This window comes from Desulfosporosinus hippei DSM 8344, assembly GCF_900100785.1.
Classification (GTDB): domain Bacteria; phylum Bacillota; class Desulfitobacteriia; order Desulfitobacteriales; family Desulfitobacteriaceae; genus Desulfosporosinus; species Desulfosporosinus hippei.
In genome coordinates this window covers 1-115,343 of record NZ_FNCP01000011.1, presented here as the reverse complement: position 1 = coordinate 115,343, position 115,343 = coordinate 1, and the positions used below count along the sequence as shown (strand labels likewise).

Annotated in this window: 107 protein-coding genes and 3 riboswitches (1 of these 110 running past the window's edge); of the genes, 19 read left to right on the top strand and 88 right to left on the bottom strand. The window is 40.8% G+C overall.

Features of this window, described 5'->3' with window-relative positions; genetic code table 11:
* Window positions 1-1,253, top strand: the 3' portion of a protein-coding gene (locus BLS16_RS11320) for an ATP-binding protein (RefSeq protein ID WP_092333272.1). The gene continues 133 nt to the left of window position 1, outside the view; 1,253 of the gene's 1,386 nt are visible here — the last part of the coding sequence; its start codon lies off the left edge, out of view; it ends in the stop codon at window positions 1,251-1,253.
* A 185-nt stretch (window positions 1,254-1,438) separates the two neighbouring features.
* Here BLS16_RS11320 and BLS16_RS11315 read toward each other — a convergent pair whose 3' ends face one another.
* Window positions 1,439-1,678: a DUF2164 domain-containing protein gene (locus tag BLS16_RS11315; protein ID WP_092333270.1), complete on the bottom strand. Its 240-nt coding sequence runs from the start codon at window positions 1,676-1,678 to the stop codon at window positions 1,439-1,441.
* 198 nt (window positions 1,679-1,876) lie between these two features.
* Here BLS16_RS11315 and BLS16_RS11310 point away from each other — a divergent pair, with 198 nt between their 5' ends.
* The 3 genes from BLS16_RS11310 (at window position 1,877) to BLS16_RS11300 (ending at window position 4,582) form a co-directional block, all read left to right on the top strand.
* Complete coding sequence (locus BLS16_RS11310) at window positions 1,877-2,233, top strand: carboxymuconolactone decarboxylase family protein (protein ID WP_014903857.1); 357 nt, start codon at window positions 1,877-1,879, stop codon at window positions 2,231-2,233.
* Window positions 2,234-2,460: 227 nt separating this feature from the next.
* Window positions 2,461-4,074: an ABC-F family ATP-binding cassette domain-containing protein gene (locus tag BLS16_RS11305; protein WP_092333268.1), complete on the top strand. Its 1,614-nt coding sequence runs from the start codon at window positions 2,461-2,463 to the stop codon at window positions 4,072-4,074.
* 196 nt (window positions 4,075-4,270) lie between these two features.
* Window positions 4,271-4,582 carry a zinc-ribbon domain containing protein gene (locus BLS16_RS11300; RefSeq protein WP_081963007.1) on the top strand — a complete coding sequence of 104 codons (312 nt, stop codon included), beginning with the start codon at window positions 4,271-4,273 and terminating at the stop codon, window positions 4,580-4,582.
* A 309-nt stretch (window positions 4,583-4,891) separates the two neighbouring features.
* Here the strand turns inward: BLS16_RS11300 and BLS16_RS11295 are convergent, their stop codons facing one another.
* The 5 genes from BLS16_RS11295 to BLS16_RS23590 all read right to left on the bottom strand — a co-directional run bounded on the left by BLS16_RS11295 (window position 4,892) and on the right by BLS16_RS23590 (window position 10,382).
* Complete coding sequence (locus BLS16_RS11295; protein WP_092333266.1) at window positions 4,892-5,518, bottom strand: DUF2680 domain-containing protein; 627 nt, start codon at window positions 5,516-5,518, stop codon at window positions 4,892-4,894.
* A gap of 178 nt (window positions 5,519-5,696) precedes the next feature.
* Entirely contained in the window at window positions 5,697-7,775 is a 2,079-nt protein-coding gene (locus BLS16_RS11290; protein WP_092333264.1) for a sigma-54-dependent Fis family transcriptional regulator, read from the bottom strand.
* Window positions 7,776-8,165: 390 nt separating this feature from the next.
* Entirely contained in the window at window positions 8,166-8,933 is a 768-nt protein-coding gene (locus BLS16_RS11285) for a 3-hydroxyacyl-CoA dehydrogenase (protein ID WP_092333262.1), read from the bottom strand.
* A 35-nt stretch (window positions 8,934-8,968) separates the two neighbouring features.
* On the bottom strand, window positions 8,969-10,120 hold the full coding sequence (locus BLS16_RS11280; RefSeq protein WP_092333260.1) for a thiolase family protein: 1,152 nt from the start codon (window positions 10,118-10,120) through the stop codon (window positions 8,969-8,971).
* Window positions 10,121-10,217: 97 nt separating this feature from the next.
* Window positions 10,218-10,382 carry a hypothetical protein gene (locus tag BLS16_RS23590; RefSeq protein ID WP_176786133.1) on the bottom strand — a complete coding sequence of 55 codons (165 nt, stop codon included), beginning with the start codon at window positions 10,380-10,382 and terminating at the stop codon, window positions 10,218-10,220.
* A 79-nt stretch (window positions 10,383-10,461) separates the two neighbouring features.
* Here BLS16_RS23590 and BLS16_RS11275 point away from each other — a divergent pair, with 79 nt between their 5' ends.
* Window positions 10,462-11,601, top strand: a complete 1,140-nt coding sequence (locus BLS16_RS11275) for an acyl-CoA dehydrogenase family protein (protein ID WP_092333258.1) — start codon at window positions 10,462-10,464, stop codon at window positions 11,599-11,601.
* Between the two features lie 168 nt (window positions 11,602-11,769).
* Here the strand turns inward: BLS16_RS11275 and BLS16_RS11270 are convergent, their stop codons facing one another.
* The 28 genes from BLS16_RS11270 to BLS16_RS11135 form a co-directional block, all read right to left on the bottom strand.
* The gene (locus tag BLS16_RS11270) at window positions 11,770-12,858 is read right to left on the bottom strand and encodes an HD-GYP domain-containing protein (protein WP_092333256.1); all 1,089 of its coding nucleotides are present in this window, start codon (window positions 12,856-12,858) and stop codon (window positions 11,770-11,772) included.
* Window positions 12,859-12,912: 54 nt separating this feature from the next.
* Window positions 12,913-12,995: riboswitch (cyclic di-GMP riboswitch) on the bottom strand.
* A gap of 253 nt (window positions 12,996-13,248) precedes the next feature.
* Window positions 13,249-14,061, bottom strand: a complete 813-nt coding sequence (locus BLS16_RS11265; RefSeq protein WP_242876264.1) for an ABC transporter permease — start codon at window positions 14,059-14,061, stop codon at window positions 13,249-13,251.
* A gap of 16 nt (window positions 14,062-14,077) precedes the next feature.
* Window positions 14,078-15,097, bottom strand: a complete 1,020-nt coding sequence (locus tag BLS16_RS11260) for an ABC transporter permease (RefSeq protein WP_092333252.1) — start codon at window positions 15,095-15,097, stop codon at window positions 14,078-14,080.
* A gap of 82 nt (window positions 15,098-15,179) precedes the next feature.
* Window positions 15,180-16,787, bottom strand: coding sequence for an ABC transporter substrate-binding protein (locus tag BLS16_RS11255; protein ID WP_092333250.1), 1,608 nt, complete (start codon window positions 16,785-16,787; stop codon window positions 15,180-15,182).
* Between the two features lie 95 nt (window positions 16,788-16,882).
* On the bottom strand, window positions 16,883-17,851 hold the full coding sequence (locus tag BLS16_RS11250) for an ABC transporter ATP-binding protein (protein ID WP_092333248.1): 969 nt from the start codon (window positions 17,849-17,851) through the stop codon (window positions 16,883-16,885).
* Between the two features lie 11 nt (window positions 17,852-17,862).
* Window positions 17,863-18,861 (bottom strand): ABC transporter ATP-binding protein, encoded by a 999-nt coding sequence (locus BLS16_RS11245; RefSeq protein ID WP_092333246.1) that lies wholly within the window; start codon window positions 18,859-18,861, stop codon window positions 17,863-17,865.
* A 111-nt stretch (window positions 18,862-18,972) separates the two neighbouring features.
* Window positions 18,973-20,067 (bottom strand): M24 family metallopeptidase, encoded by a 1,095-nt coding sequence (locus BLS16_RS11240; protein ID WP_092333245.1) that lies wholly within the window; start codon window positions 20,065-20,067, stop codon window positions 18,973-18,975.
* Window positions 20,068-20,139: 72 nt separating this feature from the next.
* Window positions 20,140-20,472, bottom strand: a complete 333-nt coding sequence (locus tag BLS16_RS11235) for a cupin domain-containing protein (protein ID WP_092333243.1) — start codon at window positions 20,470-20,472, stop codon at window positions 20,140-20,142.
* 108 nt (window positions 20,473-20,580) lie between these two features.
* Complete coding sequence (locus BLS16_RS11230; protein WP_092333241.1) at window positions 20,581-21,129, bottom strand: helix-turn-helix domain-containing protein; 549 nt, start codon at window positions 21,127-21,129, stop codon at window positions 20,581-20,583.
* Between the two features lie 147 nt (window positions 21,130-21,276).
* Window positions 21,277-21,780 (bottom strand): GDYXXLXY domain-containing protein, encoded by a 504-nt coding sequence (locus BLS16_RS11225; RefSeq protein ID WP_092333239.1) that lies wholly within the window; start codon window positions 21,778-21,780, stop codon window positions 21,277-21,279.
* Window positions 21,777-22,841 (bottom strand): DUF2157 domain-containing protein, encoded by a 1,065-nt coding sequence (locus tag BLS16_RS11220; protein ID WP_092333237.1) that lies wholly within the window; start codon window positions 22,839-22,841, stop codon window positions 21,777-21,779. The genes BLS16_RS11225 and BLS16_RS11220 overlap by 4 nt, the downstream gene beginning before the upstream one ends.
* Window positions 22,842-23,098: 257 nt before the next feature.
* A complete protein-coding gene (locus BLS16_RS11215) occupies window positions 23,099-24,607 on the bottom strand; it encodes a hypothetical protein (protein ID WP_092333235.1) in 1,509 nt (502 codons plus the stop codon).
* The gene (locus tag BLS16_RS11210) at window positions 24,591-25,994 is read right to left on the bottom strand and encodes a sensor histidine kinase (RefSeq protein WP_092333233.1); all 1,404 of its coding nucleotides are present in this window, start codon (window positions 25,992-25,994) and stop codon (window positions 24,591-24,593) included. Before BLS16_RS11210 ends, BLS16_RS11215 begins: the two co-directional genes overlap by 17 nt.
* A 1-nt stretch (window position 25,995) precedes the next feature.
* The gene (locus BLS16_RS11205) at window positions 25,996-26,694 is read right to left on the bottom strand and encodes a response regulator transcription factor (RefSeq protein WP_092333231.1); all 699 of its coding nucleotides are present in this window, start codon (window positions 26,692-26,694) and stop codon (window positions 25,996-25,998) included.
* A gap of 99 nt (window positions 26,695-26,793) precedes the next feature.
* The gene (locus BLS16_RS11200) at window positions 26,794-28,035 is read right to left on the bottom strand and encodes a polysaccharide deacetylase family protein (protein WP_092333229.1); all 1,242 of its coding nucleotides are present in this window, start codon (window positions 28,033-28,035) and stop codon (window positions 26,794-26,796) included.
* 269 nt (window positions 28,036-28,304) lie between these two features.
* Window positions 28,305-30,662 (bottom strand): trans-4-hydroxy-L-proline dehydratase, encoded by a 2,358-nt coding sequence (gene hypD / locus BLS16_RS11195; protein ID WP_092333227.1) that lies wholly within the window; start codon window positions 30,660-30,662, stop codon window positions 28,305-28,307.
* A 205-nt stretch (window positions 30,663-30,867) separates the two neighbouring features.
* On the bottom strand, window positions 30,868-31,773 hold the full coding sequence (locus BLS16_RS11190; protein WP_092333225.1) for a glycyl-radical enzyme activating protein: 906 nt from the start codon (window positions 31,771-31,773) through the stop codon (window positions 30,868-30,870).
* A gap of 274 nt (window positions 31,774-32,047) precedes the next feature.
* Entirely contained in the window at window positions 32,048-33,679 is a 1,632-nt protein-coding gene (pruA, locus tag BLS16_RS11185) for an L-glutamate gamma-semialdehyde dehydrogenase (RefSeq protein WP_092333223.1), read from the bottom strand.
* 83 nt (window positions 33,680-33,762) lie between these two features.
* Window positions 33,763-34,911 (bottom strand): NAD(P)/FAD-dependent oxidoreductase, encoded by a 1,149-nt coding sequence (locus tag BLS16_RS11180; RefSeq protein WP_092333221.1) that lies wholly within the window; start codon window positions 34,909-34,911, stop codon window positions 33,763-33,765.
* Between the two features lies 1 nt (window position 34,912).
* The gene (locus BLS16_RS11175; RefSeq protein ID WP_092333219.1) at window positions 34,913-35,182 is read right to left on the bottom strand and encodes a (2Fe-2S)-binding protein; all 270 of its coding nucleotides are present in this window, start codon (window positions 35,180-35,182) and stop codon (window positions 34,913-34,915) included.
* Window positions 35,172-35,675, bottom strand: coding sequence for a 4Fe-4S binding protein (locus BLS16_RS11170; protein ID WP_092333217.1), 504 nt, complete (start codon window positions 35,673-35,675; stop codon window positions 35,172-35,174). Before BLS16_RS11170 ends, BLS16_RS11175 begins: the two co-directional genes overlap by 11 nt.
* Window positions 35,669-36,763, bottom strand: a complete 1,095-nt coding sequence (locus BLS16_RS11165) for an NAD(P)/FAD-dependent oxidoreductase (protein ID WP_092333215.1) — start codon at window positions 36,761-36,763, stop codon at window positions 35,669-35,671. Before BLS16_RS11165 ends, BLS16_RS11170 begins: the two co-directional genes overlap by 7 nt.
* Entirely contained in the window at window positions 36,760-37,065 is a 306-nt protein-coding gene (locus BLS16_RS11160; RefSeq protein WP_092333213.1) for a (2Fe-2S)-binding protein, read from the bottom strand. The genes BLS16_RS11165 and BLS16_RS11160 overlap by 4 nt, the downstream gene beginning before the upstream one ends.
* Window positions 37,066-37,309: 244 nt before the next feature.
* Window positions 37,310-38,017, bottom strand: a complete 708-nt coding sequence (locus BLS16_RS11155; protein WP_092333211.1) for an ABC transporter ATP-binding protein — start codon at window positions 38,015-38,017, stop codon at window positions 37,310-37,312.
* Window positions 38,018-38,031: 14 nt separating this feature from the next.
* Window positions 38,032-38,814: an ABC transporter ATP-binding protein gene (locus BLS16_RS11150; RefSeq protein ID WP_092333209.1), complete on the bottom strand. Its 783-nt coding sequence runs from the start codon at window positions 38,812-38,814 to the stop codon at window positions 38,032-38,034.
* Window positions 38,815-38,816: 2 nt separating this feature from the next.
* On the bottom strand, window positions 38,817-39,785 hold the full coding sequence (locus BLS16_RS11145) for a branched-chain amino acid ABC transporter permease (RefSeq protein WP_092333207.1): 969 nt from the start codon (window positions 39,783-39,785) through the stop codon (window positions 38,817-38,819).
* Window positions 39,786-39,797: 12 nt separating this feature from the next.
* The gene (locus tag BLS16_RS11140) at window positions 39,798-40,685 is read right to left on the bottom strand and encodes a branched-chain amino acid ABC transporter permease (protein WP_014903891.1); all 888 of its coding nucleotides are present in this window, start codon (window positions 40,683-40,685) and stop codon (window positions 39,798-39,800) included.
* A 137-nt stretch (window positions 40,686-40,822) separates the two neighbouring features.
* Window positions 40,823-42,013: an ABC transporter substrate-binding protein gene (locus BLS16_RS11135; RefSeq protein WP_092333205.1), complete on the bottom strand. Its 1,191-nt coding sequence runs from the start codon at window positions 42,011-42,013 to the stop codon at window positions 40,823-40,825.
* A 226-nt stretch (window positions 42,014-42,239) separates the two neighbouring features.
* Between BLS16_RS11135 and BLS16_RS11130 the strand changes: the two genes are divergently transcribed.
* Window positions 42,240-43,967 carry a sigma 54-interacting transcriptional regulator gene (locus tag BLS16_RS11130; protein ID WP_092333203.1) on the top strand — a complete coding sequence of 576 codons (1,728 nt, stop codon included), beginning with the start codon at window positions 42,240-42,242 and terminating at the stop codon, window positions 43,965-43,967.
* An 84-nt stretch (window positions 43,968-44,051) separates the two neighbouring features.
* Here BLS16_RS11130 and BLS16_RS11125 read toward each other — a convergent pair whose 3' ends face one another.
* From BLS16_RS11125 to BLS16_RS11100, 6 genes are all read right to left on the bottom strand, one after another.
* Window positions 44,052-46,232: a DNA topoisomerase III gene (locus BLS16_RS11125; RefSeq protein WP_092333201.1), complete on the bottom strand. Its 2,181-nt coding sequence runs from the start codon at window positions 46,230-46,232 to the stop codon at window positions 44,052-44,054.
* Between the two features lie 64 nt (window positions 46,233-46,296).
* Entirely contained in the window at window positions 46,297-47,265 is a 969-nt protein-coding gene (locus BLS16_RS11120; protein ID WP_092333327.1) for a DMT family transporter, read from the bottom strand.
* Between the two features lie 144 nt (window positions 47,266-47,409).
* Entirely contained in the window at window positions 47,410-48,786 is a 1,377-nt protein-coding gene (locus BLS16_RS11115; protein ID WP_092333199.1) for a methyl-accepting chemotaxis protein, read from the bottom strand.
* 464 nt (window positions 48,787-49,250) lie between these two features.
* On the bottom strand, window positions 49,251-49,709 hold the full coding sequence (locus BLS16_RS11110; RefSeq protein ID WP_092333197.1) for a YbaK/EbsC family protein: 459 nt from the start codon (window positions 49,707-49,709) through the stop codon (window positions 49,251-49,253).
* Between the two features lie 17 nt (window positions 49,710-49,726).
* A complete protein-coding gene (locus BLS16_RS11105) occupies window positions 49,727-51,118 on the bottom strand; it encodes an aspartate kinase (RefSeq protein WP_092333195.1) in 1,392 nt (463 codons plus the stop codon).
* Window positions 51,119-51,502: 384 nt separating this feature from the next.
* Complete coding sequence (locus BLS16_RS11100; RefSeq protein WP_092333193.1) at window positions 51,503-52,273, bottom strand: phosphatase; 771 nt, start codon at window positions 52,271-52,273, stop codon at window positions 51,503-51,505.
* 211 nt (window positions 52,274-52,484) lie between these two features.
* On the opposite strand from BLS16_RS11100, the gene BLS16_RS11095 reads away from it, so the two are divergent.
* Complete coding sequence (locus BLS16_RS11095) at window positions 52,485-53,642, top strand: amidohydrolase (protein WP_092333191.1); 1,158 nt, start codon at window positions 52,485-52,487, stop codon at window positions 53,640-53,642.
* A 165-nt stretch (window positions 53,643-53,807) separates the two neighbouring features.
* On the opposite strand, the gene BLS16_RS11090 is transcribed toward BLS16_RS11095, so the two are convergent.
* Complete coding sequence (locus tag BLS16_RS11090; protein ID WP_092333189.1) at window positions 53,808-54,413, bottom strand: hypothetical protein; 606 nt, start codon at window positions 54,411-54,413, stop codon at window positions 53,808-53,810.
* A gap of 362 nt (window positions 54,414-54,775) precedes the next feature.
* Between BLS16_RS11090 and BLS16_RS11085 the strand changes: the two genes are divergently transcribed.
* On the top strand, window positions 54,776-58,024 hold the full coding sequence (locus tag BLS16_RS11085; RefSeq protein ID WP_092333187.1) for a DEAD/DEAH box helicase: 3,249 nt from the start codon (window positions 54,776-54,778) through the stop codon (window positions 58,022-58,024).
* A 19-nt stretch (window positions 58,025-58,043) separates the two neighbouring features.
* Here the strand turns inward: BLS16_RS11085 and BLS16_RS11080 are convergent, their stop codons facing one another.
* The 7 genes from BLS16_RS11080 to BLS16_RS11050 form a co-directional block, all read right to left on the bottom strand.
* Complete coding sequence (locus BLS16_RS11080; protein ID WP_092333185.1) at window positions 58,044-59,864, bottom strand: two-component system sensor histidine kinase NtrB; 1,821 nt, start codon at window positions 59,862-59,864, stop codon at window positions 58,044-58,046.
* 101 nt (window positions 59,865-59,965) lie between these two features.
* On the bottom strand, window positions 59,966-60,088 hold the full coding sequence (locus BLS16_RS11075) for a cyclic lactone autoinducer peptide (protein WP_092333183.1): 123 nt from the start codon (window positions 60,086-60,088) through the stop codon (window positions 59,966-59,968).
* A 3-nt stretch (window positions 60,089-60,091) separates the two neighbouring features.
* Window positions 60,092-60,679 carry an accessory gene regulator ArgB-like protein gene (locus BLS16_RS11070; RefSeq protein ID WP_092333181.1) on the bottom strand — a complete coding sequence of 196 codons (588 nt, stop codon included), beginning with the start codon at window positions 60,677-60,679 and terminating at the stop codon, window positions 60,092-60,094.
* A complete protein-coding gene (locus BLS16_RS24240; RefSeq protein ID WP_242876263.1) occupies window positions 60,666-60,923 on the bottom strand; it encodes a hypothetical protein in 258 nt (85 codons plus the stop codon). The genes BLS16_RS11070 and BLS16_RS24240 overlap by 14 nt, the downstream gene beginning before the upstream one ends.
* A gap of 305 nt (window positions 60,924-61,228) precedes the next feature.
* Window positions 61,229-61,678, bottom strand: coding sequence for a hypothetical protein (locus tag BLS16_RS11060; protein ID WP_092333177.1), 450 nt, complete (start codon window positions 61,676-61,678; stop codon window positions 61,229-61,231).
* A gap of 616 nt (window positions 61,679-62,294) precedes the next feature.
* The gene (locus BLS16_RS11055) at window positions 62,295-64,034 is read right to left on the bottom strand and encodes a methyl-accepting chemotaxis protein (protein WP_092333175.1); all 1,740 of its coding nucleotides are present in this window, start codon (window positions 64,032-64,034) and stop codon (window positions 62,295-62,297) included.
* Between the two features lie 241 nt (window positions 64,035-64,275).
* A complete protein-coding gene (locus tag BLS16_RS11050) occupies window positions 64,276-65,634 on the bottom strand; it encodes a citrate/2-methylcitrate synthase (RefSeq protein WP_092333173.1) in 1,359 nt (452 codons plus the stop codon).
* 129 nt (window positions 65,635-65,763) lie between these two features.
* On the opposite strand from BLS16_RS11050, the gene BLS16_RS11045 reads away from it, so the two are divergent.
* Window positions 65,764-66,345 carry a hypothetical protein gene (locus BLS16_RS11045; RefSeq protein WP_092333171.1) on the top strand — a complete coding sequence of 194 codons (582 nt, stop codon included), beginning with the start codon at window positions 65,764-65,766 and terminating at the stop codon, window positions 66,343-66,345.
* Between the two features lie 119 nt (window positions 66,346-66,464).
* Window positions 66,465-66,612, bottom strand: a riboswitch (cyclic di-AMP (ydaO/yuaA leader).
* Between the two features lie 92 nt (window positions 66,613-66,704).
* On the opposite strand, the gene mch is transcribed toward BLS16_RS11045, so the two are convergent.
* Together mch and BLS16_RS11035 are read right to left on the bottom strand one after the other, a co-directional pair.
* Window positions 66,705-67,673 (bottom strand): methenyltetrahydromethanopterin cyclohydrolase, encoded by a 969-nt coding sequence (mch, locus tag BLS16_RS11040; RefSeq protein WP_092333169.1) that lies wholly within the window; start codon window positions 67,671-67,673, stop codon window positions 66,705-66,707.
* Window positions 67,674-67,871: 198 nt separating this feature from the next.
* The gene (locus tag BLS16_RS11035) at window positions 67,872-68,243 is read right to left on the bottom strand and encodes a response regulator (RefSeq protein WP_014903913.1); all 372 of its coding nucleotides are present in this window, start codon (window positions 68,241-68,243) and stop codon (window positions 67,872-67,874) included.
* Window positions 68,244-68,413: 170 nt separating this feature from the next.
* On the opposite strand from BLS16_RS11035, the gene BLS16_RS11030 reads away from it, so the two are divergent.
* Window positions 68,414-68,755: a helix-turn-helix domain-containing protein gene (locus tag BLS16_RS11030; RefSeq protein ID WP_242876262.1), complete on the top strand. Its 342-nt coding sequence runs from the start codon at window positions 68,414-68,416 to the stop codon at window positions 68,753-68,755.
* Window positions 68,756-68,849: 94 nt separating this feature from the next.
* On the opposite strand, the gene aguB is transcribed toward BLS16_RS11030, so the two are convergent.
* The 5 genes from aguB to BLS16_RS11010 all read right to left on the bottom strand — a co-directional run bounded on the left by aguB (window position 68,850) and on the right by BLS16_RS11010 (window position 71,828).
* On the bottom strand, window positions 68,850-69,728 hold the full coding sequence (aguB, locus tag BLS16_RS11025) for an N-carbamoylputrescine amidase (RefSeq protein WP_092333165.1): 879 nt from the start codon (window positions 69,726-69,728) through the stop codon (window positions 68,850-68,852).
* The gene (locus BLS16_RS11020; RefSeq protein WP_092333163.1) at window positions 69,725-70,768 is read right to left on the bottom strand and encodes an agmatine deiminase family protein; all 1,044 of its coding nucleotides are present in this window, start codon (window positions 70,766-70,768) and stop codon (window positions 69,725-69,727) included. The genes aguB and BLS16_RS11020 overlap by 4 nt, the downstream gene beginning before the upstream one ends.
* Before the next feature lie 10 nt (window positions 70,769-70,778).
* A complete protein-coding gene (locus BLS16_RS23585; protein ID WP_207649744.1) occupies window positions 70,779-70,937 on the bottom strand; it encodes a hypothetical protein in 159 nt (52 codons plus the stop codon).
* Window positions 70,938-71,054: 117 nt separating this feature from the next.
* Complete coding sequence (locus tag BLS16_RS24580; RefSeq protein ID WP_014903917.1) at window positions 71,055-71,189, bottom strand: hypothetical protein; 135 nt, start codon at window positions 71,187-71,189, stop codon at window positions 71,055-71,057.
* Between the two features lie 351 nt (window positions 71,190-71,540).
* Window positions 71,541-71,828 carry a hypothetical protein gene (locus BLS16_RS11010; protein ID WP_092333159.1) on the bottom strand — a complete coding sequence of 96 codons (288 nt, stop codon included), beginning with the start codon at window positions 71,826-71,828 and terminating at the stop codon, window positions 71,541-71,543.
* Between the two features lie 315 nt (window positions 71,829-72,143).
* Here BLS16_RS11010 and BLS16_RS11005 point away from each other — a divergent pair, with 315 nt between their 5' ends.
* The gene (locus BLS16_RS11005; RefSeq protein ID WP_092333157.1) at window positions 72,144-72,986 is read left to right on the top strand and encodes a site-2 protease family protein; all 843 of its coding nucleotides are present in this window, start codon (window positions 72,144-72,146) and stop codon (window positions 72,984-72,986) included.
* On the opposite strand, the gene BLS16_RS11000 is transcribed toward BLS16_RS11005, so the two are convergent.
* Genes BLS16_RS11000 through BLS16_RS10990 form a run of 3 tightly spaced genes read right to left on the bottom strand, consistent with a single transcriptional unit; the run spans window position 72,977 to window position 78,223 of the window.
* Complete coding sequence (locus BLS16_RS11000; RefSeq protein ID WP_092333155.1) at window positions 72,977-74,716, bottom strand: hydantoinase B/oxoprolinase family protein; 1,740 nt, start codon at window positions 74,714-74,716, stop codon at window positions 72,977-72,979. The two genes, BLS16_RS11005 and BLS16_RS11000, sit on opposite strands and share 10 nt — an antisense overlap.
* A 2-nt stretch (window positions 74,717-74,718) precedes the next feature.
* Window positions 74,719-76,824, bottom strand: coding sequence for a hydantoinase/oxoprolinase family protein (locus BLS16_RS10995; protein WP_092333153.1), 2,106 nt, complete (start codon window positions 76,822-76,824; stop codon window positions 74,719-74,721).
* A 25-nt stretch (window positions 76,825-76,849) separates the two neighbouring features.
* Window positions 76,850-78,223, bottom strand: coding sequence for a UbiD family decarboxylase (locus tag BLS16_RS10990; protein ID WP_092333151.1), 1,374 nt, complete (start codon window positions 78,221-78,223; stop codon window positions 76,850-76,852).
* A gap of 217 nt (window positions 78,224-78,440) precedes the next feature.
* Window positions 78,441-78,617: riboswitch (cobalamin riboswitch) on the bottom strand.
* A gap of 213 nt (window positions 78,618-78,830) precedes the next feature.
* Here BLS16_RS10990 and BLS16_RS10985 point away from each other — a divergent pair.
* Complete coding sequence (locus BLS16_RS10985; RefSeq protein ID WP_176786131.1) at window positions 78,831-81,050, top strand: N-acetylmuramoyl-L-alanine amidase; 2,220 nt, start codon at window positions 78,831-78,833, stop codon at window positions 81,048-81,050.
* A 99-nt stretch (window positions 81,051-81,149) separates the two neighbouring features.
* On the opposite strand, the gene ilvN is transcribed toward BLS16_RS10985, so the two are convergent.
* The 4 genes from ilvN to BLS16_RS10965 all read right to left on the bottom strand — a co-directional run bounded on the left by ilvN (window position 81,150) and on the right by BLS16_RS10965 (window position 85,387).
* A complete protein-coding gene (ilvN, locus tag BLS16_RS10980) occupies window positions 81,150-81,647 on the bottom strand; it encodes an acetolactate synthase small subunit (protein ID WP_092333149.1) in 498 nt (165 codons plus the stop codon).
* On the bottom strand, window positions 81,644-83,344 hold the full coding sequence (gene ilvB, locus BLS16_RS10975) for a biosynthetic-type acetolactate synthase large subunit (protein ID WP_092333147.1): 1,701 nt from the start codon (window positions 83,342-83,344) through the stop codon (window positions 81,644-81,646). Before ilvB ends, ilvN begins: the two co-directional genes overlap by 4 nt.
* Before the next feature lie 464 nt (window positions 83,345-83,808).
* Complete coding sequence (locus BLS16_RS10970) at window positions 83,809-84,978, bottom strand: benzoate/H(+) symporter BenE family transporter (protein WP_092333145.1); 1,170 nt, start codon at window positions 84,976-84,978, stop codon at window positions 83,809-83,811.
* Window positions 84,979-84,997: 19 nt separating this feature from the next.
* Complete coding sequence (locus tag BLS16_RS10965; protein WP_092333143.1) at window positions 84,998-85,387, bottom strand: (deoxy)nucleoside triphosphate pyrophosphohydrolase; 390 nt, start codon at window positions 85,385-85,387, stop codon at window positions 84,998-85,000.
* 284 nt (window positions 85,388-85,671) lie between these two features.
* Here BLS16_RS10965 and BLS16_RS10960 point away from each other — a divergent pair, with 284 nt between their 5' ends.
* Window positions 85,672-86,868, top strand: a complete 1,197-nt coding sequence (locus BLS16_RS10960; RefSeq protein ID WP_092333141.1) for an MFS transporter — start codon at window positions 85,672-85,674, stop codon at window positions 86,866-86,868.
* Window positions 86,869-86,956: 88 nt separating this feature from the next.
* On the opposite strand, the gene BLS16_RS10955 is transcribed toward BLS16_RS10960, so the two are convergent.
* The 9 genes from BLS16_RS10955 to BLS16_RS10920 all read right to left on the bottom strand — a co-directional run bounded on the left by BLS16_RS10955 (window position 86,957) and on the right by BLS16_RS10920 (window position 93,107).
* A complete protein-coding gene (locus tag BLS16_RS10955) occupies window positions 86,957-87,763 on the bottom strand; it encodes an ABC transporter permease subunit (protein ID WP_092333139.1) in 807 nt (268 codons plus the stop codon).
* Window positions 87,764-87,808: 45 nt separating this feature from the next.
* A complete protein-coding gene (locus BLS16_RS10950) occupies window positions 87,809-88,684 on the bottom strand; it encodes an ABC transporter ATP-binding protein (RefSeq protein WP_092333137.1) in 876 nt (291 codons plus the stop codon).
* A 62-nt stretch (window positions 88,685-88,746) separates the two neighbouring features.
* Window positions 88,747-89,757: a class I SAM-dependent methyltransferase gene (locus BLS16_RS10945; RefSeq protein WP_092333135.1), complete on the bottom strand. Its 1,011-nt coding sequence runs from the start codon at window positions 89,755-89,757 to the stop codon at window positions 88,747-88,749.
* A gap of 25 nt (window positions 89,758-89,782) precedes the next feature.
* The gene (locus BLS16_RS23580; protein WP_176786130.1) at window positions 89,783-89,962 is read right to left on the bottom strand and encodes a hypothetical protein; all 180 of its coding nucleotides are present in this window, start codon (window positions 89,960-89,962) and stop codon (window positions 89,783-89,785) included.
* Window positions 89,938-91,251: an ABC1 kinase family protein gene (locus BLS16_RS10940; RefSeq protein ID WP_092333133.1), complete on the bottom strand. Its 1,314-nt coding sequence runs from the start codon at window positions 91,249-91,251 to the stop codon at window positions 89,938-89,940. The genes BLS16_RS23580 and BLS16_RS10940 overlap by 25 nt, the downstream gene beginning before the upstream one ends.
* Before the next feature lie 289 nt (window positions 91,252-91,540).
* The gene (locus tag BLS16_RS10935; RefSeq protein ID WP_042334601.1) at window positions 91,541-91,879 is read right to left on the bottom strand and encodes a phage holin family protein; all 339 of its coding nucleotides are present in this window, start codon (window positions 91,877-91,879) and stop codon (window positions 91,541-91,543) included.
* A gap of 14 nt (window positions 91,880-91,893) precedes the next feature.
* Complete coding sequence (locus tag BLS16_RS24235) at window positions 91,894-92,085, bottom strand: hypothetical protein (protein ID WP_242876261.1); 192 nt, start codon at window positions 92,083-92,085, stop codon at window positions 91,894-91,896.
* A 123-nt stretch (window positions 92,086-92,208) separates the two neighbouring features.
* Window positions 92,209-92,646 carry an SHOCT-like domain-containing protein gene (locus BLS16_RS10925; protein ID WP_092333131.1) on the bottom strand — a complete coding sequence of 146 codons (438 nt, stop codon included), beginning with the start codon at window positions 92,644-92,646 and terminating at the stop codon, window positions 92,209-92,211.
* Between the two features lie 56 nt (window positions 92,647-92,702).
* Complete coding sequence (locus tag BLS16_RS10920; protein ID WP_092333129.1) at window positions 92,703-93,107, bottom strand: DUF2089 domain-containing protein; 405 nt, start codon at window positions 93,105-93,107, stop codon at window positions 92,703-92,705.
* Between the two features lie 236 nt (window positions 93,108-93,343).
* Between BLS16_RS10920 and BLS16_RS10915 the strand changes: the two genes are divergently transcribed.
* Window positions 93,344-93,670 carry a DUF1904 domain-containing protein gene (locus BLS16_RS10915; RefSeq protein WP_092333127.1) on the top strand — a complete coding sequence of 109 codons (327 nt, stop codon included), beginning with the start codon at window positions 93,344-93,346 and terminating at the stop codon, window positions 93,668-93,670.
* Window positions 93,671-93,801: 131 nt separating this feature from the next.
* On the opposite strand, the gene BLS16_RS10910 is transcribed toward BLS16_RS10915, so the two are convergent.
* The 5 genes from BLS16_RS10910 to BLS16_RS10895 all read right to left on the bottom strand — a co-directional run bounded on the left by BLS16_RS10910 (window position 93,802) and on the right by BLS16_RS10895 (window position 97,937).
* On the bottom strand, window positions 93,802-94,818 hold the full coding sequence (locus BLS16_RS10910) for an ion channel (protein ID WP_092333125.1): 1,017 nt from the start codon (window positions 94,816-94,818) through the stop codon (window positions 93,802-93,804).
* Window positions 94,819-95,112: 294 nt separating this feature from the next.
* Window positions 95,113-96,039 (bottom strand): arginine deiminase family protein, encoded by a 927-nt coding sequence (locus BLS16_RS10905; RefSeq protein ID WP_092333123.1) that lies wholly within the window; start codon window positions 96,037-96,039, stop codon window positions 95,113-95,115.
* Complete coding sequence (locus BLS16_RS24575; RefSeq protein ID WP_282433735.1) at window positions 96,036-96,167, bottom strand: hypothetical protein; 132 nt, start codon at window positions 96,165-96,167, stop codon at window positions 96,036-96,038. The genes BLS16_RS10905 and BLS16_RS24575 overlap by 4 nt, the downstream gene beginning before the upstream one ends.
* 439 nt (window positions 96,168-96,606) lie before the next feature.
* Window positions 96,607-97,554, bottom strand: a complete 948-nt coding sequence (locus BLS16_RS10900) for a ketopantoate reductase family protein (protein ID WP_092333121.1) — start codon at window positions 97,552-97,554, stop codon at window positions 96,607-96,609.
* A gap of 56 nt (window positions 97,555-97,610) precedes the next feature.
* Window positions 97,611-97,937, bottom strand: coding sequence for a YnfA family protein (locus BLS16_RS10895; protein WP_176786129.1), 327 nt, complete (start codon window positions 97,935-97,937; stop codon window positions 97,611-97,613).
* A 286-nt stretch (window positions 97,938-98,223) separates the two neighbouring features.
* On the opposite strand from BLS16_RS10895, the gene BLS16_RS10890 reads away from it, so the two are divergent.
* The 4 genes from BLS16_RS10890 (at window position 98,224) to BLS16_RS10875 (ending at window position 101,209) form a co-directional block, all read left to right on the top strand.
* Complete coding sequence (locus BLS16_RS10890) at window positions 98,224-99,144, top strand: ABC transporter ATP-binding protein (protein WP_092333118.1); 921 nt, start codon at window positions 98,224-98,226, stop codon at window positions 99,142-99,144.
* Entirely contained in the window at window positions 99,131-100,141 is a 1,011-nt protein-coding gene (locus tag BLS16_RS10885; protein WP_242876260.1) for an ABC transporter permease subunit, read from the top strand. The genes BLS16_RS10890 and BLS16_RS10885 overlap by 14 nt, the downstream gene beginning before the upstream one ends.
* A 10-nt stretch (window positions 100,142-100,151) precedes the next feature.
* On the top strand, window positions 100,152-100,961 hold the full coding sequence (locus BLS16_RS10880; protein ID WP_092333115.1) for a GDSL-type esterase/lipase family protein: 810 nt from the start codon (window positions 100,152-100,154) through the stop codon (window positions 100,959-100,961).
* Between the two features lie 62 nt (window positions 100,962-101,023).
* Window positions 101,024-101,209, top strand: a complete 186-nt coding sequence (locus tag BLS16_RS10875) for a ferredoxin (protein ID WP_014903945.1) — start codon at window positions 101,024-101,026, stop codon at window positions 101,207-101,209.
* 304 nt (window positions 101,210-101,513) lie between these two features.
* Here BLS16_RS10875 and BLS16_RS10870 read toward each other — a convergent pair whose 3' ends face one another.
* From BLS16_RS10870 to BLS16_RS10820, 11 genes are all read right to left on the bottom strand, one after another.
* Window positions 101,514-102,566, bottom strand: a complete 1,053-nt coding sequence (locus BLS16_RS10870) for an HD-GYP domain-containing protein (protein WP_092333114.1) — start codon at window positions 102,564-102,566, stop codon at window positions 101,514-101,516.
* A 325-nt stretch (window positions 102,567-102,891) separates the two neighbouring features.
* Window positions 102,892-103,530, bottom strand: a complete 639-nt coding sequence (locus BLS16_RS10865) for a fumarylacetoacetate hydrolase family protein (RefSeq protein ID WP_092333113.1) — start codon at window positions 103,528-103,530, stop codon at window positions 102,892-102,894.
* A 26-nt stretch (window positions 103,531-103,556) separates the two neighbouring features.
* Complete coding sequence (locus BLS16_RS10860) at window positions 103,557-104,222, bottom strand: hypothetical protein (protein ID WP_092333112.1); 666 nt, start codon at window positions 104,220-104,222, stop codon at window positions 103,557-103,559.
* A 222-nt stretch (window positions 104,223-104,444) separates the two neighbouring features.
* A complete protein-coding gene (gene acs, locus BLS16_RS10855; protein WP_092333111.1) occupies window positions 104,445-106,697 on the bottom strand; it encodes an acetate--CoA ligase in 2,253 nt (750 codons plus the stop codon).
* Window positions 106,698-106,765: 68 nt separating this feature from the next.
* Window positions 106,766-106,951 (bottom strand): hypothetical protein, encoded by a 186-nt coding sequence (locus BLS16_RS10850; RefSeq protein ID WP_092333110.1) that lies wholly within the window; start codon window positions 106,949-106,951, stop codon window positions 106,766-106,768.
* Window positions 106,952-107,286: 335 nt separating this feature from the next.
* Window positions 107,287-108,693 carry a HEAT repeat domain-containing protein gene (locus BLS16_RS10845; protein ID WP_092333109.1) on the bottom strand — a complete coding sequence of 469 codons (1,407 nt, stop codon included), beginning with the start codon at window positions 108,691-108,693 and terminating at the stop codon, window positions 107,287-107,289.
* The gene (locus tag BLS16_RS10840; protein ID WP_092333108.1) at window positions 108,690-109,274 is read right to left on the bottom strand and encodes a 2-oxoacid:acceptor oxidoreductase family protein; all 585 of its coding nucleotides are present in this window, start codon (window positions 109,272-109,274) and stop codon (window positions 108,690-108,692) included. Before BLS16_RS10840 ends, BLS16_RS10845 begins: the two co-directional genes overlap by 4 nt.
* Window positions 109,274-110,080, bottom strand: coding sequence for a 2-oxoacid:ferredoxin oxidoreductase subunit beta (locus BLS16_RS10835; RefSeq protein ID WP_092333107.1), 807 nt, complete (start codon window positions 110,078-110,080; stop codon window positions 109,274-109,276). The genes BLS16_RS10840 and BLS16_RS10835 overlap by 1 nt, the downstream gene beginning before the upstream one ends.
* Window positions 110,073-111,194, bottom strand: coding sequence for a 2-oxoacid:acceptor oxidoreductase subunit alpha (locus BLS16_RS10830; RefSeq protein ID WP_092333106.1), 1,122 nt, complete (start codon window positions 111,192-111,194; stop codon window positions 110,073-110,075). The genes BLS16_RS10835 and BLS16_RS10830 overlap by 8 nt, the downstream gene beginning before the upstream one ends.
* Complete coding sequence (locus BLS16_RS10825; RefSeq protein ID WP_034601146.1) at window positions 111,187-111,402, bottom strand: 4Fe-4S dicluster domain-containing protein; 216 nt, start codon at window positions 111,400-111,402, stop codon at window positions 111,187-111,189. Before BLS16_RS10825 ends, BLS16_RS10830 begins: the two co-directional genes overlap by 8 nt.
* 333 nt (window positions 111,403-111,735) lie before the next feature.
* Window positions 111,736-112,380, bottom strand: a complete 645-nt coding sequence (locus tag BLS16_RS10820) for an HDIG domain-containing metalloprotein (protein WP_092333105.1) — start codon at window positions 112,378-112,380, stop codon at window positions 111,736-111,738.
* Window positions 112,381-112,598: 218 nt separating this feature from the next.
* Here BLS16_RS10820 and yyaC point away from each other — a divergent pair, with 218 nt between their 5' ends.
* Window positions 112,599-113,165, top strand: a complete 567-nt coding sequence (gene yyaC, locus BLS16_RS10815; RefSeq protein ID WP_242876259.1) for a spore protease YyaC — start codon at window positions 112,599-112,601, stop codon at window positions 113,163-113,165.
* On the opposite strand, the gene BLS16_RS10810 is transcribed toward yyaC, so the two are convergent.
* Window positions 113,162-115,343 (bottom strand): diguanylate cyclase (locus BLS16_RS10810; RefSeq protein ID WP_242876258.1); only part of this gene is annotated, 2,182 nt, incomplete at its 5' end. The two genes, yyaC and BLS16_RS10810, sit on opposite strands and share 4 nt — an antisense overlap.

Genomic DNA, 115,343 nt, shown 5'->3' with positions numbered 1-115,343 from the left:
GGCTTAGAGCCTTACTTATCAGCTTAACTCCAGATTCTATAGATCTGAGAGAAGTTATTAACTTATATAACGATTTCTACTTTGAATTAGCCAAAAGCGGGACTATATCCCTAAAGGAATATATTACTGATAAAATAATCTTTGCTGAGAATCTATTCACCTCAAAACTTCAAGCAGGGCAGACTCCGGAAACCTCTGCGATCGAACAAGCAGTCGTACAGGATTTACAGGAGCTGCAGCTTCTGGCAAATCTTGAATCAAAAGAGCTTAAAGCAGAAATTAATCAGCGTTTAAATAATCCCGCCTATAATTCTTACGTCGAGAAACTGCCAGAATGGATATCTGAGGATCAGGCTGCCCAAACTCCTCTTCATATTCAGCAAATCAAGGAGAGTTTTTACCGTTCTAAACACTGGGCTGACTGTCTGGAGGAGCTTAAACAATTCTACCAACACAATGGCAGTGGGGTCTTCGCCCGTTATATCGCCTTTGTCTGGGAAAAAACTAATGGACAAGGCTATCTAAAAGGAATAGAAAGTCCGGATCCAATTACGTTAAACGATTTGATTGATTACCAAAACGAGCGTTCTCGTGTGATTGAGAACACCCTGCAATTTTTGCAGGGTGTCCCATCTAACAATGTTCTCCTTTATGGGGATAGAGGTACCGGAAAATCTTCCACAGTCAAGGCCATACTCAATCATTATCATACCCAAGGGCTGCGCATGGTGGAGGTTCCTAAGGCCTACCTGGCAGATTTTCCACTGATTATTCGACAGCTGAAGAATAGATCTCAAAAGTTCATTATCTTTATTGACGACTTAGTCTTTGGGGATAACGAGGAAAACTACACTTCTCTCAAAGCAGTGCTGGAGGGCGGTCTGGAAAGCAAAACCCCCAACATTCTAATCTATGCCACCTCCAATCGCAGGCATCTGGTTAAGGAGTATTTTAGCGAACGGGCTGGCTTACATTCAGGTAATCCTAATGAAGAAGTCCATGCCGGAGATAGCATGCAGGAAAAGCTTTCCCTGGCCGATCGTTTTGGGATAAACGTCGTCTTCTCTTCCCCCGATCAAAACCGTTATCTCAAAATCGTTGAAGGGATTGCCGCCAACAGAAACCTAAACATTGACAAGGAACGCTTACAGAAAGAAGCTCTTCAGTGGGCACTATGGTATAACGGCCGTTCGGCAAGAACGGCAAGACAATTCGTAGATTGGATTGCGGGACGGGAGACTCTCCAAAATTAATATTCATAAATCAGTACTCAAAAGAACGCAAGCAGGACGAATCCTGATTGCGTTCTTCTTCCTTATGTACAGTCCTTAAGGCAGCATTACCAGTCTGAAATAATTCAATGCAAATAATATCCATTCCCTCTTACACTTACTTTTTCGATCCTCTCAGACTGTTTATGGTTTAATACCTAGGATCACTAACGAAAGCGTTTCTCCAGGCCCAACAAATCCTCGACCCGTTCATTCATATACTTATAGGAATCTGTAATCCCTATATTATAAATGTAGGGACCAATGTTATTAAGAATATAATCAAGCAGAAGTTCGGCACCTAAATTGCCAAGTTCCTCATCTCTTTCCTTGGAGAAATAGCGCTTAAGATCCTCAACAAGTTGTTCTCTGATATCTTTTTTTAGTTCGATCTCCATTTTCTTCATAATAAAAAACACTCCATTTCAATAATCAAGGCCATTTTGTTTTGAAATTCCGATACACTCACTTCTATAAGTGGGTGTTCATTATTCTGCTTCGCTGGTGGGAGAGTCCCCACCGCAGTCGCGTTGTTCAACTTGTAAAATGCATAAAAACCTTAAAATTGGATGATAATGTAAACATCTCGGAAAGGAGGTATATCAATGGACGATTACTTTGATAACCTTGACAGTACTGAAATCAATTTGAAATACTTCACGGAACAACATGGGCAAATTTATGATGCCTATGAGAAATACGGTCAATTAATCCATAAAGATGGCGGCCCATTAGATGAAAAAACCTGCTGGCTGATCAAAGTAGCACTTTCCACGGAGTGTCAGTACCCCAGAGCTCTGCGAACACACATTTTAAAAGCAATACGCAGCGGCTGTACTAAAGAGGAAATTGAACACGCCATTCTCCTAGTGGCTCCCAGTGCCGGTTTCCCCAGGACAATGCAAGGAATTCTGATTCTAAGAAACTTATTAAACGAAGTTGAGGGGCATTCGGTTCACTAGTTCATTTTAATTATAACAACAGGATTATCCATTCAGAAATATGTATTAAGATCTAATACTTAAACATAGCCCTCTGCCTTTAAGGAAAGAGGGCTTAATTATTTTTGCTCCCGTTTGTATTACCCACATATTTCCTTTAACCTTTTCTTTACCTATACCTTATTGTAATTAAATGATATACTATATTCTTAAGCAAAGACAAATTTATTAAAAAGGAACGATTAATAATGATTAGTACCAGTGGGTTGACGTTAAGATTCGGTAAACGGGCATTATTTGAAGATGTTAACGTAAAATTCCTTCCCGGAAACTGTTATGGCTTGATTGGAGCTAATGGTGCCGGAAAATCTACTTTCTTGAAGATTCTTTCCGGAGAAATAGATTCTACCAGCGGTGAAGTTATAATAACACCTGGGGAACGTATTGGAGTTTTAAAGCAAGATCACTTTGAATTTGAAGAATTTGATGTACTAACAACAGTTATTATGGGACATACAAAATTATATCAGATCATGGAAGAGAAAGATGCCCTCTATGCCAAACCTGATTTTTCTGAAGAAGACGGGATACGGGCTTCCATTTTGGAAGGGGATTTCGCAGAACTGAATGGTTGGCAAGCAGAGTCTGAAGCCTCGGAATTATTAATGGGTTTAGGAATTAATAAAGAACTGCAAAGCAGTAAAATGAAGGAACTTAGTGGTAACGAAAAGGTTCGCGTTTTACTGGCCCAAGCTCTTTTTGGCAATCCTAACATTCTGTTGCTCGATGAGCCTACCAACCATCTCGACCTTCAATCCATTAACTGGTTAGAAAACTTCCTCTATAATTACGAGAACACCGTCATCGTTGTCTCTCACGACCGGCATTTCTTAAACAAAGTATGTACCCATATTGCTGACATTGATTTCGGTAAAATTCAACTTTATGTTGGAAACTATGATTTTTGGTATGAATCCAGCCAATTAGCTCTGAGATTAATGCGAGAATCCAACAAGAAGAAAGAAGATAAAATTGAGGAACTGCAGAGGTTTATTCAGCGCTTCAGTTCAAACGCCTCTAAAGCCAAGCAAGCAACCTCCCGTAAAAAGCAACTTGACAAGTTAACATTAGATGATATCAAACCATCCTCACGTAAATATCCATACATTGCTTTCACCCCGGACAGAGAAGCCGGCAATAATATTTTAGATGTCAAGAATTTAACAGTTACTATTGACGGAGAAAAAATACTCGACAACATCTCCTTCCTTGTCAACAAGGGAGACAAGATTGCCTTTGTCGGCCCCAATGGTGTCGCTAAAACCACCTTGTTCAAGGTTCTTATGGGTGAGATCACACCTGACAGTGGGGAATTCAGCTGGGGAATTACCACAACCCAAGCTTATCTGCCATTGGATAACTCATCATATTTTGAAACAGATCTTAACTTAGTGGATTGGTTAAGACAATTCTCCAAAGATCCTGATGAATCTTTTGTCCGTGGGTTCCTGGGCAGAATGCTGTTTTCCGGAGATGAATCTTTGAAAAAGGCTAGTGTCTTATCTGGAGGAGAAAAAGTCCGCTGTATGCTCTCACGCATGATGCTCAGCGGTTCAAACGTTCTCATCTTTGATGAACCAACTAACCATTTAGACATGGAATCCATCACGGCCCTCAACAATTCATTGACTAACATTGACAGCAATATTTTATTCGTATCCCAAGATCATCAGTTTGTCCAAACTATTGCCACTCGCATCATTGAAATAACTCCAAAAGGATTGATTGATCGTCAATTAACCTTCGATGAGTATCTGGAAAATACGGATGTTCAAGCTATGCGCGAGGAAATGTACAGCTAGTTTCTAAAAAATTTTTAGAAAAATATTGTGATTTTGAATTTATTATTTGACTTCTGCTCAATTTTTGGTATACTAAACAAAGCTCGTAAAAACTAGTGGATTTAAGCAAACCTTCTCCTATTACCTAAGTTTCCGGGAAGAAGTTGGTGAACTTGCCATGAAGCGCGGGTAATAATTATTTGGAGGTTTTTTTATTATGTTTAATGACAAAGTATTGAATTGCAAAGACTGTGGACGGGATTTCGAATTCACTGCATCAGAACAAGAGTTTTATGCAGAAAAAGGATTCACTAACGAACCAGGACGTTGCCCTGAGTGCCGTGCAGCTAAAAAAGCTCAGAACAGAAACAATGGCGGTGGCGGCGGTTATGGTCGTCAACAACGTGAAATGTTCCCAGCTATCTGCGCAACTTGCGGAAAAGAAACAACTGTTCCTTTCCAACCATCAGGTGACAAACCAGTTTATTGCCGCGATTGCTACCAACCACGTACACGCAGCAATTGGTAATCACACCAATTAGTTAATTTAAACCTTCTCAGACTTTCGTCTGGGAAGGTTTTTTAATTTATGTAAATATGAACAATGTAAAACTTAGGTTTGTAGACATTTTGCATTTGATATTTAACTTCATTAGTCGTCTTCGTCAAATCATAAAGAGAGGGAAAACTAAATTAGTAACACAGCCTTTAAAACTTAAACTGAGCTGACATTTCATATTTCAATAGATAACTGGGGGTATCGTACTTACCTAACGTTGTTACGATACCCCCATTAACTTTACTTAGCTAATAGGCTATTTGATTGACTACTGTATAATCACTGGACAGTAGCTGACGTTGAAGAGTCAGTAGTAGAGCTGGAATCAGGCGCTTTCTTTCCGCCCCACATCCGTCCGTCATGATTTCCACGCTTCCCCATCATTCCCATTTCACCCGGTACAAATGTGCCATTTTTCAAAGCTTCTTTTTGTACCTCCAGTTGAGCTTGGGCAGCATCACTCCAAGTCTTGATCTGTTCCTCTGTCAATTTGCCGTTGGTTTTCATGGCCTCAATTTGAGCAGTTAAACGAGCTTGAGCAGCTTCACTCCAGGCCGCAAGTTCTTCGTCAGTCATAGGTTCCCCATTTTTGAAATTCATGATTTTATCACGCATTTCAAGATGTTTGCCCCCCATACCTGGACCAAAAACTTTACCTTCTGCTAAGGCATTGTCACTTGCTTCTTGTCGTTTGTCAATGAATTCCTTCATGGTCTCTGCCTGTTCAGCAGTCCTAAGCCCAGCTTCCACTTCTTTGTCGACAATTTGCTTCTGGATTCCAAACATTTGCTGAGTTAAGCTCTTAATTTCATCGAGCTTAGCTGAATCCGTTGCTCCAAAAGCTGCCGTGGCCCCTCCTGCTAACAATACAGCACTTAGAACTCCGACAACAAGTTTCTTTTTCATACAATTCCTCCTTCATAATAGGTTCCGATCTTAAGTATGTAACTCCAGAATCGGTACACTCTTATGATATCCACTCAATATGGAAAATTTGTGAATTGAATTTTAAGAAGTTGTGTGCTTGGAGTAAAGATAATGTAGTCACATGGGATAATTAATTACTAGCCTATCTTAGTATAGTTTAGCGATGACTAATATCATAACGCCTTAGTTTTTCATAGAGCCAGGAGCGGGAAATTCCTAAGAGTCTGGCCACCTCAGATTTATTGCCTTTCATTTTAAGCAGAGCTTGTTCCAAGGTTTCCTTATCCAAATGTTCGTGGACACTCTCTAAGTTCCATTCCTTCTTTAAGGGAAAAGCATCTTCTTGTGTTTCTTCCCTTAAGTAAAAGGGCAGATCAGTTAATTCCAACAGCGCACCGGAGGCAAAATTCACTGCCCGTTCAATCACATTTTTTAATTCACGGACATTCCCTGGCCAACGATGATTAACAAGAGTTTTTTGCACCTCGGGAGTAACCCCTGTGATTTGTTTGCCAAAATCTTGATTGAGCTTTTCTAAAAATACATGTACAAGAGGAATTATATCTTCGGGGCGATCACGAATCGGGATGAGTCGAAAGGAAATTACATTCAGACGGTAGTAAAGATCGCTACGAAATTCACCACTCGCAACCTTCTGCAGAAGGTCCTTGTTGGTCGCTGTAATAATTCTTATATCAACTTTCACAGCTTCGTTACTCCCAATAGGCTCAAAGCTGCGATCCTCGAGCACCCTTAGGAGCTTGCTCTGAAGATTTAGAGACATATCTCCGATCTCATCCAAAAAGAGTGTCCCACCGTTAGCAGTTGCAAACTTTCCCAACTTACCTCCCTTTTGAGCCCCTGTAAATGCTCCGTTAGCATACCCGAAGAATTCAGACTCCAAAAGATTCTCTGGAACTGCCGCGCAATTCACCTTAACATAGGGGCCATTTCGATAAGGGCTGGCCTGGTGGATAGCTTCCGCAAAAAGTTCCTTACCTGTGCCACTTTCTCCCGTCAGTAAAATCGTAGAGTTTCCTCGAGCAGCAATTTGAGCCTCATTCTTCAATCGGCGCAGGTCTTGACTAACTGTCACGATCTGATTGAAGGTAACCGGCAGCCTTGTCGACCCTACCTGTTCTTTATAGAAATTTAGCTCCTGATCCATTTGAGCTAACCTCTGCGCAACATCCTTAACTTCCTCCAGCTTTTGAAAAATTATTTTCCCCACTGCTCCGATGATCTTTCCTTGACGCACAATCGGCATACGGGAAACTATGTAAGGCCGGCCATTTATAACTTGAATTTCATTAGTCTCCGCCATGCCTGTTTTTAAGGTTCTCATTAATCGAGTGTTCTCCATCACCTGTTCAATAGGCTGTTGCAGGAGCTCCTTTTCTCTCTTGCCAAAAAACTGGCAGGCTGCTTCATTAACTAAAGTAATTTCACCCTGGTCATCCACAACAAATATTGCTTCATAAGCAATGTTTGTGACTGTCAGCAGTGTCTCATACAAACGCTTCGTAGCATCCAGTTCCAGAGCAACTTGGTCAAAATCCGTCAGAGCTTGGAATACGATGACTGCTCCTGCCAGCTCCCCTATAGGACTAATATTACATAATACCTTAACCTGATTCATTTCCGTTTGAACTCCTACGAGATGTTGCGACTTTAGAATTACATCCCTCAGATCTAAGCCCGGAAAGGCATTGGTTAATTTAAGTCCCTGGATAGGCTCCTCAAGTTTAAGTATCTTCTCTCCCGAGGGGTTTATCTGTTGAATACAGTTATGTCGATCTACGACAATAATTCCGTTAGGCATAGCTTGATAGACTGTGTTCAGCTTGGTGGCAAGCTTTTCTGCTTCTTTAAATAAGGCCAGGATCATGTCTACCTTCGTAAAAATCCCCAGTGCTTTCCCCGCTTTGTCCACGACCACACCAGTTCCCACCAAGGTTTGTTTCGCCCGTTGTTCAACCTCTTGGTAGGGAGCGTCAACTCCAACTGTCACAACTTGAGTGTTAAAGTGTCCTTCAATCAGTTCCGAGGTGTCCACCCCGGCTAAGAAGGCATCTAATACATTTGCTTTAGTAAAGATCCCAATCAGAAGACCGGCTTCATCGACTACCGGTAGAGCATCAAGCTTAGTCCAGCGCAAAAGTTCTACGCCTTGCCTTAGAGTATCTTTCAGATGAAGACTCGGCACATCTCTGGTCATCATATCGCGCATCAACATTAAGCTCACCTCTCGCCAAAAAATTCTTATAACAAATTACTGCAGATGTCCTGAACCTTCTAATATCTCCGTAGTATTCGCGCTAGGCAAGGCTTATTCCTTCATTTTCAGAACATTCATTCTTCACGCGCCAATAGCTTGATCACATCTTTGATACTTCAAAACTTATACTTATCCCCCGTACGAAATCCGCGTTTCGCTGGAGGAACCCCAATAAGGTTAGTCTTCCAACCTAATAACTATATGGAATAGCAGCAACCTAGATGTCTAAGTTGCTGCTATTTTGAAACTAGCATTTTGCTAAGAATTTATAATCTTCAAAACCCAAGCTTAGAAATGCCTCTATTATCTTTTATCACCAAGACTCATAAAGCTACTTGTTAAACCCTTCTATTTAGGCTGCATGCGTATAGCTCCGTCCAGACGAATCGTCGTCCCATTGAGCATAGGATTCTCCAGGATACTTCTCACCAGGAGTGCATATTCTTCCGGATAGCCTAATCTAGAGGGGAAGGGGATCATGGAACCCAGGGACTTTCGAGCATCCTCGGGCAAAGAATCAAACATGGGAGTTTCAAAAAGACCCGGAGCAATGGTCAGCACGCGAATACCATGAGCAGCCATTTCTCGGGCTATGGGCAAGGTCATCCCTACAATTCCTCCCTTCGAAGCACTGTAAGCCGCCTGCCCGATTTGCCCTTCATAGGCAGCAACGGAAGCCGTGCAGATCATTACACCCCTCTCTCCCCCAGCGTTAGGTTCATTGCCGACCATCAGGGCCGCAGCCAGCCGTATGACGTTAAAGCTTCCTATCAAATTTACCTGCAGGGTTTTAGAGAAGCTCTCTAAAGTATGAGTCCCCCTCTTACTGATGACCTTTTCCGCAGTTGCGATGCCTGCACAATTTACCACGACATTTAGATAGCCAAACATCTCAACAGTCTTAGCCAAGGCCATTTCCACACTCTCAGGATTGCTGACATCCATTTTCTGAAATAGCGCATTGCCGCCCAATTCAGAGGCCAACTTTTCTCCTCGTTCTACCGCCAGGTCGAGAATCATAGCCTTGCCTCCATCATTGACGACTCGTCGAACAGTTGCTTCACCCAGACCGGAAGCACCTCCCGTGACAAAGGCCACAACTTGTTTCAGATTCATAAATAACTCACCGCCCTCAATACTTTATCAACAGTTCAATCCAATCGCTCGATAATTGTGGCATTGGCCATACCATGTCCTTCACACATGACCTGTAGCCCATAGCGTCCGCCTGTTCGTTCCAGTTCGTGGATCAGGGTGGTCATAAGGCGTGCTCCGCTGGCTCCCAGTGGATGACCTAGGGCAATAGCTCCTCCATTGGGATTAAGTTTCTGCGGATCAGCTCCCGTGTCTTTCAGCCAAGCTAAAGGAATTGCAGCAAATGCCTCATTCACCTCAAAGATATCAATGTCCGAGAGGCTGAGACCGGCTTTGGCCAGTATCTTTGCTGTAGCCGGAATGGGCCCTGTAAGCATTAGAGTCGGATCGGATCCTACCACACTTCTGGCCAGAATCCTGAAACGAGGCTTTAGGCCTAACGCCAAAGCTTTTTCACGAGACATAACAAGTACTGCTGCTGCTCCATCTGAAATCTGACTGGCATTACCGGCGGTAACTTGCCCATTTTCTAAAAAAGGAGATTTTAAACCGGCGAGTTTCTCTAAGCTTGTATCCCGTCTGGGACCCTCATCTGTGTTAAAGATCTTCTGGCTGCCATCGGGTAAAAGCACATTGATAGGCATTATCTCCCGTTCAAACCGGCCTGCCTCTTGGGCCTTGACTGCCTTGCTATGGCTTTCTAAAGAAAATTCATCCATTTGTTGGCGGCTAATCCCCCATTTTTGGGCAATTCGTTCCGTAGAGAGGCCTTGATTAATAATCTCATAGCGCGAGGTAAGCTCTGGGGATAAATCCGTCCCTTTGACATTAGAGCCCATAGGAACTCGCGACATATTTTCCACACCTGCTGCCACCACAATGTCCATATCTCCCGCTAAAATTGCTTGAGCAGCAAAATGCACTGACTGTTGACTGGAACCACACTGACGGTCAATTGTCACCCCTGGTACATGTAAGGGATAATCAGCAATCAAGGCTGCCTGCCTTCCGATACAAAAACCTTGCTCCCCAACTTGAGTAACACAGCCCATAACCACATCCTCGACTAAAGCCGAATCCACTCCTGCCCGCTTCACAACTTCTCTCAACACCATACCTGCCAAATCTTCCGAACGAAGGCTGCTCAATAATCCCTTTCTTCGACCTATGGGGGTTCTCACCGCTTCAATGATCACTGCTTCTCTCACTGTTTTTCACACCCTTCTTATTCACTGTGTCCTCTCGTCCCTCTTCTTTCAGGGGGAGGAAACATCTTAGACGTAATATATTCGAATTTTCTGTTAATCACTCACCGAACATTGCAATTACTGTGCCACTCAAGATCTGAGCCCCTATTTCAAGAGAACGACTAACTCCATCAGCTTGCCCCTTGTCCTTTGCCAATCCGCAGTTGTCCTGAATGACGGACAGTTGACAACACACTGCACACCTTTCCGGAGAATTAATCATTCAGAAATCAGGAAAATAGCGCTTAGGTATACTGGCATTGAAATTGCAATATTCCGAAAATAAAAGGAGGTCAATTCAAGTGGATTTTGAACTATCTGAAGAGCAACAAGCCTTTCAAAGCCTTGCTTACAAATTTGCCCTGAAAGAATTTCCACCCTTCGCCCAAGAATGTGATCGCGAGGAAAAATACCCTCGAGAAGTCTGGCAAAAGGCCTGTGAAGCCGGGCTGGTGGGAATTGCTATTCCTGAGGAATATGGCGGCCCCGGAGGAGGCTGGATTGAAACAGCATTAATCACAGAACAACTATCTCGGATAGATTTAGGCCTTGGCCTAGCCGCGGTTGCAGCAACTTTCGGAGCAGAAAACATTATAAATTATGGCAGTGAGGAGCAGAAGAAGACCTATCTCCCCTTACTTCCTGCCGGGAAGGCAATTTTTGCCGGGGCCTACACCGAGCCAAACGCCGGGAGCGATGTGGCAGGAACCTCAACCCGAGCTGTTAAGGATGGTTCAGACTATATCATTAATGGCAGCAAAACCTTTATTACCAACGGAACAATTTGTGACTATATGGTGGCACTATGCGTCACAAACCCTGATTCACCGAAAAAAACCCAGCGTCACAGCTTAATAATTGTTGATGCTAACAGCCCGGGGATTACTCGGATGAAAATCCACGGCAAGATGGGGATTCGCGCCTCAGATACTGCTGAGATCACCTTTGAAGATGTCCGAGTCCCTCAAGCCAACCTTGTCGGTAAAGAAGGCAATGGCTTTTACCAACTAATGCACTTCTTTGATCAGACTCGCATCATGGTTGCCTCTCAAGGGCTCGGTTTAGCTCAAGGGGCCTTAGATTTAGCCTTAAAATATGTTCAAGAACGCAAGACCTTTGGTGTCCCTCTGGCTGCCAACCAGGCAATTCAGTTCCAACTGGCCGAGATGGCAACCCGGATCGAATTAGCCCGGAACATAATTTATAAGGCTGCTTGGAAGGCGGATAATGGGCAGCTGGATCCTGCCCTTAATGCCATGGCCAAATTCTATTCCGGGGAAACCGCAGTCTGGGTTACTGACAAAGCTTTACAAATGCATGGCGGCTATGGTTATATCGACGAATATGATATTCAACGTTTTTATCGAGACGCTAAGATATTAGAAATTTATGAAGGTGCCAAAGAGATCGAGAAAATTACCATTGCCAAACGGTTATTTTAAGACTTCATTCTGGTCTGGAAGCAAAAGAACCCCTGTGAAAAATTAAAGTGAGGCTATTGGAATATTTAAAAACCAATAGCCTCACTTAATATACTCAATTAACCTAGAGTTCGAGCTTTCCTGATCTTCAAACTGGTAGCTAACTTGCAAATTATTCTGACCTAAGAGTTAGGGAACATACTTAAAATCTATCGATGCTATGAACTTTGTCAAGTCCTTTGACAAATCACATATCCTATCACTATCTAAGAAATTACCATACTTATCAAACAAAATTTTGATGATCGGCCTGCTGGGGTAGTTCTTTTGAACTTTAATTACCGTGCCGACCTCTCCGGTGTTTAAAGTGACTATTGAACCTTCCGGATAAAGTACTAAACATTGCAGAAAGCTTTTAACGATATTTTCATTAAATTCTTCACCCGAACCGGCAATGATTAATTCTAAGGCATAATAAGGTGGCAGCCCTTTTCTATAGGGGCGATCACTAATCAGAGCATCAAAGACATCTGAAACAGCAACTACTTGCGCGCTAAGAGTAATCGCCTGCTGACTTACTCCATCAGGATAACCATGGCCATTCCAACGCTCATGGTGGTGTCTAATAATTGAGAGCACCTCAGCGGATAAATCCGCCTCTTTAAGCATCTCCTCACCGATAAGGGGATGCTTCTTTATGATCTCTAATTCCTTAGACGTCAATTCTGAGGGCTTATTCAGAATCTCAGGAGGTATTGATCCTTTTCCTATATCATGCAACAACGCACCTAGAGTTAAATCTCTTAGGGTTTGTCCGGCAAAACCAATTTGCATCCCTATAAGTGTGGCTAAAATTGCAACGTTCACGGAGTGGATGTAGGTATCGTCATCAAACTGACGAAACTTATTTAGATCTATGTATACTTGATCGGCTCCTTCCAGCTCATGGATAATCTTATCCACAGCAGATAAGGTCTTATACAAATGATCGACACTAAAAAGACACATATCCTCAAAAACTTCTCTTACGTTACCCACGATATCTTGGTATTCAGATTCATCAAATTTGTAGGTTTTATTACACCCTTGAGATTTATTCAGCTTATATTTTAAGGTGTAGAGCTTGCGTTTCCGGAGAAGTTCTAGAATATTCGCTGTGATAGGCTTGCCTTTAGATAACAAAAGTATTCCTTGTTGATCAAACAAATCAAGTGAAGAAAGTTCTCCAACTTGGAATATTGCCGTCGATAAAGGTTCCAAATAAGTTATCAAAACCACAATTCCTCCTAAAAACAAAAAAAGCTGACATAATTCAGCGAAACTTCTTATCTATTCGATAACCCGGCTGTCTTCACACACGTGTAAGACCCGTGGCTTTGCGTCCTCAGTTCTCACTGAGTTTGCCATTATCGCAGAATTACGATATTAATGTTACCTAAGTACTATGCACATAGGTCTTTGTACCTAATATATCATACAACATATACAAATTATATACTTATTTCTTAAAACTTCCCTCATTTTACCTTCAATAACCCAATTTCTTCATAAATATTCTTTATTATATTGAATATAAAATTTTAATTTTTCAGGGTATAAAGTGTGTAAAATTAACTATGCCGCTGCTAGTTAATTTTACACAGTCTACCGTATCTGCCACTGAATCAGCTAAAGCTCCTTTCTCAACCTGGGATCCAGAAAGTCTCTTAAGCTGTCCCCTATGAAATTCGTCCCAACAGCCATTGTCAGAATCGCTAAGCCAGGAAAAGTCCCAATCCACCAATAATTAAAATTCAATACCCCATCGGCCACCATAGCCCCCCATTCCGGAGTGGGCGGAGGAGAACCTAACCCTAAAAAGCTCAAACCCGAAAAAAGAAGAATTGCATTACCAAAATCCAGGGTAGCTAAGACTAAGACCGGGCCCACGCTATTGGGCAGAATCTCATTAAAAAATATTCTAAAATGGGAGGCACCCAGTGATTTGGCCGCTTCCACATATTCATTCTCTTTGTTGGCAATAACCATACTGCGCATTACTCGAGCATAGTTAGGCCACCAAATGATCGCCATTGCCAACAGAGTATTATACAGGCTGGGGCCTAAGGCAGCAGCGATAGTCATAGCTAAAATAATACCGGGAAAGGCCATGACCATTTCTGAGATTCTCATCATGATTTCATCAGTTAGTCCACCAATATAGCCGGCAATACCGCCATAGATCATTCCAACAAAGGACGCCAGGATAATCGTCGCCAGTCCGGCAATCAGAGAGATGCGGCTGCCCATCAATACACGACTAAAAACATCTCGTCCGATGCTGTCCGTTCCAAACCAATGAAGACTGCTGGGGGCTTGAAAGCGATGGGCCAGATCTTGGGCCAAATAGCTATAAGGGGTAATCAAGGGTGCCACCAGAGCAATTACAATCCACAAAGAACATACAATTATCCCTATCGAAAACAGAAAGTTGTTTTTCATAATTCGCAGCAGCATATTAATGATACCTCACTCTGGGGTCAAGAATTCCATAAAGAATGTCCACGAGCAAATTAATCACAACATAGTTAATGGAAATCAAGATTGATACCCCGATGATAGCAGGAAAATCCAAATTTCCTGCTGCCTTATAGGCATATTGCCCGATACCAGGCCAGGCAAATATCGTTTCTACTAACACCATACCACCCAGAAGGTTGCCAAACCCTATACCTATGACAGTAACAACGGGAATTAAGGCATTTCCTAATGCATGACGCATTATGATCATTTTTTCCGTCAGACCTTTTGCCCTAGCCGTACGTATAAAATCTAAGGACATAACTTCCAGCAGACTGGAACGAGTTGTACGGGTGATCAAGCCCATAGTAAAAGAACCCAAGACCAATCCGGGTAAAAGCAAATGCCATAAAGCATCCCTGGCCAAACTCCAATTTCCCGCCAAAAGAGCGTCAATAACGTAAAGGTTTGTCACTTCAACGGGTGGCTTCAGATAAGGGCTTATTCGCCCGGGGCCCGGAGCTATTCCAAAATGTACATAAAACAGCAGTAAGAACATAAGTCCCAACCAAAAGCTGGGCACAGATACTCCTAAAACAGAAATACCCCTAATCAGTTGATCCATTGCGCTGTTGCGCTTAATGGCCGAAATAATTCCAAACAGCATGCCGAAAATAATGGCAATAATAATTGAGAAAATCGCTAATTCAATAGTGGCGGGAAAATAGTCTTGTAAATCATCCAGTACCGGCCGCTGAGTTCTGATAGAGGTACCTAAATCACCCTGAACCAAATTACCGACATAGATAAAATATTGAGTGTACAAGGGTTTATCCATCCCCCACTTGGCTTTAAAAGCCTCTACCATTTCAGGGTTATCAATATTTCTCTGACTTAAATTGGCCAAAACAGGGTCACTGGGCACTGAGTGAGAAATGACAAAGACAACTAGCGAAACTCCTATGACCAGGAAAACTAAGAAAAACAATCTTCTTGCAATATACTTGAGAAGTCCCAACGATATTCACCCCCTCAGGCCTGTTCAATCAAACTAACTTTTAGGGAAGGCAGATGCTGATATGCATCTGCCCCCGAGTTTACTACTTTGCGGAAACATTTTTTAAGTTTATTTTGTAGAGATCAATATAGTCCGTTCCTTTAATGTTATCACGGGTTGCGTAATGACGCGCATGCTGGAGCAAGACATTAAAGGCACTATCTTCGTCCATCATTTTCTGGATTTCTTCAAGGTTCTTGACTCGGGCAGCTTTATCTACCTCTACCGCAGCTTTCTTACCCAATTCTACTAATTGCGGATTCATTGCAGCTGTCCAATTAGCACGCAGGCCCACTGGATTCCCGGGTAAAAACGCTAATTGGGTGTTCGGATCCGGATAGTCAGGACCCCAATACCACAGGGACAGAGCCTGGGTACCTTTACGATAGGGATCGAGAGCCACCATAATATCAGAGGTTTTAATTTCTGTTTCAATACCTATTTGCAGCAAATCGTTCTGGATCTTTTGAGCCAAGGTTGGTAAATCCATACCCTCAACAGCCAAAGTAGCTACTTCCAAGGTAGTCTTAAATCCTTTTTCATAACCGGCTTTTTTCATTAACTCTTTCGCCTTCTCGATATCTTGAGCAGTTTTGGGATCTCGTGGAGGCAGAGTTCCTAGAAATCCGACTTGGAAGGGCGCTACAGGTGTAATCGAACCCTCACCGGCTATTGTCTGCATACCTTGATAGTCTAAAGCCAAGCGAATTGCCTTTTGTACATCCGGGTTAGCAATCGGGCCGCCAATTTTAGGATCCCGGTTCATCAATAAGAAGGTTAGGGTCATTGACTGGGCTTTCTTAATTTCAATCCCCGGCTTATCTTGGATTTGCTTTACATGTTCAGGTCCTAAATTAAAGGCAATATCGATATCCCCTTTTTCCAGCATCATCAATTGGGTTCCGGGATCAGAAATTGCTTTTAAAACAACCTTATCGTAATAGGGAGCTTCTCCCCAATAATTCTTATTCCGAGCTAAGACCACTTCCACTTTAGGAGTATAAGATTCAATCACGTAAGGACCTGATCCGGCAGAGTGGGTATCAAACCACAGTTTGGCCTTATCAGAGGTGCTGGCGTCTGCGGCATTGGTTGCCCCATTCTCCATGGCCAATTTGCTGTCAATAACTCCAAAGGCATTATAGGTCAATTTAGTTAAGAAGGATGCGTCTTGCTCCTTCAGGTTAAAAACAACGGTGTCCGGATCCGGAGTCTCGATGGATTTGATTCCATCTGTTAAAAAGGCCCCATTTCCCTTTAGGTTAATCGATCTCTCCACGCTCCACTTAACATCTTGAGCAGAAAGAGGATTGCCGCTGGCAAACTTTACTCCCTTATGAAGCTTAAAGGTATAGGTTAGACCATCCTTGCTGACCTCATGGCTTTCCGCAATACCATCAATAGGGGCATCCAGATTATCCTCAAACTGCATCAAGGTATCATAAACGGGATGCAGGACTAGTAAAGCGTATACCTCGTAGGCCAGACCCGGATCAAAGGTTTCATAATCTGGATCCAGGGCCATTATCAACTGTTTGGCACCATCCGAGCCTTCAGGCTTAGTTGCAGCATCCTTACTGACGCCACATCCTACAACAAAAAGCAACACACAGGTCAGTAGAGCGACCAAAACTCTAAGGTTCTTTCTCACTATTTTTCCTCCCCTTTCAAATCATAGTTTGGATAACAACCATCAACTTCAAGTAAGTACCAGTAACATTAAAGTTCGAATATCCCTCCTTTTGATTATTCAACTCCATGGCAAGCTACAAAATGACCCGGAAACACCTCCTTTAGCAGAGGCTCAGCTTGACTACATAAGTCTGTCACCTCAGGGCACCGAGTGTGAAAGCGACACCCAGATGGAGGATTAGCAGGACTTGGCACATCCCCTTTTAACAAGATCCGTTCTTTTTGCTGATCCGGATCAGTATTAGGAATTGCCGAGATCAAAGCTTTGGCATAGGGATGTTGAGTGTTATGATAGATATCCGCATGACTGCCGGTTTCAACAAGTTTTCCTAGGTACATGACTCCAACCCGATTGCAGATATGATGAACCACGCTTAGGTTATGGGAGATAAATAAGTAGGTCAGGTCATACTCTTTTTGGAGATCTTCCAATAAATTAATAACCTGCGCTTGAATCGAAACATCTAAAGCAGAGACTGGCTCATCGCAAATAATCAGCTTAGGGTTCAAGGTTAAAGCCCTGGCAATCCCCACCCTTTGCTTTTGCCCCCCCGACATTTCATGGGGATAACGGCTCAAGTGGTACTCAGATAATCCTACCCGATTCATCAATTCTTTGATTTTAGCCTTTCGCTCAACCTTTGAGCCTACTTTATGAATGTGAAAAGGTTCATTTAAAATGTCCTCAATGGTCTTTCGGGGATTTAAGGATGCGCTGGGATCCTGAAAAATCAGCTGCATCTTCTTTCGCATGTCCTTCATCCTGTTATTTTTCAAGGAGACTATGTCCTCTCCCTCAAAAATCACCTTGCCGGCATTTGGTTTATAAAGTCCAAGTATAGTGCGTCCGAGAGTACTTTTGCCGCACCCGGATTCTCCCACTAAACCAAAGGTTTCCCCTTTAAACAATTCAAATGAAACGTCATCCACGGCTTTAATATACTTTTTATTGAAAGAAAAGCTGCTTTCGCTCTGAAAATACATTTTTAAATTCTGCACCTGCACAAGCACATTATCTTCCATGTTCCACTCTCCTAGTCTTGGCCTAATTCATTGACCTGACGCCAGCATCTGACAGCCCGGTCTGGGGATACATGGATCAAATCAGGAGCCTTCTCTGAGCAAATCGAGGTTGAATAGTTACACCTGGGTTGAAAACTGCACCCGAAGGGCATTTCAAAGGGGCTGGGTACTGTGCCTTCAATGGTATGTAAGCGCAGCTTTTCTCTGGTTATGGTCGGAATAGACCTTAATAGTCCCTCGGTATAGGGATGCAGAGGCTCTCTGATCAATTCTTTAAGGGGGCCGGACTCTACCACCTGACCGGCATACATGACGACAACACGGTCACACATTTCCGTAATTATCCCCAAATCGTGGGTAATCATGATAATGGCCGAGTCAATTTCCTGGCGTAGATTTTTCAACAACTCCATAATTTGAGCCTGAATGGTGACATCTAGAGCTGTTGTTGGTTCATCCGCCAAAAGCAGTTTAGGTCGACAGGCCAGAGCCATGGCGATCATGACCCTCTGCCGCATTCCACCTGATAATTGATGAGGGTACTCTTTAAACCTTTGCTCCGGAATTGGAATACCCACCATCGTCAAGAGTTCCAAGGCGCGAGCCTTGGCTTCTTTTTTGCTAAAGCCTTTATGCAGCAAGAGGGGTTCCATGATCTGTTTGCCACAAGTGTGAATAGGGTTTAAAGAGGTCATAGGTTCCTGAAATATCATGGCTATCTCATTCCCTCGGATCTTGCGAACTTCTTCAGCCGATAATTCCCTGAGGTCTTGCTGGTTGAAAATTATCTCTCCCGATGTCTCTCCAGGGGGATTAGGTACTAGGTTCATAATTGATAGAGCGGTAACGCTTTTGCCGCTTCCACTCTCCCCAACAATGCCCAAAGTTTCACCTGACCGTACTGAAATACTCACATCTCGAACAGCCCTAAACACACCTTCTGAAGTTCTAAATTGCACATTTAAATTATTAATTCTTAGTAAATCGTCCTGTCCGATATCATCACTCATATTCATGTCTCCATAAAGATTTATCTTATCTTAGGTTTCTGAAATTAGTGAACTCATTCAACGAAAGATGAACTTGAAAGTTAAACTTCTGACCATTAGAACATAAGGTTCTTAGGTCTCGATAATTTCTCGAGGAAAATTATTAAAGCGCACCGGCCCGTTTTCCGTTAGTCCAACAATATCTTCAATACGAACCCCATATTTGCCCGGTAAATAAATACCCGGTTCAATACTGAACGTCATACCTGTCTTGAGGATTTCTTGATTGCCCTTAACTATATACGGATCTTCGTGGATATCCAGCCCTATGCCATGTCCGGTCCTGTGAATAAAGTATTCTCCATATCCGGCTCGAGAAATGACTTCCCGAGCAGCCTCATCGACTTTCTCACAGGCAATCCCTTTCTGAACCGCCAAAAAGCCGGCTTCGTTGGCATCCTTTACAGCATTAAACACTTTCTTGACCTCTGCAGAGGCCTTGCCCACAGAAAAAGTTCGAGTCATATCTGAGCAGTATCCTTGGAAGAGTCCTCCAAAATCTAATACCACTAAATCCCCCATCTGTAACTTTCTTTCGCCGGTATAATGGTGAGGAGAGGAGGTGTTAGGCCCTGAGGCCACAATGGGTTTGAAGGAAAGCTCTTCCGCTCCATATTCCTTCAGCTTGCCTTCCACAAAAAAGGCTAATTCCTTTTCAGAAATTCCCGGCTGAATAACCATCCGTACTTCCGCCATAACCTTATCTGTTAAGCCCCCGGCTTTTGCTAGTTGACTCATCTCGTATTGGTCTTTAAACATTCTGATTTCCCGCATTAGATTTGAGACACCAATGAACTCAAACCCAGCAAAAGCCCTTCTTAGACTCAAGAAGTGTCCTGCCCACATTCTTTCATCAATTGCTGCTATGGCTGAATCCTTCTTAATTAGGGGAAGTAATAAATCCACCGGATCTGTTTCATCAGACCAGGTAGCTAAGTCAAAATTCTTCTCTTCCAGGTTCTCTGCTGCTTCTCGATACATATCCGGCATGATCATTACCGGCTTGCCCTCTGCCGGCACTAAAAAAACTTGCAGCCTTTCATCAGCTGTGGTCTTTAATCCTGTTAAATAAAAAAGATGAGACGTAGGGGCAAATACCATATAATCAGTATTTTGAGATTTCATGATTGCTTGGATTTTTTGAATTCTTGCTGTATAACTACCCATAGATTCAAGTGCCCTCCTCTATATTCTTCCAGATATCATCTTTGTATCACTGTCAACAATTTGAAATTAAGATTATTTCACTAAGAACCAGACTATTTCACAGCTCTCTGCTCCATCGTTTACAGCCCAATGTTCCTCACCCGCCGGGATTAGAGATGCTTGACCTTCAGATACCCGGCATTCTTTACCCCCACTCACGGTTAAAATAGACCCCCGCATTATAAACGAGTATTCATGCTCAGCATGCACTCCTACTCCTTCTGCCGGAACCCTTGCTCCGGGAGGAAATACCACGGTTCCCATAGTCACCTGGGCATCCTTTAGCGCGTCTTCTCCGAAGAGAGTTTTCATGATCACATCACTACGATCAGCTGCTTTAATATTCGCGTTTGTAATAATTTTCATGCAGAGCTTTCTCCTAACATTTTAAGTTAAGTTAAGTTAAGTTAAGTTAAGTCAATATACTATGACCTTTTGATTAAGTTAAACCTATATAGCCCTATATAAACACGATTACTCATGAAAAATAATGGGAGTAAGTACAGCAATCATATGAACCGATTCATCCGTTTGATTATGCCAGGTATGATCTAAAAGGGAAGGAAAATGAATCGTATCCCCTTCGTTCATTTCGTATTCTTTGTCTCCCACCTGCATTAGGACTTTCCCCTTCAACACATAGTAAAACTCTTCACCGGGATGATTAAAAACAACCTCCTGCCCTTGGTGCGGGGCTAATACTATATGAATCGGCTCCAAAACCTTGCCGGAAAAGTTACCTCCTAAGCGGGTAAAGATCGAATTTGATCGTTCAATCTGAAAAGGCTTGCGCTCCTCAACAGGTGTAAAAAAGCTGTTAGTGACGGTATTTTCAAAAAAAGAGGACATCGAAACTTTAAATACATCCGCAATCTTTTGCAGGGATGTGATAGCCAGTGAGCTGTTTCCTCGTTCTACTTGAGAAAGAAAACTTACGGAAAGCCCCGTTTTTTCACTTAAATCTTTAAGTGTCATATTCATGCTGACACGCAGGCTCCGAATTCGCTCATAAATATTCTCCATAAAATCCCTCTAATTCCTATAATAATTTAGTTATATGAAATATATTACAGTAATACTAAAATGTCTAGACTTTTGGAAAGATAATACAGTATTCAAAAAGGACTGCCGCCAAATTTTTGGCAGCAGTCCTTTTTATCTCGTCATTTCTTAACGCGGTGCGATTCCCGTCAAAACCCCATAACCGCCGAGCACCTTTACCCTTCCCTCAAGCCCTCCCTTAAAGGATTCCAGCTCAAGCTCCTTACCACTGCCTTGTTCCAGAAAATACCTATCCAGGCTGTAGTTCACACGATATGAATTCATCTCATTGAAGGAACCCTGAAATTTGCCTTTCAGGTAAACTCCTTGTTTGGGTTTTGATTCACTGACCTGGTCAACCACATAATACCTACCCTCTTGTTTAAGGTTGACATAAAGGGTTTTATTATAGACCTTATCGACTGGTAAGGAAACTTTAGACGTTGGAACATCAGAGATAGCAAAATTAATGGCCACATAGTCTCCTCGAAAGAGATCTGTCGGGTCGTAAGCCTTAGTTTCCAGAACAATCTCTTGCCCGAAGAGAACAGTTGCTTGAGGTTTAATAGTCATAGCTAAGAGGATGAACAGAGGGATCGCTACAGCAAGAAGGAAAGTTTTCCGTTTAGTCATGCCAAAGTACCCCCTTTTGTTTTCATCCGTTCAAAATAGAAACCAAAGGCTAGTAAGAGCAGACCTCCGACAATAAAAAACATGGATTTCGGTAAAAACGCAAAGGTATCTGTATAATACCTGAAGATCGTAACACATACAAAGACTAAACTAATCAGACTACCCTTGCGGATTAAGAAAAACAGCAGTGTCACAAAAGCCAAGGCAAAAAGGATACTTACCAGACGGGCCGATTGGGCATAAACCAAAACATTCCATAACTCAGGGATCGTTAAAATCACACCGGTTACCCCAAAAAGAATATTACCCTGAACTCGAAAAACATCCTGCTCAAAGGTGTGCTTTACCCCGTACATCAGAAGACCTATGCAGAAAAAGAGTGCAGCGACATATAAACCATCCAGGTCATAGCTTAAGGCAATTCGAAAAATGAAGCTTAAGCTTGTTAAATTAGCAACAAATAATAACAATCTAAATTTATCAAAGTAGTTGAAAGCAAGATACACAATTGGAACCCCGAACCAGCCAGCATAAGGAAAGCCTTGATCAAACGATCCGAGCAAGTAGACCATAAAAAGAGAGTTAACAAATAGCATTAGATACTTATCCTTTTGCTGGATCGCCATGGGCAGGACACCTAGCGACCAGAGCAAAAACGCCGTGGGAAATTCCCCGCCAAAATTGTACATCTGGCCAATCAGAAAGATGCCTGCTCCATAGACAAGTGTACCTAAGTAAATCAAACTCCTGCCCGTTCTAGGATTATTCTCAGAGAGCCTATATCCTGCCAGGTTGACTCCACAGAAAACTCCGAAGATAATCAACAGCTTGGATAAATGACTGATCCCATCCCAATTGCTGGCAATAAAACTCAATATTCCCAAGCCCACCAAAATAGCACCAATAGTAACTACTACTCGAATAAAGTTTGGGCCGCTTTTGACATCATAAGTCTCTAATATTCCAAGCCTTTGTTCCTCTGTGATTAAGCCGGAACTTTCAAAGTAACCTAGTTCCTTACTGATTAAGGAGAAGTTCGCTTTAGTAATTTGCCGTTTCATCAGTTTCCCCCTCCTCTACACTAAATTTGCACAAGTATAGTAACACGGAATAGTAAAGCTCTTACCTACTATAATTGAAGATGAATTTGATTATAGGGATTTCAACTTTAACTTAACACCATATGCTATCGATTCTATGACCTTCTTTCTTCCATCTTATCTATGATTAGTGACATATTATGTTATTCCAAGGCTAGTTTTCTGAAATAATTGTTAATTAATATTCTACTCTATTAATAATTATTTTACAATTGATATTATTCCCTCTCAAATTTGTCATCATCTTCCATCACTTCAGCCCCATTGGCCAGAAACGCCTTTTCCCAATTATCCACGTAAAAATCTGTTGCCCACTCAGCCATTATGACGGAAGCCCCGGCCGGGAGATCAATTTTTGCCAAAGGTTCATTAACCAGTTGACCGGAAGTGATTGAAAAAGCTAACAGCTTAGTCTTGGTCACCACCAGAGCCATATCCCGATTAGGGGATGTAAAGGCATCAACTGCATCGGGAACCTTGTCTTTAATATACTGCCAGCTGAGACAGAGAGTGTCATACATAATCAATTTCCCAGGGGGAACTACATTCACATTAAAATCCAGATACCTAGGCTCACTTGAATTTTGTAAATAATAATTAATTCTGCCTCTCAGATACCAATGCCCATTTTTTCGGATCAGCCCAAAATTCTGTTCGACACCCAAGTCATCAATTGATTTGATATTTGGGTTTTTATAGAGAGACCGGCGGGCTTGGGCCCGTGCATTGCTATAGGCAGCTGATCCGTTGTCTCCCAAAAGGTCAGACACCTTGATTCCCTCAGAGGTTGAGATTTTATCCACGGGCAGCACCTGCAGATGATTCACCCCCAGATTGTTTTCCACAACGACAAAGTCATTTCCCACATACTCAATCACCTTTTTGCCTGAACTTTTCTTTGCCTCTCCCCGGCTAATCATAGTCTTTAGTTGGGAATCTAAGATCTTTGTCGAGACATCATGGGCAGATAACCCCTCTTCCAGGCTTAGTTCATCCAGCTCCGGACGGATCTGAAGTTCCCAAAAGCCGCTGCTGCGCGGGAAGAAAATATTGTTTCCTTTTAATATAGGCTGCAGCTTCATATGATCGATGGCCAGCCAGAGAGTCTGATAGGTGAATTCGCCTTTTGCTTCATGATCGGCAACATTTGATTCTTTTGGCAGTTTGAGCCCTAACAAGACGCCTGACGAACCAGGATTACTCTGTTGGTTAGTCATAAAGTCATTTTGGTCAGTAGAAACTAAATCACTTTCCACTTGATCCGAGATCTTCTTCAGGTACAAGACGTTACTCTGAACAAAGGCAATCAGCCTTTGCTCATCTATTCTCATGAATTCACCAATAAAATTCTCTTCAGAGGATACAGTAATAACTTCTACATCTTTGTTTTCCGGCATGAGCTCATTGGGTAAGTTGAGATATTTGGTTACTAAATAATTAGTAGAATTAACTCTCTTTATTTTAAATTCCGGGCGGTTCCAGACATAGTCACCCAGCAAGGCAAAATTCCCTGATAATTGAATGTTCTTGCCCTCCCAACCTAGATTATCCTCTCCAAGTTTTTCGTCGCTTTCCATCTCCTGGATGACTAACCACTGTCCCTCCAAGGGACAAATAGTATGAACCGGAGGCACAATTTTTCCCGCTGTCGTCCAAGACAGATCGGCACACCCATTTAACGATAAAAGCAAAAAGATTACAAGTAAGATTTTATACACCCTTCGCATAGACCTTCTCCTCTTTAGGCAAGGTGATAAGCACCTTTGTCCCTTGCTTAAGTACACTGCTAATCTCTAAATTTCCACCCATTAGATTGACGAGCTCCTCACAGATTGAAAGGCCTATTCCGTTTTTCGAGCGAGAGCTTTTACCCTTGTAAAACTTCTCTTTGACCATAGGCAGCTCCTCAAGAGCTATTCCACAGCCGGTATCAGCTATGGTAAACAATAGATTTTCCTTTTGCATAACGGCAGAGAAATCAACTCGTCCACCGGCAGATGTAAAATTAAAGGCGTTATCTAAAATGTTAATAAACACCTGTTTTAGACGATTAATATCTGAATAAAAGCTGGGGAGATTAGGAGAATAGTGAACGTTAAAATTGATATCTTCTCTGACTGCCCTGGGAGTTAATTGTTTTTGAATATGTTCCATAAGATCGGTTAAATCGATTTCTTCTTTTTGCAGTTTTACCCGGCTGGATACAAACTCCGAGAAATCTAAGAGTTCATCAACCATTAAAGTAAGCCGCTCACTCTCTTTGGCAATAATCCCCAAACCGTCTGCCAGCATCTCTTTCTGTTGAAACTGTTCATTTTGTAGAGTAATAGCCCATCCCATGATTGAGGTTAAAGGAGTACGCAGTTCATGAGAAACAGATGAGACAAAATCATTTTTAAGTTGTTCCTTTTTCACAATCTCATCCGCCATATAGTTTAACGTATCAGATAGCTTGCCGATCTCATCTTCACGTTTTTTTTGAGTGCGTGCTTGAAAATTACCCCCTGCCATCTCTTGAGCTGCTGCAGTAACTTCTTGCAAAGGATCGACTATGGTGTTGGCCAAGAAAATGCTAATCAGACCGGCAAAAAAGATTACAGCTAGACCAATTGAAATAAAGATATAGGCAGTATTTTTAATATCCTGATCTACAGAACTTAAGGAAGTGATAAAGCGCAAAGCCCCCACTATCTGATCATTAGACTTTAAAGGGTAGGACACTGCCATGACCTTTTGCCCATTCAGTTTGCCTATCCACTTTCCTATTTTTCCGTTTAACGCATCCTGGATATCATTAATTGCCACATTTCCCGCTGGGATTACTCCTAAGGAGTCCATAACTATATTGCCATTCTGATCCACAATTTCCACTTCAGCATTACTCTGGTTCCAGAAAGCGTCTACATTGTAGAGTACATTTTCCTGAAGGGAGGTGTCTGAGAAATACTTGGCATACAAATCAGAGGAAATCTTAATCTGATTTGTGAGGCTTCCCTCAAGACTTCCATAATAGTTTTGCCGAACTGTATAAATCAAGAGCACCTCGAGAATTGTCACAGTAATGATAATAATAATCATAAAATTGGCGGTCAGTCTTGCTCTAATCCCTTTCATCTTAAGAGTCCTGCTGCCATCGATAGCCCGAGCCCCAAACTGTCTTAATATATTCAGGTTGGGAAGGGTTGTCCTCAATCTTTTCCCGCAAACGCCTAATATGGACATCCAACGTCTTAGTATCCCCAAAGTAATCATCACCCCAAACAGTATTCAGCATTTCTTCCCGTTTGAGTGCTCTCCCCGGATTCTCCATGAATATTTTTAAGAGTGAAAACTCAATAGGAGTCAGCTCAATCTCCTGCTTACTTTTAAATAATTTGTTGGCAGTAATATTTAAGCGCAATTCCCGACAATTATAAATCTCTCTAGGCTCTTTATATCTAAGGCCTCTGCGCAAAATAGCCTTTACCCGAGCTATCAATTCTAAAGGGTTAAAGGGCTTAACCATATAGTCATCAGCGCCTAATTCTAAACCAAGGATTTTATCCGTATCCTGACCCTTTGCAGTCAGCATAATTACAAAAGTCTCTTGCATAGTCTCGCGAATTTTTTGACAGACTTCCAGCCCGCTGATACCTGGAAGCATGAGATCGAGTACAACTACTTGGGGGTCAAAGATTTTCAACATCTTAAGAGCTTCCTCTCCGGAAGCAGTGTGCTCCACTAAATAACCGGCTGCGCTGAGATTAAGGGTAATAAAACGTCGGATTGATTCCTCATCTTCAACGACTAATACCTTTACTTTTTTATCCTTCATCTAACCACTCCGTGTACGACTATTACAGGATAAAGATCCCGCACATCTATTTTAAACTATTTGTCTTTGAATAAGCGCTTTTTTTGACCCCGAGGTAAATTAATTCTTCATTAAACCTCCGGAAAAGATTATGGGCATAACATTAGGACTTAACACTTCGAAGGAAAAACCTTGCTTTCTCAACATCCTAATAATCTCTGGTAAAGCGTCAATGGTTGTGTCCTTACCAACAAGATCATGTAAAAGAACTACTACTCGTGTTTTCCCTTGGATTTGCTGCTCGACAAGCTGAACTAACTGATTTTTAGGGACTTGTTGGGCCTTTGAGTCCCCCGGATCAACATTCCAGTCCTCCATCAAATAACCCTCTGCGTCTATAGCATTGAAATAGCTTATATTGAAATGCCCTATTGTGCCTCCCGGAGCACGAATTAATTGTGGACGAATACCTATGGTCTGGTAGATTATTTCCTCAGCTTTCTTCACATCAGCCAGAAAATCCTTGGGAGTCTTATAGATTTCTTTCATGTTATGAGAATAAGTATGGTTGCCAATCCCATGACCTTGCTCATACTCGGCCTTCAGCAAATCCGGATAGAGCTCCACTTGCTTGCCGATAGCAAAAAAGGTCGCTTTGACGTTTTCCTCAGCTAAAATCTCCAAAATTTTAGAGGTTGAACTGGGGTAAGGGCCATCGTCAAAGGTCAAATAAGCCACTTTTCCCTTCTCAGGTATAAATTTCCGTTGGCGCATAGCCAGACCAGGAGCAGTCGGCGGGTTCCCTAATTCATCGTAGTAGGGATGAACCGGAGTATCTGGCGGGCCGGGTTGGGGAGAGGGAGATAATTCATCTTTAACTGTGCCTGCAATGGTTATGTTCGGATTTAATTCTGATTCTGATACAGGTTCAGATTTGATAGGCGGTTCTATTGACGATCCTGAAGACTCTGCTGGAACTTGAGATTCTTCAGGCCACATCTCAGGCTCTTGCTTTCCCAAGTCAGGCTCAGACAACGGAGGATCACTTTGCTCTGGTTGAGAAATTTTCTCTTCAGGGGGATTATCCTTTGGTTGGGACAGAGTTGATTGATCAGGATAGTCCTTTTGCGCTGAAATTTCAGAAACCAAAGCAGGGGACGCGGGTGATGGCTTAGAATTATTGTTATCAATTGAATCCGCAGACGAAGTTGGCTTGACTTGATTCAGTACTTGGGTATCGTAATGACGAGCCACTGTTTGAGTAGCTTTACTCCAGCCAGGAAATCCTTCTAACCAGATAAAACTAAAGGACAAAAAGCAAGTCATAAATGTGATGCTTCCAATAATTTTCATTTTGGACATAGTTCGCTCTTCCTCTCTCTACCTCTTGTCCCCAGCTTAATAAAACCGTTTATTCGCTATGCTTTTACAATACACTAAATAACTCAAAGGTTAGTTACAAAGAAATTAATAATAGTTACAAAATAGTTACGGCAAAACAAAACGCCGGTTTCCTCATTTTCGAGGAAACCGGCCTTAAGAGACTGTATTGTTAGATTGGACTAAAGAAATTATTAATTTTCAGAAAAACTGCTTAACAAAGGCAGCATGTACTTATTGCCTAGTTCACACTAAAATCCGGTGTGTTCTGTCCGGGTAATAATCTCTTCCTGCAAAGCCTCGCTCAAATCGCAGAAATAATCACTGTACCCCGCCACTCGGACAATCAGATCTCGATATTTTTCCGGTTCAGCTTGGGCAGCCCGCAAGGTCTTAGCACTGACTACGTTAAATTGGATATGATGACCGCCTAATTTGAAATACGAGCGCACCAACTGAGCTAATTTGCCCAGCCCCTCTTCTCCCTCAAGAACCTGAGGAGTGAACTTGAGGTTTAACAGGGTACCTCCGGTTCGAGCATGATCCAGTTTAGCCGCGGATTTAATCACCGCTGTTGGCCCCATCAGATCCATTCCCTGAACGGGGGAGATTCCTTCCGAAAGAGGTTCCCCAGATCTACGACCTTCCGCAGAAGCACCAATTACCGAACCAAAATAAACATGGCAAGTGGTCGGCAGCATATTGATCCGATAAAAGCCCCCCTTGGTATTGGGCCTGCCATTGACTTCACTATAGTAAGCATTAAAAATATCCACCATTACATCATCAGCATAGTCCTGATCATTGCCAAAGTGAGGGGTCTTGTTAACCAGAAGCTGCCGCACTGCTTCATGTCCTAAGAAATTGGCGTTAAGCGCGTCAAGCAGCTGATCAATGGTAAGATTTTTCTGGTCGAAGACATGATATTTTATACCTGCTAAGATATCTGTCAAGCTCCCTAAACCCACTCCCTGTACATAGTTGGTATTATAGCGAGCACCCCCGTCATTATAATCCTTTCCCTTGGCTATACAATCATCAATTAACAGTGAAAGAAAAGGCGACGGCATGTAAGTGGCATAAAGTCTTTCAATAATATTGCTTCCTTTAACCTTGATGTCCATAAAATAATGCAGCTGTTTCTTAAAGGCTGCGAATAACTCTTCGAATCCCTTGAAAGACCTGGGATCTCCGGTTTCTACACCCAATTGTTTACCCGTTCTGGGATCTAATCCATTATGTAAGACTAATTCAAAAATTTTAGGCAAATTGAAATACCCGGTAAGAATATAACTTTCTTTACCAAAGGCCCCCGTCTCCACGCAGCCACTGGTTCCACCTTGTCGGGCATCCTCGATAAGTTTTCCCTGGCGTAAAAGTTCTTCTACCACAGTATCGGCATTGAACACTGATGGTTGACCCCAACCTTTACGGATAATTCGAGCAGCCCGCTTCAAGAAACGATCTGGATTCTTCTTACTTAACTGGATGTTCGAGCTGGGTTGTAAGAGGCGCATTTCATCAATGACATCCAAGACCAGATAGGTTACATCGTTGACACCGTTTGATCCATCAGCTTTAAGACCTCCGCTGTTGATATTGGCAAAATCCGTATAGGTTCCACTTTCCGCTGCAGTAACTCCTACTTTAGGAGGAGCCGGTTGGTTATTAAACTTCACCCAAAAGCATTGCAGCAGTTCTCGAGCCTGTTCCTCATTCAAAGTCCCTTCATCGATACCTTTTTGGTAGAAGGGAAATAAATGTTGATCCAGCCGTCCCGGACTAAAGGCATCCCAGGTATTAAGTTCTGTAATAACTCCTAAATGGACAAACCAATAGGCTTGCAAAGCTTCCCAGAAATCCCGTGGGGCATTGGCTGGAACGTGAGAGCAAACCTCGGCAATTCTCTCTAACTCTTTTTTTCGCAAGGGGTTAGCCTCACTGCTGGCCAGTTCCAGTGCTTTTTCCGCGTGTCGTTCTGCAAAGGAGATAATGGCCTGAGCACAGATCCTCATGGCTTTGAGTTCTTCTTGCTTATTGTATGCTTCAGTATCATTTAAGAAATCAAGCCTACTCAAGTGGTCATCTATTTTAGCGATAAAATCCCTAAATCCTAAGTGATAGATTTTATCATCAAGTACTGTGTGCCCCGGAGCTCTTTGCTCCATGAACTCTGTGAATATCCCAGCATCATAGGAAGCCTTCCAATCCTCAGACATTTCCTCAAAAATCAGATCCCGCATAGAGTTATTTTGCCAATAAGAGATGATTCGCTCTTCATAGGCTTTTCGAACTTCCGGGCTGACTTTAAAGGATATTTTTGGCCGGGAATTCAGAATATCCAGATCCTCCAGACTATGACAGCAGAGTTCAGGATATGTATATGTAGCCTTAGGCGCAGGCCCTCTTTCTCCGACGATTAACTCATCTTCATTAATGCAAATCTCTTTATGCTCCAGTAAATATTTGAATGCTAAGGCCCTTTGCACTGGAACCGATTTATTACCTGCCGAACGATAGTATTCAGTGATTAACTCTGCTCTTTCAGCAGAAATAAATGCTTCGGTTTCTAAGCTTTGTTCTCTTAGTTTTGTCACTCTCTGATTCATACTTCGTCCTCTCCTCTAGCTGAGTTTATGGTCAATGACCATTCTATTGTTGATTATACCGCAAACACTTCATACTTAACGATATACACAGGACAATTTTTTCCGCTAACTACCAGCAGGGGAGTTAGCCTCTATGGCTCAAGAACTAAATGATCAAATTAGCAAATTCAAAATCTAGCTCTTCAATTTCACTAACTATAAATGATCATCCCCCAATTTTGACCTTTATTCCGAACTGCTCCAACTTCTGAGCAATTTCGGACATTCTTTCATCATTGGGAGAATTGAGACCTGACAAACCATACTCCCGTCCAAGTCTCAGATACTTATCTACTCCTGCTTTATGGTAAGGTAAACAATGAATTTCCTTGACACGTTTTAGCCCTGAAACGAATTCCCCGATTTGATGGAGATTATCTTCATCGTCATTGATTCCGGGAATAATAGCAACCCGAACAATTACTTGTGAATGATTCTCGCAAAGCCAACGCAGATTGTCTAAAATTTGTTCGTTAGGAACCCCGGTGAAGTTCCTGTGCTTACTGCTGTCCATCAGTTTTAAATCGTAAAGAAAGAGATCCACGTAAGGACTAATTATTTTCAACGTCTCAATTTTTACAAATCCGGCTGTTTCTACTGCTGTATGAATTTCTTTCTTCCGACACTCTTTAAGTATCTCTATCAGAAAGTCAGCCTGTATTAACGCTTCACCACCGGAAAAGGTTACTCCTCCCCCGGATTCGTCGTAGAAAATTAAATCTTTCTCGATTTCAGTCATTACATCTTGAAGGGACATAGCTTTGGCAGCTAGTTCCCTTGCCCCGGTGTGACAAACATTGCAACATTCTCCACAGGCCAAGCACTTATCTTTGAAATAGTGTAGTTGGCCTTCATTATTCTCAACGGCTTTACTGGGACAAATGCTCAAACATTGCCCACAGCCGATACACTTATCCGGTCGATAAATTAACTCTTGATCAAATCTCTGACCCTCAGGATTATGACACCACTGACACTGAAGAGGACATCCCTTTAAAAAAACGGTCGTTCTAATGCCCGGGCCATCATGAATGGAGTACTTCATAATATTAAAGATCCTGCCATTAAGCAAATTCATACACTCCTACCTAGAAACTCATCGTTATTAAAGTATAGCCTTATTTATTATTCTACACATACCACTTGGTTCCTCTCTAACAAACTCCCTACTTTCAACCTTAGTGTTCCTATTTAGAAAGAGGTCTTGGCAAATTCACTCCCGCTGAGACAATCCCAATGAACAAGCTGATTCAAGAAACATCCCCTAAATACCAAGAAGGATCTGCGACTTAATTCAGTCATTTACAGATCCTTCTTTCTTATCAGCTTTTGTTATACTCGTAAAATTAATTTTCTCTCATGTAAGGATAGCTAACAACTGTCCGGGGAACAAATGTCTCTTTAATTGTACGTTGACTCATCCAACGATATAGATTTATGGCACTGCCGGCTTTATCATTGGTTCCCGAACCACGACTTCCCCCAAAAGGTTGTTGACCAACAACTGCCCCCGTCGGTTTATCGTTAATATAGAAATTCCCTGCCGCATGATCTAAGGCCCTGGACATCTTGATAATAGCAGCTCTGTCCTGGGCGAAGATCGAACCCGTCAAAGCATAGCTGGTTGAGGTGTCACATAACTCTAAGGTCTCTTCTAATTGGTCATTGGGATAGACATAAATCGTTAAAACCGGTCCAAAGATTTCTTCTACCATGGTCTTGAATTTTGGGGTTTTTGCCAAAATAATCGTTGGCTCAACAAAATATCCCACACTGTCATCGCATTTGCCACCTATGATGATTTCTGCATCACTGGATTCCTTGACGTAATCGAGATACCCTTTTATGTTGTTAAAGGACTTGTGATCGATAACCGCATTGACTAGATTCGTGAAATCACGGACATCTCCCATTTTCAGCTTGCCAATCTCTTCTTCAAGACGTTTCTTGACATCCCCCCAAAGACTTTCAGGAATGTAGGCCCGGGAGGCAGCAGAACACTTTTGTCCTTGATATTCGAAGGCCCCCAGAATGATTGAGCAAGTAAGAGCTTCAACATCTGCTGATTCATGGGCAAAGATAAAGTCTTTACCACCGGTCTCTCCCACTAAACGCGGATAGGTTACATAGTTGCTGATATTTCCACCGACCTGATTCCAAATCTTATTAAACACATCCGTAGAGCCTGTGAAATGGAAGCCGGCCATCTTCGGATGATTAACCACTACCTTACCGAAGTCAACTCCTCGGCAGGGAACAAAATTGATCACGCCGGCAGGTAACCCTGCTTCAATCAGGATTTGCATGACGTAGTAATTTGAGAGCACAGATGTTGAGGAGGGTTTCCATAACACAGTGTTCCCTGCCATAGCCGGGCAAGTAGCCAGGTTGCCGCCGATAGCTGTAAAGTTGAAGGGCGTGATTGCCGCAACAAAACCATCCAGAGCCCGATACTCTACCCGGTTCCAAATTCCACTTGAGTTGTTCGGCTGCTGTTTATAGATCTCTTGAACGTAGTAGGTGTTAAAGCGCAGGAAGTCCGCTAATTCACAGATGACATCAATTTCCGCTTGAAAGGCATTTTTGCTTTGTCCAAGCATACAGGAAGCTGACATTTTTGCTCTGTATTTTCCGGTCAGTAAGTCTGCAGCCTTTAAGAAAATTGTAGCCCTATGCTCCCAAGGCATGTTTTCCCATTCTGCTTTGGCTACTTCGGCTGCTTCAATGGCCATTAAGAGTTCTTTTTCACCGGCCACATAGTATTCGCCCAGTACTTTTTGGTGATCATGAGGGCAAATCATTTTTTCCTTATTCCCGGTACGAATCTCTTTCCCGCCAATAATTATCGGTACTTCGATGGGGTTAACTAATTGTCTCTCCAGCTCTGCCTTTAAGGCAATTCGTTCCGGGGAACCCGGCAGATATTCTTTGATTGGTTCATTCTCCGGAAGTTTAATTTGAAAATAGGCGTTATTCATCAAAATTCCCCCTCTTAATTCTTAAGAAACACTACTAACTCTTGCATTATAAAAGGTATTAAAAAGATCCTTCCCCCACACCCTTAGACCACTGCCGATTCAAGCACGAGGTTTCCCCCGCTGAAGCGATTCAGACTAAAACGTTCAATGGGCATAAAGCATTCCTGTTCCAGTATCTTCTGGACTAGAAGAACAGCAGTTTGAGGGGCAACCATGAAACCATGTCCACTGAAACCGGCAGCTACCCACATTCCTTCAGCCCCCGGAACTTTATCTAAAATAGGATTGGCATCCGGACTCATATCATATAGACCCGACCACTGACGGACAACTCGCAGGTTCTTCAATAAGGGTAATACCGTAGTAGCCTGACGAGCCACATCCTCTAGAAACTCCCAACTGGAATTTATGTTAAAGTCTTTAGGCTCATTGGGATCTCCTACTCCCATAATGAAACTGCCGTGAGGAGTCTGTTGACAGTATAGACGATAGTGAAGAGAAATGACCATCGGCCCTTGACAAGGCTCTACAGGTTCTGTGACCAGAGCCTGATGCCGCTGGGGATAGAGCGGTAAATCAAAATCAACCATTTTGCAGATAGTCCCCGCTGCATAACCACAGGCATTAATCACCAAAGATGTATTAATATCTCCCCTAGTGGTCTGCACAGAAGTAACTTTGCCCTTTTCCAGGGTAATCCCGGTGACGGTTGTATAAGTCTCAAATTTTACTCCCAGGCGTTTGGCAGCTTTATAATAAGCATCTACAACATGAAAGGGGTTGGCATGACCATCAGACTGGCAGAAGGTAGCCCCGATTAAGCCATTAAGGTTTAAATGGGGGACGATTTCCAAAGCTTCTTGCGGAGTTATCATTTTGGTAGGAATTCCCAGGCTATGTTGTACAGCCACATTTTTTTTGTATTGATTCCATTCCTCTGGGGTATAGGAGACCATTAAATAGCCGCCTTGCTTAAATTCAATGTCTTTGTCATATTCCAGCTCTTCATTCATACCCTCAAATCGTTTCACACTGTCACGGGCTAAAATAGCATTGGTTTCTGTTCCCCATTGCTGACGAACACCGGCGCCGCAACGTCCGGTTGCTCCGGAGGAAAGGTAGTTCTTTTCAATCACTACAATGTCCTTAACTCCACGGATAGCCAATTCATAGGCCACGGAGCAGCCGATAATCCCGCCCCCAATAATCACCACATTAGCATTTTTTTGCAATTTATTCACCCCTCGCAAAGGTTCCTAGTTTCACCGGTTTCACAGTAGGCCGAAAGGTAGGCATTAAAACTTCGCCTACAGGCACTTTATAATATTTCGCCAATTCTTGAGCAATCAGCATTCGACAAGTACGTCCCTGGCAAGGGCCCATACCTGCGCGAATTACGCGTTTAATTTCATCAATCGTACGGTAACCTTGCTCAATTAAGGTTTTTATTTCATCAAGGGTGATATCTTCACATCGGCAGACAATCGTCTCCTTAGATTGCATGTCTTAACCCTCCCAAACGAATACTGCGCACATCCATGGCCAGATCTTGAGGTACAACTAGCCACAGAGTGTAGGTCTTATTTTTCTGACCACCTGATTGAACTTTAATTATTTCAAAGACACCAAGTTCCTCACCGGAACGGTTTAACCCGGTAACTTTATCGCCAACCTTGGGCACCGGCAAGTATTCATAAGGAATTCTGACAACGGCCTCTCTATCACTATAGGAGCCATCCACAATAAAAATAGCTAACCCCGGGCAGCGACTTAAGCAAACACCACAGCCATTACATATCTCAAAATCAAGTTTTGGCAGGTTATTGATATCTTCCATGGGCTGAATGGCACCTTGTTTGCAGGCCTCTGTACAAGGGTTACAGGGAATCTCTTGGAAGCATTCAATGATGGCTACGGGACCTTTTTTCAGCCTATCTGGGGAAGGGGAAACCTTTTTGACATCTTCTGCTGTAGGAATTCCGGTCTTGTTTAGCATACTACTTCCCCCTTGTCCATCAGTTTCATAATCCCTTTCATTGTCTTATGTCCCGCCGGGCCGGAACGGAGTTCATTCAACTCGGCAAGAGCTTCTTCTTGAAGCTTTGGCGCAGCTTCAAGACCATATCCTAAACTATAGGCAGCACTAATGCCAGCTAAGCGACCCTCTACCATAGCGGAACTTGCTTCCTCTACTCCACTTACATCCCCGGCTACATAAAGCCCGGGACGAGTGGTTTCTAAGTATTCATCCCTAATAGGCACATGTCCGGAAAGCTCCGGCACATATTTCATCCGGCAATCCGCTTGAAAGCATAGTTCAGTTAAGGGGCTTAACCCAACAGCTAAACAGATTACATCCACTTTAAGGTCTTGTTCAGTTCCTTGTATCGGTTGCCAGTTCTCGTCAAGCTTACAGATGACAGCACCTTCAACGCTTTCTTGGCCATAAGCTTCAGTGATTGTGTGGGAGGTCAAAATGGGCACCCCGGCCCGGCGAATCTTAGAAGCATGAACCAGATATCCACCTATTGCAGGAGCAGCTTCAATGATGGCAGCAATTTCCACTCCCGCTTGCATTAACTGATAAGAAACGATCAGGCCGATATTTCCGGCACCAATCATCAGCACCCGTTGACCGGGAACAATACCATGTACATTCATTAGGGTTTGTACAGCACCCGCTCCATAAATACCTGGGAGATCATTATTAGGGAAAACGATCATCTTTTCAGATGCGCCGGTAGCAACAATTATTTTCTTAGGTTTAATCTTTACGTGCTCATCCTGAGATTCTGCAGTTACTACACCATCTTCATAGATTCCAAGAGCCGTAGTGTTAGTCCAGACTTCGACCTTGGCACTAGTCTTACATTGTTCAATAAGTAAATTTCCGATCTGGAAACCCCGATCCCCGGCATATTGCTTCTTCGAACCGAAGAATTTATGGGTCTGCTTCACCAGTTGACCACCAGGCAATTCATCTCGTTCCAGGACAAGGACACTGGCACCTAGATTTGCAGCGGCTGAGGCTGCACTTAGACCTGCCGGACCACCGCCAATAATGAGAACCTCAATCTCTTTCACTTTAGGCTCCCCTTTCCTTGTTGAGTTTCTACCCTCATGCCTGGCTTTAACTTTTCAACACAAATTCTGACATTTGGTTCTCCATCGACAACCATAAGACATGAAGAACAATTTCCAATAGCACAGAAGAGGCCACGGGGCCTGTGCATGGTATGACTGTGGCCTAAAACTTTAACTCCTGCTGCATGAAGTGCAGCAGCGATAGTTTCACCCTCAAAGCCCTTAAGTTCCTGCCCATTGTAGAAGAAAGAGATTTCTTCCCCACGCAGGAATTCTAAAATTGGATGCTCTGTGATGCGCATTAAAACTCACTCCCCCAGTAAATAAATCGATGCAAAAGAATGTCCTTTCCTATTGTTCATAACAATATGCAATTCTCGTGCCATAGGCTTGGGTGATTAAGGGCAAGTGGAAAGTATACAGTCTGAGCAGCCTTATGCTATTTAGGCAATAACAAACAGAGTTCCTCTTTCTAATCCATTGGGGTTTATGATGAAACCCCAAGATCAGAAAAAGGAACTCCAATAATTCAATATACTTGATGAGCTATTCTCCCAGATAAGCCTTCCGAATATCCTCATTTTGAGCCAGATCTGGGGCAAGACCTTCCAAGACTATTTCCCCTGTCTCTAAAACATAGGCTCGATTGGAGATCTCTAAAGCTAAGTGAGCATTCTGCTCTACTAAGAGAATTGTTGTTCCGGCTACATTGATATCTTCAATAATATGAAAAATCTCTTCCACCAGCATTGGTGCCAGACCCATACTTGGTTCATCAAGTAAGAGTAAATCCGGCTGCGCCATCAAGGCCCTTCCCATAGCCAGCATTTGTTGTTCCCCCCCGGATAAAGTGCCGGCCAGCTGCTTAATTCTCTCCTTTAAGCGTGGAAAGTGATGATATACTCTGTCAAAATCCCCTTGGCCAGGCTTTCCCTTCCGAGTATGAGCACCCATCAGGAGGTTCTCATAGACAGACATATCAGGGAATACGCGGCGTCCCTCCGGCACATGAGACAGACCCATCTCGACAATTTTATGGGGGGAAGCCCCTTGAATTTGAACATCCTTAAAGGTTATCTTACTATCTTTATTAGATGGTTTTGAAAGTCCGGAGATAGTACGCAGAGTTGTACTCTTCCCAGCTCCGTTGGCACCAATCAAGGCAACAATCTCTCCACTTTTCACTTCCAAGGAAATGTTGTGTATTGCCTTAATTGAGCCATAGCTTACACTGATATTTTCTAACTTCAACATCTTGGTTACCCTCCCTAGCGCCGAATTCTGCTTTTGAATTTACCGGAGCCCAAGTAAGCTTCGATAACAGCTTTGTTGCTTCGAACTTCAAGAGGCGTTCCCTCAGCAATTAGTTTACCATAGTCTAACACAGCAATTCTCTCAGAAATACCCATAACCAGCTTCATATCATGCTCAACCAGAAAAATTGTAATACCCGTATCACGAATTCTACGAATCATTTCCATCAATACTACTTTTTCTTGAGGGTTCATACCAGCCGCTGGCTCATCTAAGAGAAGGATCTTCGGTTTTGATACTAAGGCTCTAGCAATTTCCAAACGTCTTTGCTCCCCGTAGGAGAGGTTTTTAGCCATGTCTTCTTTCTTGGCATCTAAATCAAGAAATTCCAAGGCTTTAATCGCATTTTCTTCCATTTCAGCTTCTTCCCGTTTCATACTGGGCAACCTGGTAAAGGCTTGTAATAGACCGGCCTTTCCACGGCAGTGAGCACCTATCTTAACATTATCCAAGACAGATAGTTCAGGAAATAGCCGTATTGTTTGAAAGGTCCTGGTAATTCCCATATCGGCAATCTTGTGAGTAGGAATTCCAGTTAAAGCTTTGCCATCAAGGGAAATCTTCCCTTCCGTAGGCTGATATATACTGGTAATCAGGTTAAATACCGTACTTTTTCCCGCTCCATTAGGACCAATTAAAGCCAATATTTCACCCTGCTTTACTTCGAGGTTTACAGTATCAACTGCAGTCAGACCTCCAAAGCGGATGGTCACGTTGTCCAAAGTTAATAAGCTCACCCTTATTCCTCCCGTCCGGCCTGTTTTTTCTTAGTCAACATAAATGCACGACGAACGGCCTTCCTTAGGTTTACTCCGCCCAATAAACCATAAGGACGGAAGATCATGATAATGACCAACAATACTCCGTAAACCATCATTCTGTAATTGGCCAGAGGCCTTAAGATTTCAGGTGCCGCTGTAAGGACGATAGCACCAATAACTGTTCCGGGGATACTTCCTAAACCACCTAAAACAACAATACTCAGAATATCAACTGACTTCATAAAGCCAAAGTCCGTAGGTTGAATAAAGGTAGTTGTGTGGGCAAACAAAGCGCCCCCTACTCCGGCACAAAAAGCCCCAATGGCAAAGGCCTGGATCTTGTACAAAGTTGTATTGATACCTACTGCAGAAGAAGCGATCTCATCTTCTCGAATGGCTAACATAGCCCGACCATTACGAGAGTTCTCCAGCCAGACCATGAGTATTATAGTAATTACAGCAATAGTCATAACGATGGGAAAGGTTGTTGATCCCTGAATTCCCAGAAAACCAATTGCCCCATTGGTAATCTTCATATTCGTAAACTGAACACGAACTATCTCTGCAAAGCCAAGAGTAGCTATAGCTAGATAATCCCCTGTTAAGCGCAAAGTCGGAAAGCCAATAACAATGCCAAAGAGGCAAGCCACCAGTCCGCCGATTAATACTCCGCCCAGAAAGGGAACGTGATAATTTACAGTAGCAATTGCTGAAGCATAAGCTCCAATACTCATAAAGGCAGCATGACCGAGGGATAACTGACCTGTTACACCGGTGATAAGATTTAGACCCAGGGCCATGATTAAATTGATACCAATAAATAAACCAATCATTAATAAATAGGGTGGCAGAACATCTCCAATAGCATCTGTAATAAAAGCAGTTAAGCCGAGCACACAAAGGAACAGCAAAAATTGTACTAACCAATTATCTAATAACTTTTTCATTGCCATCCCCTCCTAAACCTTCTTGTTGGCTTTTCGCCCCATGATTCCCGATGGTTTGAATAGAAGCACTAATATTAGGATGGCAAAGGCAAAGGCATCCTTGTACTCCGACAAGTTCACAGTGATACCCAATATCTCAGTCAGTCCAATAACTATTCCCCCGATCATTGCCCCGGGGATACTCCCAATTCCTCCAAGGACTGCCGCAGCGAAAGCTTTAAGACCAGCTAAAAGCCCCATATACGGCTGTACTGCATTAAAGTAAATACCGGCTAATACACCAGCTGTCCCGGCTAAGCCAGACCCTATTGCAAAAGTAACAGATATGACTCGGTCAATGTTGACTCCCATCAGGCTGGCGGCATCTTTGTCCTGGGCACAAGCACGCATTGCTCTGCCCATTTTTGTATAGGTTACAAAAAGATGTAAGCCAAGCATCATAAGACCTGCTACTCCAATAATTACGATTTGGTAAATGGTAATCTGAAAATTTCCGATTTCAAAGATTCTATTCTCAAACAATGTGGGGAAACCTCGAGTATTGGGTCCCTTAACTCGAACCATAAAAGAAGAAAGAAAGATTGATACACCAATGGCGCTAATCAGGGCGGAAAGTCGTGACGAACGACGAATAGGTTTGTAGGCGACCCGCTCAATGACAACTCCCAGTATCATAGTAATAAGGGTAGCACCCAGTAAGGCAGTATAAACATTGACATAATTAGTCAGTGCTAACACTAATCCGGCGTATGCACCAAACATAAAGATTTCACCATAAGCAAAATTGATCATACCAATAATTCCGTACACCATTGTGTAGCCTAAGGCAATAAGGGCATAAATACCACCTAGGGCGAGCCCGTTAACAAGTTGCTGCATCAGATTGTTCAAAATCGGCAAATTCGGCGCCCTCCTTAAAAAATAACAAGTAGATTATTTAGACTTTTCTGAATTTCTCTTAATGTTAGTAGCAGCACCGATCCAGAGGACCTTGTGCTGCTACTTCTTTAAGTTCATAGGAACAAACTCGTCTTAGATTATTTTACTTCTACAGGCACTTTCTTGAGTAAGGCGAACTTTCCATCTTTAACTTCCAACAAATATACTGGGCTCTTAATTGGCTCACGACTTTCTTGGAAAGTAATAGAACCGGAAACTCCATCATAGTTCTTAGTTTTGGCAAGAGTATCCTTGAATTTCACAGGATCTGCACTATTAGCTTCTTTGATTGCTTTGGCGATAATCATTAAAGCATCATATCCTTGAGCAGCAAAGAGATCCGGCAATTCATTGTTATATTTGGCTTTAAAAGCATTAATGAACTTTTCTGTATTAGGTGTTGGTTGCTCCGGAGAGAACCCTGCATAGGAGATAGAACCTTCTACTGCAGCTCCACCAATCTTCATGAGGTCATCCCCTTGGAGTCCGTCTCCTCCAACCATTACAGCCTTAATCCCTACTTCACGAGCCTTCTTCATGATCAAGGCTCCTTCAGTATAGTAACCGGAGAACACAATAACATCGGGGTTGGCCGACTTAATTTTGGTAATCTGTCCGCTGAAATCAGTGTCTTTGTCTTGAATGAATTCTTCAATTACGATGTTTCCGCCATTTGATTTAATTGCATCACTGAAGATCTTTGAGAGAGATACACTGTAATCGTTATTCTTAGAAGTAATTAAGGCTACATTTTTCCAGCCTTTATCTTGGATAACATATTTCATAGTTGCCGGAGCAGCAATTGTATCCAGCAAAGTGTCTCGGAATACATAAGGCCCAATTTCTACTACATTAGTTCCTGTTGAACCGGCGGACATGATGACTGTATTTTTGCTGTTAGCAATCTGTCCTGCAACACGAGTAATCCCTGTAGTTGGGTCACCAACAATAGCAACAACCTTGTCTTGGCTAATTAACTTGTTTGTAATGTTAATAGCCTGGTCTTTTTGACCGGCATTGTCCTCTTCGACTAACTCAACTTTACGTCCAAGGACACCTTCTTTATTAAGTTCTTCGATTGCCATGTTTAAACCTTTTAATGTGTTCAATCCATAGATTGCCACATCCCCCGTCTTGGCACCCAAGAAACCGATTTTAATCGGCTCTTTGCTCTCTCCTCCGCTAGGTGCTGTTTCGGCAGGCTTACTTGCTCCACAGCCACTCACTAGGATTAAAGCGGACATAATGAGACTTAGGACAACCAGTGCTTTGCTCTTCTTGATAAACATTTTTTTCCCCCTTTTATTATTGAAATATAACTGTATGTATTATTTGACAGAATCACAAAAATCCCTGCTGTACTACTTAAATAATATTGTATTTTTTTCTGATTTAAAGGATTTTTTAATAAAATATTAGACAGTGTTTAAACACTTTTGTGCAAAAATGTTTAAACACCCACTGGTCAACTAACACTTCTTAAGGTACATTAATAGATACGAGGAGTGGTGGATTATGAAATCTTTAGCCCTTTCATTAGTAATGGATCAAAACGCGTTGGTTATTCCAGCCAACCAAAGTCTGCAAACCGCTTTAGAGAAGGCAAGTACTCATCATTTGATTGTAGTCACTGAAGATCAGGTTATTGGTGTCCTCACTAAAGAACAAGCTGCCTTAATCTCGCCTTCCAGTCAGTTATTACATAACCTTCAGTGGATCCCTCCACTAATAATCGAACCTGAGATGGATACAATCGCTTTTTGCCAGGAACATCTTCATGATTTACGACCAGTCGTTGTCAGGAGTACCGGTGGAGAGATACTCGGGATTGTTACTCCAACCCTTCTAATTGAGAGTTTGTTTAACTCCTGGAAAATAATCAATACCTTTTTTGACACCCTGCTTGATACAGTTAACGAAGCAATCGCGGTTGTTACTCAAGACGGGGTTGTTAGTCATTGGAACTCGAAAGCTCAGGCTATGTATTCCATTGCTGATCAATCAATTATCGGAAAGCCTATTTCCAATTTCTTCGAACGTACTGCCTTAGCAACTTTATCAATTCTTGATGAAGGAAGACCCATCCGCCAAGCCTATCACAGACCACGCCCCGAAACCCATGTCCAAATTAATGCATCTCCTGTAATTCTGGAAGGTGAGATTATAGGAGCTATTTCCGCAGAACAAGACATAACTCAAGTAGTTCGTCTCAACGAGGAACTCTCAAATGCCAGCTCACTGTTGTTAGACCTTAAACAAAAGACTGACCCTTCCAAGGACCCCTTCACTAGAATAATCGGCAAAAGCCATCCGATCCAACGTACAATTTCGATCGCTCGAAAAGTAGCCGGCAGTGAGGCTACGATTCTAATCACCGGCGAAAGCGGGGTAGGAAAAGAACTCTTTGCTCAAGCAATCCATAAGGATAGTCCCCGGGCTACTAAACCGTTTATTGCTGTAAACTGTGGAGCTATTCCCATTGCTCTCTTTGAAAGCGAATTATTTGGCTATAAGGGAGGGGCCTTTACGGGGGCTGAACGCAAAGGCAAACCCGGCAAAATGGAATTGGCTCATGAAGGCACCCTTTTCTTAGATGAAATCGGAGAGTTGCCAATCCAGCTTCAGGTTAAGTTACTAAGAGTTTTACAAGATAAGTGCTTCTATCGGGTGGGAGGTACAGAGGCAATAACCGTAGATACGCGAATTATCGCCGCAACAAACCGTGACTTAGATAAGATGATTAAGAGCGGAGATTTTCGCGAGGATTTGTACTATCGATTAAACGTAATTGCTCTGGAAATCCCCCCTTTACGCCAACGGACAGAGGATATTCCTGATTTATTACAATCCTTTCTTAAAGAATTCACAATCAAATATAAGAAACCCATCCCTATCCTTGATCCTGAGATAATGATTAATTTCTTAAAGTATGATTGGCCGGGAAACATCAGAGAACTTAGGAATGTTATAGAACGACTGGCTATTCTTGCCGAAGGAAAAATGCTCAATAGCCAGTATCTGCCTCCCCAGCTATCATCCTTAAATTATGATTTACCCTCTCCGGTTACTTCCTTAGCCTCTCAAATCATCCACCGTAATCTCCATCAGGAGAATTCAGGAGAAATGAAACGCATCGTCATAACCTTAGAGAAAACTAACGGCAACAAGACAGCCGCCGCAAGACTTCTTGGCATCTCCCGGGGAACCCTCTACTACAAACTCAAACAGTATGGCCTAGTCTAAATGTGTAAGGGAATGTGTAAGGGGGACGGTCCTTTTAACACACTTTAAAAGTGTGTTAAAAGGACCGTCCCCCTTACACTTACACTATTTCTTCAACTTAGCCAAGGCATCTGCCAGCGCCGTATTTATCAATCCAGTCTCCTGCTGATTTTGCAGGTATTTATTGACATCCTTTTTATTGAGATTCCCTTTCTCAGCTTCTCTGCGTTTCGAAAAGGAAGACAGCTTTTCGCGATATCCGCAGACACAGGAGAACAGCTTATTATCTCCTTCTCCTTTAATTTCCATCTTTTTATGACATTCCGGACACCGGGCATTGGAAACCTGTGAGATTCCTTTCCTATAGCCGCATTCTCGATCTTGGCAGACCAGCATCTCTCCTTTTTTGCCTTTGACTTGCAAAAGATACTTACCACACTCCGGACACTTATTTCTCGTTAGGTTATCATGCTTAAAGGTCTGGGCACTGCCGATTACTGTGGATACAAGTTGAGTTGTATATCCTCGAATCCCTGTCAGAAAGGACTGACTTTGGACTTTCCCTTTACTTATTTCTGTTAATTGTTGTTCCCATCTGGCAGTTAGCACCGGAGATTTCAGTTCGGCAGGAACTAGACCTACCAGCTGAATTCCCTTGGAGGTAGGTACTATCTCTTTACCTTGCCGAGACATGTAAAAGGAATTAAACAATTTTTCGATAATCTCAGCGCGGGTCGCAGGAGTTCCCAGGCCGTGACTTTGATCCATTGCTTCCCTCAATTTTTGATCATCAATTAATTTCCCCGGATGCTCCATGGCTGAAAGCAAGGTGGCCTCAGTATGTCTGGCAGGAGGCTTAGTTTTGCCAGATTTCAATTTGACGACCAAATTTTGAAACCTATCCCCTTTGGCGATTTCCGGAAGGTTTTGCTCATCTTCATCATCTGAGTTGTCAGACTCATTCCCAAGACGACTCTGCCCCTCATAAACTTTCTGCCAGCCTTTAAGTTTCACAATTTTCCCTTTGGCAGTAAATCCTTCTCCATTAATAACAACTTTTATAAGTGTCTGTTCATATTCAAAGGCCGGAGAAAGGACGGCTAAAAACCGTTTAACAATTAGATCATAAATCTTCAGTTCCTCTGAACTGAGTCTAGCTAAGGTTGGTGGCTGTTCGGTGGGAATAATGGCATGGTGATCAGAAACTTTAGAACCATCCACAAACCTTTTTGTAATAATAGGCTTATTGCGTAAAATACTTCGGGCCAAATCAACATAAGGCCCCAGGGCAACACTTTTTAAACGCTCAGGTATAGTGGCGACGATATCTTCACTGATATAACGCGAATCAGTTCGGGGATAGGTAACTATTTTATGATTCTCATACAATTGCTGCATCACTGAGGATGTGGTTTTAGCCGAAAATCCATATTTTCGATTGGCATCTCGTTGCAGTTCCGTCAGATCATAGGCCAAAGGAGGGAATTCTTTCTTTGCTTCCTTCTTTACCTCGACTACTTCTCCTACTTTGCCAGAGATTTTAGTTAATAGTTGGTCGGCTTTATTTTTATCAAAGATACGAGTTTGGCCTTTATGATCCTGCCATTGAAGTGTAAATCCCTTTGCCATAGCGTTAATAGTCCAATAATCTTTAGGAACAAACTTTTTTATTTCATTTTCTCGCTCTACGACCATTGCTAAGGTAGGTGTTTGCACTCTTCCTGCCGAAAGTTGAGCGTTATACTTACAAGTTAACGCTCTGGTGACATTCAAGCCCACTAACCAATCAGCTTCTGCACGGCATTCCGCCGCAGCATATAAAGACTCATATTCTTTTCCGGGTTTTAAATGATTAAAGCCTTCTTTGATGGCGCGTTCGGTTAGAGAGGAAATCCATAGACGCTTGATTGGCTTTCTCCATCCGGCTTTTTTGATAATCCAGCGTGCTACTAATTCCCCTTCTCGCCCTGCATCTGTGGCAATGATCAAATCTGTAATCTCCGGACTCTTCATCAGGTTCTTGACCACCCCAAATTGCTTGGAGGTCTCTTTCATTACCACTAATTCCATTTTAGGCGGAAGCATAGGCAAGTCTTCTATCTTCCATGATTTGTATTTTTCGTCATAGGATTCGGGATCCGCTAAAGTTACTAAATGCCCCAGTGCCCAAACCACCACATACTTTGGGCCGATAAAGCATCCGTTACCCTTCTGATTACAATTAAGAATTCTCGCAATTTCACGACCAACGGAGGGTTTCTCTGTTAATACTAAGGTCTTTCCCATGTCATATCTTCCAATCTTTATATAATTGAGCATTTGTAAAAAAGCTTATTAAACACTAATATTCTTATAACTTATTATCGACGAACCTCGAGGGCTTTTTTTGATAATTGACAATGATTATTCCTAGAGCAACTAGGGCTAAAGCCAGAAACATATTAACTGCCAGATGTTCCCCCGGAATTAATAAGGCTGATAAAATTGTTCCTGAGACGGGTGTCATAAACTTATAGACACTAATTTCTCCTGCTTTATTATATTTTAATATAGCATACCATAAAGAAAAAGCTACTGCGGAAAGAACGGCGGAATAACCCAGGAGTAAAATGGCTTTATTGGAAAAAACAATGGCCTGAGGTTGCAAACCCGGCAATCCTACTGCTATTAGAAGCAATGAACCTAATATCATTTGCCACCCAGTCAGTACAAAGGGATGAACCTCTTGCGAAATTCTTTTTGCTAAGATCGTACCTAAAGCGCTCACTACCCCAGAAAAGATCATAAAACCTTCACCCTGCCAGGAAAATACGAAAGTGAAGTTTTGGCCTGAATTTATTAAGATAATCCCCAAAAATCCCGCTACTAGGCCAGCTATTTTACGAATATCTAATCGATCATCTCTGTAAACGAAGTGGGCTAAGACCACTACAAAAAAAGTGCTTGCCGAGGATAAGATTGCAGCTTTCATGCCGGTGGTATGAGCTAACCCATTATAGAAAAAGAAGTATTGCAAGCTAATTTGCAGTAAGCCCAATAAAAAAAGCTGGGGAAGTAATGTTTTCCTTACTTTCGGTGTTTGCCCTAGTCCTACAATAGTTATAAGAAAAATCAGAATACCCGCTAAGAAAAATCGTATCCCAGCGAAGACAATAATCGCTGAACGATCATCGGGTGCTATCTTTAGCTCCAAATAACTTACTTTTAAGACTGGAAAAGCGCTACCCCAAAGAACAGCGCAAAAGAGGGCTATAATAACGACCCAATATTTGTTGGTTAAGTAGTGTCTCAGACCATGTTCTTTTTTTGGTAAAATCAACCTCTTCTGCAGTCCTTCCAATTAAAATTCACCAATAATCTATTCTTTCAATAATAGTCCTAATAGGGCCATTGGTCAAATCTCAGATTCAAACCAAAACGCAAAAAGAACCTACTTCTAGGTTCTCTTCCTCTCTCTTTCATATCACTTAAAGCTATTAAGCATTTCAATTAGTTGATCAGAAAGAACATACATTTTACTTAGATATTGCTCAGCCTCTTCCTTTCGGCCTAAGCTCATTGAATTAACAGCCAGCTTGGCCAGTTCATGAAAATCAGTATGAAGGCCATTTATCGTTTGGCTATCAATCTGACCGTAAAACCCTTGCTCTGAATTTAACCATTTACCAAGTCTGCAGGAATTATAATCACCTGCCTCTTGGGGATCTATCCTATCATTATTAATGATCATCGAGTCAATACGCCAAACCCATAATTGGTGATCAGTAATTGCCAAACTTATGATTTCCGAAGGTGCTAGGTTTACTTTAAAGCGCAAATTATCTTTACGCATCCCTTCGATAAGTATTCCAATTTCACTCAGTTTTTTTGCCGATTCTACCGTCTTTTCTACAGTCTTAGAATAATTAACTGAAACATTATCAATAGTTGCTGCAATTTCGTCAAAGGTAGCGGCTTGCTCCTCTGTCATAGGGGCTATATTTTCTACCTGTTCCTCAGTAATTTCTATACTTCTTATTAATCCATCAAGGGACCCTTCTATAATAGTGGCCTTTGCTGCTGCAGCCTCAGTAGAACAACTAAGACTTTCAATATGCGAGGTTGTTAACAAGGATTGTTCTGTCAAGTTTTTAACTTTGCTGGCAATATTTTGTACAGACTTTTGTGTTTTCTCGGCAAGTTTACCCACTTCCTGCGCCACTACTGCAAACCCTCGTCCAGATTCTCCCGCTCTGGCTGCCTCAATGGCGGCATTAAGAGCTAATAAGTTGGTCTGCTTAGCGATATGACCAATCATATCAGTAATTTCTCCAATTTTTAAGACATATTCCTTCTGTTCTGCATTTTCACCACGCAGGATGTTAAAACTAGTTTTTATCGTATTGATCTGTTCCAGCAGTTCTTTGACATTTGCAACACCTGCATAGGTATTGCTTTTTGCCTCTGCAGCAGAATTTGTTATCTCCTCAGTTATGGAAGATGCTACACTTTCAATAGACTGAGCCGTATTAACCACTGCATCGGTTATTTGCTTAATCTCCTCTACCTGCTCTCGAAGACCATCATTTTGCAGGCGTATAACTTTCAATTCTTCATAGGTAGCTGAAACGATTTTTGTAAGCCCCAGAGTGGTGTTTTTAAATGCCAGCTCATAATTATCAATAAGCTGATTAATTTTTTGAGATAAATCCACTAATTGAAAAGAACTTTCTGATCCTGAGGAACTAATCCTTTTACTCAAATCGCCATTACTCACTGCATCAATAATCCCCATTATCACAGTCAATTCGGACTCACTGTCAGTAACAACTTTACTATTAGCTCTTCTTCTTTTGAACACTTATATCTACCTTCTTTACTAGATTTAGAACATTAAAACTAGAAAGATTTAACTACCCAACTAACCGCTCCAGGAATCCTACTAACTTATACAACAGAACATCGGACTTTTGAAATAAGTATGATTTGGCACATTAATAATTCTAGCAGTAGATATTGATAATCATTATCAATATCTACTGCTAGAATTATAGTCAATTTGTTATTAAGTGTCAACCCACTCGTTGTCACTTATTTCAAGTCCTGCAGTCTTCTTCTAAATTGATCTAATAGCACCTTTATCCAACTTTAGGAGCAATGTGAAAACTTGGCCCCAAAAATTCAAAGTTAGTTATTACTATTTAAAAAGCGGTCTATTTCCACTGTCCAAATAGACCGCTTTTTCTTTGCTGTTATAGACGTGAAATCTGGATGTAAAACCAAGACTTACAAGTTTTAGAACCAGCCCCTTATAGGACTATCATCTTAAGCTTGAATCACGTCAATCCATTGACCATTGGTTAGTTCTTCTAATTCATCTACAGTCAGCTTAATAGCAGTGTTTGAGGCTCCTGCAGCGGGAAAAACAAAGCTATACGCTTGCAGTGAGTAATCCAAATAAACCGGGATCGGATTCTTTAAGCCAAAAGGACATACTCCCCCAACCGGATGCCCGGTAGCTTCAGAAACTTCCTCGGCCTCGGGCATCTTTGCCTTAGAGTGAAATATCTCTTTGAACTTTTTGTTATCCAAGCGCTTATCTCCGGCCATTAAAACCATCACAAAATCGTCTTTAACTTTGAAGAGTAAGGACTTAGCTATCTCACCTGGGGTTACTCCTAGTGAATCCGCTGCCTTTGCTACCGTACTTGTATCCTCAAATCTTAAAATTTCGATATTTTTTTTATTTTGGGCCAAAAAGACCGCCACCGAGTCCACAGACATGATCAAAATCCTCCAATTTAAATATGGTTTCCCCAACACAGATCTTCATTTAAACAGATAATTGCCTTCGAATACATGGCACGATCAATAACAAATTGCATGTTCACCTGGCGAAGAGATTGGGACACACATTTTATATTGATATTATTTTTCGCCAAGGCATTAGCTGCTCTGGCCAAAATCCGAGGCATTGCAATATTTGAGCCTATAACGCAAACAATTGCCGCCTCCTGAACAGTTACAGTTCGGTACTCAGCTATTAATTCAGCTACCAATAATTCAGCGAGATCCGCTTGCCAAATTGCCAGGGAAATACTATTAGCATTCGTCGTCTTCATGATATAGCTAATATCATATTTCTTGAACTTCTCCATGATTCCCAGGTCAAATCCAGGTTCGCCAACCATAGATGTATCGTGAATTTCTAAGATCATAATTCGATCTGAACCGGCAATGATTTCAATTTTGGCCTCAGGCCCAATATAATCATTCGAAATAACCGTTCCCGGATGGCTCGGTTCAAAAGTATTCTTGATGCGTAGGTTTATTTCTGCCATTTCTAGTGGTTTAGAAGCGTTGGGGTGAATGGCTTCCATTCCTATGTCAGCAAGCTGATCTGCCACATCGTAATTTGTTCTACCGACGGGAATTGCCTTATCGACACCTACAATTTTGGGATCAGCTGAAGATAGGTGATATTCTTTATGGATTATTGCTTCATCTGCATGAAGATGAGTGGCTATTTTCGAAAAGGTTATTTCTGAATAACCTCTCTCGTATTCTCGCATTATCCCTTCGATTCCTTTGGTGTAACCGGTTGCCACAATGATTGCTTCATGAGGATTTACATTCTTGAATGATTTTTCGATCCGATCACTAATTGAAAGTTGTTTAGAATCACGGAAACCCGTGAGATCCATTAACTCTGCTAAAATACCATTATTGCGAAGAATATTTACGGTATTAAAAGCCGAGTGAGCTTCTCCAATTGATGCCAGCAACTCTCTTGCGGCTGAATAGATACTGTCTCTTCCTACATAACCTGATGCTATAATATCCTCCATACTGTTAAGGTATGCTTTTGTTTGTACAACACGTTCAACTAAGAAATCTCGACATACTTTTTGATCTAACCCAAGTTCGACAAATGATTCATTGATATTTAGAGCCATACTTAACAAGTCGTCCATCGCTGCTTCATAATCTTCACCTTTGATGAAGCGCTGATAAATACCCGGTGCCTTTGTCTTTTTATCTTCAAGAAGCATGTTGGTTAACCCTGCATACGCTGAGACAACGAACACTCTTCCATAACGAAAACCATCTGAACTTGGGTATCCGATAATATCTTTCAAGACATTTTTAAATTGCAGCATAGATGTTCCGCCGATTTTTTCCACTGTTAGCATAATCTAATTCGAACCCCTCTTCTGTTTTCTTATTTCTTATTTCTTATTTCTTTCTTATTTCTAAACTACCATAATTCGTCGAAACTCATAACAATCCTTCAAGCTTTCATAATTTAATCATTCTGTTATAGATAACAAGCTTCTGACTGTGTCCAATTATACGCTAAAAATTCTCAATGATCCAATTCTAAAACAACTTTACTCATAAAATCAATCTAAATTTTACTCATCATAGAAGAATGAAGAACTCCAATTTCGAGAATGAGCTTATATTTTGATCAACTAAATAAGAGAGGCCATCGAAATGTAAATAAACACATCCGACAGCCTCCTGATTGTAAGGGAGCCCTCATTTATAAGGGAGACCCCATCTAATTGCTAAACTTAAGCAATAGATAACCTATGCATAAGCATAGAAGGTTTTATATCTTTACGTCGTATGCGACGTGCCGCCAGATAATCCAGGACTCGCTCTGGGGAAGTGTTGAGAATATCTTGTCCCGATATTCCAGTCTCTTGAACTAACTCTATGGCTTCACTAAACTCACCGACTCGATCACAGTAGTGAGCATCACTTCCCAAAATTACCGGACTTCTGTACTTTGCCATATAGCGAGCAATCGATTTGCAATTTTTTCGAGCTGCATCTTTTTCATGTATTGTTGATAGAGAACTATTATTAACCTCCAGTGGGACATTTAGTAAGGCAGAAGCATAGGCAATTTTTTCAAGATCCATTTCAAAATCTGGTCGTCCGGGATGAACCATTATATCCGTATATGGATTTATCATTGCCTTGATATAAGCTTGAGTATTTTCTTCACATGTTCCACCTGGATAACAGATAGGGTGCAGCCCAACAAGGATAAGGCTCAACGTCTCTAAATATTTTAAGGGCATATCTAATTCCCCTTCAGGATTGATGATATTTGCTTCAACCCCCGGCATGATTTTTACACCAAATAACTGATCAGGGATAATTGTTAAGTTTTCAAAATGGAAAAGGTGAGGTGCCCCCGGCATACTCGGACCATGGTCTGTCATTCCCATTAATCTAAGTCCTCGACGTGAGGCTGCCAGCGCATTTTCTGTTACAGTACTATACGCATGTCCGCTTGCAAGGGTATGGGTATGCAAATCAACTAACATTTCCATTCTAACACCTCATTATCTCTCAAATTAATTACAATAATCTTTCTAATACCTATCATAAAGGATAATTGTTAATGAGGTATTATCACTTGGTAAAGTTTAATTTAAAGTTAAAGATTAGGGTTATTGATAATTTATAGCATTATTCAAGTGAATTCAGGGAATAACTATTTTGTTAGTGTACAATGATCCTTACGAAATGATGAGGTGTTAAATGGATAGCATTCTGTTAAAAAATTGTTTGACCATTGACCTGAAAACGGGCAATAAAGAACTTAAGGATATTCTGATAGAAGAGGGAATCATTCGCAGAATTTCTACAACTATCGGAAAGCCCTCTTCTCAATGCAAAACAATCGAAATCGGAGAACGTTATGTCCTCCCTGGATTAATCGATTGCCATACCCATTTGGGCATCATAGAAGAGGCTACCGGTAAAATAGGAGTCGATAACAATGAGACTTCCGACTCCGTCACACCTCATTTACGAGGGTTAGATGCTATCAACCCTCAAGATATTGCGTTTGTCGATGCTCTACGAGCCGGAGTGACAACAGTTATGACAGGCCCTGGCAGTAATAATGCTGTTGGGGGATTAAACTTAGTGATTAAAACCCAGGGAAGGATTATTGACCAAATGATCGTTCGAAATCCCGCAGGCTTAAAAATCTCACTTGGGGAAAATCCCATGAGTACCTATGGGGCCCATGGAAAGTGTCCAGTTACGAGAATGGGTATAACCGGACTGATCCGAGATCTTTTCATGAGAGCTCAAGACTATCTCGAATTAAAGCAAGCAGGCCAGATCAAATACAGGGATATTCGCTTAGAAGCAGTAATCCCCGTTTTAACCGGTCATATTTCATTACGGGCCCATGCTCACAGAGCTGACGATATCGTGACTGCTGTCAGGATTGCTGAAGAATTTAAAATAAAGAAGCTGGTAATCGAGCACGGTACGGAAGCCCATTTAGTTTCCGATTACTTAGTTGAGAGGAACGTTCCAGTAGCATTTGGACCCATGCTTACCCCTAGAATTAAAATGGAGTTAAAGGGCCGCAATTACAATTCGGTTTTGAAGCTTACTGAAGCAGGGGTAAAAGTTTCCTTAATTTCTGATCATCCCTACAATTCTATTGATCAGCTTAGAACCGTTGCTATTTTAGCTATCTCCGAAGGGCTATCCCATGTTGATGCGATAAAATGCCTGACTGTCCACCCAGCAGAAGTATTGGATTGTAACAATCGATTGGGACAACTTAAAGAAGGGTATGACGCAGATCTTGCCATATTCTCTGAGAACCCCTTTAACTCAATGTCCAAGGTAATAATGACGATCATCAATGGTAAAATTACCTATCAAAAGGATTAATATGAAGTTTAAAATTTCATAGATGCGCTGCGCATTAATTTTCTAGTCTTTGTTAGTGACAAAGGGGGTCTTCAGAAAGCATATCAAAAACTCTCTAAAATTGATCGCAAGAAGGGTCTGAAACGCTAAAACGTTTCAGACCCTTCTTGCGATCAGGATATTTGATCATGTCATACCTAAACTCTCGTTTTCATTATAATAGCGACTTGAATTAGCTAACATAAAAAGCGGATTACGCAGGTAATCAATTGGGTATAAGTCATCTCTGGAAGAAATAAGAGCCATAATCTTGGAAATCTTTGTCGATGGATCAATGGCTAAGATTACAAATACATCTTTTGCTGGAGTTAACGGATAGATTATATTATTTTTGTTAAAAACATCATGATAAGCATCTAAAGTAAGCACCCGAAAATCCTGATTACGCCAACGAGTATCATAAAGTTTAAAGGCTTGATGGGCAACTAAGGTGAGAAACATGTCCTCAGTCAAATAGAGCTCGATCCCCATCATATAACCTTCTTGATCTAGATCATTCCAAAATTCACAATGAAATCCTTTATCCACTGCTTCTCTATAAGTTTTAGTAGCTAAACGCATTTGACTCAAACTCTGCCCCATACTGTTCCATTTAATCCTTGGAATGCTAAGACTGCTTACATCATAAAAAAGACCAATTTCGCTTTTAGCGAGGGTATACTCTTCAATAGAGTCATTTGGCATTAGGTAGATATAACCCATTTGCATGTGATTATCGCAGGTGATAAGCAAGGAAAATCCCCCCTAAGCTTCGTATTCTAGCATTACTAGTAATTCTGCACAAGTGTAGTATTTCCTCTATATTCAATGATACAATAATCGACATTCCTTTACAACTTAGACACTATATTGAAGAGAGTGAACTGCCATTGAGGTATATACTTAATAATTTGAAATAATTATCACGACAATAGACGGGAATGCTTAGATGATTAATGCAAATTTTGTATTAATTTTACTATGTAAACGGTATATCACATCTAAAAAATCTCCTCCAGATAATTACAATTACATTCACATATTAGACGGATAGCCTTGGTTTATGTTATGCTTAAGTGATCTTCATTTCCTAAAAACGATCAAAGGAGTATCCTATGTCTCGTTTTACTCTTACTGAACAATTAATTCTTGAACTAGCTGATAGTGATCGTGTGTATAAACTAGGCCAGGCTTATTACACTGCAGGCAGAGTTATTAATTTCTCTTTTTCAGGCGAAAAGGGAATTGTTAATGCCTCTGTCATAGGAGGTTTACGTTACATTGTGCAGGTTGCCTTTAATCGTGAAGGCACAATTCGTTCTTACCGCTGCACCTGTCCGGCTTTTACAGATAGTCCCGGAGCATGTAAACATGTCATTGCAGTGTTAAAAGCTTCTCAGCAAAAAATACCCTCCGACTGGCCTAGCCCTATCCCCTCTAACCATATAGTAAACGAACTTCTAAGCGCATTCGCTAATCACCCTCAAGAATCCATACAGGATAAACTAACTTTAAACATTGAACTTCAAACTATTCCTTCTCATCGACTTTCCACTCACCTCCAACTAAAACTAGGTCTGCAACGTCTTTATGTAGTTAAAGACATCGGACAATTGCTTAAGGCAATCAAAACCGGACAATCAATCGAATTCGGTAAGCAATTTACCTTTGAACCTTCAAGGCAAACCTTCAAGGCTGAAGATCGCACCGTTATTACCATGTTGCAAGAGATGTACGACCAGCATGCAGCTATCGCCGAAATGCAGGGGCCCTATTATTACACGCCACTGTTAAATCAAAAGACCTTGCCTTTAACGGGCTACTACTTATCTAAGTTTTTGGACGCACTAGGGGACAGTGTATTTCTCTGGAGAATCGGTTCCTCTTCTCTGGAGCCTACGCAGATTAATAGACAAGGTCTACCTATGGAATTCTTATTACAGCCTCAAGGCCCAGACCTTTCTTTATCCCTTAACACAGACGAATTGCCGATTTTATTAACACCTAACGGCAGGTATTATGTTTATCAAGATAAAATATTCCAAGCCTCATCCACACAGAAAGACTTAGTACCTGCGCTCATTAAAACATTACGAGAAGGGGCTTCAACCCAGATCCTTATTCCTGCTGCGCAGAAAGAGTATTTCGCCTCTGAAGCCTTACCGTTGATCGGAAAGCTCGGGCAAGTTTCGATAGACCCCTTATTAGACGAGAAATTTTCTCACGAAAGTCTACAAGCCAAGATCTACTTTGATCGGGCAGTCGATATGGGAATCACAGCTCGCCTAGAATTTCAATACGGGGATATTATCATTAACCCTTTTGCTTCGACTCGAGAAAACAATAGTGTTGTTGGTAATGATGACATGATCCTGATACGTTCTTCTGAACAAGAACGCAGGATTCTCAGCATTCTCGAACACGCCGACTTTATTGTTTCTAAAGGGAAAATACACCTTACGGATGATGAGAAAATCTTCGATTTCACTGTGAACTGGCTTCCCCAACTTCGAGAACTGGCAGAACTATTCTACTCCGATCAATTTAAGCTCAAAGTTCGAACTTCAACAAGCTTTTCGGGGCAAGTACGCTTAGATGAATCACTGGACATCTTGGAAATATCCTTTCAATACACCGATATTCCACAAGATGAATTAGCCAACATCTTTGACTCACTCCATTTAAAGAAGAAATACCATCGTCTTCGTGACGGTTCATTCCTTGATTTAAACCAACCGGAACTAATCAACGTTTCAGAGCTTCTCGATAACTTGAATCTCAGTGCAGATAACCTAAATCAAAATACACTTAATTTACCTAAGTACCGAGCTATGTATATTGACAGTTATTTGCGTAATGCTAACCTGCCAGGGGTACAACGAAATAAAGCTTTTAAGCAATTAGTGCAAAGTATCCTTGAACCTCAGGATGGGGAATTCGAAATCCCTGAAGAACTCGAAACAATCCTAAGAGACTATCAGAAAACCGGCTTTAAGTGGCTAAAGACTCTGGCATCCTACGGCCTGGGAGGCATCCTGGCTGATGATATGGGATTAGGGAAAACTCTTCAAGTTCTCTCATTCATACTATCTGAAAAGCCTAATGCTAATAATCCAGCACTTGTGGTGGCCCCCACATCGTTGATTTATAATTGGCAAGAAGAAGCAAAAAAATTCACCCCTACCTTGCGAGTTCTAGTATTAGATGGCCCCCCCCAAGAACGACATGCCCTAATAAAGGGTCTTGAAGAAACACAGTGGGATCTTGTAGTGACATCTTATCCTATCTTAAGACGGGACATTGATGAGTTCTCGAACACCGAGTTCTCGTACTGTTTCTTAGATGAAGCGCAGCATACTAAGAATCCACAAACACTCAATGCCAAATCAGCTCAACAAATTCAAGCTAAAGGGTATTTTGCCTTAACCGGGACACCCATTGAAAACTCTCTGTCTGAGCTATGGTCGCTCTTTAATTTCGTTATGCCAGGCTATCTTCTCTCTCATCAAGAGTTTAAAAAGAAGTACGAAATCCCCATCATTAAAGGCGAAGACACATCTATTATTACAGAGTTAAGTCGACATGCTAACCCCTTTATTTTAAGACGTTTAAAAAAGGACGTGCTAAAAGAACTCCCTGACAAGATTGAGACCCAACTAAGCGCTCCCTTGACTGAAGAACAGAAAAAACTATATATTGCATATTTACAAGAAGCAAAAGGATTAATCGCTCAAGAAATAGCTACCGTAGGTTTTAACAGAAGTCATATTAAAATTCTCGCTGCCTTAACCAGGCTTAGACAAATTTGTTGCCATCCGTCTATGTTTATTGAGAATTACTCCGGAGAGAGTGGCAAAATGCTTCTATTACAAGAAATTCTTACAGACGCTTTGGACAGCGGTCACCGGATTCTAATTTTCTCCCAATTCACAACCATGCTGGATATTATCCAAAACCACTTGAAAACCAATAACATTGAGCATTTCTATCTTTCTGGTTCTACTAAAGCAGCAGAACGCCTGAACATGGCCAATTCCTTTAATGCTGGTCAGGGAAAGGTCTTCCTGGTATCCTTAAAGGCTGGTGGTACCGGATTAAATCTTACCGGAGCTGATATGGTTATTCATTACGATCCCTGGTGGAATCCTGCTGTGGAAGATCAGGCCACAGACCGAGCACATCGAATTGGACAAAATCAAGCTGTACAGGTAATCAAGTTAATAAGCCAAGGTACAATTGAAGAAAAAATCATCGCCTTGCAGGCCAGAAAAAAAACACTGGTTGATTCCGTTATACAACCAGGAGAAACTATGATCTCTAAGCTCACTGAACAAGAATTGCGAGAGCTTTTTGAAATAAATTAATAAAACTAAAAAAATGCAATTATATTAGATCTTTTCCCTGGGCCAGTTTAGCGGGAAAGGCTGTATAAAATGTTGTTCCCTCAGGCCCGGTTTTAAAATCAAAGCTCGCTCTATGTCTTTGGGCAATACCTGTAGATATTACAAGCCCCAGACCTGTTCCGCTTTCTTTGGTAGTAAAAAAAGGAGTACCTATCTTTTCCTGAATTACTTGAGGTATCCCCTTCCCTTGATCCTTGATTTCTAATACTACTTTATCCTCTTTTAAATGGGTACAAATCCTAACATGCCCATTTTCCGCTGTCGCTTCCAGTCCATTTCTGACAAGATTTAAGATAAGCTGCTTTATTTCATTTTCGTTAATCATTATATTGGGAAGGGTGTTTAGTTCCACAACGACTTCTTTATTATTGTTAAAGGCATCAGCTTGTAGCATTGGTAACACTTTGTTAATTACTTCGTTGAGGTTCTGAGACTTAACATTATCTGAGTTTGATTTAGCTAAGGATAAAAAATCAGTAATGATTATATTTGCTCGATCAATTTCTGCAATCATCAAATCCATATATTCTTTATCATTTTGGTATTGGGCCTTGGATCCAAAAAACTGTAAAAATCCTTTGACCGTAGTTAAAGGATTACGGATTTCATGGCTAATCCCCGCAGCCAATTGACCAATTAAATTAAGTCTTTCTAACCTGTCAATCTCTTGTTGTTGGCGCTTTGCCTCCGTAATGTCTCTAAAGAAAACTGTTAAACCCTCATTATACGGGTAGGCATGAAATTCATGGTCTTGATTAGGATTTGCCAATCCTCCTGCTTCCCAATGGACGGTTTGATTTTCATCCATAGCTTTGAGGATTTTTTCATAAGATATAGAATCTTTGAATTCCGGGAATACTTCCAGTATATTTTTCCCCACAAGGTCTACGTTGCTCTTCCCCATAAACCTTTGAGTTTCCTTATTAACAAAGGTAAATTGCCAGTTACGATCTATAGCATAAAAACCGTCAGAAATACCTTCCATAATTTTAATGAAATTTATTTTAGAGATTTCTAAGGCTGAATTCACTTCTTTTAAATCATTTGTGAAACTTGTAATTTTCTTTAAAACTGGTTTAAGTTCAGGTAATTTATTGAGTATTTCTTCTTTCCCACTATTACCATGCATTATTATGTGTCCGAATTTTTCCAAATACCACTGAAGCTGCTTCATATGTTTTCTAATAGAAATCATAATTAACGCTGATAAACTTAAGGCAAGAATGATAATTGCACTCATTACATTAAAGGACGTTAGCACTAAGTCTGAATTATGTGCATAACCAAAAACATAACCCACTAGTCTTCCCTGCTCATATATAGGAAGACTAACCTTAATTATCTTGTTGTCTTTTGAAATGCTATTAATCTTATTTAGATCCAATTCAGAGTTAATTTCGTTAAACGAAATAGTATTTTTATCATTATCTAAAAAAGCCTGATTCAATTCATTATCATAATAGCCTATACTATGGTTATAGTTATAGTTATTGTTATTATTTTTAATTATCGACTGGACAATAATGTTTATTTGTCCGATTTTATTATCCTTTGATAAACCAATGTCTTTTTTAATTTTTTCAATTTTCCAAATACTTAATTGAGTTTCACCTTGGACACTTGAAACGATCGACAATAATTCATAATTAAATTTGATTGCCTGTTTCTCCCAAAAGTTTTGTCCATAAAAGAGAATGAATAAGATAAGAAATAAAAAAATACTGACTATAACTTTAAATAGGGTAATTTGAATAATTGGTTGTTTTACCAAATAATCTTTGATATTTATTTTAGCCATCATATGATCCTCCAGCAGTTAATTAGTTGAAGACGGCTTTTCAAATATTAAAAGCTGAGTTTCCCAACTCAGCTTTTAATATTGTTGGCTTCCAAAGCTTTGGACTATCTTTGCAACGATTTTGGAGTTTTAGGTTGATAAGCCCAAACAGCACAAGCAAATACCGACGAAGCACTTCCAAGAAACATTAATATTGTTGCAATTACTGTAAAAATATTTTTTTTCATATGCTATTTCACCTCCTTTTTATTAAATATAGGCAGCAATGTTACGCACTGATAAAATACACCCATTACTGCACTAACACTAAACAACAAATTTTCTGTTAAGTAAACTACGATGAATGTCATTATTATGAATACTATTGATAACATTTTAAGATTTCTCTTAAAATGAATAGAATTAATCGGCTTAGATTCGCTGTCAACCGGAGCTAATAAAACAATCATTATAAGACAAATACTCAAAATTATATAAAGCGCATCTTCTGAACTGAATAACTTATATTCAACCATTTTCTTCGCTAAAATTCCAATAGAAGTATAAATAAAAGAACCAAATACCAAGCATTTTGAAGGTGTGTTGAAATGCGCTCCACCTGATACTCTTCGCAATAATCCACCGAAAGCCGCAGCGACAAGAATAGCCATTAATGCATTCGAAAAAACTCCTAAAAGTACCAGTGAAGATACTCCTAACAAGAATAATAATAAATTTTCAATGGCATAAGCTATTATTTCTTTCTTATCACTATTTAAATCTAATTCATTAGTTATTATTTCGGTGAGTTTATTGCTAATGTTCTCAGAAAAGTTCATTGATTTCCCCTCTTCTTTTTATGAATTTATCTAACATGTAGGCAAAAACAAACATGAGGAGTACTTGGGGTTCGGTAATAATGATTCTTAGCAGAAGATTCGAAAACAATTCTTCGGGGTTTACTCCAAAAATTGGCATCAACAATGATAACCAGAAAAATTCCATGATTGCTAAAGCTAAGAAACTTAATAGACTAGCAATTAAAGATAAACTAAAATCTCCTTTTCCTATCCACGTTAACATAACGAATAACAAAACGACTTGTAAGATCGTGTGTACCCCAAAAGGGATTAGAAACAACCTAACAGTATAAGAGATGAGTGCTATAACAGATCCAATTGCAATAATCCGATCCCATTTTAATGGTATCCTTGCAATTACAAAGGCTAAAGTAACTATAGCGATAAGTTCAGGTATACCTTGTAAGATAAATGCAATTAATGGAATATCAATAAATAAACACCCTCTTTTTTAAAATCAAGAGAAACCTATAAAGAAAATGGACAAAAATAACTCCTGTCCATAATGAAAACAAAATCGTTAACCCTTTAAGTAATCTTCTTTAATAAGAATGTATTAAGGAGATAAGTTACTAGGAATAGAATTATTACATGAATATCACCTAAGATAATTCTTGGGGCCTGAAAAGGATATAAGGCTTTTGGAGTAAGTCTAGAGATAAGCTCAAACAAAGGTAAACTTGCTGTCTCAAAAATAATAAGAACTAAGCTACTTAATAAAGTCGATATAAATGATTGACTCAAATCCCCTTTGCTCAACCAAGTGAGAACAATAAATAATATCAAGATGACCATTATGGTATGTATCCCTAAAGGGATCGGCAATAGTCTAATGACAGAAGCAGAAACAGCTAGTGTTATACCTACCAGGACAATTTGAATAAGCTTCAAAGGAATCCTAGATATTACAAAAGCTAAGGTTGTAATTGCTATCCCTTCAGGTATACCTTGCAATAGTAGCAATAGTAAAGTAATCATAGGATTTCAATTTTACTCCTCCGCGTACTTGAATTAACCTTTTATTCCCTCATGGAAATTATTTTTTTATGTTATTATCTCACACACTATATGTCGAAATCGCGTAAATCCTGTAACTGAAAGTCTCTTATTTAGCATTTATTGTTAAATATCATCCAATTGGAAATACTAAATGCCCCTAACGCAATAACCTGCTTAGAGGCCCTATCTCCTTCAGCCCCCAATTTTAGAAGGTAATTTGATAGATTTATACCCAATCTTTCACCATCCAAAACCCGTCTACGTATGTTGTAATTAAACCTATTAAAAAGGCGGGAATCAAATTGGATGCAAGCATCATATGAAGATAAACTCTATTCTCTGACGGCGACAGGTCAAATTCGCCTGCGCAGGCGAATTTGACCCGTTACCAAGCTCTCCTCTGCTGGTGTGTCTAGAAGAGCCTAAGTCACGCCCCCGCCCAATAATCCTGAGAATATCAAACCAGAATAACCCTCAAAAAAACCGACAAACTAATAAACAAAGTTTAGATATGTATGCAACAAAATAAAACCCCATCCCTTATCAAGGATAGGATTTTATTGATAGTTCTTTAATGGTTTTAATTGGCCTCTGTTTATAGCTTGAATTTAACAACTGCACTCATCAACTTATCACCTAGGGCGGCAAGAGCTTCTGCTGATTTACTAACGGATACCATCGTTGCTGCCTGTTCCTCTGAAGCAGCGGCAACTTCTTGCGAGCTGGATGCTGCCTGCTGAGAGGTCAAACCAATATCCTCAATAGACTGTGCTGCTGCTGAGGTTCCCACAGCCATTTGTTTGGTAGCCTCAGTAATCTGTTCAATTTGACGAACAACTTGGTTAACCTCTGCAACAATGGTCTGAAAAGAACTTCCGGCCAAATTAACCGCTTCAACTCCTGCAGCTACTTCAACTTTACCCTTTTCCATTACTCCAATAGCAATTTCTGTCTCTCTTTGAATGTTCTCAATTAGATTAGCAATTTGAACTGTGGAATTAGACGATTGTTCGGCTAATTTACGAACCTCTTCTGCAACAACCGCAAATCCTCGCCCTTGCTCTCCTGCTCTGGCAGCCTCAATTGCTGCATTAAGGGCAAGTAAATTAGTCTGATCGGCAATCCCTCTGATTACATCAACAATTTGTCCGATTTGCTTTGATTCATCTCCTAAGCGAGCTATTACCTCCGCAGATTGAGCTGAAACCTCGCGAACTGCTTCAATCTTGTGTACAGCATTCTCAGCTTGGAAAGCTCCCAACTCAGCAGCCTGAGCTGCCTTTTCACTACTTTGACTGACAGTCTCAGCATTTTTTGCTACTAGTTGAGCATTCGCGGACAATTCTTCAATAACGTTAACAGTCTCAGCCATGGAAGTAGCATTTCTGGTTGAACTCGATGCAACTAAACCAAGACTTTCCGCCATTTGCTCACTGGAAGCAGTTGCCTCTTCTGAAGCCGCTGATAATTCCTCACTGGTTGCAGCTACACTTTCAGATTGAGTTAATACTTCCCCAATAACTGCTCTCAGCGAGTGAACCATTTCGCTGACTGCTTGAGACAAGACACCGATTTCATCTTTATTCTTAACCTCTTGAATTTCCATGCTCAGATCCCCTTCGGCCACAGACTGAGCAACTTTCGTAACAGCGACAAGGGGCTTACTGATATGCTGTGCCAATACATACGACAAGACTGCTCCAACTAAAACTGCAAGAACAACAAAAATTATCAGCAGCTTTTCAACGGAATCTTTAGTAGTTTGAGCATGATGAGTTGCCGCAGCACCCCCGGCAGCCATAGAAGTCATCTGATCTTCCATATCTTTGAGTAACCGATCAAAACTATCTTTACTCTTTTGAGTCAGAATGGGTCTGGCCTCTACATCCTTGCCAACTTGAGTCAACATCCAGACCTGTTCTGCATCCTCTATAAAGGTATTGAAGGATTTTCGCATCTCCTCGCTTTTTGCTATTCCTTCAGGAGTTGTAACATAGTTATTGTACTCAGAAAAATCTTGCTCCCATTTGACTTTAGTAATTGAAAATTTAGTCTTGTGCTCCTGAAAAGCCTGGGCATCTGCACGCATCAGAAATCCACCCAAAAGATAGCGACGAGTATCTTCGGTATCCTCAATGACTTTGGCTAGTGAGGTTGTTGCCTTCAACCAATGCTCACCTAAGTCTTCAGCTTCCTGATTTATCTTGTAAACACCATAGTAACCAACAATACCTACCAACGCGGTCAAGAGTAAAACCACCAGAAACCCTAACAATAATTTAATTCGGACACCATAGTTTATGGAGGATTTGGAAGTAATAAGTTTGTTGTCCATATCAGCGCCTCATTTTCTTAATCAAATAATTCTATAATTGGTTTTCTACAAAAAATAGAAATATCCTCTTTTTCAACAAGAGAAATCATCTTTTCCAAATCTTTGTAGGTTTTTGGTGAAAATCGCACTAAATTGTTCTCAAAAAGATTTAATAATCTTATTAATAAAACAAACGTGTTAGGAGGGTTAATTGGCCCCCCCTAACACATACTGCAAAAGCGATTTTAATGATCAAGTAGGTTTATCTCTCATCCATCTTTAGATAACTTCTCCTTGGTGCCACACTTTTGTAAGCTGGTCGAATAATCTTCCCACAGTTAGCAATTTCCTCAATTCTATGCGCACTCCAGCCGACGATCCTGGAAATCGCAAAAATAGGAGTGAACATTTCCATGGGTATATTAAGCATCTTATATACAAAACCCGAGTAAAAATCAACGTTAGCACTTACAGTTTTATACATTGTATTGAATTTTTCGATTACCTGTGGGGCAAGGTTCTCTACCTTAGCATAGAGATTAAACTCGTCCTCCAAACCTTTTTCCTGAGCAAGCTGTGCAACATAGCCTTTGAGTATAACCGCTCTGGGATCTGATATGGAGTAAACCGCATGTCCAATACCATAAATTAATCCCGAACGATCAAAGGCATTCTTAGAGAGTACCTGAGTAAGATAATGCTCAATTTCCTCGTCATCATCCCAGTTTTTTAGCTTCTCTTTCATGTCATCAAACATTTGAACAACTTTAATATTAGCTCCTCCGTGACGGGGTCCTTTAAGCGCTCCAATCGCTGCGGCAATTGCCGAATAAGTATCAGTCCCCGTTGAAGTAACTACATGAGTAACAAAAGACGAGTTATTCCCTCCACCGTGCTCGGCGTGAAGGACAAGGGCCAGATCAAGCAGTTTTGCCTCTAATTTAGTATAACTACTATCTGGCCTTAGCATAGCCAAAATGTTCTCAGCGATACTTAAATCGGCCCTCGGGCTATGAATATAGAGACTCTGATCTCCATGGTAATGATTAAATGCATGGTAGCCATAAACAGCTAAGGATGGAAAGCAAGCAATTAGTTTCAGGCATTGCTTTAATACATTTGGCATTGAAGTATCATCGGCATTTTCATCAAAAGAGTAAAGTGCCAAAACACTTCTTGCTAAAGTATTCATAATATCCTTGCTCGGGGCTTTTAAAATTACATCACGAGTAAAATCTTCTGGCAGCCTTTCATGAAGTGAAAGAAGTTGCAAAAATTCCTTTTGAGCGTTCTGATCGGGGAGATTTCCAAAGAGCAGCAAATATGCCGTCTCTTCAAAACCGAAGCGGTCATCCTCACTAAAGCCCTTGACAATATCCCTAATATCTATCCCCCGATATATTAACCGCCCTGGAACAGAAATTTTTTCGCCCTCATCCATAATATACGAATGGACTTCCCCGATTTCTGTTAGACCAACTAATACCCCTTTTCCGTCCAAATCACGCAACCCACGTTTGACCTCATATCTACGATATAGTTCAGGCTTAATGTAGCCACTTTCTTCAGCCATTTTGCTCAACTTCTTCAAGGCTTCAGATTCCATATCATAATTATTCATAGAATTCACCCTTTCTCTTCCAAATTCTTATTCAAATCAATCAACAAATGGAGTTCTTACTTCCTATTTTTGCTCATAATTATTGATTATTATCTTGATACTTAGCCTAATACTCGATAGGGGGAAAAAATGACTTGGAATATTAGAGAATGGAATTGGTCAGACTCCGTTGTTACCATATCGACAGCAATCTTTGCTTTGGTTTCACTTATTTCTGTCTATATCTCTGTCACAACTTGGCAAACACAGCGTGAAGCTGCACGTCCGTATCTAACCTTTATAGAGTCTCCTTCACTCAACTTTAGCGAGAATTCAGGTTTTGAATTTGAATTCAAATTTAAAAATGTCGGAACCCATCCCGCAACAAATCTATCAAGCAGGACATTAATCTTTGAGCAACAATTACAACAAAAGCCAATTCTTATTGACGATTACACCGTTGTCAATGATATCCCTCGAGATGCAACAACAAGTTTACTCCTCAACCCGAAAGTCAATAGTTTTACCAAAGAATTAGAGGAGATCAATCCACATTTTATCATTATTAGTCTTAAATATTCCGACCCTATTGTCCATAAATCTTATACTCAGACAATTTATCTCAAGTGGGCGGGAGTTATTAATAACAAACAGCAACCAATTATCCATGTCGAAATGAATGAAAAATCGAATATAGAACACTATTTGAAAACCCACCAATTACTTGATTAATCCGGAAAATTTCTCCTGTATTACCATAAGGTATCAAAAAAACCCTTGACCATAAAGTCTAGGGTTTCAGCTAATTGAAAGCAACACAAAACAGCAAAGCAAGGCTAAGGCATGCTGCCAGTATCTCCTTTCAACGCTTACGAAGTTAGCTGACGGATTCGGATTGAAAAGTAACCCTACCTTCACAAACTCAGAGTCATATAATGTGAAGGATTCACCCCAAAAATGGTTTCCCCGCTTCATGATAGAATTAAGCGACAGAGATATTAAATTGTGGTTCAACTATAGTATAAATTAAATTGTATCATAGCTTATTTGTCTTAGTCAACTTCAGATTTGTTTCAATTAATTGTGCAACATCAAAGACCGAATGCACTGCACAAAATATCGGGACGTAAAACCCCTGCATGAAATGAACGGCCACTATTCAAGTTACACAGCCATACTTTGGCTGCACTAAAAACCGATGAATCTATGTCATAAAAACTTCCTGATTCGTTGAGTATTTCAACAAATGACCTTTCATAATGCTGTGAAGCGCAAAATGGAAGCTGCCCTACCAGATCTTTTAAGGTTTCATCCTCATCCCTAAGGTTATAAAGTACTGTCGAGCCATATAAAATCCCGTCGTTGGATCTGCCTAATGCATTGAGATTACTACTTGCTACGGGAGGGATTGGACAAGTTCCCCAACCAGATTCTACTCTTGCTAAATCATATCCAAGCAGGTTGAGTCTAGATAGACCTGTTTCCAAGGCTCTGGCAGCTATCTGTACTGAGCCAACTAAGGAGGCAGTGGGAGCAACGAGTATATAAAGTTTTTTTGAATTACATCCTAATTCCTCTGAGAGAAATCCAACTACCTCAAGTGTTGGAAGTTCCTCACTTTCCAGACATAGAATAGCCGTATCGGAATAGTCCTCATAGCCGTTCACTTCATAAATATTCCCTTTATGTATAATGGCTCGCCCCGGGCCAGAACCCATAGCTGTTTGCCTTCCATTCTGTATTGGCCAACCAGCATATTGGGACGCTAAACAAGCTCGAACTGGATGATCTGTCACAACTTCAGCTGTAGGCCAGCGGAACCCATTAAACTCTGACCAATATAAATTAACCTTCGCCAACCCACCTAGGCATACTTTTGCAAACAACACTCCTGCTTCCCAACCGCCCTGGACTTCAACTCCGCAGTCAACAACAGTTGCCTCATTAATCTTTTGAACGTTGACTCGCAGAAGTTCACTCTTTGCGATCAATTCATTGACGAAAGAAAATGCTAACTGATTTGGACTTAGATTCGATCGTTGGGTAATTGAAAAAAACATGTTTATTCTTCCTTTTCATCGTTCTAGAATATACATGTTTTTAGCATACCCTATTTTTGGTCTTGTACGCTAAATGCCCATTCTATATACTAAATAACCTAAATTAACCTTAGCGGTTTTCTCTGTATCCTTAAAAACAGGATCAAATTGGATTTTGTGGTTAAAAATATTCCCAGCAGCCTTGTAAGAAGTAGATCCCTAAAGTGCACACTCCAAGGTCTCCTCAACAGTTTTAAGCAAAACGTTCAAGTCCAAAGGCTTGCTTAAAAAATCCCGCACTCCAAAGCATCGCGCGGTTTCTTCAATATCAGACTCAGCACTTATCATAATGACGGGTATATTTTTAGCTTGTTCATCCTGATTAAGTATCGATAATACTTGAAGTCCCGTCATTGTCGGCATTCTATTGTCCAGTAAAATTAGAGAAGGTCTGTTTAAGGATATTGCAAGTTTCAAACATTCCGGTCCATTTTCTACTGCTTTTACATTATAGCCTGATTCTTCCAAAACCTTATGAATAAGAAGTCGCACTCCAAACTGGTCATCCACAACTAAAATATATCCCGACAAGTTTCTTCCTCCTATCAAAATTAGTTATTATTACTAATTTCTTATTGTTTCTATATATTGACTACTAATATCATATTCTATAACTATATGTCTTCTTTTTCAACATAATTAGAAACACACAGTCGGTAAGATGTTTATGGCGACTACCTTAAAATGATGGAGAGGTGATAGTGTTGTCTAACAACATACAAGAGGTTGCTGGGAAAAATATACGTTTATTTCGACAGACAAAAGGCCTCACCCAAGAAAAACTTGCTGAATTAGTAAGTGTCAGTAGTTCCTATATAGGTTATCTTGAACGCGGCCTTAGAGCCCCTTCGCTAGACTTGCTAGCAAGAATAGGCACCGCTCTGGAAGTAGAGCCTACCGATTTACTCTATACTACCGAAAATGCTTCTGATCCAACCCTAAAGAAGCTCAATGCCCTCTTAGTGGGGAAAAACCCTAAATCGATTAATTTTCTTTATGAAGTTGCAATGGCCTATTTTGTATCTACCAACGATTCCGTTTAATCATTATTTGTTCAATCCCATTCATTTTATGTAATCAGGAAATTAGAGAAAAAAACCCCGGCCTAAAGCCGGGGGAATTCAAATTGTGAAAAATTTATTTAATTGTTATCTCACCATCATAGGTCCCAATGATTTTATATAAATCAGGTCGACGATCTCGAAAAACTCCCCACTCAAGACGCTGAACTTCAAGTTGATCCAGATCAAATTCCGCAACAATTTCAGTTTCTTCTGTGCGGCCAGCTTCAATAAGCTTATTTCCTTGTGGGCCTGCAATAAAAGATGATCCATAGAAGGTAATACTTGATTCATCATCCTCCTCAACTCCGATTCGGTTCGAGGCAATCACCGGCATTAGATTTGCGGCAGCATGCCCAAGCATACAGTTCTGCCAATGCTCTTTAGAATCGATCAGGCCATCTTGGGGCTCTGAGCCGATAGCAGTGGGATAAAAAAGCATTTCGGCACCCATCAACGCCATACATCGAGCTGCTTCAGGGTACCACTGATCCCAGCAAACACCGACTCCAATTTTTCCGAAACGAGTATTCCAGACTTTAAATCCTGTATCTCCCGGATTAAAATAAAACTTTTCCTCATACCCAGGGCCATCCGGTATATGACTCTTGCGATATTTTCCCAACACTTCTCCATTAGCGTCAATCACTGCCAGAGAGTTATAACGGGCATAGTTTTTTTTCTCATAGAAGCTAATCGGCAACACAACCTGAAGCTCCTTAGCAACCTGTTTGAAATGATTAACCGCTTTGTTTTGTTCAAGTTCCGTAGCATATCCATAGTAGCTTGATTTTTCTTTCTGACAGAAATACGGAGTTTCAAATAATTCTTGCAGCAAAATGATTTGAGCACCCTGACTTGCTGCTTTCCTTACTAACCCCTCTGCTTTTGAAATGTTTTCATCGATACTCTGAGTGCAGCTCATTTGAGTAGCCGCTACTTTAACGTTTCTCATACTCTAAATCCTCCCGCTGGCATCTGTTGAGTTGTGCAATGGACATTTCCACCCTCACGAATGATTCCCATCCCATTCACTCGGCGAATCCGCCTCTGAGGGAATGTCTTACTTAATACTTCTGCCGCTAACTCATCAGTTCTATTAGCTTCTCCTCCAAAAACCGGTAATATAATCCCTTCATTAACAAAGTAAAAGTTCAAGTAGCTCAAGGTCAACCGAGCCTTCGAGACAGGATCATACCTCTTGGGAGGCTGTTGAATAGGGATTATTTCCAACTTCCTTCCTTGCGCGTCTCTCTCCTTCTGCAGTATTGCTAAGTTTTCTTTAGTTATCTCATAATTTTCATCCAAGGGATCCTCACAAACCTGGAGCAGTATTTTACCCGGAGCCGCAAAGCAGGCTAGATTATCAATATGACCATCCGTCTCATCCCCGACTAGCCCTCTTTTTAGCCAAATAACTTTTCGAACATTCAAGTATTTCATTAACTCAGCTTCGATCTGATCTTTTGTTAAGTGGGGGTTACGATTAGAGTTCAAGAGACATTGCTCAGTTGTCAGAAGTGTGCCTTCCCCATCCACATGAAAAGAACCGCCCTCCATAACCAGGGGAGCATCAAATTGTTTTAATCCGACATGATTGAGAATTTTAGAGGCTACTAAGTCATCTAAATCCCAGGGAGCATATTTTCCTCCCCAAGCATTAAATCTCCAGTTGACTCCGGCTATATCTCCATCTCCACTAATAACAAATGTCGGCCCATTATCTCTCAGCCACGCATCATTATGCTCAACGGATAAAATTTCCACTCTCTTAAAATCGAGCTTACTGGATACCGCCCTATAATCATCTGCATTCACTAAAACTGTTACCGGCTCAAATTCGGAAATTGCCCGGATGATTTCACTATAACCTTCACAGACAGCTTCGTATTCTTCCGGATAACACATAGACGTTTTTATAGGCCAAGAAATAAATGTTCGTGCATGTTCAGACCATTCCGGAGGCATTTTATAGTTTAAAATATTTGGATGCATGTATATTCCCTCATAATTCATAGTTTATGACCAATCCAGCACTATTATCTATGATATCGTCTGGAACCTTCCAATCTGAAATTTCAGCCCATTCATTGAAAAGTTCCTTTCGTTTTACTGAATCAGTTAAGACTATATTATAGCATAGAGCCTCAATAATTTTAATCATTCCCAGTATTTCTCTCTGTACCATTATCAAAGAGGGCGTGACAAAGTAAAACCTTGTTACGCCCTCTTTTTTACAGGTTCAAGTTATAATTTGAACTAAACCTTTTAATTAACTGCACTATCTTTGTAATGAATTTTCTGGTTTCACCTTTTGGGTTTCAGATTTATGACTAACTGAAAGAGTCATATAGCATAATCCATAACCTAAAACCGAAAAACAGATAGCAGTCAGCAAAAAATCCAGTCCTTCCATACGAGCCCCTCCCTTTCAATTAACCATAATCTAGTGCAACAATATATTAAGAATATAATTAGCTTGTACCACTGAGCGGTATCATCCACGTCTGGACTTGCCGCTCAGATATCCAACTGAGTCATGGATCAGGCCTGATACCAGGCTCGTTGGAATAACTCCCCAATGTAAGGAGTCCTTACTAGTTATTTTAAACTAACTTTCTTTATTATATCTAAACAATTTATTAACAAATTATAAACTTTTTCTCGTCTTCATATTTCTTCTCCCGGCAATGTCACAATGACAAAAAATCCCCCCCTTAACCTTACTCAGGTAATCTCAATGGGGGTGATGGGAGATGCAAAAATTTTAGAGTCTTTTATATTCTCCCTTTTCATTTAAGTACTGGATATCCTTACAACCATAGTATTCTCCATACATATCAAGGGGATCAAAACCGTTCTTATGAGTACAATCATCAGAATAGCCAATATAGAAGACTTCTCCATCATAGTCACACATACGAAATTGGTACTGTGGTTCTGATTCAAACTTTCTTATCAGCTCTTCAAATTCCTCGGTTCCTTTCTCGGCATCTGAGCTGAAGTATTCGGTGAAGGTCTTTTTCTCAAGGCAATCTTCGGTTATTTTAAACATTTAAATACCCCTCTTCTTTTCACAATTACTAAATAATTCTCTGAAGAAACTATTGCAATAGAATAAGCTAAGTCTTTTGATCTTCTTGGATTTTATGCTAAGCTAAGTTTAGAACTGGTTCTAATCAAGAAATCAAGCCAGATCTACATTAGTAATATAATAACAAAATCTTTAACAACTTCCAACTTAATTGATTATGAAGAAACACTATCAACCTACAACCAACTAATTCTGCATACCAGTAACTCTTTAGGAATAAGAGATAAAAACAGCAATAAAACTAGTAAGTATGTGATATTAAGGGGTGACCACTAAATGCTAAATGACGAGGACAAACTTAAAGACGATTACCTATTAAAATCTAAAAAGAAGAATTCTAAAACGATCTTTAGCATTCTTATCACAGCACTACTAGGACTACTTAATTTCAGTAAATTAGCAGTAATTGGTAAACTGCTCTTCACACTGCTTAAAGCCTCTAAGTTTGCAGGAACCTTCATAAGTATGGGCTTGACCGTCGTTCTCTATGCTCAATTCTATGGATGGTTATTTGCCCTGGGCTTTGTTGCTGTCATCTTCGTTCATGAAATGGGGCATTACCTGACAAGTAAGCGACTTGGGTTGGATGTCTCGGCCCCAACCTTTATTCCCTTCCTTGGTGCTTTCATAAAAATGAAGACTATGCCTAAAAGTGTTCGTGAGGAAGCAATAACTGCCATTGGCGGACCATTAGCAGGTGCATTTATAACGCTAGTGTGTATTGGACTTTATATGCTAACCAATAACCATTACTGGGCAGGGTTAGCCTATCTTAGTGCCTTCCTAAATCTCTTCAACCTACTTCCCTTTGGTTCATTAGATGGAGGCCGAATTTCCAAGGCAATCTCACCATTTATTTGGCTGATTGGGTTAGTTATGGCTCTCTTTCTAATTTGGAAGCTCCACGCTTACGTATTGTTGATAATCGTATTCTTTGGAATTTATGAAGTCTTCACAATGTATCAAAAAAAATCAGAAACTGCCCAATATCTCTTTGTTGAACCTAGTTTCAGATTAAAGATCGGTTTTTCTTATCTTTTACTGATCGCCGCACTGGCCATTCTGATGATGTATTCGTTGGATATCTCAAAGTCTTTTACCGATTCTCTTTACCGCTGATTCCCTGAACGACGATCATTGGTTGCTGCCCAATCCACACCTTCTTGCCCTATCAAAACCCCATAGTCTTGCTCAGCTTTGTCCACTGTAATAATTTCATCCAAGACATCTCGCCATACTCTCTCCGGATCTCTCTGCCAAGGATCCCCCCAGCCCCCGCCTCCTGATGAGACAACCGTTAGTATCGTACCGTGTGCTAAAGAACGGGTACTTTCTTTACTGGCAAGACAAATTGTCTCTCCTTGCACAGTTTTTATTTCAACATAGTTTAAACTTCCAGACTTCCCTGAGGCCGCTCCAAACGGAGGGATTTTCATCCCATCCCCGAACATCACAATATTAGTCGGTTCCCCTTGAAACAGTATGCTATAACGAATTCCTGCCCCCCCTCTCCACTTTCCGGAGCCGGCGGTATTGGTTTCCATTTCATGACCCAAAGTTAAATGGGGGTATTGAATTTCGTTGGCTTCAATGTTGGGAGCACGTACTCCTCCATAGTTTGATAAAGGGGCCATATAAGGATACCCATCCCTGCTTGCGGTTCCGCCGCCGGAACCCAAGGCACAAAAAGCGAAGCCTACATAAAATTCCTGAGTGCGAGGGTCAAGGCCGTAAAATGATGGCCCACAATAACGTCCAAACCCTGCCGGCAATTGTACCCCTTCAATAGAACTTAAGGCTTGAAATATGGCACTTATTATTTCACTTGCCGGGGTCAATGTACTTAAGGTAACCGGGGCCGGATCCTTAGGATTGACTAAACTACCTTCCGGCAATACTACCTTAATCCCTCGAAAGGCTCCACTGTTTCGAGGAATCTCAGAACCTAGTGCCCAAAGAGCACCAATCCAAGCAGCTGTTGTACTTGTCACAAATGCTGAGTTGACGAAGCCTTTGACTTGAGGATCAGTACCGTTAAAATCAAGGGTCATTCCTTCTCCACGAATTCTAACCGTAACCTTTATTTTAATGGGATTTAGTTGAAAACCATCATCATCCACCCATTCTTCACCCACATAGTCCCCATCCGGCAACTCCTTAATGGCTTGTCTTGTGAGTCCTTCAGCATGGTCTAAGAGACATCCCACCGTCTCCTTTACCTTAGAGGGAGAGTAGGTATGGATTAATTCTTTCAGGCGCCTTACCCCGATCTTGTTAGCGCCTATTTGCGCCCACAAATCATTTTGCAGCATGTCAGGATTTCTGACATTTCGGGTGATGAGATCCATTACCTCGCTAATAACCTGCCCTTTACTGACAAGTCTAATGGGTGGAATGCGAAGCCCCTCCTGAAAAATCTCCGTTGCTTTGGCATTGTAACTCCCAGCTACAGACCCACCGATATCTCCGTGATGAGCCCTGCTTACACAGTAGAAGATAACTTCTTCATCCACAACCAATGGCGTGATAATCCCAATATCAGGGAGGTGGTTACCTCCTTGGTAGGGATCATTGATGATAAAGACATCCCCTTCTTCAACTTGCCCCGAGTATTTTCGAACCACTTCTTTTATGCTAAAGGTCCCCGCAGCCGCTAAAATAGGTATTCCATTAATCTGGGATACTAAGTCTCCATCACCGTTACATATTCCACAGGCGAAATCACATGCCTCAGCAAATATGGGGGAACGGGACGACCGCTCTAGAGCATAGCCCATTTCTTTGGTAATGGTGTCCATACGATTGGCAATCACTGCCCGCTCGATTACTTCATCTATTTTGGCAATCATAGTTAATGCCTGTCCTTTCCAATATTAATGATTAAGTTCTTGGCCTCATCTAGTTTTGCCTGACAATTCTCTTCTAATAAAATAGTCGTATATTCCTTTTTTATCAAGGCAGGACCTCGTAAATCCATCCCATTCCTTAAATCTTTCCAATGGAATACTTCCACTTTTCGAAAGCCCCCATGTAGATAGACCATTTTCATTTCAATACTTGTTGGTAAAGCAGTATTGTTTTCCCCTGCTATACTATTGGCATTTATAAAGCTTTCCTCAATTCTAGGATCCATTGCGCTCTGTGGAAGCCTTTCCTTCTCTTGAGCAACCAGTCGGAGATTAACTAAAACTAATGACTTCTCAGGCTGACAATAACCATAAAGTCTTTCGTGAGCTTCATGAAACTCTTTAGCAAGCTGGGGCCAAATTTCTGGATCGCTTACAATACCTCTGACGGGAATATTGATTTCGTGATGTTGATCCGGATACTTTAGATCTGCAGACCACCTGTATTCACGCTGATCCTCACCTACCCCCAAACGAGATAGTTCTTCATCTGCTTGAAATCTCAATTCCAGCATAGCCTTACTCCAACTTAGAAAGGGGACTTCGCCTAACACTTCATAAAGGTTGCGCAAACCCTCGAACTGAAAGTTCGAGTGAAACAACCCCTGAGCACAAAAAACCGGGGCAAGTTCCGGAACCACAACTTGCCTTATCCCCACTCCCTTAGCTAATGCAGTTGCAAATAAGGGCAGAGCGCCTCCAACAGCCGCCAAGGCGAAGGAACGCGGGTCATATCCCTTCTTAACAGTCATTAAGTAAACAGCATCTGCCATTAAGGAAAGGGCTACTTGATAAATAGCATAGGCTGCTTCTGGAACAGATAGCCCTAACGGTTTGGCAATATTCTTTTCGATGGAAGCATAAGCTAATTCTTTATTTAAGACCATCCGACCACCTAAAAAACTCCGATCATCGATCAACCCCATGATCAAGGCAGCATCCGTGATCGTTGGCTCTTGACCACCTAACTCATAGCATGCCGGACCGGGCTTAGCACCTGCAGATTGTGGACCAACCTTCAGCATCCCTCCCTTGTCCAACCAGGCAATACTCCCTCCGCCAGCCCCTACAGTATGAATATTTAGCATAGGAAGTTGGACTGGGTATCCTGCGATCTCTGCTTGAGGGGTTAGTTCCATCATACCTTGCCGAATTAAAGAAACATCGAAACTCGTCCCCCCCATATCCCCAACCACCAAGTCAGATAACCCTTGCTCCCGGGCCAGGATCCACCCTCCTTTTACTCCTCCAGCCGGACCAGAAAACAAAGTGTTTACTGCACGTCTGCCTGCTTGAGTTAAGTCAGTAAGGCCGCCGTTGTTTTGAGCAATCGATATAGGAACCCGCAGTCCTTTAGCTCGCAAATGCGCCCGCAAGTCTTGTAAGTAATTTCCGAGAATGGGGCTTAAACGAGCGTTTAAGACGGTTGTCGAAGTGCGTTCATATTCTCCAAGCTGAGAAGACAATTCCGAGGAGAGTGTGACAAATACATTCGGCAAAAGTTCCTGAAGATGTTCTTTAAACTCAACTTCATGCTTCGGATTTCGACAAGCAAACAGCAAACAAACTGCGACAGCTTCCACCTCTTCTTGACGGAGAAACTCCGCAAGCATAGGAATTTGTGTTCTGTCAACAGGTTTAACTGACACGCCCCGGTAATCCATACGTTCCCTCAAACCGATCCGCAGATGACGAGGAACTAAAACCGAAGGCAGAGAAACACTAAAATCCCATTGCTCATTTAAACGTGAACGCCGTAATTCTAAAGCATCACGAAATCCCTCAGTTGTGATGAGGGCCGTTTTTGCTCCTTGGCCCTGCAGCAGAGCATTTATACCGACAGTGGTTCCGTGAGTAAACTTTTCGGTCTGGGCAAGAAATTCTTCAAGTGGAATGTTGAACTGCTCCGCTAGTTCATTCAAACCACGAATAATTGGTTGAAGGGGGTTCTCAATACTAGACGGAATCTTTGCAGTAGCGGCACATCCCCCCTCATCACAAACAATAAAATCAGCAAAGGTTCCGCCTACATCGACTGCAACTATAAACATCTATTCTCCTCTTCTTTCAAGTCATTTATAGTCCGAAAGACCCCAGGAAACGACGAATTTGATTCTGCACTTCAACTGACATTGTTACAGTAGGGGCAAACCCTTGAAGTGGTTTAGTCGCATCAATTCCCATCTTAGCAGTCCGACTTAGGTCATCACTTGATGGGTCTAGAGTACATCCCATGCCCATATGCTGTGGGACAATCGTCACTCCCTTGTCTGCTTGAAGCCGGGTAGCCATAGCCCATAACACCTGACGTTCATCAAAGACGTCTACATCTTCATCCACCACGACAACCATTTTTAAATTATGATCAACCGAGAAAGCCGTAAAAATGGCCTGTTGAGCCTGTCCTTCAGCAATCTTTTTCATGGAAATATAACAATGAAACAGGCCGCAGGCAGATATAGGAGCATGAACACTTTTAATGTTCGGAAGAGTTCTATTTAAGGCATTTAGCACATCCCCTTCTCTCTGTACTGCCACTATAGTAATGTGCTCCGAACTCATACCTGGTGTGATGTCCTGATAGAGGGGTTTGGTTCGATACTGAACCCCTTTAACCTTAAAGATATTTTCCGTACTGCGATAACAGGCGTAATTTGTAAACTCTGCAAAAGGCCCTTCCGATTCTCGTTCTCCAGCTACGATTTCCCCTTCAATAATCACTTCAGCATAGGCCGGAACCATCAGATCCACAGTATGGCAGCGGGCAACCTCCAGCGGAGCCCCAAATAGCCCTCCCATTGCTGCGAATTTACCGAGATCATAAGGAATCAAAGCCATTGATCCCATAGAAATATTGGGATGAATACCTAGTACGATCGTTGCCTCCAATGATTTCCCCAGTTCTTCAGAGCGTCGAAAATACTCCCACAGCCGTTGCCGGGAATGGAGGCTAATCCCCAATTTGTCTTTTCCTTTTAATTGCATCCTGTGATAACCTGCGGTATCAGCGCCCGTCAGTGGATCCTTAGCAATCACTAATCCGGCTGTGATATATGGCCCTGCATCGATGGGAAAGTGGGTTAAAATCGGCAGCTTGTACAGATCAACCTCCGAGCCCACAAAAACATTCTCCCGAAAAGGAGCTTCCTGTACCTCAACAGGTTCAATTCTTTGATTAATTCTCTTGGAGAATTCAGCGGCCAAATCATTGGGATGAACCCCCATTGCTAACGCTAAACGTTCACGGGGAGCTAAAACATTCGTAACTACCGAAATATCATGTCCTTTGACATTTTCAAATATCGTCAATGGATAACGCCGAGCCTTTTCTAATTCCATGATTAAAGTACTAATCTCATACTTGGGATCAATTTCCTCTTGGACATGAACAACCTCCCTGGGATTTTGCTGCTTTACTTGCTCTATAAACGATCTCAAATCCTGTTCCAAAAAAAACGCCTCCTATTTTTTCCTGACCCATTTGAACCGATAATCCCCACTAATTCCCCTCATCCATCTCCAGCACGCGCCTGATTCGAATAATTAACACCTCCCAGGCAAATCCAATTCTTCAAGAGCCCTTACGGAAAACCAAAAAAAGACGATAGAAAAAGCCCGCAGTCATTGACTGGGGGCTTTACCATCGTCCACCAAAGCCTGAAAACAGGCTTATCGTATATTACAGGCAGGTCTTCTGGCTCAAAGTTCATCATCACCGCACGCCTTCCCAGCCGAAGCCAGTGGCCAATGTACGAGACTCCCTTCTCACAGTGGTGGGTCCGCTCAGGATTAATACCTGATTCCCTATTCTCCCTATCGGGGCACCTGTAATAGGTATTTTACCAGCTTGGTATTTTTTAGCTAGTTTATTTGAATATATCCTTCGACATTGAGTTATTATTTCCTGCTGTTTCATAATTTTTTGTTTAATCTATATTGTCGATGTTTGTTCAAAACCAAGGGGGTCTTTCGTCCTATTTTTAGATGAACTTTATCTAAATTCATCAAACCCTGTTAGCTTTTATGATATAATCTTCATAACTTCATATAAGAGAGGGTGGACCAACTGAAAAAGCTAATTTTTTCCGTCATTACTACGCTTGCATTCGCCTTATGTGCACCTCTAATTGCACAAGCAAGCCCCTTAGCCTTTACTTCCGAACGTATTGCAGGACAAGATAGAGTTGAAACAGCTCTTAAGATATCACAAAAAGGATGGAACTCCGCTCTAACCGTAATTTTGTGTGAAAATAATGATTATCCCGATTCTATAGCGGCAACTCCTTTTGCTGTAAGCTTAAATGCACCTATTTTACTGACTAAAGGCGACACAATCGACCCTCGAGTTATTAAAGAGCTGCAGCGTTTGTCACCGGATAGAGTGATCCTCCTAGGCGGTACTGCTTGCTTACAACCGGCCATTGAAAAAGAACTTGAAGGATTATCTTTACACTGGGATAGAATCGGAGGAATAGATCGTTATGAAACATCTGTTCTTCTGGCTAAAGAGTTATACAGTGATTCAATGATTCTTGCCAATGGAGATAATTTCCCCGATGCTTTATCCGCCGCAACCTATGCGGGAATAAAACAGATCCCAATCGTCCTTACCTCTACCACTCTGCCTGATTCCGTCATTAAATATTATCAAGATAATGCTCCAAAACATCTAATTGTAATAGGAGGAGAAGTAGTTGTTCCTTCTAAAGAGTTATCTAAGCATAGCTTCGTTATTGAAACTCGTTTAGGCGGCTATGATCGTTACGAAACAAATGCGAAGGTCGTCTCCTTTATGAAAGATGCATATCAGTCAAATGATCTTTTCTTAGCTTCGGGCATCACATTTCCGGATGCTGTAGCGGGAACTGTACTTGCCTCTAAATCTAACGCACCCCTTTTACTTACAGAAAAAGACGATATTCCTCCTGCAGTTTACAGTATTATGCGTCAACATATGAAAGTCGAGCCTCCAACTCAAGGATCTCCAAACAATAACTCTCTAAATCAAGGAACAGTCACAGCTTCAGGAGGCTTAAATCTTAGGGAAACCCCCTCCTCCACCGGAAACGTACTTATCACGATTCCAACAGGAACGACAATTAATCTAATCGAAAAGCAAGACCAATGGTATAAAGCCAGCTATCAATCGAAAACAGGCTGGGTATCTGCTAACTATCTCAGCGTTATAGCAAAAAAGGGGATAACCAGTGCCTCAGGGGGCTTAAATCTTAGAGAGACGCCCTCTTCCGACGGAAAAATGCTTGTCACAATACCGAAGGATACATCTGTTGAGCTTATAGAGCAGCAAGGGGACTGGTATAAGACAACCTACCAATCCCAGACCGGTTGGATTTCCGCTCAATATGTAATACTTGCCGGAACAAACATAGAAACACCTCCAACTTCTCCAACCATTAATTTAACTCCCAATGGTAAAGTTAATATTTTAGGGGGAACAGGTATTATCGGCTCTTACGCTCAAAATATTATCGAAGGAAAGTCTCCTTCCAAATACCCTGACAATCTGAAGGCTTTTCCTTCCCTACCTTCAGAAATTAAGGTGCCTTCAAGAGGTGACGATGACGTCCCTACTCCTCCGACTAATCCCTCTGATCCTCCCGCAACAACTTATGACCCATCCACAGAAGTACTGATCAATCCTTTTGAAGGAATTCCAGCCAATGCATTGTCTGGAAAGACAATCATGATTGACCCCGGTCACGGCGGCCCGGATACAGGGGCAATCGGCCCTTCTAAAACCTATGAAAAAAATAACACTTTAGCGATTGCACTAGCCTTACGGGACACCCTAAAACAAGCCGGCGCTACCGTTATCCTTACTAGAGATAAAGATATCTCACCTTGTGAAAACTACTCTGAAATTGAAGATCTACAAGCACGGGTTAACCTAGCAAATAACGCAAAGCCAGACTTATTTATCAGTATCCATAATGATGCAAATACAAAATCCGATATTCAAGGTACCTCAACCTATTATTCTCAAGATAACCCTCAAAACTTTGCCAGCCAACATTTAGCTAATAGCATCCAATCTGCTGTAATCGGTACGATTAAATCTAATAACCGCGGACTTAAACAAGCAGGATTTTATGTTTTACGCAACACCACCATGCCTGCAATCCTTTTAGAAACAGCCTTCATATCTAACCCTTATGAGGAAGCTAGATTACAGAACCCTAACTTTCATAAGAACGTTGCCAGTTCCATTCTGATTGGAATCTATAACTATTATAAAAACCCCCTGCCTAAGGCATGATCCAAATCAATACTACATTTCGAAAAAATCACTAAAAAACAGGGTGTTTCGCATTAATCCACGAAACACCCTGTTTTTTCATATAAACCTCTGATTTGCTTACTGCTCTTTAGCTGGAATAGGCCCTCGAGAAAGAGCAATTTTTCCCGTGCGCGCGATTTCGATAATTCCATGATCGTCATCTAATACCTGACACAATGCATCAATCTTTGTTTCATCTCCGGATAATTCTATGACCATTGTTTCTCTGTTAACATCCACAATGCTTGCTCGAAAAATCTCTACAATATTAATAATATCCGATCGGGTTGCTGCACTTGCTTTCACCTTAATCAAGGCCAGCTCCCGTTGAATTGATTCAACTGCAGTAAGATCACTGATTTTTATGACATCAACAAGCTTTGACAATTGATTTACAACCTGTTCTTGCTCGATTTCATCCCCTTCCACGACAATAGTAATTCTTGTGGTATCAGCTTCTTCCGTATAACCGGCCGCAATACTCTCAATATTAAAAGCCCGACGGCTTATCAGGCCAGATATATGGGTTAAAACTCCCGGTTTATTTTCGACTAAAACAGCGAGTGTATGCTTCATTCTTCTATTCCTCCCAACATCATCTGATCCAAACAGGCACCTGCTGGAACCATCGGAAAAACATCCAGTACTTCAGGAATCCGGATATCCACCACCACGGGACCGGGAATTGCCAGAGCTTCTTGCAAGGTTTTTTCTAATTCCTCCGGTTTAGACACTCTTAGTCCAGCGACACCCATAGCCTCAGCCAATTTCACAAAATCCGTAGCCGACCCTTTTAAACTCGTCTGGGAATAGCGTCCTCCATAAAACATTCTTTGCCATTGAGCTACCATTCCCAGGCATTGATTGTTTAGAATTAAAACTTTCACAGGAAAATTAAATTCTGCAGCAGCAGCCAGTTCCTGGCAATTCATCATGAACCCACCGTCACCTACAAAGAGAATAACGGGTCGATCCGGAAGACCACATTGTGCTCCCAAGGCAGCGGGAAGACCATAACCCATTGTACCGAGACCACCTGATGTCAGCAGTGAGCGGGGATTTTTAAAGCCATAGAATTGAGCTACCCACATCTGGTGTTGTCCTACATCAGTAACGATAACCGCATCACCTTGGGTTAATTGGCTCACTTTCTCAACAACTGCTTGGGGCATTACGGAATCTGAGTTTTGCACATAAGTTAACGGCTTTTCCTTATACCAATTACGCACTTTCTCCAGCCAAGTTCGAACTTGCCCTTTTAGTTCATCTGATACATTCCTAACTTCTTGGTTAAGCGCTGGAAGCGACCACCTCATATCTCCAACCACACGCAAGTTTGCTATTACGTTTTTATTAATTTCAGCGGGATCAATATCAAAATGGATAATTTTTGCTTTTGCCGCAAACTCGCTCAAGAGCCCAGTCACTCGATCGTCAAAACGCACCCCGATTCCTATCAGCAAATCACATTCCGTTGTAGCCATATTTGCCGCATAGGTTCCGTGCATTCCAACCATTCCGAGGAATTGGGGATGGTCATTTGCTAAACAGCCTAAGCCCATTAAGGTTGAAATGACCGGAAATCCGCTAAGGTCTATCAACTCTTTAAGTTCCTTAGAAGAATCGGATAGATTGACACCGCCCCCCACAAAGATAAGGGGCTTTTGCGCTAACCTCATTTCTGCCAGAACCTTATCAAGGATACTTGAATCACCTTCAAATACAGGTCGATAACCACGCAGCTTGACCTCTTCAGGGTATTGGTAATCAAAGGAAGCAGCAAAAACATCTTTCGCAATATCAACAACAACCGGCCCAGGTCTGCCTGTGCGGGCGATATAGAAGGCTTCTTTAAGGGCACCGGGTAAATCTTCGACTTTTTTCACTAAATAATTGTGTTTAGTGATAGGGGTTGTGATTCCTCGAATATCAGCCTCCTGGAAGGAGTCTCTCCCTATCAAAGGAACGGACACTTGACCCGTAATAGCCACTAAAGGAATAGAATCCATGTAAGCAGTAGCAATACCGGTTACAAGATTTGTTGCTCCTGGGCCAGAGGTGGCGATAACAACTCCTACCTTACCCGTAGCTCTAGCGTAACCATCAGCAGCATGGACAGCTCCTTGTTCATGCTTGGTGAGAATATGTCTAAACTTTGCTTGATACAAAGCATCATAAAGCGTCAACACTGAACCACCTGGATAGCCAAATACCACATCAACATTTTCATTTTTTAGAGACTCTATAATCGCTTCTGCTCCTGTAATTATCAAATTGGTTACCCTCACTTTCTCTTCTGCGCAAATATATTATTCAAATATATCAAATAATCTTCATCTTTTGAACAGCTTGACCAAAATATCCATAAATTCGTCACGCATTTTTGCGTGCTACTTCGCAACTCCCACTTCCTCAATTATAACATAAAGAATACATCTGAGCGGACTAAGATGGGTTGATCTAATTATCCCTTTGTTTCTAGAAATTTTAAGCTAGAATTATTTATACAATATTATAATAGATTACAAAAAATTTTTCTATACTATAAAAGAAACAATAACTACTTAAACGAATCTGGTAGTATCAAATTGAGAGCGAACAGCAGTCATTATCTCCTGAGCCATCCAGTTCTTTGTAAGCGATAAGTAAAAAAAAGTAAAGGGTGCTTCGCTTTTTAGACGAGGCACCTTATCTTTATCGGATAAAAACCTTTTCTCTAATCTGCAGTTTTGAGTTGCTAGCTTTGGGTTTCCTCAACATAACGTGCAATAATCGTACCTACCACTAATGCCCAAACTGGGGAACTAATATTAACAATAGAAAAATTTGATACGGCAATGATAAAGGTAAAGGCCGTGCTCAATTTCATCGATGGTTTGGAAAACCCTACAGCTAGACTGTTCCCAAAAACGCCCAACAACGCAATCCCTACAACTATGGAAACGAATCCTGCCGGCAATGCCTGAATCCAAGGAACTAGCCGCCATGAAAATAAGCCAAATATAATTATGATAATCCCTGAGACAACTGCACCCATATAGCGTGATTCATGGGGTCCTGCCTCTTCATCAGAACAAATTGCTGTCATCATTCCTGCTACATTAGCTGATTGTCCGCCAAAAAAACTTGTAATAATCGAAAAGGCTCCACTTAAGGTTACAATTCGATTCACGGGCGGGCGATAATTATTCTGTTCTAAGGCACCAATCCCTACTGCAGCGTCATTACTCAAAATAAGTAGCGCTAAAGGAAGGGAAACGGAAAGAAAACTCAAATAATCAAATTCAGGAATTTGAACTCTTGGAACTACAAACCCTGCCGATAGGATATCTACGCTCAAGGGTTGTGTCAAAAGTAACATAATAAAACCTGCCAAAATAGCAGCAACCATTGGAGGAACGAACTTCTTCCTTTTGTTAAAAATCAGATAAACAACAATTGCAATTCCACCAACGATAGGAAGTTGATGAATCGAAGATACAAACGAAACCATATACTTAGTTATCATCCCAGCTAACATTACGGAAATAATTTGTTTGGGGACGTAATCAATTAGCTTTGAAAATACTCCCAGATAACCAACGACCAGCATTAAGACACCCGAAATAATATAGGTACCGATAAGTTGCTGATAACTAAATTGAGCGGTAACAGTGGCTAAAAAAGCAACACCTGTTATTGAATGAGCACCCACAATAGGCATTCGATAATAAAGTGGAATCCAGATGCTATAAATTCCGCCAAACACATAGACCGAGAACATCCATAGAATGGTTTGAGTCAGAGTAAAGTTACCCTTAGATGCTGCCTCTAAAATAATTACCGGTGGCCCAGTTACTGCCAAAAGCCCCGAAGCAATGCCTGCAGCAACGTTTTTATGATTTAGATCAGCTAAATTACACTTCATTATTAAGCTCCTGACTTTACTAATTCTTTAGGAATCCTTTTAATTTTTCCGCAAAAGGGACATCTGCAGGAGCAAATTCATAGCGATCTAATTCCACTGGATAAACCCAATGGATTTGGCTATGCACTCGATTAGAAAATTCTCCGACAGTCCATCTACACCAAAAAGCTATAAGCTTGATAATTCCATTTTCATATTCATAAATACTTTCTCCGAAAGGTTCCAGAACCTCTACCTCAACACCTAATTCTTCATTTATCTCACGTTTTAAACACTCTCGCAGGGTCTCTCCTACTTCTATTTTGCCACCTGGAAACTCCCATTTTCCAGCCAATTTGTCTTCGCCTGCCCGCTGGGCAATCAGAACTTGACCATCTTTTAGAATTATTGCAGCTGTAACTTCTTTCATACTACCGACCTTTCTAATTCTCCTCGTGCCACTAACTTCAGTTCTCAAATATCAGCTATTATAAATTTGATCATAGAATGCAAAATTCCTGCATTAATAAAATTATTACTTATATTTTACTATTACTGAGTTTAGTCACTTATTTCTTACAGTGATAAATTCCCTGAAATGCCATTAGATATTCTTATAATTTAGTTGTCATAACAACATTTAAATAGTATATTGAGTTCAGGAGCTTGTTACGAAGCTATCTCTCAATAATTAAAGCGAGGTGGTGTCATCAAATGATCAAAGCTAATCCCTCACAAAACGAACAGATATGGAGTAAGACCTTTTTTTTAATACTCCTAGTTTCATTCTTAATGTTTTTGTCAATGTACATGCTGCTCCCAACCCTTCCATTATATGCTCAAAGTCTTGGAGGCAATGAAACTATTGCCGGAACAATCGTTGGAATTTTTACACTTTCAGCAGTACTAGTTCGCCCCTGGTTCGGGAACCTGCTTGACTACAGAGGTCGAAAACTAATCTTAATAATCGGTATCGCCATTTTCCTGGTTTCAGTGATTGCTTATAACCTAGCCTTTACGATTATTTCCTTGTTAACTATAAGAGCAGTTCACGGTATTGGTTGGGGGGCATCTACAACCGCTACCGGAACAATGGCTTCAGACGTTATCCCTGCAGCCAGGCGTGCTGAAGGGATGGGGTATTATGGGATAGCTGCTACTATAGCAATGTCTCTGGGACCAGCTTTAGGGCTATATTTAGTTAAAAATAACAGTTACTCACTTTTGTTCGCAGGCTCAGCAATCCTGTCAGGTCTTGGTTTGATAGGCTCATTTTTTATTAATTATGAGACTTCTCCCAAAAGACAGGCCAAGAAGAAAGATCCGCGTGTAAAAGGCGTCATCTTGGAAAAAACTGCGATTCCTTCAGCCTTGGTATTGTTCTTTATCACCTTGACCTATGGTGGAATAGTGAGCTTTTTACCTGCATATGCAAGCTTCCGGGGGGTAGATAACATTGGAATATTCTTTAGTGTCTATGCCCTTGTCTTATTATTGGGTCGCCCGATTATTGGGAAATTATCTGATAAGTATGGCCCGCGGAGGTTTTTAGTCCCCGGTATACTTATGCTTGTCGTTGCTCTGGTACTTCTTTCTATGGCCTCTTCCTTATCCATGTTTCTACTGGTTGCTGTGGTGTACGGACTGGGGTTTGGAACAGTGCAGCCAATCTTAAACGCTCTGGTTATAACCTTATCACCACCTGAGCGGAGAGGAGCCGCTAATGCAACTTTTGCAGTGGCAATGGATCTAGGCATTGGACTTGGGGCAGTTATACTCGGGTTCATAGCACAAGAATTGGGATATGTATATATGTACGGCAGCTCCGTAATTTTTGCATTATTAGCCTTGGTTATGTACTTCTCCTTCCTTCGAAAAAAGCTTCCGGATGAACCTAGAATCCTTAGTTAAATGTGTAGATATATTTAATATGAATTTCAAAAACCCTCCACTAAGTAAGCTTATCTCTGGTAACTTGTGGAGGGTTATACTTATGGGTTTATATAGCAAGATCCTGTGACTCAAACACCCTTTTTGCCCACTGCCATAGAACCATTGAAACCAGATTAAGTCCTACAATAGAACCAGCTGGATTTTTAGTTCCCTCTAATACTTCTTGAGGCTGAAACAATTGAAAAAGAGAGACTTTCTTCAGCCAGGAATATTTATTACTTAGCCCTCCCACAATATCTAAACAATAAAATATAAGAGTTAACCCTGCAGCATAGGTTAATGCCCGTTCCTCCTCAACAAACCAGGCCGAGAAAAAAAGGCTGTAGGTTTCGATTAAGGAAAAAAAAGAGAATCCTAAAAGACCTAAGCGTACATACCTGTCGTGACAGATGGTAATCCCTGAGCGGGATGCACCAAAGAAGAGTCCCAGAATTGTTACGGTGACCAATATCCCCCCCGAAAAAATCAAGACGGCAGCTTGAGTTGAAAGTATCTCACTTCTCGATATCGGTGTTGATAAAAGCAGGGCTATAGAGCAATCATCCACCATTTTAGCTAATAAGTTATTGGCTGTTTGAATTCCATAAACAGCCATGAGCATAACCCAAATCCTCGCAAAAAACTGTCCGGATATAAACGCCTCAAATGTATCTGTACGTGCATTTTCAGAAACTCCGAACACAGTCTTTACAGCAGTCGGTAATGATACTGCGATCTCTGTAACAGCCGGATTTTCAGCAATCACTGGATAAACCCAAGTTAAAAGTCCTTCATAGAGAACAATCCCGGTTGAAATCACAGCAATCTTTTTTTTGTGTTGCTTAAACATTGCCCTAAATAATGCTCTGTTCATGGTCACCCCACCTTAAGTCTAATCATCTCTCATCAGAACTAATATCTATTTATAAAAATCCAAAAAGGCCTCTTCAAGCTCCAAGGAGTGTTGCTTAAAGCGAACTACATGAACTTGACCCAATGCCATCCACAGACTATCCAATTCGCCGGCAACACGAATGATACATGATCTGCCTTGTAATGGGATCAAATTCAGCTGACTCTCTTTTAGCAGCTCTAAATCCTCATCACTTTCCACTTCGATTTGAAATGTCTGATACTCTGCTTCTCTAAGCTGCCAGATACTTTTTATGGCCAGAAGTTTACCTTCTTTAATTATCCCCACATGTTCACAGGTTCGCTCAATCTCTGGAAATTGATGGGATGACATAAATATGGTTTTTCCCCTTTTCTTTTCCTCCAGGATTAAATCAATGAATACTCTTTGCATTAACGGATCCAATCCTGATGTCGGTTCGTCAAAAATAAGCACCTTAGCATCCAGCATTAAGGCTGCAATTATACCTAACTTTTGCTTCATTCCTTTAGACATTTTCCGAATTAGAATTTTCGAATCTAAATCGAGGGCATTTATAAAATACTTTTGGTTCTTCTTTATCTGGAAACGGTTCCTATGCATACCAGCTATAAGACTAAGAAATTCCAAGGCTGTTAAGCTTTCCACAAAATGAAGTTCACCGGGAAGGTAACTGACCAGCTTCTTAACCTCTGTTTTTTGTTCCCAACAGTCCAGGCCGTTAATCGTTACTTGCCCCGAATCAGGCTTTAAAAACCCCATCAGAAGGCGTATTGTCGTGGTTTTCCCTGCTCCGTTGGGACCTAAAAAACCAAATGCCTTTCCTTGATCAACGTCAAAGCTAATTTTCTTTATCCCTTGTCCTTCGCGGTATAGTTTGCTCAGTTCTTTTACCTCGATCATTTCCTCCCTACTTTCTATAAGGGGCCAGACTCTCAATGAAACTAATAATTATTGATGCAAATTTACGCTAATGGTTTTCTGGCAAAAAAATAATGAGATACTTTAAAGGGCAAAGGAATAACCTCAACCTCAGTAAATCCAGCTTGTTCTAATAGATTAAGCACCTCTTTTTCCAAAGGCAATCCCTCAAAGCCATCATGACAAGAAAGGAAAAAACTCATCAAATTTTGGGGAATATGGGTTTTGAAAATCTGGAATGCCGGACTAACTCCCCTTAGAGCCGTCAAAATCCCAATTTGCCCACCTGGTTTTAAGAGATCCATGACAGTTTTCAAAAGATCTAAACGCTGTTGGCCAGTGAAATAGTAAATAAGATTATTTAGCAGGCAACAATCATAGGTTTCTAAAGAATCTCTAAAATCAAAAACATTCGTTGCCTCAATTCGAATACGCCCTTGAAAAAGTTCTGTTTCTAATGCAGCACGATTAGCCACCGACTGGTTAACTTCAAGCCCCACGCCGTTTAAATTCGGAAATTCTTCAACCATTCTGCGTAGTAACCCTGCTTCACCGCAACCAACATCTAAAACACAATGCCAGTCTTCTTTTTCACATTTCCCTCTAAGAACAGGCCAGACAAAGAACTCTGAAGATTTTGAGGCTCTTGAAATAAGCTCATTCTCCATTTCATTATCCATCTTTAGCCGGGGTATCTGGCGTCTTATTAGTTCCGGCAATTGTGCAAAACTAGCCCCCCAATAGAGAGCAAACTCTTTATACATAGCCTCTAAGCCATATTTACGATAACCATGGATGGCCTTCCCCGTTTTACTAAGCTTATATTTTCCTTTAGTTAAAACGACAAGTTCTTGTATTCTAGCTTGTTCAAGCCAATGATCAAGCAAAAGAGGATCCCAATCCGGGTTTTCGGCCAGGAAATCCTCTTTGTTCCTTTCTTCCAGGAAGCCCTCCCAAAGATTAAGCTCGTACCCGGTGTGTACAAGCCAGAGAAACCCTAGATTTTCCATGAGTGAAATGGTTTTTCCGAGAAGCGATAGCATTCCTATATCCACGATTTCCACCTCATCTTTTTTGTTCTTATCCCTTTAATAAAGGAGCTCTCAAAAGAAAATCAGATAGCGCCAAGCCTTTAAGCGTCGGCGCTAATACTAATGCTAATGAACAATCGCCCATAGTTATTAAAATCTTTACTACTTTTATATGTGCTTTAGTGAGCAGTAGTGTTTGTCTTCCTACCTCCTCAAAATTATTTTCCAAAATTTTGAAATACCGACACTTCTCCAGATAAACCTTCTACTAAATGGTTTGGCCTGTTCCACCAGACTTAGAGAAGGGCATAAATCCCTTAAAGTTCCTTCCAAGGTAAGAAAAGTCTTGCCTACAAGAACAAACTCGGGGGGGATATGAATTCCATGCTTAGAGATGATGGCCAAAAAATCCTGGATACTCTCTCCTATAGTAAATTTCTTTTGTTTTGAACTTATATACTTATGGCGCAAGTTGTGAATATCCGCTTGGAACGAATCCCGATCAACGAATGATGATATACCCATCTCAGAAAGAGTCTGTAAAAGTAAAGCATCGTCTCCACGGATTATTCCAGAAGCCAATTGAGATAGCTGAGCCTTCATGGGGATGGAGAGATTCCCAATAATTCCGAAGTCGATTAAGCTAATTTTTCCATCCGGAAGAATGAGAATATTTCCTGGGTGAGGATCAGCGTGAAAACATCCTTCCCGAAGTATTTGCTGCAGGAAGGCTTTACTTAAGTGATTGGCAATTTTACAAGCATTTTTAGAGTGTTTTTCTGAACAAGAGATTTGATTTAACGGGATCCCCGGAATATATTGCATTGTAAGAACCATAGAATTCGTTAATTCCCAATAAATCTTTGGAACCACAATATTGGAGTTTTTCTTACTGAGTTTAAAGATTTTCTCTGCATTTTTTCCTTCCTGAAGAAAATTCAACTCTTTTATGATAGTCTCGGAAAACTCCTCAACTATCAAGCGAACCGGATAGCCTTTACCCCACTTTGTATTCAGCTCAATTCGTTCTGCAAGCACCTGGAAGATCTCCAAATCTGTCATAACTCTTTCGTGAAGGAATGGGCGTTGCACTTTTACGGCAACTTTTTCTCCATTATGCAAAACTGCCTCATGCACTTGAGCAATCGAGGCCGAAGCCACTGGGATTGGATTAAAATGTTTAAAGACTGACTCTAAGTTGACCTTTAAAGACTCTTCGACTACTCGACGTACGATACTAATGGGCAGCGGATTAACACGATCTTGGAGTTTTTCTAACTCTTTAATGATCGGTAGTGGAAGCAAATCAGATCGGGTACTCGCCATTTGGCCAACCTTAATAAAAGTTGCCCCAAGTTCTCCTAATGCCGCTCTCAGATGAACACCGAGCAGTGCTAAATCTTTTTGCTCTATTTTGTTAATATTTCCAGGGATGATCAAGTAACCAAGTCCATGTCTAAGCAGTACGGAAAGGATCTCGTAGTAACGAGCAAAATGTCTCTCCGGTATTCCAAACATAATGAAACTCTCCGTTTCTTCAAAGCTATTATATAGTTATGGAACGATAAACATAATGTTACAAAGCTAATCCCTAACAATACTCATGCTTTTTCACGGTAGACCCTCATGCCGCTACTAACGAAGACACCGTCTTCGCACGGGTTAACAGAGCTAAAAACCGCTCCCTCCAGAGCCCGACAGAACCGTCTCCTGTCGGATGGTTTTTCAGAGTAGTATAAATAAAGTGGCTAGCACCAAAGCCATAAGACTTCGGTGCTAGCCAGATATTATGGTTCCCTTTATTTTGTCATTCGGATCTCATTTCCTTGAAAACCCAATTGGCCAAAGACACGATAATTGAGACAAGGAAAGCCACTCCAAATCCCGGCACAGAAAATCCTGGCAGCAGCCCACTAGTGAGCATAATCATCCAGGTATTAATAACAAGTGTAAAAACTCCTAAAGTTAGAAGATTGAGAGGGATAGTCAGTAAAATCAGCAACGGCCGAATCATTAGATTGACAAGCCCCAGAACTATCCCTGCCCATAAGAAATGAAGTGGAGTTGATGCGACCATAGGCAAGAATTGGGCCGCAATAAAAAAGGCCAGTGCATTTACTAGTACACGATAAATCTTTCGTTTCAACTCTTCACCTCCACTCATTTTAAGCTTATTTTCACCTGAACATCTGCAGTCTTAACATCAACTATATCCAAGCCCTTATACTTAGATAAATCTTTGATAACCATTTGCGTTGCTGTTATAATACCACTCGGCGAAACAGTTTTAACCCAGCTCATAGGTTGGCGCGAGGTTTCATCTTTAGGAAGCGGAATTCGTTGGAGAGCCATTTCCCCAATCCATACTAAATCAGTAAGTGCTGGAGAAATTCGTTAACCACCCAAACGGGCACCGGAAATGTGAATGCCCTACGCTTTTGAACTTTGACTCGAACCACCAAAAGTAAGGCGGATTTACTCCACATACACTTCTACCTTAATTCTTCCCTCTTCAGGATCGGCGACTTCTACATCTACAATCTTACCATCAAGACTCTCATCAATTATTCGAGCAAGGCCTTCTATATCCAGATCTGTTAAATCTAGGCCTTTCTTCTCCAACTCCGCCTTCTTATCAGCAGGCACAAAACTCATTGCATATACCACAAGCTTTGAAGCAGAACGTATCAAAGTCAAAGGAACATTAACATTAACTTTAAGTGTTTTCTCCCCTTGTACTCGAACCCGTAAAAAGCGTTCGCCCTCTTTCTTCACAAAATTCTGCTCAAAAATCTGCGAACTGGTTTTATTTGAGTTTCCTTCATCGACAGCCTTCAAGAGATCCAAACCTTCGACTGCTGTCAGTTTACCTTCTTGAACCATTTCAAGTATCTTCATCTTTTCACTGCTCATTTTTATATTCCCCTTTTCAAAATAAATTTTATAATCAACGCTGAACCCATCTAGTTCTAATCTTTACTTGACTTTCTCATCTGAAGCGCAGCTTCCTGAGCCGATATCTCACCCCGTTCTAGAGCTTCTAGAATTTCCTGTCTCCGCAAACTTTCCTCGGCAGAGTTAGACTTTTCATACTCACTCTCTTTTCCAGCTCCATAACCAAGGGCCTCAATGACACTATCTAAACGACTTCTTACCGTCGGATAGGAGATACCTAACTCTTTTTCTACCTCTTTGATATTCCCCCGACATTTAATAAATGCCTCCATGAAAACTAATTGTTCAGCTGGCAGCCGACAAAATTTACAGGCACTAAACTCTCCTTCAATTTTTGTAGGACAATGTGTACAAGAAAGCTTACTTATTTTCATTTCCTGATCACACACCGGACACCGATGGGGCATCTTATAATTCAAGGTCATCACCTCTAAATCAAATTACAAAAGCACTTCTGTGCTTTGATAATAAACCTATTTATTAACATTGTCAATATTAATATTAACTTATTTAAGGAGTATATTAATATTATTAAGTCCGATATTGGACATTTATAGGTGCAACTTAATTGGAACTCTAGTAAAATAATAATGCAGCCCGTCTACGGAAAGACTAGCTGCATTAGTTAACAAACTAAAATGAGGAGGGACTATCTATGCCACAAATAAAAATACGAGGAATCGAGATAGACACAATACGTAAGGTAAGCAAAATCATGCTCGACGAGCTATCAGCACTAATTCAATCTCCAAGGAGCGACTTTACACTAGAAGTGATTCACTCAACTTTCATTCTCGATGAGGAGGTTGTGCAAGGGTATCCTTTTATCGAAGTTGCCTGGTTTGACCGTGGACAAGAAATTCAAGATCAAGCTGCCCAAGCCATCAGTCGTATAATTAATCAAGCTGGGTACCCAAGCGTCGATATTATGTTTACCGTTTTAGATAAAGTTCGCTATTACGAAAACGGCGAACATTTTTAAAAATTGCCATAGAGCAATTGAGGTTCTGATCATCTTAAGAGCCGTCAATACCTTGCAAATAGTTTCAACGTCTTAACTACTTAAATTATCAAAGTCGAGAAGTTTGCTACTAATACTCTTAAGTGCCTCATTTATACCACATTGTTAATTTTTTTGTATACTTCGACGTCACAAATCGCAAATAATTTCGCATCTGTTGGAATTGGTTCATTCAACTTAGTGTTTATTGTCATATCACTCTTGTTTGATACTAATGTAGCCCCTTGCTTGATAAGTGCAAAAAAAGCATCCTCATATGTTTTCCATTCAGGTCTGATCGTTACGTGATATACATCCGCACCTTTTTGGCGACTTAATAATTGGGTGAAAATATCTAGGCTTCCTTCATTAAGTGCTGACCTTACAGCTAATCTAGATACAGCATCGTGGGAGAGAACGAAATCATTAACTTTAACGTGTTTGAAGTTTTGAATATGTTTCTCCATCATGATTTCAACTGTGGTATGTACTTTTGGCGCTATGCTCTCTATAGTTGAAGCTAAAAGTAACGATTTCCCATCAACAAGAGAAGGCTCATCAATTCTTGCATCGGCAAAAACGATGGCCGAACGAGCATTCTTAATGTCTGCTTGTTCTAGTATATCGATGGAACTTGGGTCACCACTAATAAAATGAATTTTAGGTTTATCATAAGGATGTTTGTCAATCTCATCAATAATTACAACCTCAATATTGGGGTCTGTAGATAGAATTTCTTCTATCGCATATTGTGCTTTTTTACTCCAATTAACTATAATAACGTGGTTTTTGCCTTGATACCTCAAGCGCCCAGCCTCCCTTCTCCTATTAAAATCTGCAACAGCATCGATAATCTTACCAATGACTAAACTTAACAAACCAATTCCAAATACATAAATGAAGATAGTAAGCACTTTTCCTGGAAAAGTGCTTGGAGAATAATCACCATAGCCAACAGTCGCCATCGTTGTTAAAACAAAATACAGAGAATTAAACCAAGTTTCAAATGTCTCTGGCTCAATCATATAAGCAAATGTTGATGCGCTCAGTACAAAAGCAATAAATCCAATTGCAAGTGCTGTGTTCTTCATTTTCACTAATTTCATTGATAAGCGAAGCAAAAAGTGCAAAAGGTTTTCCTCCTACAAAATATGTTATGGTTCTTACTATCTAGTTCATCCCAGGCTTTTCTCGTAAGAACGTATTTCTAATAGATGCTTGAATATTTATAGTTAACCCTCTCGATTAAAAACCTGATGGAAGTTATATGCTATACTTCTACAAATTTAACTAGTTCTCCTTTAAAAAGCTCAACAAAAAACCACCTATGATAGCCAATCCTTACTTAGTATTAACTACTTAGAAAGGGAGACGGTTTAGTTAAACGCTAAACCGTCCCCCCCTTTTTCGCCTTCTTACGGAAATTAAGCCCGCCACAGTCTTAAGGTAAGACATCGCAGACTTCCTCCACCAGCCAAAAGAGCTTGAGGGTGAAATTCTATGACATCAACGCCACGCTGCCGCAATCGCTTTTTAGTCTGATTATTCAAGGCAATATCATAATGAATAATGATCTTGGGCTCTAATGTAACAAAACTACACCCCCAATTTTGCTGTTCTACATCATTCAGTTCAATAAGCTCGATATTCCGTTCAGCAAAAAACTCTCGGACATTGATTTCTACCCGCTTTTGTTTGGTAATCAAAAATGTTTGCAGAAATGCCGACGGAAAATAGACTCCTAATTGTTCGCTGATTCTATTAATAATCATATCAGCATGCATAAACCTTCGCTCCTGAGGGGTTTTCACATAAATTACTTCTTCGAAAATTTCTAGGGCTTTTTGAAAAAAGCTTTCTATGGTACTGGTTTTCAGTCGTTCTGTGTCTACTATAATCAATGTTTTTGGCGAAAAAGCCATACACCCTTCGAATTCGTCATCATCTCTAAATTCGTGAAAGATAGGGATACTTAAGTTATTCAGAACTTCTTTTACTACTACTTCCTCTCCGGCTCTGGTGCCCGGACACATCTTAGATAAAATCACTCCCTTACTCGTCACGACTGCAATATCATTAAGATAAGCTAAATTTGGAAGCTTCGCTAATAAATCTTTCGTTCTCCTGACAAAGTTTCTAAGCTCTAAGACTTCAATGTCATGAGCTTTTAACAACTGGGCATATTGTTCATGTTCCTTATGATACTGATCAACCTTCGGAACGTTATTGAATAGATGATATTTATAGTTTGATAGATTAACAGAAGCTAGAGACTCAACTGGGTTATGTAGCAAAACTTTCCTTAAGCGAGCTAACTTTTCATTCCCATATTCTGGCTTTAAATTACTCATAATTGCCCTATCCCAAGCTCAAAGTTAAAAGCCCCCAGAGCAGCACTATCGGCCATAAAGATATTCTTTTGATGGATAGGATTCATAGTTAGCTGGATTATTTCCCCAAATCTACAGGACTTGTCCATAAAACGACCCTCTCTTCTACACATTTTTTGCTTATATCATAGAGGATGTACAATAGGGACTAAAACATACATACTATTACTCCAAGCTGGCAGGCCTTTAAGAAGGAATCTCTAAATCCCTGATTGAAGTAATACTGAGTTCACTGCTGAAGATTGCAATGGAGATTGCATAAAAGCCTAACCTTCGGAAAAACTTAGATAGGAAAATCTTCAAAGAGGGTACGTATAATGCAGTTAGCAGCTCTTAGAGGATGCCTTCAAAATGTCTTCACATCATGCATATGACGTTTGGCAGTGGATAGTTAAACAACAATCTCTTGGTAATATGTATGATGTTGTCCAAGGGCCAGCTTCAGTTTTTACAGTAAAATTTATAAAAAACACCCTAAATAAGTCAGTTTACTGAACGGACATATTAAGGGTGTTGATGTATCCTGCTTTAGTCTCGTAGGCTAAAGCTTTCTTTTGCCTTCACCATTGCCACTATTACTTCGTTGACAGGGACTGAGAGCCTCAATTCGTGAGCTAGTTTAACAACCGCTCCATTTAAGGCTTCTATTTCTGTTCGACGACCGTTCTGAATGTCTTGTAGCATTGAAGCATGGTGGGCAGAAGTTGGAGGAATTAATTTTTCATAAAAATCGGCCAAATAAGTTTCTGCATCGGGCCAAAACATCGGAATATTTCTTGCCCTAAACACGTCGAAGATTTCTCCAATAATCTTATTCATCAGGTCTCGTGTAACCGGCTCCTGAGCCAATTCGCCATAACTCACTTCAAAGATGGAACCTAAGGAATTGAGAGCGGAATTGTAGATAATCTTTCCCCATATGTACTTCATGATTTCTAAAGATGCTTTTGTGGGAATAAGCGCTTTGCGGAAAATCTCAGCGAATTCTTCTAATACCTCTGAGTTAATAAGATTTTTGGGAGATCCAATCATTACGTCATCCGCGATGACAGTCACCTTGGACTCTCCTGGGGCTAAAGTCTCAGCCCCAAAAATCACCCGTCCTAAAAGAAGCTTATCCTCCCTAATTGATTTAGCAGCGGCCTCAAAATTTCCATACCCATTCTGTAGTAGGAAGACGAAGGTCTTATCTCCTACTAGAGGCGCAATATCCCGGGCAATTTCTTCAGTGACAAACGACTTTACAGTAACAATTATCATATCAAAGGTCTGCTGCCTAAGTTCAGAGACATTAGCTACAACGTTAGAGAGCCTAACAGAGTGATCTCCCCAAATTCCGGATACCTTGACTCCTTTCTCCTTGACTCTTTCAATACTTGCTGCTCTACTTAATCCCGTCACCTCATGACCAGATAAGCTCAGTAGGCAAGAGTATACTGTACCCAAAGCTCCTAATCCAACGACTAATATTTTCACGCTATCTTCTCCGATCTTTTGATTTTAATGAGGTAGAGCTTTCATTTATTTATGTATTAATGACGAGGAGCCCATAGCATTACAGAAACACCTATAATACATATGGCGGAACCTAGCCAATCGTAGGTATCGGGAATTTTCTTATCAACTGCCCATCCCCATAAAACTGCAAGAACAATAAATATCCCTCCATAAGCTGCATACACTCTCCCAAAGCTCGGGAAATTTTGTAATGTTGGTATGATGCCATATAAGATTAGGATGCATCCGCCCAATACCCCATACCAAACAGACTGAGATTCTTTGAGCCAAAGCCATACTAAATAGCCTCCGCCTATTTCAGCCAAACCCGCAAGAACAAATAGAAAACCAGCCTGAAGCATAAATATATCCTCCCTCCTCTTTGAATAGCCGCCATATTAAAAAAGAGGCCTAAGAGCCACAAAGAAGTCGTACTTTAACAATATAACGTTATCTCTTTGAAATCAACACCATTATCTGCATAGACTATTTGTCTTAATACAAAGCAATCCTCAATCAAAAAATTCGAAATAAGAGTACTCCAACTTCCTATTATCATAGTTTTTAATTATAATAAAAAAGAAGATTAACCCTGAAATAATAATCCTCTCTAAATAAGTAAATTAGATGTTTTATGAAGGAGAAATCATGCCACAAACACCTGTATTGGAATTAACCAATCTAAGAAAAACAATTAAAGGAAAGGACATCGTTAAAGGGATAAACCTCACTCTCCATCCTTCCCAAATTTTTGGATTCCTTGGGCCTAATGGTGCTGGGAAAACGACGACAATCCGGATGATTGTCGGCTTAATAAAGCCTACTGAAGGATCTGTCAAAATCTGCGGCTACTCTGTTGCTCGCGAATTTGTCAAAGCCTTATCCAATGTCGGCTGCATCATAGAAAGCCCGGACATGTACCAATACTTAACAGGCATGGAAAACTTGCTTCAATTTGCTGCCATGAATAAAGCTATAAGTCAGCAGCGTATTAAAGATGTTATAGAAATGGTTGGACTTCAACATCGAGTCAATGACAAAGTTAGTACCTATTCTCTCGGTATGCGCCAACGTCTGGGTATTGCCCAAGCTATTATTTCAAAACCAAAACTCTTGATCCTGGACGAACCTACTAACGGTCTTGACCCTGCCGGAATCACAGAGTTTAGAAATCTAATCAGAAAACTTGCCTATGATGAAGGGATGACTGTTTTTGTTTCAAGCCACATACTTTTAGAAATACAGCAAATGTGTGATATCGTCTCGATCATTAAACAAGGAAGTGTCGTCAAAACAGCCAATATCCAAGATCTTCTCCAAGACAATGACAAGATTGAGTGGCAATTAAGTGATCCTGAGACGGCAATCTCTCTTTTAAGAGAACATTGGAATATCCAGGCTAGTCAGTTAAAGAAAAATACTATCAGCGCTAACATAGGTCCACATCCCCTTGATAAGCTCAATGAATTTTTAATCTCAGAGGGTTTGGCACTTACTTATTGTTCTGCAACGCGTAATACTTTAGAAGATCTATTTTTAGACCTAACGGTAGGTGATGAAATTGTTTAGTCTGATAGAAAATGAAGTTATCAAAATGATTTCTAAGAAACGTCTCTTGTTTGTCATAGCGATACTCGTTGCACTAATTTCGGTTTTTGCTTATGGTCAACACCATAGCTCTGAAAGAATAAAGACTCAACTCTCTCAAAGAATGGGGATTAGTGCAACTACCGACTGGCACAAACTGGCTGACCAGCAGCTGATCGAGCTCAAAAACAGGTTAGATAGTCCTTATAGAGATGAGAAAGATAAGTCAGCACTCAGGGTAAGAATTGAACAACTGCAATATAATCTTGATAACGATATTAATCCATTGGAACAGTCCGCGGCAAAATTCACCACTAAATTTATGGAACAATCGATTTTCTTATTCTTACCTCTTCTTATCATTATGTTAGCTTCAGATATGGTGTCAGGAGAATCCTCTAGCGGAACTATTAAACTTCTTCTTGTCAGGAACGTTCCAAGATGGAAGGTTCTGCTCAGTAAGTTCTTGACTTTAATTATGTTAGAGATTATTGTGCTATTTTTTGCTTTTGTGTTATCCGAAATTATTTCAGGCCTTTTCTTTGGCTTCGGAGGATGGAACGCTCCTGTGGCGACTGGTTTCAAACTAGTCGCTGGAAAGTTAGACACTTCCTCAGTCCTAAATGTTCCCCAGTGGCGCTACACTCTCATGGTTTATTCTTTAGCCTTTTTTGTTTCCTTTGTTGTAGGGAGCATCTCATTTATGATTTCTGTCTTAGTGAGAAGTACAGCAGCTTCAATCGGGATTATTATGTCAACCCTTGTAGCCGGTAACTTTATAAGTTACTTTCTCTCTGATTGGAAAATCACACGCTACATGTTCATGGTCAATCTACGACTGACAGATTATTTATCAGGATCCTTTCAGCCTATCGAAGGTATGACTTTGCTTTTCTCAATTTTAGTTCTGCTGGGGTGGGCTTCTGCTTCAATTATAATAAGTTTTGTCTACTTCACCAAAAAAGACATTTTAGTCTAAGGAGTAAAAAATGTTTAAAAAAAGCATGTGGTACTCAATTCTTGTGATTGCCTTTGTTGGCTTCGTTATTCTAGCTAACGGTTTCTACCAAGCTATCCTCGTCACAACACAGGCTAATCCTCAACCAACTTCGGAATCAGCACCCCTTGAATCGGCAGCAGATTTAACCCCAAGCTCCAAGAATCCAAACACTATCCAAATGCTCATCCTAGGAGATTCTGTCGCTAAAGGGACAGGAGACGAAAAGAGCAAAGGTTTTTCAGGCTATTTATCGGAGTATCTTAAAAACAATACCTCTAAAGAAATTATTGCTGATAATGCGGGAATTGATGGACTGGAAAGCACCGGATTACTGGAACAACTCCAAAGCCATCGGCTTGAGGAACAACTTACGCATACAGATATAATCTTAGTTTCTATTGGAGGTAATGATATCCGCAGTATTCTCACGCTGAATTCTTTTGATAAAGAAAACGAATTCAAGGTGAGGCTGGATAGATACTTGAGTAACCTAAAGTTAACCTTCAAGGAACTGCGAAGGACTAACCCCAATTCGATCATTATTTTCTTAGGATTGTATAACCCCTATGAAAAGGCAACGAATCTCGTAGATTCTCAACTACTAAACAGCTGGAACTTCAATACCCAACAGCTAGTAGAAACAGATGGTAAAGCAATTTTCATCCCGACCTATGATCTTTTTAAGTACAACACCGAAAGATTTGTAGCACAAGATGGCCTACACCCGAATTCAGCTGGATATCAGGCTATATCTAATAGAATTAGTAGATCTCTGGAAATGATCATTGCCGGATTATAATTAAATTTCCAGTTCATTTAACAAAAACCAATTAATTCCAAACGAGAAAGGATCGTGAATTTATGTACGCTACCGTAAATTCTGACTGTATTGGCTGCGGTGCTTGTGAAGCAATTTGCCCTCAAGTTTTCCGAATGAATGGCTATGAAATCGCTGAAGCCTACAAGAATCCAGTTCCCGATGAGGCCGAACAATCAACTAAAGAAGCCGCTAAGAGTTGCCCAGTAGCTGCAATAATTTTAGAATAGTTCTCCTTCTCCAGTATAGGGTATTAAGCTCTTCTTAATCTTGGGAATACCACCACGGGGATCGGCTACATCCCCTAGCTTTACCATCATTGACCCCGATATTAAATCCATCGGGTTGAAAAAGTGTGTTTAACATCTCCTTAACATCCTTAAGAACTCCCAAATTCCTATAACCTCTTCCTGGGACGCGTCAAAAAGATTGGCAAAATGTCTCTTTGGGATTAAAGAGTTACTTATTCAAGTTAATCCAACAAATACAGCAGGAGAGCTATAAGCTCTCCTGCTGTATTTGTTGGATTAACAATTATTCTATCACGTAGTTAATAAATAAAGTTAATTCTTTTGCTAAATCATACTCCGTAACCCGCACTTGAGGACGATTACCTTCAAAAACACGCACGATCGGTCTCATAGGTAACCCTTTGTTCTGTCCGACAATAACTCCTGTATCTCCATTATTAAGCTTAACTGTATACCCTGTAGGATAGGAAGCGATATATTGTAGAAAGATATGGATTAATTCCTTGCGAAAACGCACTCCAGCGTTTGCCATGAGTATTTCGCAAGCAACATGGGGTAATACTCTTGGAATTCCCGGAGACCCATGGATCAGACAATCATAGAAATCTGCTATAGCAACAATCTCTGCTAAGGGGTGAAGAGCATTACCTTTTAATTGTCGAGGATACCCTTTGCCATTTGTCCATTCGTGATGTTGATAGGCCATATGAGCAACGATGATACTCGTTTGTGCTTTATTCCGAATCAGCTCATAGCCCTGAGTGGTATGACTATTATATAATTCTCTTTCCTCATCAGTTAGCTTACTTCTTTTATTAAGTATCTCAGCAGGTAAATTAACAACTCCCACATCATGGAGCAAGGCACCTTGAGCAAGCTCATTAAGTTTCTCGATTGGGAGACCTAATCCTTTCCCCAACACACATGATAATACACAGACGTTAACAGAATGAGCGTAAACTTGATTATCCATGTTTCGCATATCCATTAAGCTAATCATTATTTCTCTCTGAAAAAGAATGTCTTGGACAATGTTACTTACTGCCTCTTTGATATTAATTTCTTTATTCTTATCATCTTGAATTGTTTTGCATGATTTTTCAATGGCACGCATAGCCTCAAAGCGGTGCTTATCCGATATAACATCTTCAATAATGATATCACTGGTTAAATCGTCCTCAATATAAACACTATACATTTCCATTTGCTTTAATCTATAAATAAACTGAGGCTTTAATACTACGCCCTTGCCAAGAAGTATCTTACCACTAGAGGAATAGATCTCTTTTGCTAGCACATCTCCTTCTTTAAGGCGCTGAACACTGATTTCTCGCAAGTCCTCTTCCTCTCTTCCTTATAGTCACCATTTCATCGTTAATCGACACATTTATCTTAAACACTATAGTATTTCGTCATAAATCCCCAATATCCTTTAAGCAAAGACTTCGTTTTTTCAGACTGATTAGTACTAGTGATTAAAACGACTGGCATGCATAAGACAAATATTACAAAGTTACGCACAAGTAACTCATAATTTTCTTGAAACAATATTTTGACCTGAGATTTTAGAATAAAGTAAAGGGTGTAACTACAATGCTATTAAGGCAATATCAATTTAGCCCACGTCCTAATATTCGAGGCGTGGGCTATTTGAGTATCTTTTAAGAGTTGAACCTTAAGAGTTTTATTAAACAGCTTCCTAATTCATGATCAGCTAATTTTAACGAGAAAAAATCCTGGTCAAGAACGGCCCCCACTCCTGCCGGTGTGCCAGTAAAAATAATATCCCCTTGGTCAAGTCCCAGATTTTGGGTCGTATACTCTACAACAGTCTGTAAGTCAAAAATCATATTTTTAATATTTCCACGTTGTACTTCTTCTCCATTCCTTTCCAAAGAAAAGTCAACCTCCATCAACGCTTTCAGACCTAGGAAAGGGTGCCAAGAGCTAAGTACTGCGGAATTCCTAAAGCCTTTGGCAATGACCCAGGGATAACCTTTCTTTTTCAGCTCAGACTGTACATCACGCAATGTAAAATCAATACCCACCGCTATTTTGTCCACTAGATCTTCAAGTCTAATTCCCGGCTCATACCTTCTGTTAATATGGAATACAAGTTCAACTTCATATTGAAGTTCCCCCCTATCTCCAGGAAGTATTATTTCACTTCCATTAGCCTCAACTAGAGAATGGGTTGGCTTAGTAAACAATAGCGGAACTTGAGGAAGTGGATTGTTAAGTTCTTTAGCATGTTCAATATAATTGCGACCAACACAAATTATGTTTTTTATTTCTTGCATACCTGCCTCCTACTGTGTTTTTAACACTAATTACGAACTTTAGACAAAAGCTGGGCTCTTTTGTTAGACTTAGCCTGTTCATAAGCTGCCTTAGTGGAAGCTATTACATCAGTAGGGAGATTATTTGCCTCTAATTCGGCCTGCAGCGCATTAAGAGTACTATAAAATTGGTTGTCCACGTTAGCCTCAAGCATAGTCCCCGCCTGGATATATTTTTGAGCCAATGCAGACCGATTTAGAGTACCTGCCTTGCGGAGTTGTTCGTATTCCTTAGCTGCAGCAGTATACAAGGTATCTAAGCGACCCAAGGCTACATTTTGCAAATTGTTAAACTTGGGTTGATACTTACTGATTACTTGCTCTTTAGTTATTTCTTTGTCTAAGATCCCTTGGTTACCATCGGCTGCAGTATCACTTATTGCATTTCCTTGCTGCACCTTCTCTGTTGCAAGTTCCGAACTTGGAGCATCACCCGCTAAATTCATACCATTAGTTTGTTGTTCATTTGAAGCACTTGAATTTACATCTGTAATTTCATCATTGAAGGATTTAAAAAAGTCTTCTCCAAATTGATTGTTAAGTTGTTGTTGAATTTCAGGGTCAGACTTAAAGAAATTATTATATCCCCAGACACCTACCCCAGCGAGTAGTAAAAGCATTATACTTATAATTATTATAATCTTCTTTCTCATAACATCTCCTTTTCCTATTGCTTACCATAGTAAAGTTATCTGAGCCACATTACTTCTAATATCGACGGCCATTACTATTTTGGTTTCAAAATCATTATAGCAGGTTTTTGTGCTCTACTCATATTTTTTCAAGTGAGTTTATGTGCTGATATCTAAGTCACAAAAAACCACCCTTGAGCAATCCTAATGGATTCTAAGGATGGTTTTTGTTTATCAATGCCTTTAGCCTTCGGAACCACAAAAACAAATTTGCACTTCTTCTGCCAAATCATCTGTAATATTTCCTTCATTAATTACTGCATGGCTAAAATCCGGCGCCCCATTTGCGAAAATTGCCTCGAAAGTATCTTTATTGTTTATCATTATGTTCGTAACCGCACAGATTATTTCAGAGACAGAATTCAGTCTTTCTATCCATTGAAAGCAATAAAAATGAGTAACTGGATGACGCAATCCATCCTTTGCAGGAGTAGAGAACCATACTGTGTAACTATATCCTTCGTAGGACTCATCTTTGCAGCGATTAAATACAGCCGTGTCAGGAATGGAAATTTTATTTCTACCCAATTTTATAGCTACATTATGAGCAACTTCAGTTTTTTGAACTGTAGCCGTCTTTTGATTAACATTTTTCTTAAGCAAATCAATGATCGAAGCATCAGCTAAAGTGCTGGTATCCCCCATTGCCCTACCTTCAGCGATATCCTTTAACAATCTCCTCATAATCTTTCCGCTTCGGGTCTTCGGCAATTCATCTGTTAAAAAAACATCATCAGGCCGTGCTAATGAACCAATCTTCAAGACTACATGGGCCTTAAGTTCAGCAATTAAACTGTCGTGAACTACTATACCTTCTTTGAGACTTACAAAAGCAAAAACTGCTTGACCTTTAACGGCGTGAGTTCTACCGACACAAGCGGCTTCTGCTACCGCAGGATGATCAACTAACGCCCCTTCGACTTCCGCCGTTCCAATCCGATGTCCCGAGACATTAATAACATCATCCACACGTCCTATTACCCAGAAATACCCATCCTCATCCCATTTGGCTTCATCCCCGGTGAAATACATACCAGCATACTGTCCCCAATAGGTGTCTTCGTAACGTTTATCATCACCATAGACAGTTTTGAGCATTGCCGGCCAAGGCTCACAAACTACTAAATATCCACTATCACCTTTTTCTACGGGTTTTCCTTGATGATCCACAATTCCCATCTTGACCCCAGGAAAAGGGACAGCGCAGGAGCCCGCCTTTAGAGGTGTAACCTCAGGTATAGGGGTAATCATAATCATCCCTGTCTCAGTTTGCCACCAAGTATCCACTATAGGACAACGTTCTTTTCCGATATGTTTGTGATACCACATCCAAGCATCAGGATTAATGGGTTCTCCCACAGAGCCTAAAAGTCGCAGACTGGAAATATCCCGACCCATTGGGTATTTTTCTCCCCATTTCATAAACGTACGAATCGCAGTGGGCGCTGTGTAAAGTATAGTAACCTTATATTTCTCAACAATCTCCCAATACCGATCTTTATCAGGATAATCCGGCGCACCTTCGTACAATAAAATAGTTGCGCCATTGGCTAATGGGCCATATACCAAATAACTATGTCCTGTTATCCAGCCAACATCCGCTGTGCACCAATATACATCTTCATCCTTGAGATCAAATACCCATTCATGAGTTGTTGAGACCCCGACCATGTAACCCCCAACACTATGGACAATACCTTTAGGTTTGCCCGTTGTTCCACTGGTGTAAAGAATGAATAGCATATCGTCTGCATCCATTTCCTCTGCCGGACAAACTATTGGTATATTCTTGACAACTTCATGATACCAAATATCACGGCCTTCTTGCATAGCAACTGACTGGCCGGTTCTTTGAACAACAATTACTTTTTCCACACAAGTAACGGTTTTTAGCGCTTGATCTACATTTTCTTTGAGAGGAATTATATTCCCTCGCCGATAACTGCCATCTGATGTGACGATAACCTTGGACTGAGCATCCAAAACCCGATCTTTTAATGCTTCGTAACTAAATCCACCAAATACAACAATATGAGGGGCACCAATCCTAGCACATGCAAGCATCGCAATCACAGTCTCAGGGATCATAGGCATATATATTGTCACACGATCCCCTTTTTCTACTCCGTAGGATTTAAGAACATTCGCAAAGCGAGATACCTCACGGTGGAGATCTTGATATGTTAGAACTCGGTAGTCTCCCAACTCTCCTTCAAAAATTAGTGCAGCTTTATTACGACGTGCTCCGTTAAGGTGCCGGTCTAAACAATTATAAGCAGCATTTAATTTCCCACCTGCATACCACTTGGCAAAAGGATTATTCCATTCAAGAACTTTATCCCAGGGTTTAAACCAGTCCAAACGGTTTCCCTGGTCGCCCCAAAACTTTGTCCGATCTTGCCCAAGGTCGAAAATTTCAGGGTTTCGAATAACCATGTCAACAATCCTCCTATCAAAAATTCCCTATGACGACAGGCCGGCCTAACAAAATCAAATATATAGGGTTACTGTTTTATGTAGTGAAACCCTGTTTCATAATTGTAGCAAAGTTCAATAGCTTTAATTGCTTCTTTAACTTTAGTTCGAATCTCAACCGAATCTCCTCTTTGACCTTCTTTTCTAATATCTTTCGTTTCCGTTGAAGGAATGTTTCCGATAGAGCTCTGCTTTTTTGCTTTTTCAATAGTCACTGATCTGACCTCCGTATATATATTTGTATTGTTTTGCATCGTGAAACTGTGTTTTACATATTGAAAACAACATTTGCATTTTTCCTTATACTACTTTAAGATTAATCAAAAGGATATTTCTATTTTTAATACATCCCCCCTATAACTTGCACGTATTTTCACTTGACTAAAGATAAGTACCTATAACAACTTGAAACTTCTTTATTTCAACCATATATGAATACTAACACACTTTACTGAATATTTCAATGATTTTTTTATATTTTTTTCTTTTGATTACATAATTAAATTAAGACCAAGGTGCTTAGATTGCTGAACACCTTGGTTTAACGTCACTAATTCTTACGGCGACTTTCAATTTGCAGAATAGCCTTCCTAGCTTTTTCTCTTATACTTACTGATTCTCCATAATCTTCAGATACTCTGGAAAGATACTCAATCGTTGAGCTATCTCCTACTTCTCCTAGGGCTTGCACTGCCAATTCTCTTACCCCAACAACAGGATCTTTCAACAATTGAAGCAATGAAACAGTTGCTAATCCATTTCCCATCTGTGACAAAGCGTCACAAGCTCTCCCTCTAATTAAGCTATCATTATCACCTAAACACCTTATTAGCAGATCAAAGGCCTTAGGAAGCTGGGCGAAGGCCTTTATTAGATGAATATCAACCCTTCTACTTACCTTTTGATAGATATTACTTAGCATCTCAAACCCTTGCTCATTATTAAATTCAGTGACAACCCAGTCGATTAAATGGATTAGAACAGCTTCGTTTTGACCTAATAAAATTCCTTTGGCTAATTCCAGATCCTCAATTTCAACAGCTCTCTTTAGCTGCTCGCCAAGTTTCGGTAGTAAGAAACCTGCGATTATTTGAGCACTTTTCTCACTTAGTGCCAGCTTTCCGGCTTTGTTCTTTTGAATATAGTGCAAGGATATCAGTCCATCAATGACACACGAGAAAAGGTTAACTCTTTGGTCACCTCCTGAAGCCCCAATCCCTGACCCCCACATTCCTGCAGCCTCGCTCATTGCTGATATTAAAGACTGCTCATCCAATCGTCCTTCATGGGTATGAATTATCTCTAATAGAGTTACCAAATCGGGAACCATCAGTGGCATTCCCAGATCCCAAATTACTTGTTCCAGAATCAGACGTTCTTTATATAAGGGCTCTCCAGAGACCGCAGTCTGGAATTGATAAAGGAAACTTAATTGTTCGAATCCATAATCTCTTAGTTCTGCATTCTGCTTACATTCCAGGAGACTAGCCCTAGTACTTGCCATAAATGCTTTCAGTCTTTTTAATCTTAGAATTAATAAATCCAGATAATCTAAAGGATAACCTGTTCTCTCGGCTATATTAGGCAATGATTCCCCACCAATCCACAGACGAAAGATTCGTCTCCAGGGTTCCTTCGGATCGGTTATTTGTGGCCGCTTGATGATTTTTTGCGCAGGCACTAGTAAGTCTTTCGCCAAATCCTCTACAACAGCAGAAGGATTGGCAAACTGATTTTTTAGTTTCCACTGAATAATCTCGGCATAGGTCGAATTTGTAAGCAAGTCTGCATTGCAACAAAAACAGTGAATAAGATCTGGAATGATAGTTTCATTAATATATTTAAGTGCAAGTGGACTTCTTGGCCCACCCCACTCCTCAAGTAGTACAGCAGTGAGGCTTTCTGCCAAGCTGGACAAATCATTTTGGGTCCAGCCCCAATTCCTTAGCTCTGTCACGATTCATCACCTTCGTTTTGACAATGTTTATTTTCTTGGTTTTCCCCCGCCTTTAATCCCATTTTCCATCCTATTTCCAACGCTTTGATGTTTTGCTCAGTGGTACCTTTTGGAGCTCGATGCTTAACTGACTGTAAAACATTATCCATAGATAGGTAACCACTTATTGAGGCCACAACTCCCAGGGCTAATACATTAGCGCTTTGTTCAGAGCCAAAATGGGCTCGGGCAGCCTTAGTTATGGGCAACGAATAAAAGTTTTTACTTCTCGGCTTGACCTCTGTTACTTGAGTATCATCGACAATCAGAATAGCCTCTTCGTCTAAATGTAAGCCATATTTTTTGTAGGCTTCCTGACTAAGGGTTAGGACGAAGTTTGGTCTCTCAACTTTAGGGTAATAAATGTCCTCATCCCCGATAATAACTTCAGCCCGACTAGCACCTCCCCGAGCTTCAGGACCATAGCTTTGACTCTGAGCAACATTTTGTCCAGCATAAATTCCCGCCTCAGCTAACATTATTGCAGCTAAAATCAGTCCCTGTCCGCCTGTTCCGGTCAATAAAAATTTTTGCATTGCCATCAGCGACTGACCTCCTTTAGCCTCTGTCGTAATTTGTCATATTCCTTTGTATACTCAGGTGCCTGGCTGCTAAAAATTTCGCCAATCTGAAAGTCATCCTCATGTCCAATTCGTTGCCCAGCTTTGTAAGCATGCTCTTTTTGCCACAGCAGCATATCCGCCGGGGTTTTAAACTTATTTCGCCGACCATAGGATACAGGACACTGGGAAATTGCCTCTACCAGAGAAAACCCAGGATTATTGTAGGCATCTATTACGAGTTTAGTAAGGAGTTGATTATGAAAGGCAGTGGCTCTAGCCCCATATGTAGCTCCAGCTGCTTTAGCCAACTCTAGCACCTGGAAAGGTCTCTCAAGGTTACCGAAAGGAGAGGTCGTTCCTCGTTTGTCATGCGGGGTTAGTGGCGAAGTCTGCCCACCAGTCATACCATATATACTATTATTAATCACTATTGCTGTCAGATCAATATTGCGTCTAGAGGCATGAATCAAATGATTTCCACCAATAGCTGTCGAATCACCATCGCCCATGATAACGAAAACATCCAGTTCCGGGCGAGCCGCTTTAATTCCTGTGGCAAAGGGCAGTGCTCTACCGTGTGTCGTATGGATTGTATTAAAGTCCAAATATCCCGGCATTCGTGAAGAACAGCCAATTCCAGAGACAAAGATCACCTTGTTTTGATCAAGCTGCAGCGTTTTAATAGCTCGCACAATTGCAGCTGTGATCGTCCCTATTCCACACCCAGGGCACCAGATATGAGGTAAGGTATCAGTTCTAAAATACTGTGCGATATCATTAAACATTACATACCCCCCCAATCTTATCTAGAACTTCTTTGGGAGTTATTAATTCTCCATCTATGCGATTTAACCGTTCCACAGCTTTATTGCCAAAGATTCTTTCGATTTCGCCAGCTAACTGTCCGGTATTCATTTCTACCACCAGAAATTTGCGACCAACATACTTCTCTAACTGCTTTTGCGGAAAAGGCCAAATCGTTATTGGTCGAAAGAGCCCAACTTTCAAACCACGTCCACGAGCTATATGAAGGGCCTCCATAGCTGAACGAGCACTACATCCGTAAGCTATTAAAATCAAGTCCGCATCTTCTAGTTGCACTTCCTCAACCATTTGAATCCGATCTAAGTATGGATTTAGCTTTTGCGTTAAGCGTTGCATAAAAGATTTGGTCACTTCCGGATTTCCGCTTGACAAGCCTTTCTGATTATGTGTCAATCCAGTTACATGGTAACGATAACCATCACCGAAGTTAGCCATTGCTGGGATCATGCTGTCATCGTTTTCGTAAGGAAGATACTCTCCTGGTGGTACATCAGGCTTTTTACGATTTACGATTGTCAACTGATCAGGTAAAACTACCTTTTCTCGCAAGTGACCAATTACTTCGTCCATCAGTAAAATTACTGGGATCCGATATTCCTCTGCCAAATTAAAGGCAATTACTGTTAGCACATAACACTCTTGTACAGTGGAAGGGGTTATGGCAATTATCGGGTGATCTCCATGAGTACCCCATCGAGCCTGCATAACATCAGCTTGGGCGGGTGAAGTTGGTAATCCCGTACTTGGTCCTCCTCTTTGTACATTGACCACGACACATGGAACTTCCGTAGCTACAGCATAACCTAAGTTTTCCTGCATCAATGAAAAACCTGGTCCACTCGTCGCTGTAAGCGCTTTAAGCCCTGTCAAGGACGCTCCAATAATTGCTGCCATACTTCCAATTTCATCTTCCATTTGGATAAAGCTCCCACCAACTAAGGGCAACCTTTCTGCCATCTTTTCAGCTATTTCTGTAGAGGGTGTAATGGGATATCCGGCATAGAAAAGAACCCCCGCTGCCAGAGCTCCTTCCGCTACAGCTTCATTTCCTTGCATTAGCTTTGGATTACTCATCTTTAGTCACCTCTATATTGATAGCAAAGTCTGGGCAGAGTTTTTCACAAATCTTACATGCTATGCATTGGTCTGGCCTGACAACCACAACCCTTCCTAGTTCATTACTTTCCAGAACTTTTTTGGGACAAAAGGCTATACATATTCCGCATTTCTTGCACCAATCCTCATTAACAATTACCCTAGTATCATGAATTGCTGTAACCAATGTCTTCCCATCTCCCTAATATCCAAAGTCATTTTGTGAAAGAAGGACAAGTACGTTGTTTTCTCACTGCTTTAACTATGAAGAAACAACGCACTTGTCCCCAGGTCCCAGGGTTTAGGCGATTACTCTTATTCATTTGTTCGCCAGATGTCTTAATTTTCCTCCCATCAATCCAAAATCTTTTGAAGATTCGCTAATTTACTAAAGATCTTTCCTGTTTATCAACAACTCCTACACTTTATATTATGAATAAAATGCAAAAATAGGCTCAACAGCCCTAATAACTGTTAAACCTATTCCTAGTAGTTTCGACTCTCGTCGGGTCTTCTCTTCTTACCTGACTGAATCAAAGGGTCTTTTGCGGTCACTTAAATACATTTGGCACTTTTCTAAAAACGATAAAATACTTTTTTCCTCACTTGTTTTTTTTTCCAGGGTCATGTTTCCTCTCCCTAATCTATCACATAATCCAAGTAGGGCAACTTCATCAACGGAAATCTCGGAAGCCATTCTTCGAATATCAGCAAATGGCAAACTCTTCGTAACAAAGAGTATCTGCATGTGCCACCTGACCATTTTGGAAACCTTATTGATAAATTTCTCATCCTTCGTGAACTCTTTAAGGAATTTTACTGCAAGCCCCTCTCCCAATTTGTCGTGGTCATACGAGGTAATTCTCCCCTTCGTCATCTTCGTTGCTGATGCTTTTCCCAAATCATGAAGTAACGCTGACCACATAAGAACCTTTGGGTCTAGGCTGAGCTGTTTTCTTTCCCCAGCATTATCCAGAACTAACATTGTATGATTCCACACACTCCCTTCAGGATGATGTTTGGGCGATTGAGGTACTTTCTTTAAGTCGCTCAGTAACGTGAAGGGGTATTCTATAAATAATTCCGTATTGCTTAATTCATTAATATAGGCTGATGGTTTAAGGTCATTCATTAAATGGTCATCAATTTCAGGAAATATTTTCATTTTAGTTACTCCAGTTTAACGATTCTTTTAATCTATGCTTTCCAACTTTATTAATTTAATGCTTGTATTCAACATTGTTTTCAACTTGTCCACTAAACCCAAACCAGTTCGTCATTATATACTCTTGCTAATTTAAGCATATATTTTCCCTTCACATATACAATAACTAATAAGCACTATCACCTAAAATGGAGGTGACTAATATTACGAATAAATCTATGAGTATCTTAGCAACATTTAATTCATTTTCCATTGATTACACCGAAAAGTTGTCCTTTATCACCACGTTGAAAGAACTAACATATAGGAAGAAAGTCCTCTTCACTTGCATTGGTTCCGACCGGGCAACTGGTGACTGTTTGGGGCCACTGGTTGGAACAAATCTAAAGCGACTGGGTTATACGGTATTAGGAACACTTGACGAACCTCTTCACGCCCAAAATTTAATTAAAGATCTAGAAAAAGCAATGGCAATAAATAACCCAGATATTGTCGTTGCCATCGATGCCTGTCTTGGTAAATATGATGAAATCGGTAAAATATCCTTATCCAACTCCCCTTTATCCCCAGGAGCAGCTTTAAACAAGAGTTTACCAACTGTAGGTGATATCTCGATCCTCGGAATTGTCAATATGGGTGGCTTCCTCGAGCTTCAGGTTCTGCAATGCACTCGTCTTCATACAGTAATGAAGCTAGCCACTGACATGACACATTTAATCTGGCGTGCAGTACCTGTTTCCCAAGAGAGACAAGTTCGAACAGCAACTCGCAATCAATGCTCCTAAAAATTCGGAGTAGGATTAATGACTTTCTGAATAAACAGTTCAACAAGCACCGGATCAAACTGCGTCCCCGCATTTTTCTTCAACTCTTCGATGGCCACTTTATTCGATAAAGCATCTCTATAGCTTCTTGAACTTGTCATAGCATCATAGGCATCAGCAATGGCTATGATCCTTGGCTGAAGAGGCAGCTCCTCTCTTTTTAACCCTTTTGGATAACCTAATCCATCCCACCTTTCATGGTGGGCTAAGACGTATTCCGCAATTTCAGCCATTCCATTGGCTGTGCTTAAAATTCGGTAACCGATTTCAGGATGACGTTTAACTTCTTCCCATTCGTCAAAGCTTAGTTTTTCCGGCTTATTAAGGATATTTTCGTCAATTGCGATTTTGCCAATATCATGGAGCAAACCCACATTTTTTAACTCTTGAACTTCTCCATCTAATAGGCAAAGCGCTTCCCCCATCTTTTGACAAAGCTCTGAAACCCGGTAGGAATGCTGTTCTTCCCTAGTATTTTTTTCATGAAGAGTTCTAATAATCGTCTGAATGGTTTTTCCTCGAATACTCGGCCCTTCAAACAGCTTTTTCTTGTACATATAATCTTCGGCTCTTTTTAATATCTCTAGAATATCTTTTTCTTCACTATTTTTAGTTTCATAACCAAAAGATATTGATATTTCGACAGTACCAACACGTTTCTTTTTGGCTAATTCATTTATTCGTTTAAGGATTTTCTCCGTTTCCACAGTATCCGTATTAGGTAGCAGAAGGACAAACTCATCTCCACCCAATCTAGCAATGATATCTCCTTTTCTGCAGCCTTCACTTAGAACCTCTGCAACATGTTTAAGAAGTTCATCCCCGTAAGCATGACCAAAGGAATCATTAATTAATTTAAGTCCATTGACATCCCCCATTACAAGGGTCAATGGATAATTACCAGGAACATCAAGACGTTTTAGCTCTTCTTCAAAAAAGCGCCGGTTATATAAGCCTGTTAATTGGTCATGCAGACTTAAATAAACAATTTTCTCTTCAGCAAACTTTCTATCGGTAATATCTTGAATGATTCCAATTAACCGATATGCCTTATGATTCTCATCCAACTCAAATTTGCCCAGTTCATGCACCCAACATTCTGCTCCATCGTTAATTCTGATAATTTTATAGACAAAATCAAAACCTTGATGAGCTCTTGCAGCCTGCAAAAAATAGTTTGATACCTTGGAACGCCATTCGGGATGAACAATCTTCATCCAACTTTCCTCCGTGTGGGGATAGGTGTCGTCAATCCCAAAAACCTCACAAAGCTCAGGCGAACAAAGCCAATCTCTTTTTTTGATATCTGCAACGTAACTTCCCAAATGTGCTACTCTTTGGGATTCGTGTAATAAAGAATTCTGCTGTTCCAGAACACTATTAAGCATATCCAACTGACAAGTACGCATTTTCACCGTGTCTTCAAGCCCATCATTTAAATTCCGTATTTCTTCCTCAATAATCTCTCGCTTGACAATCTCCTCCTCGAGCAAGGCATTACTCTCTTCCAACTCACTATTTAGCTCTTCCAGCTGGGCAGTTCTTTGCTGGACTCGATTTTCCAGCTCAGTATTCAAGGTTCTAATCTCAGCCTCCACTTGTTTTCGGGCTATAAGAGCCTCGGTCAATTCGCTGGTTCTTTGTCTAACCATTCTTTGTAGAGTCCTGTTCCAAAGGAATAACAACATGGCAACTACTAGAATTGTTCCTCCGATTGATACTATGATTTTTAATAGTGGATGTTCATACAGATTCAAATTCTTTGATCCAAACCACTGTTCATCAATCGCTTTATATTCACTCTCAGAAATCTTAGCAAATCCTTTATTAATTGTCGTCAACATTTCCTTGTTGTCCTTTTTAACGGCTCTATAAAAATTACTCGTATATAGGGAAGAATTCGTGTAATTAAAATCATCCTGAATCCCCATTTTATACAAGTAATAGAGTGCAGGGGGCTTTCCCATCACGAACACTACAAGTTTGTGCTCTTTTGCTGCCTGTACAACAGCTTCAGCAGTATCATATTCTTCAATGTCGGTTATTGTGAATGGTAAAATAAACTGATCGGTTTTCGGACAGGAAAACGGATCGGAATTTGGCCACAAACTGATCGCTTTCATCTTGAAATAATACAAC

Bases quoted from the DNA above. Each gene is read 5' to 3' on its own strand.
- BLS16_RS11155 (WP_092333211.1), bottom strand. From the start codon at position 38,017: ATGTTGAAGTTAGAAAATATCAGTGTAAGCTATGGCTCAATTAAGGCA.
- BLS16_RS11125 (WP_092333201.1), bottom strand. From the start codon at position 46,232: ATGGGAAAGACCTTAGTATTAACAGAGAAACCCTCCGTTGGTCGTGAA.
- BLS16_RS11160 (WP_092333213.1), bottom strand. From the start codon at position 37,065: ATGCGCATCACAGAGCATCCAATTTTAGAATTCCTGCGTGGGGAAGAA.
- BLS16_RS11200 (WP_092333229.1), bottom strand. From the start codon at position 28,035: ATGTCCAAAATGAAAATTATTGGAAGCATCACATTTATGACTTGCTTT.
- BLS16_RS11235 (WP_092333243.1), bottom strand. From the start codon at position 20,472: ATGAAAATTATTACAAACGCGAATATTAAAGCAGCTGATCGTAGTGAT.
- BLS16_RS11145 (WP_092333207.1), bottom strand. From the start codon at position 39,785: ATGAAAAAGTTATTAGATAATTGGTTAGTACAATTTTTGCTGTTCCTT.
- BLS16_RS10880 (WP_092333115.1), top strand. From the start codon at position 100,152: ATGTTTAAAAAAAGCATGTGGTACTCAATTCTTGTGATTGCCTTTGTT.
- BLS16_RS11130 (WP_092333203.1), top strand. From the start codon at position 42,240: ATGAAATCTTTAGCCCTTTCATTAGTAATGGATCAAAACGCGTTGGTT.
- BLS16_RS11100 (WP_092333193.1), bottom strand. From the start codon at position 52,273: ATGGAAATGTTAGTTGATTTGCATACCCATACCCTTGCAAGCGGACAT.
- BLS16_RS11045 (WP_092333171.1), top strand. From the start codon at position 65,764: ATGACTTGGAATATTAGAGAATGGAATTGGTCAGACTCCGTTGTTACC.
- BLS16_RS10970 (WP_092333145.1), bottom strand. From the start codon at position 84,978: ATGAAGTGTAATTTAGCTGATCTAAATCATAAAAACGTTGCTGCAGGC.
- BLS16_RS11000 (WP_092333155.1), bottom strand. From the start codon at position 74,716: ATGATTGCCAAAATAGATGAAGTAATCGAGCGGGCAGTGATTGCCAAT.
- BLS16_RS10940 (WP_092333133.1), bottom strand. From the start codon at position 91,251: ATGTTTGGAATACCGGAGAGACATTTTGCTCGTTACTACGAGATCCTT.
- BLS16_RS11215 (WP_092333235.1), bottom strand. From the start codon at position 24,607: ATGCGAAGGGTGTATAAAATCTTACTTGTAATCTTTTTGCTTTTATCG.
- BLS16_RS24235 (WP_242876261.1), bottom strand. From the start codon at position 92,085: ATGGCTCTCCAACGAATTCCGCTTCCTAAAGATGAAACCTCGCGCCAA.
- BLS16_RS11300 (WP_081963007.1), top strand. From the start codon at position 4,271: ATGTTTAATGACAAAGTATTGAATTGCAAAGACTGTGGACGGGATTTC.
- BLS16_RS11070 (WP_092333181.1), bottom strand. From the start codon at position 60,679: ATGAACTTTTCTGAGAACATTAGCAATAAACTCACCGAAATAATAACT.
- BLS16_RS11010 (WP_092333159.1), bottom strand. From the start codon at position 71,828: ATGTTTAAAATAACCGAAGATTGCCTTGAGAAAAAGACCTTCACCGAA.
- BLS16_RS24575 (WP_282433735.1), bottom strand. From the start codon at position 96,167: ATGGACAAGTCCTGTAGATTTGGGGAAATAATCCAGCTAACTATGAAT.
- BLS16_RS10875 (WP_014903945.1), top strand. From the start codon at position 101,024: ATGTACGCTACCGTAAATTCTGACTGTATTGGCTGCGGTGCTTGTGAA.
- BLS16_RS11295 (WP_092333266.1), bottom strand. From the start codon at position 5,518: ATGAAAAAGAAACTTGTTGTCGGAGTTCTAAGTGCTGTATTGTTAGCA.
- BLS16_RS10895 (WP_176786129.1), bottom strand. From the start codon at position 97,937: ATGCTTCAGGCTGGTTTTCTATTTGTTCTTGCGGGTTTGGCTGAAATA.
- BLS16_RS10860 (WP_092333112.1), bottom strand. From the start codon at position 104,222: ATGAGAAAGAAGATTATAATAATTATAAGTATAATGCTTTTACTACTC.
- BLS16_RS11110 (WP_092333197.1), bottom strand. From the start codon at position 49,709: ATGTCTGTGGACTCGGTGGCGGTCTTTTTGGCCCAAAATAAAAAAAAT.
- BLS16_RS23590 (WP_176786133.1), bottom strand. From the start codon at position 10,382: ATGATTAATTCTCCGGAAAGGTGTGCAGTGTGTTGTCAACTGTCCGTC.
- BLS16_RS10820 (WP_092333105.1), bottom strand. From the start codon at position 112,380: ATGAAAATATTTCCTGAAATTGATGACCATTTAATGAATGACCTTAAA.
- hypD (WP_092333227.1), bottom strand. From the start codon at position 30,662: ATGAATCAGAGAGTGACAAAACTAAGAGAACAAAGCTTAGAAACCGAA.
- BLS16_RS11005 (WP_092333157.1), top strand. From the start codon at position 72,144: ATGCTAAATGACGAGGACAAACTTAAAGACGATTACCTATTAAAATCT.
- yyaC (WP_242876259.1), top strand. From the start codon at position 112,599: ATGAGTATCTTAGCAACATTTAATTCATTTTCCATTGATTACACCGAA.
- BLS16_RS11060 (WP_092333177.1), bottom strand. From the start codon at position 61,678: ATGATTACTTTACTATTGCTACTATTGCAAGGTATACCTGAAGGGATA.
- BLS16_RS10955 (WP_092333139.1), bottom strand. From the start codon at position 87,763: ATGAACAGAGCATTATTTAGGGCAATGTTTAAGCAACACAAAAAAAAG.
- BLS16_RS11050 (WP_092333173.1), bottom strand. From the start codon at position 65,634: ATGAATAATTATGATATGGAATCTGAAGCCTTGAAGAAGTTGAGCAAA.
- BLS16_RS10925 (WP_092333131.1), bottom strand. From the start codon at position 92,646: ATGAGCAGTGAAAAGATGAAGATACTTGAAATGGTTCAAGAAGGTAAA.
- mch (WP_092333169.1), bottom strand. From the start codon at position 67,673: ATGTTTTTTTCAATTACCCAACGATCGAATCTAAGTCCAAATCAGTTA.
- BLS16_RS11085 (WP_092333187.1), top strand. From the start codon at position 54,776: ATGTCTCGTTTTACTCTTACTGAACAATTAATTCTTGAACTAGCTGAT.
- BLS16_RS11265 (WP_242876264.1), bottom strand. From the start codon at position 14,061: ATGAAAAACAACTTTCTGTTTTCGATAGGGATAATTGTATGTTCTTTG.
- BLS16_RS11225 (WP_092333239.1), bottom strand. From the start codon at position 21,780: ATGACTAAACGGAAAACTTTCCTTCTTGCTGTAGCGATCCCTCTGTTC.
- BLS16_RS23585 (WP_207649744.1), bottom strand. From the start codon at position 70,937: ATGATTAAAATTATTGAGGCTCTATGCTATAATATAGTCTTAACTGAT.
- BLS16_RS11245 (WP_092333246.1), bottom strand. From the start codon at position 18,861: ATGAGTGATGATATCGGACAGGACGATTTACTAAGAATTAATAATTTA.
- BLS16_RS24580 (WP_014903917.1), bottom strand. From the start codon at position 71,189: ATGGAAGGACTGGATTTTTTGCTGACTGCTATCTGTTTTTCGGTTTTA.
- BLS16_RS10960 (WP_092333141.1), top strand. From the start codon at position 85,672: ATGATCAAAGCTAATCCCTCACAAAACGAACAGATATGGAGTAAGACC.
- BLS16_RS11105 (WP_092333195.1), bottom strand. From the start codon at position 51,118: ATGCTAACAGTGGAAAAAATCGGCGGAACATCTATGCTGCAATTTAAA.
- aguB (WP_092333165.1), bottom strand. From the start codon at position 69,728: ATGAGAAACGTTAAAGTAGCGGCTACTCAAATGAGCTGCACTCAGAGT.
- BLS16_RS10915 (WP_092333127.1), top strand. From the start codon at position 93,344: ATGCCACAAATAAAAATACGAGGAATCGAGATAGACACAATACGTAAG.
- BLS16_RS11305 (WP_092333268.1), top strand. From the start codon at position 2,461: ATGATTAGTACCAGTGGGTTGACGTTAAGATTCGGTAAACGGGCATTA.
- BLS16_RS11230 (WP_092333241.1), bottom strand. From the start codon at position 21,129: ATGGAGAATATTTATGAGCGAATTCGGAGCCTGCGTGTCAGCATGAAT.
- BLS16_RS10830 (WP_092333106.1), bottom strand. From the start codon at position 111,194: ATGAGTAATCCAAAGCTAATGCAAGGAAATGAAGCTGTAGCGGAAGGA.
- BLS16_RS10865 (WP_092333113.1), bottom strand. From the start codon at position 103,530: ATGCAAGAAATAAAAAACATAATTTGTGTTGGTCGCAATTATATTGAA.
- BLS16_RS10905 (WP_092333123.1), bottom strand. From the start codon at position 96,039: ATGAGTAATTTAAAGCCAGAATATGGGAATGAAAAGTTAGCTCGCTTA.
- BLS16_RS11080 (WP_092333185.1), bottom strand. From the start codon at position 59,864: ATGATGGCTAAAATAAATATCAAAGATTATTTGGTAAAACAACCAATT.
- BLS16_RS11135 (WP_092333205.1), bottom strand. From the start codon at position 42,013: ATGTTTATCAAGAAGAGCAAAGCACTGGTTGTCCTAAGTCTCATTATG.
- BLS16_RS11310 (WP_014903857.1), top strand. From the start codon at position 1,877: ATGGACGATTACTTTGATAACCTTGACAGTACTGAAATCAATTTGAAA.
- BLS16_RS10890 (WP_092333118.1), top strand. From the start codon at position 98,224: ATGCCACAAACACCTGTATTGGAATTAACCAATCTAAGAAAAACAATT.
- BLS16_RS11075 (WP_092333183.1), bottom strand. From the start codon at position 60,088: ATGAAAAAAAATATTTTTACAGTAATTGCAACAATATTAATGTTTCTT.
- BLS16_RS11240 (WP_092333245.1), bottom strand. From the start codon at position 20,067: ATGGGTAGTTATACAGCAAGAATTCAAAAAATCCAAGCAATCATGAAA.
- BLS16_RS11315 (WP_092333270.1), bottom strand. From the start codon at position 1,678: ATGAAGAAAATGGAGATCGAACTAAAAAAAGATATCAGAGAACAACTT.
- BLS16_RS11020 (WP_092333163.1), bottom strand. From the start codon at position 70,768: ATGCATCCAAATATTTTAAACTATAAAATGCCTCCGGAATGGTCTGAA.
- BLS16_RS10840 (WP_092333108.1), bottom strand. From the start codon at position 109,274: ATGGCAATGCAAAAATTTTTATTGACCGGAACAGGCGGACAGGGACTG.
- pruA (WP_092333223.1), bottom strand. From the start codon at position 33,679: ATGAATAACGCCTATTTTCAAATTAAACTTCCGGAGAATGAACCAATC.
- BLS16_RS10965 (WP_092333143.1), bottom strand. From the start codon at position 85,387: ATGAAAGAAGTTACAGCTGCAATAATTCTAAAAGATGGTCAAGTTCTG.
- acs (WP_092333111.1), bottom strand. From the start codon at position 106,697: ATGGTTATTCGAAACCCTGAAATTTTCGACCTTGGGCAAGATCGGACA.
- BLS16_RS11285 (WP_092333262.1), bottom strand. From the start codon at position 8,933: ATGAATCTGAAACAAGTTGTGGCCTTTGTCACGGGAGGTGCTTCCGGT.
- BLS16_RS11175 (WP_092333219.1), bottom strand. From the start codon at position 35,182: ATGCAATCTAAGGAGACGATTGTCTGCCGATGTGAAGATATCACCCTT.
- BLS16_RS11210 (WP_092333233.1), bottom strand. From the start codon at position 25,994: ATGAAAGGGATTAGAGCAAGACTGACCGCCAATTTTATGATTATTATT.
- BLS16_RS10995 (WP_092333153.1), bottom strand. From the start codon at position 76,824: ATGTTTATAGTTGCAGTCGATGTAGGCGGAACCTTTGCTGATTTTATT.
- BLS16_RS11055 (WP_092333175.1), bottom strand. From the start codon at position 64,034: ATGGACAACAAACTTATTACTTCCAAATCCTCCATAAACTATGGTGTC.
- BLS16_RS10835 (WP_092333107.1), bottom strand. From the start codon at position 110,080: ATGTTTAATGATATCGCACAGTATTTTAGAACTGATACCTTACCTCAT.
- BLS16_RS11290 (WP_092333264.1), bottom strand. From the start codon at position 7,775: ATGTTGATGCGCGATATGATGACCAGAGATGTGCCGAGTCTTCATCTG.
- BLS16_RS11220 (WP_092333237.1), bottom strand. From the start codon at position 22,841: ATGAAACGGCAAATTACTAAAGCGAACTTCTCCTTAATCAGTAAGGAA.
- BLS16_RS11170 (WP_092333217.1), bottom strand. From the start codon at position 35,675: ATGCTAAACAAGACCGGAATTCCTACAGCAGAAGATGTCAAAAAGGTT.
- BLS16_RS11250 (WP_092333248.1), bottom strand. From the start codon at position 17,851: ATGGAAGATAATGTGCTTGTGCAGGTGCAGAATTTAAAAATGTATTTT.
- ilvN (WP_092333149.1), bottom strand. From the start codon at position 81,647: ATGAAGCATACACTCGCTGTTTTAGTCGAAAATAAACCGGGAGTTTTA.
- BLS16_RS10950 (WP_092333137.1), bottom strand. From the start codon at position 88,684: ATGATCGAGGTAAAAGAACTGAGCAAACTATACCGCGAAGGACAAGGG.
- BLS16_RS11205 (WP_092333231.1), bottom strand. From the start codon at position 26,694: ATGAAGGATAAAAAAGTAAAGGTATTAGTCGTTGAAGATGAGGAATCA.
- BLS16_RS24240 (WP_242876263.1), bottom strand. From the start codon at position 60,923: ATGTTAACGTGGATAGGAAAAGGAGATTTTAGTTTATCTTTAATTGCT.
- BLS16_RS11095 (WP_092333191.1), top strand. From the start codon at position 52,485: ATGGATAGCATTCTGTTAAAAAATTGTTTGACCATTGACCTGAAAACG.
- BLS16_RS10885 (WP_242876260.1), top strand. From the start codon at position 99,131: ATGAAATTGTTTAGTCTGATAGAAAATGAAGTTATCAAAATGATTTCT.